The following is a 115,343-nucleotide window of genomic DNA, read 5'->3' on the forward strand; positions in this document are numbered from 1 at the left end:
GGGCGCGCGCAGTACCACCCAAGGCTCCCATTGCGACCGGGGCATGACAGAGACGCTGTCGAACTCGACGTGCGCGTTCTTGGGGCGATCGCCGCCTCGCATGGTCATCACTTGGCGGGCGATGTAGCCGCGTAGCTCCAGCCCGGCCTGCCCCATCGCTTCGGCCACAATGTGGGCGAGCAACGGGTTCGACGCGATGACGACATTGGCCCCAGGCACCACGACCTTTGCGATCAGGGTGCCAAAACGCTTGAAGAAGGCGTGAAGCGCTTGCCTGTCTGCTTCGTTCAATACCGTGAAGCGGGGGAGAGGCGCGCGCTGGTGGCCATCAAACGACGGAGGAATACGCCAGATTCCCCCCTTGTTGCCGGCTCGTAGTTTTGCAGTTTCTTTGGCCGTGTATTCAACCAAGCCATAGGGGGGGTCTGTTACGACCGCCTGAATGGACCGGGGTTTTTGGCTTGCGAGCCAGTCAAAGCAGTCGTCCTGGTAGAGCTTCGCCTTACCGATGGTCAGGGCCTTCCCTTCGGCTTTGGTGTGGTGTTCAAGGAGTGTTGAGCTCTGCAAGCGGTAACGTCCACGACCTACACGCTCAAACGTCTCGGGCGTATTGAGGCTGAGGTATGACCTGACCGATGAGGTCGGCACGGTTCCAACCGTTCTGGTTACCGCCGCAATAATCTCGCTTGTTGATGCGTCCCCCCCGACCATTGCGAGGTAGTCAACGATGGAATCACGGATTACGCCTGGTGCCAACGACATGAGATTTTGGTGGTGTGCGGTGTATGGCCGAGGAGCGTAGCATTTTGACGTCTAGACGTCAAACGAAGTGAGCACCTTACCCGCAGTTGGATGGCGAGGCGAAACAGCCCGCAGGGCTGCGTCTCTGGAGGAAGGGATTCCCGGTCGGCATGGCAGGCTCTGGCGGTAGGTGATGCTTTCAACCTGCAACGCCAGGGGCTGCCGTCAAATCCCGGCCTGACGGCAGTGGTGCATCGGCTATTCTGCGCCGTCCTGGAGGATCGCCGCCAGTTCGGTAGCGGTCCGTACCACCAGCGCCCGCTGCCGAACCGGCAGGCGCGCGATGGCGGCGGTCAGACTGGCGGCCTGGTCCTGCGGTCGGTCGGACACGTCGCGCAGCAGGTCCAGCAACGACACGTCCAGGGCTTCCGCCAACGTGGACAGTCGCCCCAGCGATGGCGACACGAACCCGGTTTCTAGCCGGGACACGCTTTCCTTTTCGATCCCAAGCCGTTCGGCCAGTTGGTCTTGGGTGAGGCGCAGGGCCTTCCGTCGAGCGGCCAGACGTGCGCCGACCTGCCGCGCCAGTTCCCGGTCTCGCTGCTTGGCCTGATCTTCCACCATGACACCCCACATCATTCGATGACACGAAGTGTTGTTGTCTTTCCGTCCCTATTGAATGATCCAACTTGCAACTATTGATTTATAGTGAAACTTTCAACGTGGTTTTACATCTGGGAGATCGTGAAGATGGCGCAGGCTTTGTATGACGTCGAGCAGATCGACAATGGAGCGAAACGGTTCACGGTGCGGCCGTTGCCGCTCAACGGGGCATGGGAAAAGATCCAGTTGGCCATCGCGGCCGTCATCTTGGCCGGTCTGTTCATCGGCCTGGCGAGCGCGAACGTCGTGCTGGCCGTGGTGCTGGTCGGCGGTACCGCGTTGCTTTGCGTCTCGCTGCGCAGCATGAAACTGAAAGGGGCGAATCGCGGCCGACGCCTGACGCAGTTCACGGCAGGCCCGGCGGGGATCACGCTGGACAACGGCACTGCCCTGGCGCGCGCGGACCTCGAACGCATCTATATCACGGCCCCTGCTGCCGGTGAGACCGTGGTTTATTCCGGGATCGGCTCGGGCGGCACTTACACGGGCGTCAGCAGCACCGGCGGTGTCGGGAAGGGCATCGCGGCCCGGTCGTGGCAGGTCGTAGTGCAGGCGCGGGGCGTCGAGCATTGGCTCGGCGGTGGCCTGACCCAGCCTATGGCCAGTTCCTTGTCGGTACAAGTGGAACGCGCACTGAACGGCCAGTGAGCGGTCCCGCTCATCAAGACCAACAAGCCGTATAACAAACAAGGTGTTGCCATGAACAACAAAAAACGAATTTTGATGCTCGGGACGCTGGCCGCCGCTGCCGCAGTGCTCGCCGGATGCAGCAGCGGGCCGTCGAAAGGGGACCTGAAAGACGGACTGGCGCAGTTCTTCAAGGACAAACCACAGACGGTCTGCTGGAACATCGAGAACAGCGCGGCGGTGCAGTGGCCGATCCAGATCCCGTCGGAGGGCATGACGAAAGAACAGGTCGGCATCCTGGACGGGCTGAACCGTGAGGGCATTGCGACCGTACAACTCGGACTGGTCCAGCAAGGCTTCATGAACGTCTCGGCGTTCACCATCAACCTCACGGACAAAGGGCGATCCGCTGGCGCATGGGACCCGCAGAAGGGCTTCTGCGTCGGGACGAAGACCGTCGATGAGGTGACCGAGTTCACGGTCCCGAACAAGGACAACGCCGGCATGTCCGATGTGAAGTTCACCTGGAAGATCGACGACGTACCGTCCTGGGTCGAGCGCGACAAGTTCCCGAAGTTGCCGGGGATGACCGCATCCGTGAACGATGAAGCGATGATGGCAAAAACGAACAACGGCTGGCGCGTGCAGTGATGAACCTGACCCGCCGCCGGTCGGCATGGGTGGGCAGCGCTCTGGCTCTGCCCACCCATGTCCGAGCGTGCGGGGCCGGTTCAGCGCGTCAAGGACAGGCCCCTGCGGGGTCGCTGCGCGCTCCTTGACCCGCTGCCCCGTCCGGGCGGGGTCTACCGCTTCCAGGGCAGTTTTGGCCCGCGTGGTGGCGTCAGCCCGGGCGTTGGGAGCCGGCGCGCTAGCGCTCCGAGGTTTGGAACCCGCGGGGCGGTCGCCTGGGCGGCCGTCGCGCGGGCAGCCTCGCGCACGTCGGCCTTCTGCTGGAACGTAACGGGCACGCTCCGCACCGCGCGCTCCGCCCGCGCCCCGAAGCGGCGACCGCCACGGGCGTGCGCAGCGCGCCCGTAACTCATGAGGCTGCGCGTGCTCGTGTGCCCCATGAACGTTGCCGCTCCGGCTGCCGTCTCCGGCTTGCGGATGGCTTCCCGTTTCAGTTCGCTGGCGACCGCGTGGCGAAACGAGTAGATCGACAGGCCCGAGGGCTTCAGCGCGCGGTTCAGGCTCCGGTGATCGGCGTCGGTCATCGACACCATAGCCTTGCCGCCGCGCTCACGAACGACCGCCGCAAGCCCGTTTGCGGCGGTGTTATCGACCGGTACCACCAGCGTGCGCCAGGCTTGGCCGCGTTCGGCGTTGACCTTCACGCCCTTGACCCGCGCGGCGAGGAACGGGCGGCCGCTCTGCGGATCGGCCGCCAGGGACAGTTCGATGCCGCGCTTCAGTTCGGCGGGCCGGACGCCGAACAGCGCCAGCACGGCGACCCGCTCGGCGTGGCGCTCAGCAACCTTCACGCCGTGATGCCCTGCCGTCAGCAGGGCCGCGACCGCCAGCGACGGGGCCGGGGCGATCGTGTCGCGCTTCGACTTCGACACGATCGGATCCCCGGCTTTTCGCATGGCGTCCGCCTTGTCCTTCCACGTTTTCCGGTCCGGCTGGCGAAACTGTACGTCCATCTCCACCGCCAGTTTCCAGGCTTCCAGCGTCAGGCGTTGCGCCTGTTCCAGGTGGCCGGCGCGGCGCGCGCGCTCCGATGCAGCCCGGAGCGCGCGCACGTCGGTTTCCATGCAGTAGTGCGACGCGGTCCGCAGCAGGTCGTAGTGCTGTCGTGTCCGCGCTCTGTCCAGTGCGGTGATGCCTTCGGCGCGCAGCCGTTCGTATTCGCGGCGATACTTCGCTGCGGTGGTCGATGAGACCTTGCGCTGTTCCTCGTCGCGCAGTATGTTGCGCGTCTGCTGGTCGGCGTGCAGGGTCCAGGGCTTCGTATCGCGTTCTGCAGCTTGTCGTGCGCTGGCTTCTCGATCACGCAGAACGTGCGTGATCGAGTGTCCCCAGATGGTCGCTTGGGCGTCAATCCGGGGACCGCACAGCCGGCTCTCGCCGTCTGTGCTCGGATCGCTGCTCTCGCATCGATCCGGCGCGTGTTTGCTCCCGCAACCACGCGCGCGGTCTTCGCTGACGCTACGACCTGTGAAACCGGGAAGCTTCCTTCCCGATTTCACCTCATTGTTGGACGGTTCAAACCCGTCCAACAATGAGAACGGCGTGGGTTTTGCGCTGCGGGGCATGTTTCGGGCCTGCTGATCGGCGTGGCTACCTCTCCAGGATGGCAGGTCCGCGCGATTCCACAACCCGGCCCCGTTCCGGGGCCGCCCGTGGCGGGCTGGTCGGTGGGCTGGTTTTACGGCGCGTGCGTTACTGATTGACCGTCAACCCCCATCGCTCGATGGCGACCCGTACCGCCTGGTCCGCGATCATTCCGGCCGAGATTGGCTCGACCCGGTGCAAGGCGGCAATGTAGGCCCGAAACCATAGGTCCAGAAGATCCGGGAAGGTGGTACCGCTGGGCGCGTCGGTGGTCGGCATGGCTGGCTCCGGTGGTGGTCCAGCCATCCAAGCAGTCGGCAAAGAAAAAGCAAGGCCCCCTGTTTGACAGGGGGCCGTGGTCTGCTACCGTGGGGCTGCGGTTCCGCGATGTTGGAAGCATCGGGAACTGGATTGAGTAGTGACAGCGACGAAACTACGCACCCAAACTTCGGCCCCGCAGCACCATCCTAGCGAACCCGAAGCCCAGGTCAAGTTCTGCCACTCAACCATCCAGCCCCGACCGCCCGACAGCGCAGAACCGCCGGAGATCGTGCAAGGACGCCGGGTAACCAATCCCGGGCTTGTCGAGTGGTACCGGCCTCGCCCATCATTGGATCAGCGACACCCGGAGACTGGCATCTTGAACCGCACATCATGCGTGCGATCCGGCCCAGCAATGCTTCGTCCCACTGGGGCGCGGGGAGTGCTCAATCTGGCCCCGCTCGTGTGTCCCTGACGGCTCGGCGTTGCAACGGGTAAGGCGTGATGAGCGGGGAAGTGCCCGGCGACGGCCGGGCCACGGTGCACAACGCCAACAGAGAGGCGCCACCTTCGCGGTGGTGGACAGACCTGGCACCGGCGATGATCGAATCGTGAACTGTCCGTAGTTGGGGAGCGCATCTATCCCAGCCCCGGTAAATGGCACCGTTCAGCAGCATCGAACGGGACGGCCTAAGCGGGTAAGCCCTTCCATGCATGTCGCATATCTTGCGGCGCGCAGGGGAGAGGCTTTCCCGGCTTAGGCCGGGGCGCAGCCCCGGGCTTTGCCGGGACCAGGGGAGCGAAGCAAGGCAAAACCGTACCAATCCCTCGCATGGGCCACCATCAGAGGGCACAGGCGAATGCAACCCGAAGGGTTACAGGCCGAAGGCTCCCCGAAGGGGCACGCGGCCACCATGCCAAGGCACGTCCCCCCCGAAGCACTCCCCGCAGGCGCGCGACAGCGCGCGGCAGAACCCAGAACGGAAAAACGGGCGCGCGGTCGGTTATCCGGCCACGTTCGACGGCCTCATGTGATATTGCAATCGATGCCGAAGCGGTGTAGAAAGTGAGGTGGAACGGCCCACCTGCTGTCACAGGCGGGCCGTTCACCGGTCAGAAGACCGGTGGCGACCACGCCAACATGGCGATCACGGTGATGATCATCACGAGGACGCGGACGCACTGGGACAGCTTCTTGGTCGGAGCCATTGGCTGGACCCTCCACCTCAACGGGTGCTTACCCCGCTGGGCGGATGCTTCGCAGGAAGCACCCGACCCCATTGTACCGAACGCCCTCCTTGGAGGGCGTTTGTTTTAGGGGCTTATGAAAAACGGGCGCGTGCCGCTCAACCGCGTGCGGGACGCGGTTTCCGCGTGGTCTGCAGCGCAATCGTCAGAAACTTGGAGAGCCGTTCCGACAGATCGGCGGACAAGGCTTCGGGATTCACCTCGTCGAACTGCAACAGGTCAAGCGTCTGCTTCGCCAGGAACTCGTCCCCGAACTGACCGGCGTAGTCGCGGTCATGAACATCGCGCGGGGCATGGCCGACCAGTTCCATGCGGGCATCCTTGGCAACGCCAGCTCCCTTCAAGCGCCGGATCAACGTGGTTCGGAACGACGGGAAGGCGTGCCGTCGGCTGTCCTTGATCCCCAACGTCGTCAGGTAGTCCCCAAAGCGCCGCGACGGGTTCTTGGTGTGTTTGCCTTTGGCATCGCGCGGCAGGTGCGGGAAGAGCCGTACCGCGCCACGGTCGCCCAGTTCCAGGGCGTAGGCGATCAGGCCCAACCGGATCAGATCGGGATGGATCGGGGCGGACCGGATGCTGCTGATCGTCTTCACCCGCGTTTCCGTCTCGTCGTCCCCGGTGTGGTCCGGCTGGATGTCGAGGAACCAGCGCCCGGCATCGCCCTGGCGGATGTCCTGCACGCGGGCCTGGGCCAGTTCGTTCATGCGTGCCCCGGTGTAGAGGCCCAGCAGCGGCAGGAAGAAGTCCTCCGGGTTCTGGGCGAAGGCGAGGAACCGGGCGGGCTCGAAGATTTGCCGAAGCGCATCCGGCGGGAACGGCAGGTAGCCTCGCCCGGCGTTGCTTTTGAGGCGTTGGGTTTTCGACATCTTGACCTGGCCGACCGTGGGGTTCTCGCCCTTGAACTGCCGGGCCTCAATCGCCCAGGTGAAAAACCCGCTCAGGATCAGCCGCTGTTGCCGCCGGGTTTGGTCGCTGATGACGTCTGACGGACGCTCGTTCCGGGCCTGGGCCTTGGCGACGAAATGACGGGCTTCCTGGCCTTGAAAATCCCTGTCCCGGCGCTTCTCGTAGTTCTTCGGCAGCCATTGCAGGAACTCGAAGTAGCCCCGCATGAAGTCCCAGGTGCACATGCCGATCGGGGTCTCGTCGCCGGCCCAACGGAGGAACGTTGCCAGTCCGTTCGTGTAGTCCTTCATGCTCGCGGGCGAGATCTCCCCCTGCTTGCTGTCGAGGTACAGCCGCACGCATTCGGACAGGCGCTTGGTCTTGGTGGCCGCGCGCATGGCGGCCAACTCGTCCAGGTCCGCTAGTTCCTTGTCCGTGGGTTCGGCGGGCGGGAGGGTGAACGGGGCAATCAGGTCTTTCAAGACGGCCTGATCGCGCTGCAAGGTCTCCGGCGTCGTGTCGTCCAGTTCGATCCGTTCCGCCCGGAACTGCCCTTGCGTGACTTGCAGCCCGTGGATCGTCAGTTGTTGGATGTCGTCGGGTGAGAGGGCCAGCAGATCGGCCAGGGCGGGTTTCTTGAGCATCGCAAAGCGGGCGTTGAGCAGGTAGGCCAGCAGTTTAGCGCGCTCGGGATCGCGGGTGCGCAGGGACCGCCAGACCTCTTTCTTGCCGGCAACGGCGGCGAGGTGCGGGGGCAGGACGATGCGGAAGTGGAAGACGCCGTAGGCGGTACGGCGCAGATGCGACGGCAGGAAGGGCGTCAGCATGGTGGCGAACTCTCGATGGAGACGCACCCCGAGATGTTTTGCCACACGCCAGAATGAGAAAAGGCCTTGCAAAGCAAGGCCTTTTCGTATTTGGTGGCGAATCAGGGATTCGAACCCCGGACCTGCGGATTATGATTCCGTCGCTCTAACCGACTGAGCTAATTCGCCGAAGAAGATAATTATGCAGAGCCCTCCGGGCACTGTCAACCCCTGCCCAATAACTTTTTCGCGAAGGCGATCCGGCCAGCCAGCCCGAATCGCCTCGCGCGCCTCAATCCTCCGCGTAAATATTCGAGTCCTTGGTTTCCTTGAGGAACAGCATCCCGATCACGAAGGTTCCCAGTGCGATGATGATCGGATACCACAGCCCGGAGTAAATATCGCCCTTGGCCGCCACGATCGCGAACGCGGTAGCGGGCAGGAACCCGCCAAACCACCCATTGCCAATGTGATACGGCAACGACATCGAGGTGTAGCGAATCCGCGTGGGAAACATCTCCACCAGCATCGCCGCGATCGGCCCGTACACCATCGTCACGAAGATCACGAGGATCGCCAGGATCACCACGGTCATCGGCCAGTTCAACTGCGACGGGTCCGCCTTGGCCGGATAGCCTGCCGCCTTCAACGTGCCCGAAAGCGTCTTCTCGAACGCCGCGCCTTTTTCCTTGGCGTCTTCCGCCTTGCCGTTATAGGTGTCGATCACGGTGTCGCCCACCTTGATCTGCGCCATCGTGCCCGCCGGCGCCGCCACGTTCGAGTAGTTCAGGCCCGCTTTCGACAGCGCGCTCTTGGCGATGTCGCACGAGGACGTGAACTTCGACGTGCCCACCGGATTGAACTGGAACGAGCACTCGTCCGGGTTCGCGATCACGACGATCGGCGCGCGCTGCGTCGCGGCTTCGAGTGCGGGGTTCGCGAAGTGCGTGAGCGCCTTGAAGAGCGGGAAGTAGGCGAGCGCGGCGATCAGGCAGCCGGCCATGATGATGGGCTTGCGGCCGATCTTGTCCGAGAGCGAGCCGAAGAACAGGAAGAACGGCGTGCCGATCAGGAGTGCCAGCGCGATCAGGATGTTGGCGCTTGCGCCGTCCACCTTGAGCGTCTGCGTGAGGAAGAAGAGCGTGTAGAACTGGCCCGTGTACCAGACCACGGCCTGGCCGGCGGTCAGGCCGATCAGGGCGAGAATCACGATCTTCAGGTTTTTCCACTGGCCGAATGCTTCGGTGAGCGGCGCCTTCGACACCTTGCCCTCGGCCTTGATGCGCTTGAACGCCGGCGATTCGTCGAGTTGCAGGCGGATCCAGACGGAGACGGCGAGCAGCAGGATCGACGCGACGAACGGAATGCGCCATGCCCATGCGGCGAACTGTTCTTCGCCCACGGACTGGCGCACGCCCAGGATCACGAGCAGCGAGAGGAACAGGCCGAGCGTCGCGGTGGTCTGGATCCACGAGGTGTAGAAGCCGCGGCGTCCGGGCGGCGCGTGCTCGGCCACGTAGGTCGCGGCGCCGCCGTATTCGCCGCCGAGCGCGAGGCCCTGCAGGAGGCGCATGGCGATGAAGATCACGGGCGAGGCGATGCCGATCGCGGCATAGCCGGGCAGGAAGCCGACCACGAAGGTGGAGAGACCCATGATCACGATGGTCACGAGGAACGTGTGCTTGCGGCCGACGAGGTCGCCGAGCCGCCCGAACACGATGGCGCCGAACGGGCGTACCGCGAAGCCGGCCGCGAAGCCGAGCAGGGTGAAGATGAAGCCCGCGGTGGGATTGACGCCGGAAAAGAAGCTCTTGCTGATGAAGGCCGCGAGCGAGCCGGCCAGATAGAAGTCATACCACTCGAACACGGTGCCGAGCGACGACGCGAAGATCACGCGTTTTTCGTCGTTTGTCATCGGCGCGTGCGATAGCTGTCCGCCTACGGTTGCCATGTATGTCTCCAGTTTTGATATGCGTGGGGTCCGTCGGGCGAGGGGCATGCGGTCCCGGCAGTCCTGCGAAGCATTATTGGAATGGAAACTTACTGGGTTCTGACGTACGTTCAGGCTACGGGTAAGCGTGGGGTGAATGGGGCTCAATCACCAAAGATCGCGCAATATACGGATATTTGATCAATATTTATCGCTATCGTCGGCCAACATCATAATTCGGCAGGTGTCGATTCAAGATGGATAAGGGTAAGTCCCATCCTGAATTTCCTGACGCCGCGGGCTTATCCGGCGTCGCGAAGCCGCAGCGTCACGCGCACGAGCGTTCCCGCAAGCCGCGGCGACTGCTGGTAGACGTTGTCGTCGATGGCGAGGGTGCCGCCGTGCATCGTCGCGATTTCGCGGACGATGGCGAGGCCGAGCCCGCTGCCGTCGCCCTCGCGGCCGAGGATCCGGTAGAAGCGTTCGATTACGCGTTCGCGTTCGGCGGCCGGAATGCCGAGGCCCGTATCCTCGACTTCCAGGTGCACGAGACGCGCATCCGGCTCCGGGCGCACGCGCACGGTGATCCGTCCGCCCGGCGGCGTGTAGCGGATGGCGTTGTCGATGAGGTTCGAAAGCATTTCGCGCAGCATCACCGGGTTGCCGTCGACTTCCAGCGCCGCGCTGTCCTCTTCGTCGCCGCCGCCGCGCGGTCCTTCGTAGCCAAGATCCATCCGCTTCGCGAGGGCCGGCTGGACCCAGTCGCGCACGGCGTGACGCGCGACTTCGGCCGCGTCGACGGGCGTGAAGATCTGTCCCGAGATGCGGTTCTCCGCGCGCGCAAGCACCAGCAGTTGCGTGACGAGCCGTGCGGCATGTTCGGAACTGGTCGCGATCTGCTCGAGCGAGCGATGGACCTCGGGCGAGACGTCCTGGCGCAGCGCCAGTTCGGCCTGGGTTCGCAGGCCCGCGAGCGGGGTCTTCATCTGATGGGCCGCATCGGCGATAAAGCGCTTCTGCAGTTCCATGTTCTGTTCGAGGCGCGTCAGCAGATCGTTGAACGACGTGACGAGCGGCTCGATCTCGGGCGGCGCGCGGCGCGCCTCCAGCGGCGAGAGGTCGTCGGGCCGGCGCATGCGGATATTCGACTGCAGCGCGTGCAGCGGTGCGAGCCCTCGCGAGAGCCCGAACCACACGAGCACGATCGCGAGCGGCAGGATCACGAACTGCGGCAGGATCACGCCCTTGATGATGTCGTTGGCGAGCTGGCGGCGTTTGTCGAGTGTCTCCGCCACCTGGACGAGCACCGGTTGCGCTCTGCCCGACTGCGGCAGCGCCACCGTCGTGTAGGCGACGCGAATGTCGATGCCGTGCAGCGTGTCGTCGCGGAATTCGACGAGACCCGGCGGCGGCCGGTCGTCCTCGTGCGGCAACGGCATGTCGCGGTCCCCGGCGACGAGTTCGCCGCGGCCGCCCAGCACCTGATAGAACGTGCGGTCGATGTTGTCGGCGCCGATTAGCTCGCTCGCCGCGGCGGGTAGCGACAGTTCGGCCACGCCGTTGACGGGCTGGATATGGCGCGCGAGTACATAGGCGTCGGTTTCGAGCGCGCGGTCGAAGGGCCCGTTCGCGATCGACTTCGCGACCAGATAGGTCACGGCGATGCTCATCGGCCAGAGCAGCAGGAGCGGCGCGAGCATCCAGTCGAGGATCTCGCCGAAGAGCGAGCGAGGCCGCGTCTGGGCGGCGGCCTCGGTTTCGTCGGGCGGGGCGAACGGGTTCGCGTAGCGGGCGTCGCGCGCGCTGTCGTCGAGGGTGTCGGCTGGCGGCGCGGAGCGCGTGGCGTGGGCGGGCTCAGCCATCTTCCCGCCCGGCTATTTGAAGTAGTGGCTGGCCGGCATGGCCGGCGGCGCGTTCGTCCCGGCGGCCGGGGTGGCCGCGGTGCCGTTCGGCGTGCCCTGTTCCTTCTCGAGGCAATAGCCCAGCCCGCGCACGGTCACGATGCGCACGCCGCCCGCTTCGACCTTCTTGCGCAGCCTGTGCACATAGACCTCGATGGCGTTGTTGCTGACCTCCTCCCCCCATTCGCAGAGATGATCGACGAGCTGTTCCTTGGAGACCAGCCGCCCTGGCCGCTGCAGCAGCACTTCGAGGAGACCCAGTTCGCGCGCCGAAAGATCGATCACCTGGTCGTTGATGCGCGCCACGCGGCCGACCTGGTCGAAGGAGAGCGCGCCGTGGCGCACGACCGTCGGGCCGCCGCCCGCGCCGCGCCGCGTGAGCGCACGCACGCGCGCCTCCAGCTCATTGAGCGCGAAAGGCTTGGCCATATAGTCGTCGGCGCCGAGGTCGAGGCCCTTGACGCGCTCGTCCACGCTGTCGGCGGCGGTGAGGATCAGTACCGGAAGGTTCGAGTTGCGCGCGCGCAGGCGGCGCAGCACTTCGAGGCCCGGCATTTTCGGCAGGCCGAGATCGAGGATCAGCAGGTCGAAGGTTTGCATGGAGAGCGCGGTGTCGGCGTCCGCGCCGCTCTTCACGTGATCAACGGCATAGCCCGATTGGCGGAGTGATCGAACGAGACCATCCGCGAGTATGCTGTCGTCTTCGGCAATGAGAATTCGCATGGTGCGCCGGCGCCTTCGCCAGGTCTCCAGGCCCGCGCCGGGCTTGCGCGGCGCGTGGCGGTCTCCCGAAATTTCGCGGTTTTGGCAAGCTTGGGGCTTGCTAAAACCACTGTTTTTTTATACAGTGTCTGCGTTCGTGCGCGTAAGCCAACCAGGGGGCTCGCGCATCGTCACGAGACGCCGTTCATCATAGCAAAGGACGATTCATGGAAGATAGCAAGAAAGGCTCGGCTGGGCTGACTGCTGAAAAGAGCAAGGCGCTGGCCGCCGCGCTCGCGCAGATCGAAAAGCAGTTCGGCAAGGGGTCGATCATGCGACTCGGCGATGGTGAGGCAGTCGAGAACATCCAGGTGGTCTCCACCGGTTCGCTCGGCCTCGACATCGCGCTCGGCGTGGGTGGCCTGCCGCGCGGCCGCGTGGTCGAGATCTACGGTCCGGAATCGTCGGGTAAAACCACGCTCACGCTCCAGGTGATCGCCGAACTGCAGAAGATCGGCGGCACGGCGGCGTTCATCGACGCGGAACACGCGCTCGACGTGCAGTACGCCTCGAAGCTCGGCGTGAACGTGCCGGAGCTGCTCATTTCGCAGCCTGACACGGGCGAGCAGGCGCTCGAAATTGCCGACGCGCTCGTGCGCTCGGGCTCGATCGACATGATCGTGATCGACTCGGTCGCGGCGCTCGTGCCGAAGGCCGAAATCGAAGGCGAAATGGGCGACTCGCTGCCGGGTCTGCAGGCCCGCCTGATGTCGCAGGCGCTGCGCAAGCTTACCGGCACGATCAAGAAGACGAACTGCATGGTGATCTTCATCAACCAGATTCGCATGAAGATCGGCGTGATGTTCGGCAACCCGGAAACCACCACGGGCGGCAACGCGCTCAAGTTCTACGCGTCGGTGCGTCTGGACATTCGCCGCATTGGCTCGATCAAGAAGAACGACGAAGTGATCGGCAGCGAAACGCGCGTGAAGGTCGTGAAGAACAAGGTTTCGCCGCCGTTCCGCGAGGCCGTGTTCGACATCCTCTACGGCGAAGGCATCTCGCGTCAGGGCGAAATCATCGACCTCGGCGTGCAGGCCAAGATCGTCGACAAGGCAGGTGCGTGGTACAGCTATAACGGCGAGCGCATCGGCCAGGGCAAGGACAACGCGCGCGAATTCCTGCGCGAAAATGCGGACATCGCGCGCGAGATCGAAAACCGCATCCGCGAGTCGCTCGGCGTGAGCGCGATGCCCGCCGGCGTCAACGATTCCGACGAAGTCGAAATCGCGGACGAAGAAGAGTAATCCGTCGTGATCCGCAAGGGCCGGTCCGCATCGGCGCCACCGGCGCCAACCGAAGCGGGTCGCCCGCGGGATCCGCGCGCGCCTGGCGGTCCGCACGAGCCTTTCGAGCAGGTTGGCGCGCCCGGCGGTCCGATCGACGCCCAGTTTGGCGGACCTTTCGGCGCCGCTTTCGATGAGTTCGAGTCGTCGTTCGGGGCCTTCGAATCGGCCGACGATGCGCCGCAGGCAGACCGCTTCGAACGCACGTCGAGCGCACGCGCCGCTCGTTCGGCCGCGAGGGGCGGCGAGCCTGCCGCCCCTGCTACTCCTGGCACCAGGTTCGAACGCACCTCCGAATCCCGCAAGGAACGCGCGCCTGCCGCATCCCAGCGCCCTGGCCCCTCTCTCAAGGGCCGCGCGCTCGCTTACCTCTCACGCCGCGAGTACAGCCGGGCGGAACTCTCGCGCAAGCTGATGCCGTACACGGACAACGCCGACGAACTCGAGGCCCTGCTCGATTCGCTCGTCCGCGAGGCCTGGCTCTCCGACGCGCGCTTTGCCGAAAGCATCATCCATCGTCGCGCCGCCCGTCTTGGCGCTACGCGCATCGTCGGCGAACTCAAGCGCCACGCCGTCGGCGACACGCTTATCGAAGAGGTGAGCGCGCAGTTGCGCGAGACCGAGCTTGTCCGCGCCCGCGCTGTCTGGCAAAAGAAGTACGGCACGCTGCCCGAGACGCCCGCCGAACGCGCGCGACAAGCTCGCTTTCTCGCTGCGCGCGGTTTTTCGATGGCGATCATCGGCAAGATCCTGAAAGGCATCGAGGACGACGGGTTCGAAAATTGAGACTGCAAGGATCCCGTAAGTCCCTGAGCGGGCTGTATGTTCGGGGCAGTGTCAAATACCCGGTATGCTAAAATCCAAAGGTTTTCCCATCCGGTCTTAGCCTTAGCATGCCGCTTTCCCCGCCCGCGCCCCGCCAACTGCGCCACCAGCGTGCAATCCGGGCGGTCGCCTATGAGCGCGAAGACGGCTTGTGGGACATCGACGCGTGTCTGACCGATCACAAGCCACGCGACGTGCCGCTCGCCGCCGGTGTCCGGCCCGAAGGTCTGCCGATCCATGAACTCTGGCTCCGCATCACGATCGATCGCAAGCTCAACGTCGTCGACGCCGAAGCGTCGTCCGACTGGGTGCCCTACGACGGTCAGTGCCAGAACGCCAATCCCGCCTATCGTGCCCTCATCGGGCTCAATCTCCTCCAGAATTTCCGCCGCGAAGCGGGCCGGCGACTCGCCGGAACGGCTGGCTGCACGCATCTCACCGAGATGCTGGGCGTGCTGCCGACCGCCGCCGTGCAGGCGTTCGTCGGGGAGGTCTGGCGTGCCGGAGACGATTCGAAGGGCGAAGGGAAGCGCGAAGACGCGGGACCGGAAATCGGCAAGACGGCCGACGGCGACGCCGCCGGCGAGAAGCCGCCTTTCCAGCTAGGCCGCTGCCATGCGCTGCGGTTCGACGGCGAGGCGGTGAAGCAGTTTTATCCGCGCTGGTATGGCCACGTGCCGCGCTCCATCGAGCGCGGGGCGGACGCCGCCGGCGTGCGCGACGAAGGCCCGGGCCGCGAGGGCAGGGCCGACGCCGTCACGCATGAATAACAACAGCGGAAACGAAGTTCAATCCAACTCTCAGACTGAAGGGAATCACGCATGAAGATTCACGAGTACCAGGGTAAGGAAATCCTGCGGAAATTCGGCGTCGCGGTACCGCGCGGCAAACCGGTGTTTTCGGTGGATGACGCGGTCAAGGCCGCTGAAGAGCTGGGTGGCCCGGTGTGGGTCGTCAAGGCGCAGATCCACGCTGGCGGCCGAGGCAAGGGCGGCGGCGTGAAGGTCGCGAAGTCGCTGGACCAGGTCCGCGAGTACGCGAACCAGATCCTCGGCATGCAGCTCGTCACGCACCAGACCGGTCCGGAAGGCCAGAAGGTCAACCGTCTGCTGATCGAAGAAGGCGCTGACATCAAGAAGGAACTGTATGTCGGCCTCGTGCTCGATCGCGTCTCGCAGAAGATCGTCGTGATGGCGTCGAGCGAAGGCGGCATGGACATCGAAGAAGTCGCCGAAAAGACGCCGGAAGCGATCCACAAGGTCGCCGTCGACCCGGTCACCGGGCTGAAGGACGCCGAAGCGGACGACCTCGCCCGCAAGATCGGCGTGCCGGAAGGCTCGATCCCGCAAGCGCGCGCGATCCTGCAAGGCCTGTACAAGGCGACGTGGGAAACGGACGCCTCGCTGGCCGAAATCAACCCGCTGATCATCACCGGCGACGGCAAGGTCATCGCGCTCGACGCGAAGTTCAACTTCGACGCGAACGCGCTGTTCCGCCACCCGGAAATCGTCGCGTACCGAGATCTGGACGAAGAAGATCCGGCCGAAGTCGAAGCCTCGAAGTTCGACCTCGCCTACATCTCGCTCGACGGCAACATCGGCTGTCTCGTGAACGGCGCAGGCCTCGCCATGGCGACGATGGACACCATCAAGCTGTTCGGCGGCGAGCCGGCGAACTTCCTCGACGTCGGCGGCGGCGCCACGACCGAGAAGGTCACGGAAGCTTTCAAGCTGATGCTGAAGAACCCGGGCCTGAAGGCGATTCTCGTGAACATCTTCGGCGGCATCATGCGCTGCGACGTGATCGCAGAAGGCGTGATCGCCGGTTCGAAGGCCGTGAACCTGAACGTGCCGCTCGTCGTGCGCATGAAGGGCACGAACGAAGACCTCGGCAAGAAGATGCTGGCCGAATCGGGCCTGCCGATCATCTCGGCGGACAGCATGGAAGAAGCCGCGCAGAAGGTCGTCGCGGCTGCCGAAGGCAAGTAATTCTCACCGGTACGTATGGCGCGGCGGCGGCGCGAACGGCAGTGTGAAAGCACGGTCGATGCGACGCGCGGCGCCAGGCAAACAGAGGTCAATACATGTCGATTCTGATCAACAAAGACACCAAGGTCATCACGCAGGGCATCACCGGCAAGACCGGTCAGTTCCACACGCGCGCCTGCCGTGAGTACGCCAACGGCCGCGAAGCGTTTGTCGCCGGCGTGAACCCGAAGAAGGCCGGCGAGGACTTCGAAGGGATTCCCATCTACGCGAACGTGCGTGAAGCGAAGGAAGCGACCGGCGCGACCGTGTCGGTCATCTATGTGCCGCCCGCAGGCGCAGCCGCCGCGATCTGGGAAGCCGTCGAGGCCGATCTCGATCTCGCGATCTGCATCACGGAAGGCATTCCGGTTCGCGACATGCTGGAAGTGCGCGACCGTATGCGCCGCGAAAACCGCAAGACGCTGCTCCTCGGACCGAACTGCCCCGGCACCATCACGCCGGACGAGCTGAAGATCGGCATCATGCCGGGTCACATCCACAAGAAGGGCCGCATCGGCGTCGTGTCGCGTTCGGGCACGCTGACGTATGAAGCCGTGGGCCAGCTCTCGGCACTCGGCCTCGGCCAGTCGTCGGCTGTCGGTATCGGCGGCGACCCGATCAACGGTCTGAAGCACATCGACGTCATGAAGATGTTCAACGACGATCCGGATACGGACGCCGTGATCATGATCGGCGAGATCGGCGGTCCGGACGAAGCGAACGCCGCTTACTGGATCAAGGACAACATGAAGAAGCCGGTCGTCGGCTTCATCGCGGGCGTCACGGCGCCTCCGGGCAAGCGCATGGGCCACGCCGGCGCGCTGATCTCGGGCGGTGCGGATACGGCCGACGCGAAGCTGGAAATCATGGACGGCTGCGGCATCAAGGTGACGCGCAACCCGTCGGAAATGGGCCGTCTGCTGAAGTCGATCCTGTAATTTTCGAGAATCGGCGGCGCTCGCGCAGCACCCAGGCGCGGGTGGCCGGCGTTTTTTGATATGCTTGCGGAATCCTTTCACGAGGTTTCCGGACAAAAGCGAGGGAGCCAGTCATGGCCCCTCGCTTTTTTATTGGCTGCGCCTGCTAGCGGCCACTTTCTCACGGTCCCGCCGTCGCCTTCATGCCCGAGTTCTTCGCGTCGCTCCATTGGGGCGCTGTGCTCCAGATCATCGTCATCGACATCCTGCTCGGCGGCGACAACGCCGTCGTGATCGCGCTCGCATGCCGCGACCTGCCGGCGCAGCAGCGCCTGCGCGGCATCATCTGGGGCACGGCGGGCGCAATCGCGCTGCGGGTCGTGCTGATCGCGTTCGCTGTCGTGCTGCTCAACGTGCCCTTGCTGAAGTTCACGGGCGGCTTGCTGCTGCTGTGGATCGGCGTGCGGTTGCTCGCGCCCGCGCATCTCGAACACGACAACGTGAAGCCCGCGGAGAAGCTGATCGGCGCGATCAAGACGATCATCGTCGCCGATGCGGTGATGAGCGTCGACAACGTCGTGGCGATTGCGGGCGCCGCCGAGGCCGCCGATCCCGCGCATCGGATCGGCCTCGTGATCTTCGGGCTGATGGTGAGCATTCCGCTCATCGTGTGGGGCAGCCAACTGGTGCTGCGGCTGCTGGACCGCTTTCCCGTCATCGTCACGCTGGGCGCCGCGCTGCTCGGCTGGATCGCCGGCGGGTTGATCGTCAACGATCCGGCCGGCGACCGCTGGCCGCTGCTCGATACGCCGCTCGCCGAATACGGCATGTGTGTGGCCGGCGCCGTGTTCGTCGTGGCGGTGGGACTCGCGTTGAAGCGCCGCAATGCGCGGCGCGCGCAGTCCGCCAGTTCATCCTGACGCGCGGATTTTCATGGCCTGGGCGCAGCCTTCGCGACGCTCAGGCCATTCGGCCGACTGCCCGGCGGCCTGACCCGCCGATACGATCAAAACGCCTGTTCACGACCGTGAGCAGGCGTTTCTTGTTTCAGGAGCCCTGATGATGATCGTATCCGTACTCGCTGCGAGCCCACCCGCAGCCCTTGCCGCCCTCGCGCGCTGGTTTTTGTTCCATGCGTCTTCGCGCGCCGCCACGCTGGCTTCGGCCAGGTTCGCCCGGTTCGCGCGGCGCGTCGTGGTTCAAGGCTTCACGCTGATCGAACTGATGATCGTGCTTGCCATCGTCGGCGTCATCGCCGCCTATGCCATACCTGCCTATCAGGATTATCTTGCGCGCAGCCGCGTCGGCGAGGGACTCTCGCTCGCGTCGTCGGCACGGCTCGCGGTTGCGGAAAACGCGGCGAGCGGCACCGCGTTCTCGGCCGGTTTCTCCACGCCGCCGGCTACGCGCAACGTCGAATCGGTGCAGGTCGACGACGCCACGGGGCAGATCACGGTTGCCTTCACGACGCGCGTCGCACCCGCCGGAAGCAATACGCTCGTACTCGTGCCCTCGGTACCCGACAACGCGGAAGCTCCCACCGCCCGCGTCGCGCTCTCGCAAGGCAGCGTCCAGTCGGGCACGGTTACGTGGGAGTGCTTCGCGGCCGGCAAGACGGCTTCGTCGCTGGGCGCGCCGGGCTCCGGACCGGCACCGGCCGAAGCGGCAACGCTGCCGTCGAATCTCGCGCCGCCGGAGTGCCGCGCTTGATGAGACTTGATGTGCGAAGGCATTCGCCCAGGTAACGAGAGCAGGGTCGCGCTTTCTCGCGAGATCCGCTTTCCGCGCTTCGCGCCGTCGTCATGCAAGGCGACGGCGCGTCCCGGCAACCTGCTGGCCGGAGGCGGGGCACGCGCAAGCGGCCTCAAATCGGCATGCGCAAGACGCAGTAACCTTCCCGGTCCGCAAATCGCGCGAAAAGTCTTGTATAGTGCGCCGGTTGCTGATGCCCCCGCTTACCCATGCCTTCCACTTTTGCGCGCTATCTTACGTTCTTCTTGCTGGCCGTTGCGTTGACGCTTCCCTATGCGGTCGTCGCTCACACGTATCCTATCCCGACGTTCTACGCCGAATACGTAGCGCTGGCGCTCTGGCTGCTGGTCGGCGCGTCCGTGGTGCTGCTCGCGTTCCCGGCGCGGTCTACGGCCGAATTCGCCACGCCCACGGTCGGGCTCGTGCCGCTCGCCTTTGGTCTGCTGCTGGTTGCGCAGACCATCATGCTGCCGGTCGCGCAGCCGTCCATGAACTGGCTCGGCGCTGGCTATCTGCTCGCGGCCCTGATGGTCACGTATGCGGGCTACGGCATCGCGCGCGCGCGCCTGACCGAGACCGCGATGGTCTGGGCCGCCGCGGCGCTCATGGTCGGCGGCGCGTTCGCGGTGTTCTGCCAGGTCATCCAGCTCTTTCATCTCGAAACGAAGGTCACGCCGCTCGTCGTTGCCTACAACGTGACGTTCGATCGCCGGCCGTTCGGCAATATGGCGCAGGCCAACCACCTTGCTACCTATATCGCGTTCGCGATGGCAGCCGGCCTCTTTCTCGTGCAGACGCGCCGCTTGCCGCTCGTGATCTGGGCCGTGCTCTCCGCGGTCTACGCGGGCGGCCTCGCGCTCACGGTTTCGCGCGGCCCCTGGCTGCAGATTGCCGTCATCGTCGTCGCCGGCTTCTGGATTGCGCTCGCGCTCACGCGCCATGACGGCGCGCAGGCGGGCGGGCGGCGCGGCCCGCGCAACTGGCTCTTGCCGGTCGTGCTGCTGCTGATCTTCATCGGCGTCAATGCGTTCGTGCGCTGGGCCAACGTCCGCTACGGGCTGCAGCTCGACCAGTCCGCCGCCGACCGCTTCAAGGACGCCGGCCAGATCGCGCCGCGCATCGCCCTCTGGCGCTATGGGCTGACGATGTTCAAGACGCATCCGGTTCTCGGCGTCGGCTGGGGCGATTTCCCGATCCACCAGTTCGAACTTGCGCGCTCGCTCGGCGGCGTGGAGATCGCGAACAACTCGCACGACGTTTTTATCGACCTGCTCGCCAAGACCGGCGTGATCGGCTGCGGCATCGTCCTGCTGGGTCTCGTTGCGTGGTTCGTGCGCGCGCTGCGCGTGCCCCATACGCCCGAGCGCGTGTTCGGCTTCATGCTGATCGGCGTGCTGGCCATGCATGCGCTCGTCGAATATCCGCAGCAGTACATGTTCTTCCTGCTGCCCGCGATGTTCGTGTTCGGCGTGCTCGAAACGCGTCCGCTGCGCTTCGTACCGTCCCGCCTGTCGTTCGGCGCGTTCGCGGTGGTGGTGTTCGGCGGTCTCGCCGCGCTTTACCCGGTCGTGCAGGACTATCACCGTGCTGAGGTGCTGTATTACGGCGAACGTCCGGCCCAGCAATACAGCGAAGCCCCGTCGTTCCTGTTTAGCGCGTGGGGAGACTACGGCATGGCCACGTTGATGCCGATGGATGCGGCGAATCTCCCGGCGAAGCTCGCGGCGCATCAGCGCGCGATTGCGCTGCTGCCGGGCGAGACCGTGCTGCGCCGCTATGCGGTCCTGCAGGCGCTGAACGGCGATACGGCCGGCGCATTCGACACGGTTGCGCGTCTGAAGATTTTCGCGGCCGAGTTGCACGACTGGCCGACGCAGCAAGCCGCGCTTTACGGTTTGTGCGACGAGCAGCCTGCGCTGAAAGACTTCAAGGCGCAGCTCGTGAAGCAGTACGGCAATCCGCCGAAGCAGATCGACGAGGATGACGACGACGATTCCGACGATTGACAGGCTGGTGAGACGGGGCGGGTGAGGCCGTTGGCGGGCCGGCTGCCGGCCCGCCGGCCCGAATCAAAGTGCGGAATATTTCGTGGCGTTTCCTCTGGCCTTGTCCACCGGATAGCGCTCGGCATTGAGCTTCAGCTTCTCGGAAGCCGCATCGAGGAGATTGATTCCTGCCCGATGCGCGACCAGCAGCAGGTAGATGAACACATCGGCGCATTCATGCCTGATGTGGTCGAGCTGCTTCGGGTCGCGAAGCAGGGCTTCGATCTCCGAATCGGTTTTCCACTGTATCGTCTCCAGCAGTTCCCCAGCCTCGATGCTGGTGGAGACAATCAGGTTGCGCAGCGTATGGAATTGCTCCCAGTCGCGCTCGTCGCGAAATGCCAGCACCTGCTTGAGCAGTTCTTCGATCGTCATAGCCCCATCCTGGACGTGTAACCCGGCGGCTCAGTTCTGCGCCACCCAATCTCCCGACTTCCCGCCATGCTTCTCCATCACCTTGACGTCGGTGATGGTCATGCCGCGATCCACGGCCTTGCACATGTCGTAGACGGTTAGCAGTCCGACCTGCACGGCGGTCAGCGCTTCCATCTCCACGCCGGTCCGGCCGAACGTTTCCACCTGCGCCGTGCAATGCACACCGGGCAGCGTCTCGTCGAGCGCGAAGTCCACCTTCACGCGCGTGATCGCGAGCGGATGGCAAAGCGGAATCAGGTCCGACGTGCGTTTCGCGCCCTGGATGGCAGCGATGCGCGCGACGCCGATCACGTCGCCTTTTTTCGCCGCGCCGTCGCGGATCAGCGCGAACGTCGCGGGCAGCATGCGAATGGTTCCGCGCGCGACGGCAATGCGCTTCGTCTCGGCTTTGTCGCCGACATCGACCATATGCGCGTCGCCGGTGGCATCGAAATGAGTGAGTTCAGGCATGGTTGGCTCTCTGTTTATTGAAGGCGCATATCCTGGCAGCGTCGCCCGGCTTGACCGGCGCCTGGCGTCTTGCCGTCCGGTCCGGATCAAGCGGCCGCGGCTTCTCGCGCGGGACTCGCGATGAAGCCGAAACGCGCGGGCACGTCCGCACGCCGGATGGGCATGATCGGCAGGGCGTCGGCGTCGGTACGCCACATGAAGTGCCCGCTTTGGCCGTCGTCGGCGAGCGTGGCGTGGTCGGTGAACAGATCGAGATCGTGGTCGTGGAGCAGGGCCACGTGGCCCGATCCGCTCGCCGCGCCGCAAGCTGCCTCGACGAGCAGCACGCTGCCTGATTCATCCACCCAGACGCCGGCGGGTGAGAGCGGCTGGCCGGTCTGGTCCGTGAGCGCGAGCGCACCGTTCGCATCCGTTGCGAGCCGCACGACGAACGGCGTGTATTCCAGCTCGACGTACACGCGCTGCGGTCCGTTCTGGAAATACCACTGCCCGCGCGCGTCGCACTCGTAATTGCGGTTGATGAATCCGATCAGCGCTTCGTGGCGGATCGCCGTGCCAGGCGCCCCGGCGGCCTGATCGGCCTCGTCGCGCAGGCGCCAGTGGCCGCGCGCATCGAGGCGCAGCCAGCCGGTGCAGTGCGGCACGTTGGGCCAGCGCGCGAGCGCCTGTTTGACGATCTCATCCATGGGTGACAAAGCCCGCAAGCCAACTGGTCACGCGTTGCGAGAGCCAGCCGGAGCGGCCCGGAAACGGCCCGGTCATGAAGCCGACATGCCCGCCATGTTCGGGCTGCTCCAGTTCGACGGCAGTGCTTACCGCGTGGCGGCCGGGCAGCGCGTGGCCAGGCAGGAACGGATCGTTGCGCGCGTTGAGCACGAGCGTCGGCACGACGATTTCAGTGAGGCGCGGCTTGACCGTCGCCTGGGTCCAGTAGTCGTGCACGTCGCGAAAGCCGTGCAGCGGCGCCGTGACGACATTGTCGAATTCGCCCATCGTGCGGCTCGCGAGCATGGCCTCTTTGTCGAAGAGACCGGGATACTGCCCGAGCTTCTGGAGCGCCTTCACCTTGAGCGTTTTGAGGAAGCTCTGCGTGTAGACCCTGCCGAAGCCTTGCGAGAGCATCCTGCCGCCCGCGTGGACGTCGAGCGGCGCCGAGATCGCGGCGGCAGCGGCCACGATGGCGGCATCCTCGCGCTGCTGCGCGAGCCAGTGCAGCAGGACGTTGCCGCCCAGCGAGACGCCCGCCGCGACGAGCGGTCCGCCATGGCGCGCGGCGAGGCGGCGCAGCATCCAGTCCAGTTCGTTGGCGTCCGCGAGGTGGTAGAAACGCGGCAGCAGGTTCAGCGGGCCGCTGCAACTGCGAAAATGCGGAATCACGGCATGCCAGCCGAGCGCGGCGGCGGCCGCCGCCAGCGAGCGCGCGTAGTGCGAGCCCGAGCCGCCCTCCAGGCCGTGAAAGAGCACGAAGAGCGGGGCCTCGGGGGCAAGGCGCGTGCTTCGCGCGGGCTCGACCCAGTCGAGTTCGATGAAGTCGCCGTCGGGCGTGTCCCAGCGTTCGCGGCGATAAGCCGGCAGCGGCAGCCGCGAGAAGAGAGCGGGGACGATGGTTTGCGCATGAGCGCCAGGCAGCCAGAAGGGGGCGCAATAGGCGCCGGCTCGCGATGCCCCGACGGCGCGCGCCGCCGCGGCCACCGGCGCGCGGGTATCGGCGGGCCTGTCCTCGGTCGTACTCATGGCGGTGCTTCCGGGCGTATCAGTGCAGCGCGCCCTGACCGTGGCGCAGCTTGGCGGAGAACTGGGTCGCCGCATCGTCGGGCATGCGGCTCGCGTGGATATGGGCGATGCGCCATTCGCCGCGCTCATGAACCATCACGTAGGTCGTAAAGACCATTGCGGGTATGGCTTTCGGATCGACCGGGCGATGCGCTTCGACGATCGCGTAGACCACCGTGCCGAGGCTGTCGTAGACGCGGATATCGAGCGGCTCGATCGAGACCGGCGCCGCTTCGAGCTGCGTGGCGAGCCCCGCGCGAATGTTCGGCAGACCATGCAGATGCGAGCCGTCCGCGCAGATGCAGCTCACGAATTCCTCGTCGATCCACAAGCCCATCAAGCTGTCGATATTGACCTCCGCGACGGCCTGGTAGTACGCGTTGAGGGTGTCCGCGGCGGCTTCGAAGATGTGGGCGAAACGTGGCATGGCTCGTTGGTCTGTTGCGCCGGAGCGCGGGTTGGCGAATCGACACTCGCGAATCGACACGGGATTTCGCTGCCGCGAGCATGCCGATATCGCGAGACACTCCTGTGACGCGCGCCTAGCGCTGGCCGAGCAGCATGCCGCGCAGATCGCCGAACACCTGTTCCGGGCTCAGTTCGCGCAGACAGTTCAGATGCCCGAGCGGGCATTCGCGCTGGAAACACGGGCTGCAATCGAGATGCAGCCATTGTACCTTTGCGAGTTCCGACAAGGGCGGTGTGTGGCGCGGATCCGTCGAACCGTAGAGCGCGACGAGCGGGCGGCGGAGCGCGGCGGCGACGTGCATGAGGCCCGAATCGTTCGTGACCACGGCGCTCGCCCGCGAGATCAACGCGCAGGCTTCGCCAAGCGCGGTCTGGCCGCACAGGTTGCGCACGTTCGCAGCCCGGTCGGCGATGGCCTGCGCGAGCGGCGCATCCTTCGGAGAACCGAGCGCGATGATCTGCGCGTACGGGAACGACTGCCCCACCATCTGCGCGAGCGCCGCGAAGTGCTCGGGCGGCCAGCGCTTCGCGGGGCCGTACTCTGCGCCGGGGCAGAACACCAGCAGCGGCACGCGCGTGTCGAGGTGAAAGCGCGCCGAGACGCGCGAGGCCTCGTTCGGATCCGATTCGAGGCGCGGCATCGGCAGGTCGTCGGGCACGGTCGCGCCGGGCGCCCATGCGAGCGCGGCGTAGTGCTTGACCATGGGCGGCCGCTCGTCCTTCGGCGGATTCGCGTGGCGCACGTTCAGGAAGCCGTAGCGGTTCTCGCCCGTGTAGCCGATGCGCAGCGGAATGTTCGCGAGCCACGGAATCAGCGCGGACTTGAGGGAGTTCGGCAGCACGTAGACGGCGTCATAGCGCACGTCGCGCAAGTCGGCCGCCAGCTGCCAGCGGCGCAACAGTTGCAGCTTGCCGTGGGCGAGGTCCGTGGCGTAGACGTCGCGGATCTCGGGCATGCGTTCGAGCACGGGCGCAACCCACGTGGGCGCGACTGCATCGATCGCAATGCGCGGATGCAGTTTTACGAGCCGCGAAAGGAGCGGCTGCGCCATCAGTGCGTCACCGATCCAGTTCGGTGCGATTACCAGCGCGCGGCGCATCGTGTGTCGGAGTCCGGAAATGACAAAGGTTCCGCGCGCGCTTTGGCGAGCAGGAACACGGTTAGCGGGGAAACGCGCCGTGGGGCGCGCAGGCGTTGGCGGCAAGCCGCCCGCGGTTGTGCGGGCGGGGGCCGGCGAAACAAGGGCGTTGCCGTTCGCGTGCGGCGCGTCGGCCGGCGCGAGGCCTGCCGGCGCCGGCCGCGCGCTCGATCGCGCTCAATGGCCGTGCACGACCTCGCCCTCGCGCAGCTTGTAGCGCGTGCTGCAGTACGGGCAGCGCGCTTCGCCGTGCGTCACGTCGATAAAGACGCGCGGATGGTTGCTCCAGCGCGGCATCGACGGATTCGGGCAATACGCCGGCAGATCCTTGGCCGAGAGTTCGACCAGCGGCATTTCCTTGATTTCGCTCATGAGGACAATTCTCGTAATGCGCTTTGTTAAGCCATGACACCGCGAACGTCGTGAAACCCGCGGCCGGCAAAACGCGTATTTTAGCGTCATTTGGCGTCAGCACGGGCGCGCGGGCGTTTTTGTTGCGATGCACAATCCTGCGAAAAAATGCCGGAGTCCTGCAGCAACCGCCCAAATACGGGACATTCGCGCGAGCACGTCTCTGATCGTCCTGGCTATCGGCTAAAATACCGATCTCGCAATTCGATGCCGGCGTCTGTCAGGTAACGAGCAGCGACCCGAGACAGCGTCAGACCGGATCCCGCGCCGTGCAGACTGAGAGTGCCACCGTAGTGCCAGCCGAGTACCACCTGAGCAGGCCGCCTCGCATCGTGTTGCCACCGCCTTCCCACCATCACGCACAGTCAAGTCCATGAACAAGGTTCTGCGTCTCTCCGATCTGATCTCCGAAGGCAAACTCAACGGCAAGCGGGTGTTCATCCGCGCCGACCTGAACGTGCCGCAGGACGATCAGGGCAACATCACCGAAGACACCCGCGTCCGCGCCTCCGTGCCGGCCATCAAGGCCGCGCTCGACGCCGGCGCCGCCGTCATGGTCACGTCGCACCTCGGCCGTCCGACCGAAGGCGAGTTCAAGCCCGAAGACTCGCTCGCGCCCGTCGCGAAGCGCCTTTCGGAGCTGCTCGGCCGCGAAGTGCCGCTCGTTGCGAACTGGGTCGAGAACGGCGTGAACGTCGCGCCGGGCAACGTCGTGCTGCTCGAGAACTGCCGCGTCAACAAGGGCGAGAAGAAGAATTCGGACGAGCTTGCCCAGAAGATGGCGAAGCTCTGCGACATCTACGTGAACGACGCGTTCGGCACGGCGCACCGCGCCGAAGCCACGACTTACGGCATCGCGAAGTACGCGCCCATCGCCTGCGCGGGCCCGCTGCTCGCCGCCGAGCTCGATGCGCTCGGCAAGGCGCTCGGCGCGCCGAAGCGCCCGCTCGTGGCGATCGTCGCGGGTTCGAAGGTCTCGACCAAGCTCACGATCCTCGAATCGCTCGCCGAGAAGGTGGACCAGCTGATCGTCGGCGGCGGCATCGCCAATACGTTCATGCTCGCGGCCGGTCTCAAGATCGGCAAGTCGCTCGCGGAAGCCGACCTCGTCGACCAGGCGAAAGCGATCATCGACGCGGCGCGCGCGCGCGGCGCCTCTGTGCCGATCCCGAGCGACGTGGTGACCGCGAAGGAGTTCTCGCCGACCGCCAAGGCCGAGATCAAGGCCGTGGCCGACGTTGCCGACGACGACATGATCCTCGACATCGGCCCGCAAACCGCGAAGGCGCTCGCCTCGCAGCTGCAGCAGGCCGGCACGATCGTGTGGAACGGCCCGGTGGGCGTGTTCGAGTTCGACCAGTTCGGCAACGGCACGAAGACGCTCGCGGACTCGATCGCCAGTTCCGGTGCGTTCTCGATCGCGGGCGGCGGCGACACGCTCGCGGCCATCGCGAAGTACGGCATTCACGACAAGGTCAGCTATATCTCGACGGGCGGCGGCGCTTTCCTCGAATTCCTCGAGGGCAAGAAGCTGCCGGCCGTGGAAGTGCTCGAAACGCGGGCGGCCGGTTAAGTGGCGCCCCGCGCCCCGGCGGCAAAGGCAGCCGCAAAACCGGCCCGTGCGCGCGCGAAGTCGCGCACGGCAGCCTCAACGGGGCGCGACGCGCGCCCGGTAGCATCGTCCGAAGCGCCGGTGGCGGCGCTGGCGGACGCAGAATCCCCGGCGGCCGCCGCGGGCGCGGCGCGCGATGGCGCGCTGGCGGCCCGTGCGCATGCCGCCCCGACGGAGCCGGCGCGCGAGGCGGGAACGTCCGCCGCGCGCGTGGCGCCGTCGCACAAAGCGACGCCGGGTCTCACCGGCGCGCGTTCCGGCCAGGCCGCACGTGCGGCCGAGCCGGCCAGCAGCCCTTCTCGCAGCAACGCTTCTTCCAGCGATTCTTTCCAGACGAGGAGATTCATGCATCGCGCCACCAAGATAGTCGCCACCATCGGTCCGGCCTCCAGCTCGCCGGACGTCCTGCAGAAAATGATTCATGCGGGACTGGACGTGGTGCGTCTCAACTTCTCGCACGGCACGGCTGACGACCATCGCCAGCGCGCCGAAACCGTGCGGGAGTGTGCCCGCAGGGCCGGTCGCGAAGTCGCGATCATGGCCGATCTGCAGGGCCCGAAAATTCGCGTCGGCAAGTTCGAGAACGGCAAGACGCTGCTCGAGCCGGGCCAGCCCTTCATCCTCGACGCCGAGTGCGAGCTCGGCAACGACGAGCGCGTGGGCCTCGATTACAAGGATCTGCCGCGCGACCTGAAACCGAACGACGTGTTGCTGCTCAACGACGGCCTGCTCGTGCTCGACGTCGTGCGCGTGATCGGCAGCGAGATCCACACGACGGTGCGTGTGGGCGGCGAGCTCTCGAACAACAAGGGCATCAACCGTCAGGGCGGGGGCCTCACGGCGCCGGCGCTGACGGCGAAGGATATGGAGGACATCCGCACGGCCATGTCGCTCGGCGCGGATTTCGTCGCCGTGTCGTTCCCGAAGAACGCCACCGACATGGAAATGGCGCGCCAGCTCGCGAACATCGCGGGCGCGCCGTACGGCATCAAGCCGAAGATGATCGCGAAGATCGAGCGCGCCGAGGCGATTCCGGTGCTGCAGGAGATTCTCGATTCGTCGGACGGCATCATGGTCGCCCGCGGCGACCTCGCGGTCGAAGTCGGCAACGCCGCGGTGCCCGCGCTGCAAAAGCGCATGATCCGCATGGCGCGCGAGTCGAACAAGCTCGTCATCACGGCCACGCAGATGATGGAGTCGATGATCCACGCCCCGGTGCCTACGCGCGCGGAAGTGTCGGACGTCGCCAACGCCGTGCTCGACGGCACCGACGCCGTGATGCTTTCGGCCGAATCGGCTGCGGGCAAGTACCCGGTGCAGACCATCGAGGCGATGTCGGCCATCTGCCTCGAAGCCGAAAAGTCGGAGCAGTCCGAGCTCGACAAGGACTTCCTCGACCGCACCTTCACGCGCATCGACCAGTCGATCGCCATGGGCGCGCTCTTCACGGCCTACCACCTCGGTGCCAAGGCGATCGTGGCGCTCACGGAGTCGGGCTCGACGGCACTGTGGATGTCGCGCCACTGGACGCACGTGCCGATCTTCGCGCTCACGCCGCGCGCGGGCAGCGAACGGGCGATGTCGCTCTACCGCAATGTCACGCCGCTGCATCTGGACACGAGCAACGACCAGGACACGGCGCTCCAGCAGGCGGTCGAGGCCGTGGTGAGCAAGGGTTACGCGGCGCGCGGCGACATGATCGTGCTGACCTGCGGCGAGCCGATGGGCCAGGCGGGCGGCACCAACACGCTGAAGATCGTGCGCGTGGGCGACGCACTGTAAGCTGCCGGCGCCTGCTTTCGCCTGGATTTCGAGACAGGTGAGGGCAGCGCCGCCCTGGCACTTATCTGGTGCCATACTGGTATCACACTGGCGCCAGATGGGTGCTACTTCGCCGCCATTTAGGCGCTATTTGAGCGCCTTTTCGCCGCAAATGCGGCCCGCGAGCAGCGATGCCGCGCGCGGGCTGTCAATCTCTTTTGCACATTCTTTCCGTTTCTGACGTAGAGACACGCCATTTTCGTGCCAATTACGTGTCTGGCGCCGGGCGCGGTGCCGCTTCGCGATAAAATCCCAAAATTGAGCCCTCGACGAGCACGCGGGCGGCGGCCTTTGGGTCGCCTTTGACCGGCCGCGTCAGATGGCCGGCGAAACGCAGGATTTCGTTTCATATCAAAGGAGTAGCACAATGCCTCTCGTTTCAATGCGTCAACTGCTCGACCACGCGGCTGAACACGGCTACGGTCTGCCGGCGTTCAACGTGAACAATCTGGAACAAGTCCAGGCCATCATGGCCGCGGCCGACCAGGTGGGTTCGCCGGTGATCATGCAGGCGTCGGCGGGCGCGCGCAAATATGCGGGCGAACCGTTTCTGCGCCACCTGATCGAAGCCGCCGTCGAGTCGTATCCGCATATTCCCGTCGTGATGCACCAGGACCACGGCCAGTCGCCGGCGGTCTGCACGGCGGCGATCCGCAGCGGTTTCACCAGCGTCATGATGGACGGCTCGCTCGAAGCCGACGGCAAGACGGTGGCATCTTACGATTACAACGTCGAAGTGTCGCGCAAAGTCGTGGAAATGGCGCACTCGATCGGCGTGACGGTGGAAGCGGAACTGGGCGTGCTCGGTTCGCTGGAAACGATGAAGGGCGACAAGGAAGACGGTCACGGCGCCGAAGGCACGATGACGCGCGAGCAGCTCCTGACCGATCCGGAGCAGGCCGCCGACTTCGTGAAGCTGACGCAATGCGACGCGCTCGCGATTGCGATCGGCACCTCGCATGGCGCCTACAAGTTTTCGAAAAAGCCCACGGGCGATATCCTGTCGATCCAGCGCATCAAGGAAATCCATGCGCGCATTCCGAACACGCACCTCGTGATGCACGGGTCGTCGTCGGTGCCGCAGGAACTGCTGGCCGAGATCCGCGAGTTCGGCGGCGACATGAAGGAAACCTACGGCGTGCCGGTGGAGGAGATCCAGGAAGGCATCCGTCACGGCGTGCGCAAGATCAACATCGACACGGACCTGCGCCTCGCGATTACCGGTGCGATCCGTCGCTACATGTACCAGAATCCGTCGAAGTTCGATCCGCGCGACTACCTGAAGCCGGCCCGCGAAGCGGCGAAGAAGGTGTGCCTGGACCGCTTCCTGGCGTTCGGCTGCGAAGGCCAGGCGGGCAAGATCAAGCCCGTGTCGCTGGACAAGATCGCCGAGAAGTACAAGTCGGGCGAGCTTGCGCAGATCGTTCGCTAACGAGCGCGGGTTTGCCTGGAAAGAGGCCTGGCCGGCACGGCGGGCCCCTTGCCGAAGCATTGCAGGATCGTCGCCGTTTCCGCAGGTTGGGGAAACGGCGACAAGCTTTTTGATTTACCCTATTGGTCCGGTTTTCCCACCGGTCCCGCCACGTTCTCATAGCGAAACACGACGATGTCTACCCTTTACGAATCCACGCTCCGCTCGCTGCCGCTTCTCGGCCGCGGCAAGGTCCGCGACAACTATGCCGTGGGCAACGACAAGCTGCTGATCGTCACCACCGACCGCCTTTCGGCATTCGACGTGATCATGGGCGAGCCGATTCCGAAGAAGGGCCAGGTGCTCAACCAGATGGCCGATTTCTGGTTCGAGAAGCTGAAGCACGTCGTGCCGAACCACCTCACGGACATCGCGCCCGAGACGGTCGTGGCGGCGGACGAAGCGGAGCAGGTGAAGGGCCGCGCGGTCGTCGTGAAGCGCCTGGAGCCGATCCTCGTCGAGGCCGTGGTGCGCGGCTACCTGGCCGGCAGCGGCTGGAAGGACTACCAGGCGACGGGCGCCGTGTGTGGCGTGGAGCTGCCGCCGGGTCTGCAGAACGCACAGAAGCTGCCCGAGCCGATCTTCACGCCCGCGGCGAAGGCCGAAATGGGCCACCACGACGAGAACATCACCTACGAAGAGATGGAGCGCCGCATCGGCACCGAGCTGTCGCGCACCATCAAAGCAATTTCGATCAGGCTGTACCAGGAAGCGGCCGACTACGCCGCGACGCGCGGCATCATCATCGCCGACACGAAGTTCGAATTCGGTCTCGACAACCACGGCCAGCTCTATTTGATGGACGAGGCGCTTACCGCCGACTCGTCGCGCTTCTGGCCGGCCGATCAGTACCAGGTGGGCTCGAACCCGCCGTCGTTCGACAAGCAGTTCGTGCGCGACTGGCTCGAAACCCAGGACTGGAAGAAGGAGCCGCCGGCGCCGAAGTTGCCCGACGAAGTGGTCGAGAAGACCTCGGCGAAGTATCAGGAAGCGCTTGAGCGCCTGACCGGCCAGAAGCTGGCGTAAAACTGTGAAGAAGCGGGGAAGAGAAGGCAATGAGTGAAGTCCAGACGGCTCACCAGCATGCGGCGCCGCTCGTCGGCGTGCTGATGGGCTCCAGCTCCGACTGGGAAACCATGAAGCACGCGGTCGCGATCCTGCAGGAATTCGGCGTCGCGTACGAGGCGAAGGTGGTCTCGGCGCACCGCATGCCCGACGAGATGTTCGAGTACGCCGAAAAGGCCCGCGAGCGCGGCCTGCGTGCGATCATCGCGGGCGCGGGCGGCGCGGCGCATCTGCCGGGCATGCTGGCGGCCAAGACTACCGTGCCCGTGCTCGGCGTACCGGTGGCGAGCCAGTATCTGAAGGGCGTGGATTCGCTGCATTCGATCGTGCAGATGCCCAAGGGCGTGCCGGTTGCGACCTTTGCCATCGGCGAAGCGGGCGCGGCCAACGCGGCGCTCTTTGCCGTCTCGATCCTGAGCGTCACCGACGTCGAATACGCGAACAAGCTCGCGGCTTTCCGCGTGCGCCAGAACGAAGCCGCGCACGCGATGGCGTTGCCAGCGCTGTGAGTGCCACCGTCGGGGCGGGGCTTCCTGCCTCGACGTTAAACCCCCGGTCTGTCCGCGCGTCGCGGCCAGCCGCGACCGACCATTGAAATGAACCCTGACAACACTCCGGTTTCACCGATCCTGCCCGGCGCCTGGCTTGGCATGGTGGGTGGCGGCCAGCTCGGCCGCATGTTCTGCTTTGCGGCCCAGGCGATGGGCTATCGCGTCGCCGTGCTCGACCCCGATGCGGGAAGCCCGGCGGGCGCCGTCGCGGACCGCCATCTGTGCGCGGCCTACGACGACGAAGCCGCGCTCACCGAGCTTTCGCGCCTGTGCGCCGCCATCTCGACCGAATTCGAGAACGTGCCGTCCGCGAGCCTCGACGCACTCGCGAAGTCCACGTTCGTGGCCCCCGCCGGGCGCTGCGTGGCCGTGGCGCAGGACCGCATCGCGGAAAAGCGCTTTATCGCATCGGCGGGCGTGCCGGTGGCGCCGCACGTGGTGATCGAGTCGTCCGAGGCGCTTGCCGCCATCGACAATGCCACCCTCGCCGCCGTGCTGCCGGGCATTCTCAAGACCGCGCGCCTGGGCTACGACGGCAAGGGGCAGGTGCGCGTGGGCAATGCCGACGAAGTGCGCGAGGCGCATGCCGCGCTCGGCGGCGTGCCGTGCGTGCTGGAAAAGCGCCTGCCGCTGAAGTTCGAGGTGAGCGCGCTGATCGCGCGCGGCAGCACCGGCGCGAGCGTGGTCTACCCGCTCGCGCAGAACACGCACCGTAACGGCGTGCTTTCGCACACGATCGTTCCGGCGCCCGACGCGGGCCCGGCGCTCGTGCAGCAGGCCCAGCAGGCGGCGCTGCAGATCGCGGCGAAGCTCGGCTACGTAGGCGTGCTCTGCGTGGAATTTTTCGTGCTGGAGGACGGCTCGCTCGTCGCCAACGAAATGGCCCCGCGCCCGCACAACTCGGGCCACTACACGACCGACGCATGCGCCACGAGCCAGTTCGAGCAGCAGGTGCGCGCGATGACGGGCATGCCGCTCGGCGATACGCGTCAGCACTCGCCGGCCGTGATGCTCAATATCCTCGGCGACGTGTGGTTCCCGGCCGGTGCCGGCGAGGCCAAGGCCCCGCAGGGTCCCCGTTCGGGGTCTGCGCCCATCACGCCGCCGTGGGACCAGGTGGCCGCGATGCCGGCTGCACGCCTGCATCTGTACGGCAAGGAAGATGCGCGCCCGGGCCGCAAGATGGGCCACGTGAATTTCACGGCGGCCACGCTCGAAGAAGCGCGCACGGCCGCGCGAGACTGTGCGCGCCTTTTGCACATCGTCACGAGCTGACAAGCCCGACGCCATGACCGATCTGCAATCCGGCGCCGTGCCGCCTCCGACCGACGCCGATATCGACGAGGCTGCCGCGTTGCTCGACGCGGGCGAACTGGTGGCGTTCCCGACCGAGACCGTCTACGGCCTCGGCGGCGACGCCGCGAGTCCTGACGCTGTCGCGCGTATCTATGCGGCCAAGGGACGGCCGGCGAATCACCCGGTGATCGTGCATCTGCCGCCAGGCGGCGATCCCGGTTACTGGGCGGCCGAGTGGCCCGAGACGGCGCAGAAACTCGTTGCCGCGTTCTGGCCCGGTCCGCTCACCCTGATCGTCAAGCGCCATGCGCGCATTCCCGATGCGGTGAGCGGCGGCCAGGACTCGGTCGGGCTGCGTTGCCCGTCGCATCCGGTCGCGCAAAAGCTGCTGGCGGCATTCTCGAAGCGTCGCGGCGGCCACGGCGGTATCGCCGCGCCTTCGGCGAACCGCTTCGGCCATGTGAGCCCGACTACGGCGCAACACGTGCGCGACGAGTTCGGCAAGGCCGTGCATGTGCTCGACGGCGGCGCGTGCGACGTCGGTATCGAATCGACGATTCTCGATTTGTCGCGCGGTTTTCCCGCGCTGCTGCGCCCCGGGCACATCACGCCGGACGATATCGCACGGGTGCTCGGCGAGGCGCCGCGTCTGCCGGATGGCTCGGACGCCACGGCGCCGCGCGCCTCCGGCACGCTGAAGGCGCACTATGCGCCGCGCACGCCGCTCGCGCTGCTGCCGTTCGAGGCGCTGGAGCCGCTGCTGGCAACGGCGGCCGCACAGGGCGAAGCGGTGGCGCTGGTGGCGCGCGCTTCGCGCGCGCTCGCGTGGGCGAGTGCGCCTCACGTGCATTTCGTCGCCGCGCCGGAAGACCCCCAGGCCTACGCGCGCGAACTCTACAGCCTGCTGCGCGCGCTCGATCGGGCGAATGTCGCGCGCATTCTTATCGAAAAGTTGCCGGAGACGATCGAGTGGATCGCCGTGAACGACCGACTTGGGCGGGCTGCGGCGGCGTTCGAGGCGCAGGGGGAGTAGGGCGCGTTGCGCGCCGCGCAATCCATCGGTCGAAAACAAAAACCCGGCTTGCTGGAAGGCGAGCCGGGTTTTTTACATCGAAGGCGCTCCAAAAAAGAGCGGGCGGCAGAACGCTTACTTCCCAAGCCCCGTCTTTGCAATCGTCTGCTCGACGAACTGGGCGAAGAGCGCATGCGTATGGGTGGTCGGGTGGACCGTGTCCGCGAAGACATAGCTCTGGTCCGCGCCCGCGACCGTGTAGGTGGACGGCGAGCAGAACAGCGACGAGCCGAACTGCGTGCCGTACTCCGCCGCGGTCAGGCCGGTACCCGCGAGCACCGACGGGTTCTTCTGCGCGTAGGCCGTTGCGTTGGCTTCCATCGCCGCGAGATTGCAGGCGGTGCCGGTGTTCGACACGGTGAAGCCCAGCGACTGGTAATCCGGCAGCAGGACCGTATCGAACCACGTGAACGCATCGGCGATGATCACGGCGCCGGACTGGATCTGCGGCGCGATGAGCTGCTCGACCATGCCGTTGTACGCGGCGCTGATGCCGGTCAGCAGCGCCGCGGCGCCAGCCTGCTGGGCGTTCGCTGCCACGCCGAGCGGCGTCTGGCCGATATCGGGTACGGTCATGAACACCACGTGCTTCGCGCCCGAACTGACGATGGTCTGGATCTGCTGCGCCATCGCCGCGGCGGCCGTGGCGATCTGGGCATTGGTTTGCTGCAGGTAGCCGGCGATGAATTCCACCTGGCCGGCCTGCGTGGCCGGCAGTGCGCCGTTCTGCACTTCCACCGGGTATTCGGTCTGCAGCGCCGTGCCGAGCGCGGTCAGGTTTGCGGTCGTCGCCCACTGGAAGATGTCGTTAGCGCCGCCGTCGACCAGGATGAGCTGGTTCGAATTGAACGCCTTGTAGGTGCTGAGGTAGTTCTGCACCTGCGTCACGACCGGCATCGTCGTGGCCGCGGCGTTGTCCGGCGCCCAGCCTTCGCCTTCGGCCAGGACCACGTCCGCGCCGCCCTGCGCGTAGCCGAGGCCGCCCGTGGCATAGGGCGTCACGCCGAAGCCGCCTTCGAAGGCCGGTGTAAGTGTGTTGCCATAGTATTGGGCGACGTTCTGCGTCCACACCTGGCCCGGGTTCGTCGTGAAGCGGCCGCCGCCGAAGCCCGGCAGGATGTTCGGCGAATAGGTGCCGGCGTCGGAGAGACTGTCGCCGAACGTCACGACCTGCAGATTGACGCCGCCCGGCGGCGTCGAACTGGAGCTGCTGCTTCCCCCGCCACCGCCGCCGCAAGCGGCCAGCAGCGCGAAGGCCGCGCTCGCCATGGCGATCTGCGTCGTGCGCAGCAGCGTACGGTGTCCCGGTGCTCGATGCTTCATATTCACTTCATCTCCTCTGTTGTGGCCTTTGATGCCATGTAACGCCGGCCTTGCCTTGTTTCGCGGTTTCCCCTTGGGGCGAGGCCGACAGACTACCGAATCTTTCAGGCTTCGCGCGATCCCTGCGCGCCCCTGGTGTTGTTTTGTTGCGGCACCCAGGCTTCTCCACCGGTCAGGGCGATGCGTTGCGCATGATGTCGCACGGCCCATTCGGGCGGCGCGAACAGCGCAGCGCAGCGCTCGCGCCAGCCGCGCATCCGCGTGAAGTCGCGCGCCATCGAAATCCACTCGTGGAAGGTCGCCTTGAGCGGGTTATACGTATCGAGCGGCTCGACGATGCCGTACACCGGCGGATCGCCCGCGTCTTCCTCGACGTAGCTGCCGAACAGCCGGTCCCAGATCGCGAGCACGCCGGCGTAGTTGCGGTCGATATAGCGGTCGTTGCGGGCGTGATGAACGCGATGCATCGAAGGCGTATTGAGCACGTACTCGAGCCAGCCGAGCTTGCCGATGGCCTGGGTATGGACGAAGAACTGGAACGCGAGATTGACGAGCACGATGCCGACGATCTGCATGGGCGTGAAGCCGATCAAGGCAAGCGGAATCCAGAACATCCACATGCCCGCGACCGGGTACATGAGGCTCTGGCGAAACGCCGTCGAGAGATTGAGCCGGCCCGACGAATGGTGGACCACATGTGCAGCCCAGAGCCAGCGCACGCGGTGGCTCGCGCGATGAAACCCGTAGTAGAGGAGATCCTGGGCGACGAACAGCACGATCCACGCGAGCCATCCGGGCTGCCACGAAACGATGCGGAAATGCCGGTAGACGTAAGCGTAGACGGGGATCGCGACGAGCCAGGCGAGCTTGTCGGCGCCCTGGTGCATCAGCGCGAGCGCGGCGTTGCAAAGCGTGTCGGGCCAGCTATAGAGGGTAGTGCCGGGCCGCGTGCGGGCGAAGTGCCAGGCCTCCCAGCCGATGCCGGCGAGAAAGACGGGCGCGAGCGCGAGCAGCAGCCATTGCGCATCGAACTGCATGAGCGTCCTCCTCCTCCGTCCCGGTGGCGGCGCTGCGGTGCAGCGCGGCATTGTTGTCCGTTCGTTGTCCTGTCGCGCCGGCGCGCGTTGCTTGCGCGCCGCCGGACGATGCCCGTCAGGGTACACGTCTAACGCGCGCGCCTCACGCGGCTTTGCTAGAGGAATGCTTCGGTCCACCGCCCCCGGGACGGGCGGCGCGGCCGATGTGTGCTCAGTACGCGTGGCGGCGTTGCGGGTTTTTACGGACCGGCTTGGGCGCGCGCTTCGGATGCGCCTGCACGTACATCGGCGCCTCTTCCGGCATGCCGTTGTAGACCCATTCGAGCAGGGCGTCGTGCGCTTCGCGCGCGCCTTCCGCGTGCGGATCGTTGATGATGCTCACGACGATCCACGTCTCGCCCGTTTGCGCCGCGACGTAACCTGCGATTGCGCGCACGTCGCGCAGCGTGCCGGTCTTGATATGGGCGTTGCCCTCCACCGCGGCATGGGTGAGGCGGTTGCGCATCGTGCCGTCCACGCCGGGCACCGGCAGCGAGTCGATGAACGGCTGGGCCACGGGGCTGGCGTTCGCGGCCTGCAGCAGGTTCGCGAGCGAGAGGGCGCTGATGTGCTCCTCGCGCGAGAGGCCGCAGCCGTTGTCGAGGACGAGTTCGGGCATGTTAATGCCGCTCTTGCGCAGGAACGCGCCAACGGCGGCCGCGGCCTTCGCGGTGGTGGCGGGCGGCTTGCCCTCCACGGCGCCGAGCGTGAGGAACAGATTGCGCGCCATCACGTTATTGCTGAACTTGTTGATGTCGTGCACGACGTCGGCAAGCGGCGGACTTTCGTGAACCGCGACAACGCGCGCCTGCGGCGGCACGACGCCGTTCTGCACGGTGCCGCCGAAGGTGCCGCCCGCTTGTTGCCATAGCGCGAGGAAGCCGTCGGCGAAGAAAGTGCTGTGGTCGACGGGCGCGGCCATGTTGATCGTGCGCTCGCCGCAGCGAAGCGCATAGCTGCCGTCGAAGCTCGCGGTGACGAGGCCGTTCTGGCCGGGGACGATCTGCGGCGAGGGGAGGAGGCCCCGGCAGGCGCCCGCACGCTCGCGGACCCGGTTGTCGATCTGCCACTGCGCGACGGGCGGCACGACGTCGATCGTCACGCCGTCGCGCGAGGGCGCGAAGGTGAACGAGAGCGACTTGAACGCGTACATCAACGGATCGGGGCCCACGTTGTAGGGCGCATTTTCGTCGCCGTCGAACGAGGGCAGATCGCGTGTCGACACGTCGAACTCGCTCTTGTCGAGCACGAGCGCGCCCTCGATGCGCGCAATGCCCGCCGCGCGGATCTTCTGCACGAGGTCGATCAGTTCCTCGGGCACGAGTTTCGGGTCGCCCGTGCCCTTGATGTAGAGATTGCCGTGCAGCGTGCCCGCGGCGTCGACCTCGCCATCGGTGTAGGCAGTCGTTTTCCAGCGATAGTCGGGGCCGAGCAGCGCAAGGCCGCTGTAGGTCGTGACGAGCTTCATCGTGGAGGCGGGCATCATCGGCTGGCCGGCATTGACCGCGACGCTGGGCTGGCGGTCGCCGACCTTTTCGATCACGACGCTGATTGCCGAAAGCGGCACATGCGCATGTTCGAGTCCGGCCATTACCGAGGGCGGCAGCGTGGTGCTCACGTTGACCGTGGGCAGGCGCGCGCCCTCGGGCTGGGCGTAGGCCGCGGGCACAGCGGCGCAGCCCGCCGCGAGAAAGGCGCAGGCGAGGCGGATCGCCGGCAGCGTGCGCGCGGCGGTGCGCGGCGCGGGACGGCGTGCCATAGAGCGAAATGTAGTGCGAAATACGGAGCAAACGCGGGACAGCGCGGGGGGCATCGAAGCGGGCAGCAGCGTGGCAAGCATGAGAGCGTCGGACGAAAGCGGGCAGTGCAGGGGCGGCGTGCGCCGCAAAAGCGCACATTGTAAAGACCTCGCGTGGCCCGCGCGCAAACTCACCACAAAAAGCCTGCGATTTGCCGTGCGCGGTCCGCTGGCGCCACGGTGCATCCGGGGCGCTAGAATGCAACTGTCCGAACCCTGTGCAAGGCGGCTGCGCCGCCTTGCCGTTTGATTACGATGCGAATACTGCTAGTCGAAGATGACCGCATGATCGCCGAGGGCGTGCGCAAGGCGCTGCGCGGCGAAGGTTTTGCGGTGGACTGGGTCGAAGACGGCGACTCGGCGCTTTCGGCCGTCACCGGCGAACCTTACGATCTGATGCTGCTTGATCTGGGCCTGCCCAAGCGCGACGGGCTCGACGTGCTGCGCACGCTGCGCGCGCGCGGCCTTTCGGTGCCGGTGCTGATCCTCACGGCGCGCGACGCGATCGCCGACCGCGTGAAGGGGCTCGACGCCGGCGCCGACGACTACCTGATCAAGCCTTTCGATCTCGACGAGCTCGGCGCGCGCATGCGCGCGCTGATCCGGCGCCAGTCGGGCCGCAGCGAGTCGATGATCCGGCACGGTTCGATCACGCTCGATCCGGCGTCGCATCAGGTGACCCAGGACGGCGTGCCGATCGCATTGTCGGCGCGCGAATTCGCGCTGCTCGAAGCGCTGATCGCGCGGCCGGGCGCCGTGCTTTCGAAGAGCCAGCTCGAAGAGAAGATGTACGGCTGGGGCGAGGAGATCGGCAGCAATACCGTCGAGGTGTATATCCACGCCCTGCGCAAGAAGCTGGGCGCCGACCTGATCCGCAACGTGCGCGGGCTCGGTTACATGATCGCGAAAGACGCGTGACACGACCCGCTTTGCATGGGATGGGACGAGGCGCTGAAGCGCCGGGTTCCATCGACAGGAGATCCACGCGCCGATGAGTTCCATCCGACGACAACTGCTGTTCTGGCTGCTCGCGCTCGTCGTGGCGGGCGTCGGGCTCGCGGGCTGGCTGATCTATCGCCAGGCGCTGGCCGAGGCCAACGAGCTGTTCGACTACCAGTTGCAGGAGATCGCCGAGGCGCTGCCCTCGGAGCCGTTCAACGAAATTCTGAGTTCGCGCGATACCGGCAATGAAGGCATCGTCCTGCAGATCTGGAATCGCAACGGAGTCCTGATGTATTACTCGCACCCGCGCGCGCCGCTTGCGCCGCGCGCCGAGCTGGGCTTTTCGACCGAGCGCACCGACCGCGGCGACTGGCGCGTGTATGGCGCGATCGTCGGCGACAACGTCGTGCAGCTTGCCCAGCCCGTGTCGGTGCGCAACCGGCTTGCCGCGAACGTCGCGCTGCGCACGCTGTGGCCGCTGATCGTCCTGTTGCCCTTTCTCGGGCTGGCGGTCTGGCTCGTCGTGGGCCGCGGGCTCGCGCCGCTCGCGCGCGTGGCGCGCGCGCTCGATACGCGCCATCCCGAGGCGCTCGACCCGTTGCCCGAGCAACGATTGCCGCGCGAAGTCATGCCGCTCGTGCACGCCCTCAATGCGCTGCTCGATCGGCTTGCGCAGGCGATCGACACGCAAAAGGCCTTTGTCGCCGACGCGGCGCACGAACTGCGCACGCCGCTCGCGGCCGTGCAGATCCAGGCGCAACTGGTTGCGCGCGCAAAGGACGACGAGACGCGCCGCGAGGCGCTCGGCGATCTGCAGGCGGGCGTCACGCGCGCCACGCGTCTCGCCGAGCAGTTGCTCGCGCTCGCGCGCTCCGAGCCCGATGGGCATGCGCGCGAGTGCAGCGTCGACCTGCACGCGCTGCTCGACGATTGCGTCGCGGCCTATGCGCCCGTCGCGCAGCAGCGCGGTGTCGATCTCGGCATCGAGGAGAGCGCGGCGGCGTCGGTGCATGGCGATGCCGATGCGCTGCGCGTGATGCTCAACAACCTGCTGGACAACGCAACGAAATACACGCCGCCGGGCGGCCGCGCGGATGTCTGCCTGCGCGTGGAGGACGGGCATCCCGTCGTGCGTATCGCGGACAGCGGTCCGGGAATTCCCGTGGAGGAGCGCAGCCGTGTGTTCGACCGCTTCTACCGCGTCGGCCCCGGGGCGGCGCGCGCCCGCACCGACATTTCGGGCACGGGGCTCGGTCTCGCCATCGTGCGCCGCATTGCCGACCAGCACGATGCCAGAATCTCGCTTGGCGATTCGGCTGCGGGCGGTCTGCTGGTCGAGGTGCGTTTCTGATGCCAACGGCATGCCACGCGCCGCCACCTGCCGCTACGATCAGCCGCGGGGAACTTTTCCGCATGGGGCGCAGCGTGCTTAAGGCTCTTTTAAGTGACACCCCTTAGTCTTCGTATCGTCGTGACAGTACGCCGCTTCAAGGAGTCCGCAATGAACACCAAAGTCTTCACCCGCAGTGCCGTGGCGATCGCCGTTGCCGTCGCGTTGTCGGCGGGCTACGTGGCGGGTCGCCGCGACGTTCCGGCCCCGCAGGTCATCACGCCGGCGCAGGCCGCGATGATGCCGGCGGAAGCGGCCGCCAAGACCGGCATTCCCGACTTCTCCGGACTCGTCGAAACCTATGGGCCGGCGGTCGTCAACATCAGCGCGAAGCACGTGGTCAAGCAGACGGCGATGAAGGGCGGCGGTCCGCAACAGCTGCCCATCGATCCGAGCGATCCGTTCTACCAGTTCTTCAAGCACTTCTACGGCGGCGTCCCCGGCGGTGGCGGCGACGACGGCGGCCAGTCCGATGCGCCTAGCACGAGCCTCGGCTCCGGGTTCATCATCAGCCCGGACGGCTATATTCTGACGAATGCGCACGTCGTGGACGGCGCGAACGTCGTGACCGTGAAGCTCACCGACAAGCGTGAATTCAAGGCGAAAGTGGTCGGCGCGGACAAGCAGTCCGACGTCGCCGTGCTGAAGATCGACGCGAAGAACCTGCCGACCGTGAAGATCGGCGACCCGCACCAGAGCAAGGTGGGCCAGTGGGTGGTCGCAATCGGTTCGCCCTACGGCTTCGACAACACCGTGACCTCGGGCATCATCAGCGCCAAGTCGCGCTCGCTGCCGGACGAGAACTACACGCCTTTCATCCAGACCGACGTGCCGGTCAACCCCGGCAACTCGGGCGGCCCGCTCTTCAACCTGAACGGCGAAGTGATCGGCATCAACTCGATGATCTACTCGCAGACGGGCGGCTTCCAGGGCCTTTCGTTCGCCATTCCGATCGACGAGGCGATGAAGGTCAAGGACGAGCTCGTCAAGACCGGCCACGTGAGCCGCGGCCGCCTCGGCGTGGCGGTGCAGTCGATGAACCAGACGCTTGCCAACTCGTTCGGCATGGACAAGCCGCACGGCGCGCTCGTAAGTTCCGTCGACGCGGGCGGTCCGGCCGCGAAGGCGGGGCTCAAGCCTGGCGACGTCATTGTCGCCGTCAACGGCCAGGCGGTGGACGACTCGTCCGACCTGCCGTCGATGATCGCGGGCATGAAGCCGGGCACCAAGGCCGATATCCAGGTGTGGCGCGACAAGTCGACGAAGGACTTCAGCGCGACCATCGGCGCGCTCTCCGACGCGAAGGTGGCGTCGAGCGACGGGCAAGGCGCGCAGATGCAGAGCCGGCTCGGCGTGGCGGTGCGTCAGCTCACGCCGGACGAAAAGAGCAACGACTCGGTCGATCACGGCCTGATGGTCGAGCAGGCGGACGGCGCGGCGGAGAATGCCGGCATCCAGCCCGGCGACGTCATCCTCGCGGTGAACGGCCGTCCGGTGTCGACCGCCGACCAGCTCAAGCAGATGATCGCGCAAGCCGGCAACAGCATTGCGCTTCTGATCCAGCGCGACAACGCGCAGATCTTCGTGCCGGTCGATCTCGGCTGATTGTCGGCTGATCCCGGGCTGATCGTGCCCTTTGTGTTAATCGCTGCCGCTGTTGGCCTCATGCCACGGTGGCAGTGTCGTTTTCGGAGGCCGGTCCGTTCGCCCGCCGTGCCGCGATCCGCAACATTTGACACAGAAATCACCTATATCTATTGGTTCTTCGGCTGGACGATGCGGGCATGCTCTTTGCGCGTCCTCATCTCCCAGGCAACCTGTAAAGGAGCGGTCACAATGAAAACGTCCATCTCCACACGTCCCATCGCTTCGGTCCTGCTCTCTGCGGCGCTCGCGCTCGGTTTCATGGGGACTGCCGCGGCGCAGCAAAACAACGCCGGCGGCACGGTCGGCGGCTCGAGCGCCGACAATACGAGCGCCGGCAACGTCAACGGCACAGGTATGCCGCAGATCCAGCAGCAGGGCGACGTGTCGTTCGTGTCGGGCGGTGTCGGCCAGGACGAATCGAAGGCGCTGCAACACGCCGAGCACCGGTGGCCGCTCGCGCTGCGCTTCACGGGGCCCGGCGGCGAGTTTCTTGCCGACGTGCGCGTGCAGATCGCCGACGCGCACGGCGCAAACCTCCTCGACACGACGTCGCGCGGTCCGTACATGCTCGTGAAGCTGCCGCCGGGCCGCTATACGGTGCATGCGAGACACGCGGGCGTCGACAAGACGAGCGCCGTGACGGTGGGCGCGAACGGCGGCGCTCGCGCGGCGTTCAACTGGTAAGACGGCGCCCCCGGCTGGGCGGCGTGCCGCCGCCGGAGTTTGCGCGATCGGGTTGAGCAATCGAGCGGACTTTCGCCGATAATGAAGGCAGGGCTGGCCGCGCGCTGCAGGCGCGCCAGCCGGAAACGGTGCGCGACGCTCATGCGCCGTGCGCATGGCATCGGCCCGGCGGGCGCAGACTCGCCGGCCAGACGGGACGCCCCGCGAGGCGCCGCCGCGATCAGACAGGGAGCCGGACATGGCGAACACCGCCAATGAAAAGGACGCCGGTCATCGCATCGACATCGGCGCGAATCGCCATCGCGTGCGCGTGATCCATGGCGGGATCACGATTGCCGACACGCTTGCGGCCCTCACGCTATCGGAAACCGGCTATCCCGACGTGTTCTATATTCCCCGCGCCGACGTGAACATGGCGCGGCTCGAGCGCTCCTCTCGCACGTCGCGCTGCCCGTACAAGGGCGAGGCGTCGTATTTCCATCTGCGCACCGAAGACGGTCGCGTCGAGGACGTTGCGTGGAGCTACGAAGCGCCGATCGAGGGCGCAAACGGCATCAAGGGCTATCTGGCGTTTTACGCTTCGCGCGTGGACCGGATCGATCAGACATCCTGACCGGTACGAACGCGCATTCGGGGGAGCCGCCATGGAACTGAACGACGCATTACGCATTCCGCTTGCGCCGTCCGTCGTCTGGGAGGCGCTGCAAGACAGCGCGCTCGTGCGCGCGAGCATGGAGTACTGCGAGTCGTTCCGGCGCCTCGCGCCGGGCGAGTTTGCGCTGACGCTGACCGTGCCGCTCGGGCCGTTGCGCGCGCGCTACGAAGTGCGCGCTCACATCGCCGGCGATGCCTCGCAGGTACCGACTACGCCGCGCCGCGTGCTGAGCTTTCGCGCGCGCGCCGACGGCATCGGGTCGCTGCGCGGGCAGATCGACATCGCGCTGCGCGCCGACGATCATCCGGGCGGGCCGGCCGGTCTCCTGAAGGGCGCGAACACGCGCATCGACTACTCGCTCTGGGCGACGCTCACGGGGCCGCTCGCCGGATTGCCGTCGCGCCAGCTCGAAAATGCGCTGCGCGAAGTCGCCGACGATTTCTTCACCGAATTCTGCGCCGTCATCGAAGCGAAGCACGGCAAGGCGCCGAATCGCGCCGCGGGCAAGGAGCCGCGCCGCAGCCACGTGTTCCTGCGGCCGATCAATCTGGCGGGTGTCGCGCGCCGCGCGCATCTGTTGCCGCAGCACACCGGGGGCACGCTGAGCGGGCGCGCCGCCAGCACATTGCACCCCGAACCCACGCCCCACGCCATGCCCAACTGGGCGTGGGCCGCGCTGATCTTCTTCGTCGCGCTGCTGCTATATGCGGCGCGGCGCTTCGCCGAAAGCTGACGCACGCCGAAGCACCGCCCCGAAGCAACCCGTTCGGCCGCTCAGTCCGCTGCGCCGGGCGCTCCCGCGCCCATGCGCAGCGCCGGGCTATAGCGCAGCATGTCGAGCATCCCCTCCACATGCCGCTGCGCGTAGGTGGCGACGTCGAACACGTCGGGCAGGATCGCCATGTCGTGCAGCATGCCCGTGATGAACGAGTGCAGCAGGCGCGCGCCGCGCGCCGCATCGAGATCCGCCGGCAACTGGCCTTTGGACATCGCGTTGCGCAGACCCTCGTCGATCCGCGCGAGCCCTTCGCGCATGTTGGACTGGTGACGCGCCATCACCGGTCCCATCTCCTCCACGAACTCGCACTTCATAAACAGGATTTCGAACACGCGGCGGCGCCGGGCGTCCGTCGCCGTGTCGCGCAGGCACGTCACGCACAGGTCGCGAATGCGCCCGAGCGGATCCGGTTCGGAGGGATCGACCGTGGCGGCTTTGAGTTCGTCGAGCGGCAGCAATACGCGGTCGAACATGGCCGTGAACACGTCTCCCTTGTTCTCGAAGTGCCAGTAGATCGCGCCGCGCGTAACGCCGGCGGCCTGGGCGATATCGGCGAGGGATGTGCGCGAGACGCCCTTCTCGAAGAAGACGTGCTCGGCGGCGTCGAGGATCCGGTTGCGCGTCTCCTGCGCTTCCTCTTTCGTGCGTCGGGCCATGGTTCTGCGTGTTGTATGAATAACGAGGGTGTGGGGTTTTTGTAAGCGACTACCGAAATATCTGCTGCGCCTGGAATCTGGGACGCGCAGATTGCCCTGGAGATAGCCGTCAGGAATGACGTTTCGTTCTTAAACATTCGTTCGCGAATGTATCTATAATAGCACCCCACCACCTGGTATCTGATTGGTGAATGTCCGGTTACTATCCGTCACTGGCCCGCGTGGCCGTAGAAACCCCAATGCGCGATGCCGTCGTCAAGGCGGCGCCGCAAAACAGCCAGGACGGATGCGCTGGCCGGAACTGCGCCTCGAAGAAGTCAAGGTTATCCGTCAGGTATTGCCAGATGCTGGCGTGCGTTGCCGTCCCGCCCTCAGTGGGGCGCCGCATGCTCTTTTTTTGTCAGCTATAGACAGAGGTCGCTCCATGCGCGTCGAACGGGTTCCATTCCACCTGATCAGTATCGCGACGGCTGCCGTCGTGCTCGCAGCGTGCGGGCAACAGCAGTCGGCGCCGCAGCAGCAAACGCCCGAAGTGGGCGTCGTGACGGTCCAGCCGACCGCCGTGCCGGTCGTCACCGAACTGCCGGGCCGCACCAACGCCTTCCTCGTCGCGCAGGTGCGCGCGCGGGTCGACGGGATCGTGCTGCGCCGCGAATTCACCGAAGGCGCCATCGTCAAGGCCGGTCAGCGGCTCTACAAGATCGACCCGGCGCCCTACATCGCCGCGCTGAACAGCGCGAAGGCCACGCTCGCCAAGGCGCAGGCCAATCTCGTCACGCAGAACGCGCTCGTGGCGCGCTACAAGGTGCTCGTTGCCGCGAACGCCGTGTCGAAGCAGGACTACGACAACGCCGTCGCGGCCCAGGGCCAGGCGCAGGCGGACGTCGACGCCGGTAAGGCCTCCGTCGATACCGCGCAGATCAACCTCGGCTATACGGATGTCATCTCGCCCGTCACGGGCCAGGTCGGGATTTCGCAGGTCACGCCGGGCGCCTACGTGCAGGCGAGCCAGGCCACGCTGATGTCCACCGTGCAGCAGCTCGATCCCATGTACGTCGACCTCACGCAGTCGAGTCTCGACGGCCTCAAACTGCGCCGCGACGTCCAGGAAGGGCGCCTGAAGACGAGCGGCCCGAATGCCGCCAAGGTCACGCTCGTGCTGGAAGACGGCCGCAGCTACAAGGAGCAGGGCAAGCTGCAGTTCACCGACGTGACGGTCGACCAGACCACGGGCTCGGTGACGGTCCGCGCGCTGTTCCCGAATCCCGACCGCGTGCTGCTGCCGGGCATGTTCGTGCGCGCGCGTATCGAGGAAGGCGTGAACGACAGCGCGTACCTCGTGCCGCAGATCGGCGTGCAGCACGACCAGAAGGGCCAGGCGTCGGTGTTGGTCGTCGACAGTGCCAACAAGGTCGAATCGCACGTCATCCAGACTTCGGGCACGCAGGGCCAGGACTGGATCGTCGACAGCGGCCTGAATCCGGGTGACCGCGTGATCGTGCAGGGTACCGAGAAAGTGCGCCCGGGCGCGACCGTGAAGGCCGTCGACGCGCAATTGCCGCCGCCGCCCCCGCCGGGCGCGCCTTCGGCGGACATGACGACGTCCGCCGCGAGCACTGCGGGTGGCGCCGCCTCGGGTGCGCAGGCAGGGCACGCACAAGCGGCGGCGTCCGCCGCGCCTGCCGCCTCCGCCGCGCAATAACAGGGAGCCTGCTTCATGGCAAAGTTTTTTATCGATCGCCCGATTTTTGCGTGGGTGATCGCCATCATCCTGATGCTGGCGGGCGTGGCCTCGGTGTTCACGCTGCCGGTGGCGCAGTATCCGACCATTGCGCCGCCGGCCATCCAGATCACCGCGACCTACCCGGGCGCGTCCGCGAAGACGGTGGAAGACACGGTCACGCAGGTCATCGAGCAGCAGATGAGCGGTCTCGATCACCTGCTGTATCTCTCGTCCACCAGTGACGACTCGGGCACGGCCACGATCACGCTGACCTTCGCTGCGGGCACCAACCCGGACATTGCGCAGGTGCAGGTGCAGAACAAGCTGCAGCTCGCCACGCCGATCCTGCCGCAGGTGGTGCAGGAGCTCGGCATCAAGGTCACGAAGTCGAGCAGCAGCTTCCTGCTCGTGCTCGCGTTCGTGTCCGAAGACCACAGCATGTCGAAGTACGACCTCGCGAACTATGTGGCGTCGAACGTCGAAGATCCGGTCAGCCGGATCGACGGCGTGGGTATCGTCACGCTGTTCGGCTCGCAGTACGCGATGCGGATCTGGCTCGACCCGAACCGGCTGAACAACTACGGCTTGACGCCCGTCGACGTCAGCAATGCGATCGCCGCGCAGAACGTGCAGATCGCGGGCGGCCAGCTCGGCGGCACGCCTTCGGTGGCGGGGCAGTCGTTCCAGGCGACCATCACCGAATCGACGCTGCTGCACACGCCCGAGGAGTTCGGCAACATCCTGCTGAAGGTGAACCAGGACGGTTCGCGCGTGCTGCTGAAGGACGTGGCCCGCATCTCGCTCGGCGGCGAAAACTACAACTTCGACACGAAGTACAACGGTTCGCCGACCGCCGGTCTCGGCATTCAGCTCGCGACGGGGGCGAATGCGCTGCAAACGGCGAAGCTCGTGCGCGAAAAGGTCGACCAGCTCTCGAAGTACTTCCCGCATGGTCTCGTCGTGAAGTATCCGTACGACACGACGCCGTTCGTGCGCCTGTCGATCGAGGAAGTGATCAAGACGCTGCTGGAAGGCATCGTGCTCGTGTTCCTCGTGATGTATCTGTTCCTGCAGAACCTGCGCGCGACGCTGATTCCGACCATCGCGGTGCCGGTGGTGCTGCTCGGCACCTTCGCGATCATGGCGGCGGTGGGCTTCTCGATCAACACGCTCTCGATGTTCGGTCTCGTGCTGGCGATCGGCCTGCTCGTGGACGACGCGATCGTGGTCGTGGAGAACGTCGAGCGGGTGATGGTGGAGGAGGGGCTGTCACCGAAGGAGGCCACGAAGAAGGCGATGGGCCAGATCACCGGCGCACTCGTCGGCGTGGCGCTCGTGCTCTCCGCGGTGTTCGTGCCGGTGGCGTTCTCGGGCGGCTCGGTGGGCGCCATCTACCGGCAGTTCTCGCTGACGATCGTGGCCGCGATGGTGCTGTCCGTGATGGTCGCGCTGATTCTCACGCCGGCACTCTGCGCGACGATCCTCAAGCCGATTCCGCAGGGTCACCACGAAGAGAAGAAGGGCTTCTTCGGCTGGTTCAACCGGACCTTCGAAACGAGCCGCGACAAGTACCACAGCGGCGTGTACCACGTGATCAAGCGCTCGGGGCGCTGGCTCATCATCTATCTGGCGGTGATCGTCGCGGTGGGCATGCTGTTCGTGCGTCTGCCGAAGTCGTTCCTGCCCGATGAGGACCAGGGCACGATGTTCGTGCTCGTGCAGACGCCTTCCGGCTCGACGCAGGAAACCACGGAGCGCACGCTCGACAACATCGAGAACTACCTGCTCACCGACGAGAAGAGCATCGTCGAATCGGTGTTCACGGTGAACGGCTTCAGTTTCGCGGGCCGCGGCCAGAACGCGGGTCTCGTGTTCGTGAGGATGAAGGACTACAAGGAGCGCCAGCACGCGGACCAGAAGGTTCAGGCACTGGTGCGCCGCATGTTCGGCCGCTACGCGGGCTACAAGGACGCGCTGGTGATTCCGGTGAATCCGCCGTCGATTCCCGAGCTGGGCACGGCATCGGGCTTCGACTTCGAGCTGGAAGACCGCGGCGGTGTCGGTCACGAGAAGCTGATGGAAGCGCGCAACATGCTGCTCGGCATGGCGGCGCAGAACCCGACGCTCGCGCTCGTGCGCCCGAACGGCCTGAACGATACGCCGCAGTACAAGGTGGATATCGACCGCGAGAAGGCGAATGCGCTCGGCGTGACGGCGGCGGCCATCGACCAGACGTTCTCGATCGCGTGGGCGTCGTCGTACGTGAACAACTTCCTCGACACCGACGGCCGGATCAAGAAGGTGTACGTGATGGCCGACGCGCCGTTCCGCATGAACCCGTCGGACCTGAACATCTGGTACGTGCGCAACGGTGCGGGCGGGATGGTGCCGTTCAGCTCGTTCGCCACCGGCCAATGGACTTACGGCTCGCCGAAGCTCGAACGCTACAACGGTATTTCGTCGATCGAAATCCAGGGGCAGGCGGGCGCGGGCAAGTCGACGGGCCAGGCGATGACGGCCATGGAGCAGATCGCGGCGAAGCTGCCCGCGGGCGTCGGCTACGAATGGACCGGCCTGTCGTTCCAGGAAATCCAGTCGGGCTCGCAGGCGCCGATCCTCTACGGCATCTCGATCCTCGTCGTGTTCCTGTGTCTGGCGGCGCTGTATGAGAGCTGGTCGATCCCGTTCGCGGTCATCATGGTGGTGCCGCTGGGCGTGCTCGGCGCGCTGCTCGCGGTGACGCTGCGCGGACTGGAAAACGACGTGTTCTTCCAGGTGGGTCTGCTGACCACGGTGGGTCTTTCGGCGAAGAACGCGATTCTGATCGTGGAGTTCGCGCGCGACCTGCAGGCCGACGGCAAGATGGGGCCGATCGAGGCGGCGCTCGAAGCTTCGCGTCTGCGGCTGCGTCCGATCCTGATGACGTCGATGGCGTTCATTCTGGGCGTGTTGCCGCTCGCGATCAGCAACGGCGCGGGCTCGGCGAGCCAGCACGCCATCGGTACGGGCGTGATCGGCGGCATGATCACGGCTACGTTCCTCGCGATCTTCATGATCCCGATGTTCTTCGTCGTGATTCGCGCGAAGTTCGCGGGTGAGAAGGAAGATCCGGCCGCGGCGCTCGAGCACTATGAAGAGCACCATGCGCACGACCACGACGATGCGAACGGTGGTGGCCAGGGTGGAAACGCCGGCGGCAATGGTGGGCGCAGCGGTGGTGACAACGGCCCGGGCAAGGAAGGACACTGAGATGCAAAAACTATCCGCAATTGCAGTGGCCGCCGCAGTGGCCACCACCGTCCTCGCGGGCTGCACGATGGAGCCGTGGTATCACCGGCCCGAAGCACCGGTCACGCAGACTTTCCCCGAAGGCGGCGTCTACGCGACGCAGCCGGGGCAGCCTGGCGGCGTGCAGAACGGCCGCAGCGCCAACGGCTCGGCTGCCACCGACATCGGCTGGCGCGACTTCTTTACCGATCCGCGTTTGCAGGAGCTCGTCGATCTCGCGCTGAAGAACAACCGCGACCTGCGCGTTTCGGTGCTGAATGTCGAGGCGGCGCGCGCGCAGTACCGGATCACGCGTGCGCAGCTTCTGCCGACTCTCGATGCCGTCGGGTCGGACAATCGCCAACGCGTTCCCAAGGACTTCCAGTTCATCCCGCAAAATCCGTACAGCACGTACAACGTGGGCCTGCAGGCGTCCTGGGAAATCGATTTCTGGGGGCGTATCCGCAGCCTGAAGGACCAGGCGCTGGCGCAGTACCTTTCGACGGCGCAGGCGCGCAAGGCGGCGGAAATCTCGCTCGTTTCGCAGGTCGCGGACCAGTATCTGACGATGCTGGCGGATGACGAGTTGCTGAAGGTCACGCAGAACACGCTGAAGACGGCGCAGGATCAGTACACCATCACGAAGGCCCAGTTCGACAACGGGACGGGCACCGAACTCGATCTGCGCCAGGCGCAGACCGTGGTCGAGACCGCGCAGGCCAACCTGCAGGCGCAACTGCGCGCTCGCGCGCAGGCCGAGAACGCGCTCGTGCTGCTGATCGGCGAACCGCTGCCGGCCGACCTGCCGCCGGGGCTGCCGCTCAATTCGCAGAATCTGCTGACCGACATTCCCGCCGGGCTTCCATCCGACCTGCTTACGCGGCGTCCGGACATCATGGAGGCCGAGGAGACCCTGCTTGCCGCGAACGCGAACATCGGCGCGGCGCGCGCGGCGTTCTTCCCGCAGATCTCGCTGACGGGCTCCTTCGGCACGGAAAGCCTGTCTCTTGGCGATCTCTTCAAGGCGGGCACGGCGGCGTGGACCTTCGTACCGCAGATCACGATGCCGATCTTCACGGGCGGCCAGAATCTGGCGAACCTGGACTACGCGAACATCCAGAAGCGCATCGAGATCGCGAACTACGAGAAGGCGATCCAGTCGGCGTTCCGCGAGGTCGCGGACGGGCTTGCCGCGCGCGGCACCTACGATCAGCAGATCGCGGCGCTCGAGCGCGACACGTTCGCCAACCAGCGGAGCCTGGATCTTTCGGATCTGCGTTACAAGAATGGTGTGGACAGCTATCTTTCGGTGTTGACGGCCCAGACCAACCTGTACGCCGCGCAGCAGACGCTGATCCAGACGCAGCTTGCCCGGCAGACCAATCTGGTCGATCTGTACCGTGCGCTCGGCGGCGGCTGGATCGAGCATGCCGGCGAGACGCCGCGTGAGGCCGACGCGCCGGCCGATTACGGTGCGGCGAGCGCGCCGGCGGCCGCTTCGGCCGCAACGGCAGGGTGATCGTGCCCGGCATCGTCTAGCGATGCTTCTGCAGAGAACGCCACGGGAAACCGTGGCGTTTTTTTTCGCATAGGCCGCGAGCCTGAAGGGATGAAAAAGCGGGAATGAAAAAGCGGGAATAAAAAAAGCGCCACGGTCTCCCGTGGCGCCGAACCAGCAAAAGGTCACGGCCGGTGGGCCGTGACACCTCTCGCGTCAACTCAATGTGCTGCCGAACGCGGCATTTCGTGGCCCGGCGTCTGGCTTTGCGCGTCGTCTTGCGCGCTCGGGCTTTCGAGATCGTGGCCCGCGCGGCGGATATCGCGCTCGGCACCCTTTTCGCTCCTCACGCCGTTGAAGATCAGGTTGAGGACCACGGCCGAAACCGAGGCCAGCAGAATGCCGCTATGGAGAATCGGGGCGAGGGCGGGCGGCAGCTTCGCGAAGAAATGCGGCGACACCACCGGCACGAGGCCGAAACCCACGCTCACGGCGACGATGAAGAGGTTGTGCTGGTTCTTCACGAAGTCCACGCGGCCGAGCGCCTTGATGCCGTTCGCCGCCACCATGCCGAACATCACGATGCCCGCGCCGCCCAGCACGAAGGCCGGCACCGAGGCAACCATCTGCGCCATCTTCGGGAAGAGACCGAGCAGCACGAGGATCAGGCCGCCGGTCGCGCACACGAAGCGGCTCTTCACCCCCGTAATGCCGATCAAGCCGACGTTCTGCGAGAACGAGGTGTGCGGGAACGAGTTGAAGATGCCGCCGATCATCGTGCCGAGGCCGTCCACGCGCAGGCCGCGCACGAGCGTCTGCTGATCGACGGGACGATCGACCATGTCGCCCACGGCGAGAAACATGCCGGTGGATTCGATGAAGGTGACGAACATCACGATCACCATCGTCGCGATGGGCAGCACGTGGAAGACCGGCAGGCCGAAGTGGAATGGCATCGGAAAGCCGACCCAGTGCGCGTTCGCCACGCCGTCGAGGTTGACGCGGCCGAGCACGAGCGCGATGGCGAAACCCGCGACGATGCCGAGCAGCACCGAAATGTTCGAGATGAAGCCGCGCCCGAATTTGTTGATGAGCAGGATCAGCATCAGCACGAGCAGCGAGAGGCCGAGGTAGACGGGGTTACCGTAGTCGGGGTTGCCGACACCACCAGCGGCCCAGTTGATGCCCACCTCCATGAGCGACAGGCCGATCACCGTGATCACGGTGCCCACCACGACGGTCGGGAAGAACCGCAGCAGCTTGCCGATCAGCGGCGCGATGAGGATGCCGATCGCGCCCGCCGCGATCGTGGAGCCGAAGATGTCGAGGATGCCGAGCGAAGGATCGGTGCCGATCGCGATCATCGGGCCGACCGAGGCGAACGTGCAGCCCATGATGACAGGCAGGCGGATACCGAAGATCCAGAGGCCGAGCGTCTGGATCAGCGTGGCGATGCCGCAGGCGAACAGGTCGGCACTGATGAGGAAGGCGATCTGGTCTTTGGGCAGCCACAGTGCGCTGCCGATGATGAGCGGCACCGCAACCGCACCCGCGTACATCACGAGGACGTGCTGGATGCCGAGGGTGAGAAGCTGGCCGGTGGGCAGCCGCTCGTCGACCGGGTGGACCTGGGCCCTTTCGTTACCCTTGGGGTGCATGTGTCTCTCTCCGTTACTCTGGTTTGGAATATGGCCTCCAAGGTATGCGGAACGACAAGCCCCAACAAGACCACTGGAGACTATTTCCTGCTTTCCGGGGGTGATATGCCTGTGGCGCGTCCAATATGCGGGATAGCCCTGATGCCGGTGCGCGCGGGACGCATGGATTGTTCCGCGGGTGGGCGGGGCGCCGGACGCCGCGACGCACGCAAGCGCGCAAAATCCGTTGTTTCGGGCGCCAGGCCGGGCCGGCAGGGGTATCGACACCATCCCGGCACACGGATCGTTGCCGAAAAAGTCCCGGTGCGAAGATTGGGTGGCGCGCGGTCCGGCCGGTATGGAATATGGCCACAGCGCTATGAACCCTATTTCACTTTCCGCATGGAGGCGATTTTGCGGTGCGGCGCGACCCATCGGGTTAACCCGCGAACGGCCGATTTTGGCGTCGATTTTCGTGTCGTTCCGGGGCGTCGCGCGATGCAGCGCATGACCCCGCTATCATGGTCGCTTTCCGGTCTCTTCGACACACCTTTTCTCCATGAGTCACACGCACGCGCGCTTCCTCGGCATCGATCTCGGCACCGGTTCGCTGAAGGTTGCGATAGTCGATGAAGCCGGTATCGAACGCGCGGCGGCGAGCGCTGCTTACGCACTCGATACGCCGCAGCCCGGCTGGGCCGAAATTCCCGTTTCACGCTGGTGGGACGCGTTATGCGCGGCCTGCGCCCGCCTGCCCGCCGACGAGCGCGCGGCGGTGCGAGCCATCGGCTTTTCCGGGCAGATGCACGGCGTCGTGCTGACCGACGAAACGGGCCGCGCCCTGCGTCCCGCGATGCTGTGGCCCGATACGCGCGCGCATGCGCTACTCGATGCCTGGCCGGAGCCGCAGGACAATCCGGTTGCGCCCGGCATGGCAGGTCCGCTGCTGCGCTGGGTAATGCTGCACGAGGCAGGTATCGCGCACGGCGCGCGCTGGGCCTTGCAGCCGAAGGATTGGCTGCGTGTGGCGCTCGGCGGCGCACCGATTGCCGATCCGTCCGATGCGTGTGCGACTGCGCTCGCCACGCCAGACGGCACATGGGATGCCGCGCTGATCGAACGCCTCGGCTTGCCCGCGCGTTGGTTCGCGCCGCTCGCGGCATCGGGCGAGGCGAGCGGCGCGCTCTCTGCCGATGCCGCGCAGGCGCTGGGTCTCACCGCGGGCATCGCGCTCGCGGCAGGCGCGGGCGACACGCCGTGCGCCGCGCTTGGCAGCGGCCTTGCTCCCGAGGGCGACGCGCTGCTCACCACCGGCACGGGCGGCCAGATTCTCGTCACCGCGCGCCGCGAGCCGGCCGCGCGGCGCGGCCTGCATCGCTACCGTTCGGCGGATGGCGGCTGGTACACGATGGCGGCGATGCAGAACGTGGGTGTGGCGCTCGAAGCTGTGCGCGGCTGGCTGGCTTATGACTGGGCTCACGCGTATGAGGAAGCGTTCGGCGCAGCGCCTTCCCCGGCACTCGCCTTTCTGCCTTACCTGAGCGGCGAGCGCTCGCCATGGCTCGATCCGGCGGCGCGCGGCGGCTGGCTAGGTGCCGGGCTGGGCGACACGCGCGGCACGCTCATGCGCGCCGCGTTCGAAGGGGTGGCGTTCGCCCTACGTGCGGGGCTCGACGCGATACGCGAGAGCGGCACGCCCATCGTGAAGCTGAAGCTTGCGGGCGGCGGCTCGGTCGATGCGCGCTGGCGGCAACTGCTTGCCGATGCGCTCGACGTCGAACTCGACGCCATCGATTGCCCGAACGCCGCCGCGCGCGGCGCCGCGATGCTGGGCGGCCTCGCCTGCGGACACTGGCGCGAGACGGACCTCGCTGCACTCGCGCCTACGGCAACACGCGTGGCGTCGCCGGGCGGAGATGCGGCGCTTGCGCAGCGTTATGCGCGTTTTATCGATCTCTATGGCCGCACGCGGTCATGGTTTCCGGTAGCGCAGTGAACGGTGCCCGGTTCATAGCCTTCGTCCGTGCAGCTCACAAGCTTGAGGGCGCTCGCAAGCAGGCAGACTGCCAGTAGCAAAAAGAAAACGACATAGGGTGTTCTCATTTTTGTCACGCCCGGCTCATCGCCAATGGCCGGGAACCCAGCCGCCATAAGGCCCGTAGTGCCCCGGAACCCATACCGCCCCCGGTCCCGGCGCCGGCGCGACCACGCACCCCGGAAGGACAATGCTCAGCGCGATGCATAGAGCCAGGACTTTCAAACTGCGTTTCATATATCTCTCCCATTCCAGTTCTGCAAACGTGCGCGACAGAAGACAGGCACGGCTTCACCATCTCCGGTATCCGTAGGCGCGACCGTGCCAGCCTGGGTGCCATCCCCATCCCCTGTGCCAACCCCATCCGGCATGCCACCAGCCGATGCCCGGATGCCACCATCCCCAGCCCACGCCCACGTTGTAGCGCCACACGTAGCCGACCGCGGGCGCGACGCCCACCGGCGCAACATAGGCCACGCCGGGAGGCACCACCACGGCCGGGGGCGGGGCGACGACGACCGGAGGCGCAACCGGCACGGCGGGCGCCACGATCACCTGGGCGTGGGCGCTTGAGCAGCACACCGCGCCAGTCAGACACAGGGCTTTGAGCAAGGTATTCATGGCATTCAATCCTGGATTAAGGGATTCGGAGCGGGGCTCGCATCATCCTCAATAAAATAAGGAATCCGTAATATTTTCTTTGCCATTGCAAAAGACCTGGACGATCGAGTGACGCGCAATGAACGCAGTCAGACGCCGCAATCAGACGCGATGGGCTGCGCAACTATTTCTTGTTTGAACGTAGGCTGCGTTGCAGTCTGGTCGCGCCCCTTTTCGGATGAAAAGTAACAGTTTGTTTCGCAGCGCCCGCTATCGGGCCGAAAGCAAAGCGGCGTTGCACCTTGCAGTGCAACGCCGCTTTTTATCGCAACAGGGCGGGGTCTCAGCGCCGCCCGATCAGGCTCAAGCCGTAGATGAGCGCCGCGAGCGCCGTGATCCAGAAACTCGTGGGCCAGTCGGTGTAGAACGCGAGCGTCACGCCTAGCCACGCCTGCGCGAGCGCGAGCGCGGCGGCGAGCACGAGGCCGCTGGAGAGGCGTGTCGTGAGGTTCTGCGCGGCGGCGGCCGGTCCGACCATCAGGGTGAAGACGAGCAGCACGCCGACGATCTGCGTGCACGCGGCCACGGCCAGCGCCGCAATCGCGAGGAACAGCACCGAGACGAGCCGCAGCGACACGCCCTTGGCCTCTGCTAGCTCGGGCTGCAGCGAAGCGAACAGCAGCGGCCGCATGATCGCCCCGAGTGCGACGAGGCTCGCAGCAGCGAGCAACGCCAGCACGCCGAGCGTATCGCGGTTCACGCCGAGCACGTTGCCGAACAGCAGCGACGTGACCTGGGTGGCGTACGCCGTGAAGAAGTGCAGAAAGAGCAACCCGAAGCCCAGCGCGAGCGACAGGATCACGCCGATGGCGACATCGCGGCCCGCGAGCTTTTCGCCGAGCGCCCCCATCGAAATGCCGGCTGCAAGTGTAAAGCCCACCATGCCCCACATCGGCGAGACGCCGAGCAGCACGGCGCCCGTCGCGCCCGTGAAGCCGACGTGCGAGAGCGCGTGGCCCGCGAAGGTCTGTCCGCGCAGCACGAGGAAATAGCCCACCACGCCCGCGAGCACCGCGACGATGCCCGACGCCGCGAAGGCGTTCACCATGAAATCGTATTCAAGCATCGTGCGTGTGGCCGTGTGCGTTGCTGCCGTGGTTAGGGTCTTCTGCGTGCGCGTGGCCGTGGCTGTCGTCGTGTTCGTGCTCGTGATCGTGCTTTTCGACCTCGACGTCGCCCGACATCACGAAGATGCGCCCCTTCATGCGCATGACTTCGATGGGCGAACCATAGAGCCGCGAGAGCACGGGCCCGGTGATGACCTCGTCCACGCTGCCGAGCGCCGCGACGCCATTGCCGAGATACAGCACGCGGTCGAGCGCGTTGAGGAGCGGATTGAGCTCGTGTGCGGAGAACAGCACCGCGATGCCGAGTTCGCGTTGCACGCTGCGCACGAGTTCGACCACGCCGCGCTGATGGTTGGGATCGAGGCTGATGAGCGGCTCGTCGAGCAGCAGCAGCTTCGGGTCGCCGAGCAGGCACTGCGCGAGCAGCAGGCGCTGACGCTCGCCCCCCGAGAGTTCGGAGAGCGGGCGATTGGCGAGCTGGGTCGCGCCGACCAGTTCGAGCACGCGCGCGACGTCGGCGCGCGTGGCCGCATCGGTACGCGGCAGGCCCCAGCGGTGGCCGTCGGCGGCCATCGCGACGAAATCGCGCCCGCGCACGCGGCGGCTCGCGAGCGCGCTGCGCGTCTGCGGCATATAGCCGATCGACGCGTTGCCGCGCGCCACCGTCTCGCCGAGCACGCGGATCGCGCCGCCCGCGGCCGGCACGAGGCCGAGGATCGCGCGCATGAGCGTGGTCTTGCCCGCGCCGTTCGGCCCGAGCACGCCGATGAACTCGCCCTGGTTGATGGCGAAGTTGGCGTCGCGCAGGATCGTGCGCCCGCCAAGCTCGAGCGTCACGCCCGCGAGCGTGAGCACCGGCATCTCGTGCGGGCGCCGCAAACCTGGGGCGCCGTGCGGCGCCGCAGCATTATGGGGCGTATGGGGCGAGGGGCCTGCCATCGTCATCGGGTCATTCCTTGCTACCTTCTTCCTTGCCTGATTCAGGAGTGCGCCGAAGCCGCGAGCGCATGGTCGAGCGCGTCGAGCTGCGTGAGCATCCACTTCTGGAACGTCATGCCCGGCGGTTCCGTTTCGGTGACGCTCATCGACGGTACCTTCGACTGCTTCGCCAGCGCCAGCATGCGGCGCGTCAGCGCTTCGGTCGCCTGGCTGTTATAGATCAGCACGCGCACGCGCCGCTCGCGCAGGTCGCTTTCGAAGGCGGCGATATCGGAGGCGCTCGCTTCCGTATCGTTCATCGTCGCCATCTGGAAGCTCATGTTGCGCATCGCGAGTCCGATCGCATCCGACATATAACCGAACACGGGTTCCGTTGCCGTTACCGGCTGGCCCTGGTAGCGCGCGCGCAGCGCGGCGACCTTCGCGTCCAGCGGCTTGAGCGAGTCGAGGAACGTGGCCAGGTTCGCATCGTACACGCTCTTGTTCGCGGGGTCTGCGGTGTCGAGCGCCGCGCTCACGGCGCGCGCCACGGCCGGCATGGTCTGCGGGTCGTACCAGAGGTGCGGGTTGTCGCCGGCCTTCTTGCCGACGAGATCCGCCGCGACGATCGTCACGCGCTGGCCGCCTTGCGTGGCGCCGAGCAGCTTCGTCATCCACGGGTCGTAGTCGGCGCCGTTGTAGACCACGATGCGCGCGTGCTGGAGCGCGCGCGCCGTCTTCGGGCTCGCCTCGAAGAGGTGCGGGTCCTGGTCCGGGTTGCTCATGATGCTCGTGACGTCCACATGCGAGCCGCCGATCTGCTTGATCACGTCGCCGTAGAAGTTCTCGGCGGCGACCACGGGAATGGCGCTTTCGGCAGCGTGCGCGGCTTGGGCGAAGCCCAGCGCCGCAGTCAGCGTGGCGGCAAGGCGGGCGACGGTGCGCATGGACGTTGGTGCGAGACGGCGGGCGGCAAGCGCGCGCGCCGGGTTCAGCGAGATCATGGTTCTGTCCTTGGTGGAGTCAGGAACGGCGGATACACAGCAGTGGCGCCAGGGCGGCCCCGGCGTGGTCGAACTACGAAGGCGCAATGATATAACGTATCGAAAATACTGGCGAGTGAGGCCGCTGCCGGTTATGCCCGGGCTGAGCCCATGCCGCGCCCTGGCTTGCGCGCTGCACCATCGAAATCTCGTTAAATCGCGTTTGCCCGCCTTGACATGCCTCCCCGCGTGTCCGATCATTCGATCACCAACCGAGCAAATGCTCACACGTTGGGCGTTCGCTCACATGGCGGCGCCCGAGCGGTGGCAGGACAGCACCGCCAGGAACGATATGGGAGACAACCCTGTGGCACACACCGCGAATCCGGCGGCAGGACGTTTGCAGGACAAGGTGGCCGTGCTGACCGGCGCGGCGAGCGGCATAGGCGAAGCCGTCGCGCGCCGCTATCTGGAGGAGGGCGCGCGCTGCGTGCTCGTCGACGTGAAGCCCGCCGATGCCATCGCGCCGCGGCTTGCCGCCGAACACCCGGAGCGCGTGCACGCGCTCAGCGCCGATATCACGCGCCGCGAAGACATCGAGCGCGTCGTGTCCGAGGCGGTGACGCGTTTCAGCCGCATCGACATTCTTTTCAACAACGCGGCGCTCTTCGACATGCGCCCGCTGCTCGACGAATCCTGGGATGTCTACGACCGTCTCTTCGCCGTCAACGTAAAGGGCATGTTCTTCCTGATGCAGGCCGTCGCCCGCCGTATGGTGGAGCAGGGGCACGGCGGCAAGATCATCAACATGTCGTCGCAGGCGGGTCGCCGCGGCGAGGCGCTCGTTTCGCACTACTGCGCGACCAAGGCGGCCGTGCTGAGCTATACGCAGTCGGCGGCACTCGCGCTCGCGCCGCATCGCATCAACGTGAACGGCATCGCGCCGGGCGTCGTGGATACGCCGATGTGGGAACAGGTCGATGCACTTTTCGCGCGTTATGAAAACCGTCCGCTTGGCGAGAAGAAGCGCCTCGTGGGCGAAGCCGTGCCGCTCGGCCGCATGGGATTGCCGGACGATCTCACCGGCGCGGCGCTCTTTCTCGCGTCGGCGGATGCCGACTACATCACGGCGCAGACGCTCAACGTCGACGGCGGCAACTGGATGAGTTGAACACCCTGGCCGCATTTTCCGCTGCAGCACTCTATAACTTGACCAAGAACGTAACGAACAGGAGACAAGCCATGAAACCAGCCTTCAGGACCGCGTTGCGCATGTTCGGCGCGGGCGCTATCGCCGCCGCGGGCGCAAGCGCCGTCCACGCGCAGACCGTGACGATCGCGATGTTGAACAACCCGGACATGATCGAGCTGAAGAAGCTCTCGCCGGCCTTCGAAAAGGCCAATCCGGGCATCAAGCTGAACTGGGTGATCCTGGAAGAGAACGTGCTGCGCCAGCGCGCCACCACGGACATCACGACCAATAGCGGCCAGTTCGACGTGATGATGATCGGCACCTACGAGGCGCCGCAGTGGGGTAAGCGCGGCTGGATCGTGCCGATGACGAACCTGCCGGCGAGCTACGATCTCGACGACGTCGTGAAGACCGCGCGCGACGGCCTCTCGTACAACGGCACGCTTTATGCGCTGCCGTTCTACGTCGAAAGCTCGATGACGTATTACCGCAAGGACCTGTTCGCGGCGAAGGGCCTCACGATGCCCGAGCAACCGACCTACGACCAGATCAAGCAGTTTGCCGACAAGCTCACCGACAAGGCGAGCGGCACCTACGGCATCTGCCTGCGCGGCAAGGCGGGCTGGGGCGAGAACATGGCGTATGTGACCACGGTGGTCAATACGTTCGGCGGCCGCTGGTTCGACGAGAAGTGGCATGCGCAGCTCACCACGCCCGAATGGAAGAAGGCCGTGAGCTTCTATGTGGACCTGCTGAAGAACGACGGCCCTCCGGGAGCGAGCTCGAACGGCTTCAACGAGAACCTGACGCTGATGTCCTCGGGCAAGTGCGCGATGTGGATCGACGCCACGGTGGCCGCGGGCATCCTCTATAACAAGTCGCAGTCGCAGGTGGCCGACAAGATCGGCTTCGCGGCCGCGCCGACCGAAGTCACGCCGAACGGCTCGCACTGGCTGTGGTCGTGGGCGCTCGCGGTGCCGAAGTCGTCGAAGTCGCAGGACTCCGCGAAGAAGTTCATCGAATGGGCGACCTCGAAGGAGTACATCGACATGGTCGCGAAGGACGAAGGCTGGGCCTCGGTGCCGTCGGGCACGCGGACCTCGACCTATCAGCGTCCCGAGTACAAGGCGGCGGCGCCATTCTCCGAGTTCGTGCTGAAGGCGATCACGACGGCCGACCCGAACCATCCGACGGCCAAGCCGGTGCCGTACACGGGTGTCCAGTTCGTCGGGATTCCTGAGTTCCAGTCGTTCGGCACCGTGGTGGGCCAGAGCATTTCCGGCGCGCTTGCGGGACAGATGAGCGTCGATCAGGCGCTCGCAGCCGGCAACGCGGCGGCCGACCGCGCCGTCATGCAGGCCGGGTATCAGAAATAAGCGGAAACAAGCAGACGTAAGCTGAAGTCATGTAATCCCGACGCGCATGCCGCGCCGCCCGCCCCGCTCACCCGGGCGGCGCGGCCCGCGTCAAGAAGCGGCGCCGCGCTCCCCGCGCGGCGCGCAAAGCAGAAAGGGTGGTCACGATCATGCGTCATCTCCATCTCCCCATGCCAGTCCTCCATCGAGCCCGTAGTCCCCAGCCCCAGCAGACCGAGTCGCGCAAGTCTGCCTCGCGCTGGCTCGTATCGCCCTCCATTGCCGTGCTGCTGCTCTGGATGACGATTCCGCTCGCGATGACCATCTGGTACTCGTTCACGCGTTACAACCTGCTCAATCCCGATCTCAAGGGCTTCGCGGGCCTCGACAACTACAAGTTTCTCGCGACCGATCCGTCGTTCCTGCCGTCCATCGCTCATACGCTCGAATTGATCGTCGCGGTGCTGGTGATCACGGTGGTGGGCGGCGTGCTGATGGCTGTGCTGTTCGACCGCAAGTTCTACGGCCAGGGCGTGGCGCGCCTCTTCGCGATCGCGCCGTTCTTCGTGATGCCGACGGTTTCCGCGCTGATCTGGAAGAACATGATTCTCCACCCGGTGTACGGGCTCGTGGCCGTCGCGATGCGGGCCATGGGTCTCACGCCGATCGACTGGTTCGCCGTCTATCCACTCACCGCGGTCATCATGATCGTCGCGTGGCAGTGGCTGCCGTTCGCATTCCTGATCCTGTTTACGGCGATCCAGTCGCTGGACCAGGAGCAGAAGGAGGCCGCGAAGATCGACGGCGCCGGCGCGATCGCCCTGTTTTTCTATATCACGCTGCCGCACCTGCGCCGCGCGATCGCCGTGGTCGTGATGATGGAGACGATCTTCCTGCTGTCGATTTTCGCCGAGATCTATACGACAACGGGCGGCGGTCCCGGCAACGCGACCACCAACCTCACTTACCTGATCTACTCGATGGGCCTGCAGCAGTTCGACGTGGGTATCGCGTCCGCCGGCGGCATCCTCGCCGTGGTGCTCGCGAACATCGTGTCGTTCTTCCTCGTGCGCATGCTCGCGCGCAACCTCAAAGGGGAGTACGAAAAATGAGCCAGCTTGCCGCATCTCATGCACCCGAATCGCCGCATGCCGTCAACCGCTCGTCGCCGCTGCAGTTCATCGGCCGCGTGCTGCCCGGCGTGCTGGCGTGGATCATCGCGCTTGCGCTGTTCTTCCCGATCTTCTGGATGACCATCACGGCGTTCAAGACCGAGCAGCAGGCCTACGTGCCCTCGCTCTTCTTCATGCCGACGCTCGACAGCTTCCGCGAGGTCTTCGCGCGCAGCAACTACTTCGCGTTCGCGTGGAATTCGGTCCTGATCTCGGCGGGCGTGACGATCGTCTGCCTGATCTTCGCCGTGCCCGCCGCTTACTCGATGGCATTCTTCCCGACGCGGCGCACCCAGCAGGTCCTGCTGTGGATGCTGTCGACGAAGATGATGCCTTCCGTGGGCGTGCTCGTGCCGATCTATCTGCTGTGGAAGAACACCGGGCTGCTCGACACGGTGAGCGGTCTCGTGATCGTCTATTCGCTCATCAATCTGCCGATTGCGGTGTGGATGGCGTACACCTACTTCAACGAAATTCCCCGTGACATTCTCGAAGCGGGGCGCATGGACGGCGCGGCGACGTGGCAGGAGATCGTCTATCTGCTGATGCCGATGGCGGTGCCGGGCCTGGCCTCGACGGCGCTCCTGCTCGTGATTCTTTCGTGGAACGAAGCGTTCTGGAGCATCAACCTGTCGAGTTCGAACGCGGCGCCGCTGACCGTGTTCATCGCGTCGTATTCGAGCCCCGAGGGACTTTTCTGGGCGAAGCTTTCGGCGGCCTCGCTGCTGGCGGTGGCGCCGGTGCTGATCGTCGGCTGGCTCTCGCAGAAGCAGCTCGTGCGCGGGCTCACGTTCGGGGCCGTCAAATGACGGTTGCCGCCCTGATCTGCGATTGCGATGGCGTGCTGATCGACAGCGAAGCCGTGGCCGCGCGCGTGCTCGTACGCGAGCTCGAAGCGCGCTGGCCCGGCGCCGACGTCGCGCCGGTCCTGATGCCCTTGCTCGGCCAGCGCATCGAGCGCGTGCTCGCCGGCGTATGCGAGGCGTTCGGGTGCACGCTCACGGCGGCCGACGTCGCGGCGATTGGCGTAGTGGCCGAGCGCGAGGCCCAGGAGGCGCCGCTCTTTCCCGGCGTGGCCGCGGCGCTGGCCGCGGTGCCGCTCGTCAAGGCCTGTGCGAGCAACAGCTACACGGCCGTGGTGCGCGCGGTGCTCTTGCGCAACGGCCTCGACACCTTCTTCGGCGAGCGCGTGTATTGCGCCGACCAGGTCGCGAAGCCCAAGCCCGCGCCCGACGTCTATCTCGCGGCCGCGCACGGCGTGGGTGCGGCGCCTGCGGCGTGCCTCGTCGTCGAGGACAGCGTGGCGGGCGTGAGCGCGGCGCGCGCGGCCGGCATGACGGTGCTAGGCTTCGTCGGCGGCACGCATGTGGGCGAGACCCATGCGCTCGAACTGCGCGAAGCCGGCGCGGGCGAAATTTTCGACGACATGAGTACGCTGCCCGCGCGGGTGGCGTACTGGATGCAAAAGGCGCAGGCCGCGGCGCATTGAGCGACGCGCGGCCCGAGTGAGTGGTAAAGAACAGCAGTGGGCGTGCGCCGCCAGGCGCCGCCTCAATGAAGCGATGAACGGAGACACATCATGGCAAGCGTGATCCTGCGAAACGTGCTGAAGCGCTACGACGAGACCGAAGTGCTGCGCGACGTGAACCTCGACATTGGCGACGGCGAATTCGTCGTGTTCGTCGGCCCGAGCGGCTGCGGCAAGACTACGCTCATGCGGATGATCGCGGGTCTCGAAGACATCAGCGCGGGCGACCTCACGATCGACGGCACGCGCATGAACGACGTGCCGCCCGCCAAGCGCGGCATCGCGATGGTGTTCCAGTCGTATGCGCTCTATCCGCACATGACGCTTTACGACAACATGGCGTTTGGCCTCAAGCTCGCGGGCGCGAAGAAGCCCGAGATCGACGCGGCGGTGAAGAACGCCGCGAAGATCCTGCATATCGACCACCTGCTCGACCGCAAGCCGAAGCAGCTTTCGGGCGGCCAGCGGCAGCGCGTGGCGATTGGGCGCGCGATCACGCGCAAGCCGAAGGTGTTCCTGTTCGACGAACCGCTGTCGAACCTCGACGCCGCGCTGCGCGTGAAGATGCGCCTCGAATTCGCGCGTCTGCACGACGAGCTGAAGACGACGATGATCTACGTGACGCACGACCAGGTCGAGGCGATGACGCTGGCGGACAAGATCGTCGTGCTCTCGGCAGGGAACGTGGAGCAGGTTGGCAGTCCGAACCGTCTTTATCATGCGCCGGCCAACCGCTTCGTGGCGGGCTTCATCGGCTCGCCGAAGATGAACTTCCTCGACGGTGTCGTCCAGCAGGTGGCGGGCGACGGTATTCTGGTGCGCTACGAGACCGGCGAAACGCAAAAGGTGGCCGTCGAAGCGCGCGGCGCACGCGAGGGCGACAAGGTGACGGTAGGCATCCGCCCCGAGCATCTGCATGCAGGCGCGGGCGAATACGGCGTGAGTGCGAAGGCGATGGCGGTCGAATCGCTCGGCGACGCGGCCTATCTATACGCGGAGTCGGTGGTGGCGCCGGACGGGCTGATCGCGCGCATTCCGCCGCTGGAGCGGCACGAGCGTGGCGAAGCGATGAAGCTGGGCGCGACGCCCGACCATTGCCATCTGTTCGATGCGAACGGACAGGCGTTCGAGCGGCGCTTCGCGCAGGAACTGGCGGCCTGAGCCTTAGGTCCCGAGGCAAGCGATTCGGGTGCCGCCTCGCGGGCGGCGCCGTACCGTGTTTGACTGTGGTTGCGCTTCTTCGCCCGCTGCGTGCGGGCGTTTTTTCGCCGCGATTCGAGTCCCGCGGGCGGCGAGCGTCAGGCCTCCAGCGCCGCGCGCGCGCACGCCTCGTCGGTGACGAGCCCCGAGAGCCAGCCGCCCTTGAGCGCGGCGATGACCGCGTCGCGCTTGCGCGCGCCGCCCGCAAAGCCGATGGTCGGGCGTTTCGGCGGCGAATCGAGATGCAGGCTCGTCACGCGTCGTCCCGTTGCCGAATCGACGCGCTTGCCCGAGGCATTGATCGGCAGTCCGAGCATTTCGGCCACGGAGCCAAGCCGCATCAACTCGCGCACTTCGCTGGCCGTGATGAAGCCGTCCTCGTGCAGCGGGCAGTGCTCGCCGATATTGCCGATCCCGACGAACGCAACATCGGCTTCGCCCGATAGCGACTCGACGATGCGGTAGAGCCGGTGATTGCACCACTGCGCGCGCTCGGCCTCGTTGTCGGCGATGAGCGGCGCGGGCAGCAGGAAGTGCTTGCCGCCGGTCTTCTCGGAGATATGGAGCGCGACGTCGTAGCGGTTCGATGAGCCATCCTGAGCGATCGCGCCCACCATCGAGACGAGCCGGTGCTGCGGCCGTTCGAGCTGCGCGATCTGATCGACGGCGGCCTTGAGCGTGCGGCCGCTGCTCACCGCCACGACCATCGGCCGCTCTTCGGTGAGGTAGCGTTCCATCACCTGCGCGCCGGCCACGGCGAGCTTGCGGTCGATTTCCTCGGGTGTGTCGTTGTCGATGGGCACGATCTCGCACACCGAGAGGCCATAGCGTTTCGACAGCCGGTCCGCGAGCGCGAGACAGTCGGCAAGCTGGTGATCGACGCGCACGCGAATCAGGTTCTTCTCGACGGCGAACGCCACGAGGCGCTGAGCGACGGGCCGCGAGACCTGCAGCTTTTCCGCGATTTCATTCTGCGTGTTGCCCGCCACGTAGTAGAGCCACGCGGCGCGGGTAGCGAGATCGAGTTTTTCTGTGGACTTGGGCACGATGTTCTCAGGCGTCGGAGCAGGCGGGTAAACGCCGCCAGGGTCGGGACCGGATAGGTGAGCTCAGGCCAGCCGCTCGCGCGAGCGCTCGAAGAGCGGCCGCACGTGGCGATAGAGCGCGCGGTAGGACTCGAGCCGCTCGCGCAGCGCCGCGTGCCGCGCCGCATTCGGCGTGTATTCGGCGAGCACGGGCGGCTTGGTCAGCACCTCGTCCGGTCGGCCGCCCGCCGCGAGCCAGCCAAGCCGCGCCGCGCCGAGCGCCGCGCCCGTCTCGCCGCCGCCGTGCTGGCGCGTGGGCGTAGCGAATGCATCGGACACGAGCTGGGCCCAGTATGCGCTGCGCGCGCCGCCGCCGAGCATCGAAAGGGCACCCACCTCCGTGCCCGCCGCCGCGAGCGCGTCGAGGCCGTCGGTGAGCGCGAGCGTCACGCCTTCGAGCACCGCGTAGCCTAGCAGCGCGCGATCGGTCGCGTGCGTCATGCCGAAGAACACGCCTTGCGCGTAGGGGTCGTTGTGCGGCGTGCGCTCGCCCGAGAGATAGGGCAGAAAGAGCGGGGCTTCGCCGAGCGTGGCCGGCGCGAGTTTTTCGACTTCGGCCAGCAGCGTGGGCTCGTCCGTGCCGGTCAGCTTGCAGACCCAGCGCAGACAGCTCGCGGCCGAGAGCACGACGCTCATCTGGTGCCAGCGGTCGGGAATCGCATGGCAGAACGCGTGCACGGCCGATGCGGGATTCGGCCGGAAGCGGTCGCCTACCACGCACAGCACGCCCGAGGTGCCCAGTGAAACGAAGCCGTCGCCGGGCTGCGTTGCGCCGATGCCGATCGCACTCGTGGCGTTGTCGCCGCCGCCCGCCGCGACGATCACGTCGGCGCGCAGGCCGAATTCGCGCGCCACCTCGGGCAGCAGCGTGCCCGAGGGCGCGCTGCCCTCGGCGAGCGCGGGCATTTGCGCGCGCGTCATGTTGCAGGCGTCGAGGAGCGCGTCGGACCAATCGCGTTTCGCGACGTCGAGCCAGAGGGTGCCGGCCGCGTCGGACGGATCGGACACCTTGCCGCCCGTGAGGCGCAGGCGCAGATAATCCTTCGGCAGCAGCACGCAGGCCGTTTCGCGGAAGATCTGCGGTTCGTGGCGCGCGACCCAAAGCAGCTTCGGCGCGGTGAAGCCCGGCATGGCCAGATTGCCCGCGATGCGGTGAAGCTGCGGCGCATGCGCGGTCAGTTCGGCGCATTCGTCCACCGCACGCATGTCGTTCCAGAGGATCGCCGGGCGCAGCACGGTGTCGTGCTTGTCGAGCAGCACGGCGCCGTGCATCTGCCCCGAGAGGCCGATGCCGCGCACCTGTGCGAAGTCGGCGGGATGCTTCTCGCGCAGCGCGGCGAGCGCGAGGCGCGTGCCGTCCCACCAGTCGGCGGGATTCTGCTCGGCCCAGCGCGCATGGGGGCGCGAGACGACGAAGGGCGAGCCGGCGGTGCCGACCACGCGGCCATCGGGCGAAAGCAGCAGGACTTTTACTTCGGAGGTGCCGAGGTCGATGCCGAGATACATGGGCGCGCGTGATGTCGTGAAGAAGGATGCGCTACTTTAGCCGCGCGGGCGCTGCGACGCCATGCGTGGCGCCCCGATACCGGGGCGATGGCGAGGCGACGGCCGCACCGTCGCCTCCTTGACGCCATCTCTTTACGTCGCGGCGAAGCCGCGTGCCGCAAGCCAGCCGTCGACGCGCCCGAGGGCGCCGCGCACCGCGTCGACGAGCGCGGGTGTGTCCGCGAGTTTGCCCCACAGCAGCTTGTCGGCGCAGAACGCCGCGAGCGGATCGGCGGCTTCGAACAGGCGGTGCGTAGCCGCCTCGTCCATCACGCCGTCCTGGTAGCGGTACGGCAGCTTGCCCTCGTGCCAGCGCTGGAGAAAGCGCAGGAAGAGCGCGGGCAGCATGGCCGTGGCGGCGGGCGTCGCGCCCGCGGCGATGCGCTGGGCGAGCGTCGGCGCGATAAAGCCGGGGATCTTCGAAAAGCCGTCGGCGGCCACGCGCTGGTTCGTGTCCTGGATATACGGATTGCTGAAGCGATCGAGCACGACGTCGCGATACTTCGCGAGATCGAGCGGGCTCGGAGTGAGGCACGGGATCACGTCCTCGCTCACGTATTCGCGGGCGAAGGTGCGGATGTCTGTGTCGTTCGTGCCTTCGTGGATGTAGTCGAGGCCGATCAGCGTGCCCGCCCAGGCGATGCAGCTGTGCGTGGCGTTGAGGATGCGGATCTTGGCTTCCTCGTAGGGCATGACCGATTCCACGAGCTCCGCGCCCGCGCGCTCCCATGCGGGGCGTCCCGCGCAGAAGTGATCCTCGATCACCCACTGGATGAACGATTCGCCCATCACGGGGCAGGCGTCGTCGAAGCCGGTCGCCGCCTTCACGCGCTCGCGCACGTCGGGCGTGGGTCGCGGCGTGATGCGATCCACCATCGAGTCGGGGCAGGTCGTGTTCGCATCGAACCAGGCGAGCAATTCCGTCGCGCCGCGCAGTGCGAGGAATTCGCGCATGCCCGCATGAAAGCGCTTGCCGTTGCTGCGCAGGTTGTCGCAGGTTTGCAGCGTGACCGGGCCGCCGTTGCGCGCGCGACGCGCTTCGAGAATGGCCGCGAGCGCGCCGTAGATCGTCGTGCGCGCGCCGCCCAGGTCGGCGGCGAGGTCGGGGTTCGCGGTGTCGAGGCGGTCGTGCTCGTCGAGATAGTAGCCGCCTTCCGTCACGGTGAACGAGATGATCTTGCAGGCCGGGTCGGCGCCCGCCTCGACGAGGCCGGCGAGATCGGCGGACCACGGCAGCACGCGCGTGATCGAGCGGATCGTCTCGTAGCTGCGCTCGCCTTGCGGCGTTACCGTTTCCAGCGTGTAGACGCCCTGCTGTGCGGCGAGGGCGTCGAGCACGGCATTCATATCGGAGCGGATGTTGCCGACGGTGAGCGACCACGGTGTTTCGCCGGGCGTGCGCGTGAGGTTTACACGGTGCAGGTACCACGCCTGATGCGCGCGGTGAAACGAGCCGGCACCGATGTGCAGGATGACGTTTTCGCCGCTGCGTTCGCTGTTCATGTATGTCTCCTTCCGACAAAGCCGGAATGCAGGATTGCGCGCCTCGCGTGCGCGTCTGTCCAGGTGCCGGGATCGGGGTGGCCAGTTCGATAGAGCAATTGCTCTTGTAATGAACGAATGATCGTATTGGGTCCGTCGAAAGTCAAGACGGCCGCGGTGGGTTTATGTGGCGCGCTGCGGCGTGCAGGCGCTCGCGAAAGTCCGGTGAGCGGGCGTTCGGCGGGCGTTTGCGCGGTTGCTGTGGCGCACAAGAGCTAAGGAAGGGATGGCCCGGTCATGGACCGCAGTACGGCTCGCGGCGCGACGTGGCGTGCGGAGATGCGGCTGGCGTTCTCAGCCGCCGATGCGTTCCACTGCCGCCAGCGCTTGCGCGGTGGCATCCGCCGCGCAGCAGTCGACGACGATGCGCTCCGGCATCGCGCGCAGCCACGTGAGCTGGCGCTTGCAAAGCTGGCGTGTGGCGAACACGCCCTTGTCGCGCATGGTGGCGTAGTCCGTGAAGCCGTCGAGGTATTCCCAGGCCTGGCGGTAACCCACGCAGCGCATCGAAGGCAGGTTCGCGTTCAGGTCGCCGCGCGCGCGCAGCGCCTTGACCTCGTCGACGAGGCCCGCTGCCAGCATCGCATCGAAGCGCTGCGCGATGCGCGCGTGCAGCACGCCGCGATCGGACGGCTCCAGCGCGACGGGCACGAAGCGGTAACGCGCCGCGTCGTCGGCGGGAGCGGCGGGCGCCGCCAGCAGCGCCGACATCGGCCGGCCCGTCAGCATGAAAATCTCGAGCGCGCGCTGGATGCGCTGCGAATCGTTCGGCGCGAGGCGCGCCGCCGTTGCCGGATCGACGCCGGCGAGGCGCGCATGCAGGGCAGGCCAACCCTCGCGGGCGGCATCGGCGTCCAGCGCCGCGCGGACCTCGGGGTCGGCGGTGGGCAGATCGTTCAGGCCCTGCGTGAGCGCGCGGTAATAGAGCATCGTGCCGCCCACCAGCAGCGGCACGTTTCCGCGCGCGGCGATTTCGCCCGTCACGCGCAGCGCGTCGGCGCGAAAGCTCGCGGCGGAGTAGGCGTCGGCGGGATCGACGATATCGATGAGGTGATGAACCGCCGCCGCGCGCTCTCCGGCCGAGGGCTTTGCCGTGCCGATGTCCATGTCGCGATAGACGAGCGCCGAATCGACGCTGACGATCTCGACCTCGCGCCCGCGCGCCGCAGCGTGGGCGGCGTAGGCGAGCGCGGCGGCCGTCTTGCCCGAGGCGGTTGGGCCGAGCAGACACGCAACCGGCAACTGCGTGGCGCTGCTCATTGACCGCGCATGAACAGGCGATCGAGATCGCCGAGCGTAAGCTGGTACCAGGTGGGCCGGCCGTGATTGCACTGGTCGGCGCGTTCGGTGGCTTCCATCTGGCGCAGGAGCGCGTTCATTTCGTCGAGCGTGAGGCGCCGGTTCGCGCGCACCGCGTGGTGGCAGGCGAGGGTGCCCAGCATTTCGTGCTGGCGCTCGGTCAGCACGCGCGAGCCGCCGTAGGCATGCAGATCCGCGAGCACCGCGCGCGCGAGCGCGGGCAGGTCGGCGTCCTTGAGCAGCGCCGGCACTGCGCGGATCGCAATCGAGGTGGGCGAGAGCACGGCGAGGTCGAAGCCCAGCGCTTCGAGCGTCGCCTTTTCTTCTTCGACGGCGCCCGTTTCCACGGGGTCGGCGACCATCGAAAGCGGAATCAGAAGCGGCTGCACGGCAAGCGAGCGTTCGGCGAGCGCCTGCTTGAACTGCTCGTAGAGAATGCGCTCGTGCGCGGCGTGCATGTCGACGATCACGAGACCGCGCGCGTTCTGCGCGAGCACATAGATGCCGTGGACCTGGCCGAGCGCGAAACCGAGCGGATGGTCGTCGTTCGCGTCGAAGGCGGGCGGCGCGGCGCGCGATGCGGTTTCGGCGGCGCCGTCTTCCGCCTGCAGCAGCGTCGAGCCTTGCGCCGTGCCGGCGCCCACGTCCTTGCGGCCGAAGAGGGCGTCGTAGAGCGCGAGCGGCTGCGCGACGGGCAGCGAGCCCTGGGTCATGCGCGACTGGCGCAGCCAGGTGTTGCCGGAGCCGCTGCCCGAACTGCTGGCGCCGCCGGTCTTGAAACCGGAGCCGCTGCTCGATCCACCCCCTGCACCGCCGAAACCGCCGCTTGATCCCGAGCCGCCGAAGCTGCTGGCCACGCGCGCGGTGCCGAATCCACCCGGGCCGCCCTCCGTGCCGGAAGACACTCCCGCCGACGTGCCGAATACTCCCGCGCCCGGCGCGGGCCGCGGCTCGATGAGCGCGGCATGGCCACCCGAGGTGGTTTCGGGCGACGCCCCGGCGTGCCGCGCAAGCGCGCGCTGCACGGCATGAAACACGAACTGGTGGATCGAGCGCGAGTCGCGGAAACGCACTTCGATCTTCGACGGATGCACGTTCACGTCGACGGCCTCGGGCGGCAGGTCGAGGAACAGCACATACGACGGATAGCGGTCGCCATGCAGCACGTCCTCGTACGCGGCGCGCACGGCGTGCGTGAGCAGCTTGTCGCGCACGAAACGGCCGTTGACGAAGAAGTATTGCTGGTCGGCGCGATTGCGGCTCGCGGTCGGCAGGCCGGCGCAGCCGTACACGGCGAGCGGCCCGGCGCGCTCGTCGAGCGGCAGGTGCGCGGTGGCGAAGGTTTCGCCGAGGATCTTCGAGACGCGCGTGGCCGGATCGCTCGCATTCCAGTGCTCGACGGCGCGGCCGTTGTGCAGCACGGAGATCGCGACGTCGGGCCGCGCGAGCGCGCTGCGGCGGATCATTTCGAGGCAATGCCCGAGTTCCGTCTGCTCGCTCTTCAGAAACTTGCGGCGCGCGGGCGTGTTGAAGTACAGCTCGCGCACTTCGATGGTCGTTCCCTGGCCGCCCGCGGCGGGCGAGAGCGTGCCCGTGTTCGCATCGATCTTGACGGCGTGCGGGGCGTCGGCCGGGCGGCTCGTGATCGACATCTCGGCGACCGAAGCGATCGAAGCGAGCGCTTCGCCGCGGAACCCGAGCGTCGCGACGCTTTCGAGTTCGGCGAGCGAGCGGATCTTGCTCGTGGCATGGCGCATCAGCGCGAGCGGCAGTTCGCGCTCGGGAATGCCGTAGCCGTCGTCGGCGATGGAGATGCGCTTGACGCCGCCCTCGTCGAGCAGGATGCGCAGCGTGGCGGCGCCCGCGTCGAGCGCGTTCTCCAGCAGTTCCTTGACGACCGAGGCCGGCCGCTCGACCACCTCGCCCGCGGCGATCTGGCTGATGAGCTGGTCGGGCAGCGGCTGGATCGCGCGCACGGGCTGCATGGCGCGGTGCGCCGCATCGCCGGCGTGCCCGGACCCGGCAGCGGCCGCGGATGCGTCGCCGGCGGGGTCAATCGGACCGGCGGAGTCGGTGGGATCGGAAAACGAAGACATGCGCGCAATTATAGCGATTCGGGCTGTGTGGCCTGCACCACCTTTCGCAGATGAATCCTGAAGTTCGTTCCCCGGGATTTTGCGTGACGCTGGGGCACTTTCGGTATGATGGCGCGGTCAATTTGCCTTCTCGCCCATTCGCTCAATAAGGGACACCTTTGGACACGCTGCTGCAGTTCGCCAATCTTGTCTTGCACATCGACAAGTTTCTCGGGGTCTTCATTCAACAGTACGGGGCCTGGGTCTACGCCGTCCTGTTCCTGATCGTGTTCTGCGAGACGGGTCTCGTGGTCCTGCCGTTCCTGCCGGGCGATTCGCTGCTCTTCATCGGCGGCGCGTTCGCGGCGACGCACGCGATGGACCTCGGCGCGCTGATCGCGCTGATCGTGGTGGCTGCGGTGACGGGCAACACCGTCAACTATCTGATTGGCCGCGCAATCGGGCCAGCCGTGTTCAATACGCGAATCCCCGTGCTCGAACGCTTCCTCGACCGCGCCGCGCTGCAAAAGACCCACGACTTCTATGCGCGCCACGGCGGCAAGACCATCGTGCTTGCCCGCTTCATTCCGGTCGTGCGCACGTTCGCGCCGTTCGTCGCGGGCGTTTCGCAGATGAGCGCGCAGCGCTTCCAGCTCTTCAATATCGTCGGCGCGCTGCTGTGGGTGCTGCTGCTCGTGCTGCTCGGCTACTTCTTCGGCAACATTCCGTTCATTCGCCAGTACCTGAACGTCATCGTACTCGTGGGCATTGGCGCCGCGATCGTGCCGGTGGTGATCGGCGGAGTGTGGAAGATGATGCGCAAGGAAACGCACGACGAAAGCGTGGGCCGTCCCAACGGCAATCGCTGATTCCCCCCGCGGCCCGTGCGGCCGCGTACGGATGCAAAAACGGCATCGCCAGTTCACTGGCGATGCCGTTTCCCTTTGGCCGGTACCGGTCGCGCGATCCGGCGCTTCGGCGCCGCGCGGCGGCCGCTGCCGCTAGCCGCCCACGCGGCGGATGAGGGCGGGCGTCTCCGGCGTCGGATAGCCGGCTGCCCTGAAAGTTTCGACGATCGTGCGGTTCGTGTCGAAATACACCTGCCAGTAGTTCGCGTTGCTGGTGTAGGGCCGCACGCACAGGAGCGGCCCTTCGGGCGTGAACGAGAGCACTTCGACGTCCGGCGCGGGCTCCGTGGCCACGTTGGGGATCTTCGCGATGGCCTCGCGCAGGCGCTTCGCCGCGTCGAGCGGATCGACGCCGTTGGCGATCTTCGCGGTCAGCTCGACGCGCCGCACGGGCGTGGCGCTGTAGTTCGAGATGGTGTCCGAAAAGATCTTGTTGTTGCCGACGATGTTGACCACGTTGTCGGGCGAGATGATGGTCGTGCCGAAGATGCCGAGCTCCTTGATGGTGCCCGTCACGCCGCCTGCCGTGACGAAGTCGCCCACCTTGAACGGCCGCAGCACCTGCATGAACACGCCCGCCGCGAAATGCGCGAGCAGGCCGCCCCAGGCCGTGCCGATGGCGAGGCCGAGGCCCGCGAGCAGCGCCGCGAACGAAGTGGTCTGCACGCCGAACACCTGGAGGATCGCGAGAACCAGCAGCAGGTTCAGCACGGCGGCGAGGATCGAGCTGAGGTAGTGCGCCAGCGTGGGGTCGATGCGCTCGTTGCGGGCGAGCACCTTGCGCAGGAGGCCCGCGATCAGGTTGATGGCCCAGCGTCCGACGATCCACAGCACGATCGCCGCAACGACCTTGGTCCCGAAGTCGATACCCCGGGTCATGATGAATGTGCGGATGGTTTCGAGATCCACGATGCCCTCGCTTGAGTCGGTGATTGAGTCGGTTTGATTCGAGGAATTCTGCCGATACGACCGGGGGGCGAAGCTGGCGGGGCGCAGGATGGCGGTCCGTGCGGCCCGTCCCTCGTTGGTCGCGCTTGTCACCGCGCTTGTCACCATGTTTGTCACCGCATTTGACGCCACATACCGTCACCCATGAAAACCATGGCCAAAGATGCGGCACGCATGGTCATTCGACGGTATCGTTTCGCCTGCGACATTCACGAGACTACGAGGCGCGACCATGATACTGCCGAACATCGATCTGCATTTGGTTACTGTGCAACTGGAAGAATTGAGGCCTACCCAGGTCACCGTCGGCTATCGCGAGGTGGACGCGAAGCGCAAACACTGGCTAGCGCTCGACAAGAAGAAGCGGACGGCCTCAATCGACTCGCACTGGTTTCCCGCGGTGCTGGGCCCGAAGGGGCGCTATTACGTGGTCGACCACCACCATCTGGGGCTCGCGTGGCTCAAGGAAGGCGTGGAGAGCGCCCGGGTCACGGTGATCAAGGACCTCTCGTGGCTGGAGCCCACGCTCTTCTGGCGCATGATGGAGCATAGCCAGTGGGTGCATCCGTTCGATGCCTCGGGCAACCGCTGCGACTATGAGGACCTGCCGAAGCAGCTGACCGGCCTCACCGACGATCCTTACCGGAGCCTCGCGGGCGAATTGCGCGTGGCGGGCGGCTTTGCGAAGGACACGGCGCCGTTCAGCGAATTCCTGTGGGCCGACTATCTGCGCCTGAAGATACCGGCCTCGCTCGTGCGCAAGGACTTCGACGCGGCGCTCGCGGACGCGCTGGCGCATGCGCACGATCCCCAGGCGCGCTTCCTGCCGGGCTGGTCGGGCGTGGTGCCCGCGAACGGCGCGGTCGCGCAGAATGCGCCGGGCAAGAGCAAGAAGGCATAAGAAAGCGCAAGGCAGTGCTGCCGCTGCGCGTCACATCGGCAGTGTGGACTGGCTGTAGGGCGAGGTTTCGATCGTGAGCGGGCCGCTCTGCGCCGTCCGGCGCGCCGCGTGCTGGCGGGCCGCGCGCGCTCCGGTCAGCGCCAGCACGGCAGCGAGCGCATAGGCGGCCGCGCGCCAGGGAAACGTCGCGCGCGGGTCGTACTGGCGCCAGTTGCCGCCCGCGTCGGCGAACACGAGGAAGGTGAGGGCGGCGTCGAACGCGAGGGCGATCGCCAGCAGCGCGAGGAAGAGCCCCGTGCCGTGCGCGGCGAGGCCGGGCCGCGCGCGCCGCGCGATCCAGCAGGCGGCGTGGACGAGGGCGAGCAGGACGAGATTCGAGAGCAGGCAGTCGATGAAATCGATGAAGTGGCTCATGACGGGTTCGGGCGATGCAATTAGGCGGCCCGGATCATGGCATGCGCGCGTGTCTCGATAAATCGCGCGGGCGGCGCGCAGCATGCCGCAAGCCCCCGGCGCGGGCCGCGGCGCACTATGCGGCGCGGCTTGCGAGGGTTTGTGAAGGATTGTCAGGCCGTCACAAACTGTTGCGGGGAGGTCGAACGCACGCGATACGCCGTGTCTGCCCGGTCAGCGCGCGTCGGGCGCCGGCATTTTCGGCGGCGTACCGTTCGTCAGGTAATGACCCAGCCACTGGCCCGCCGGACCTTGCGCCGTATCGGTGCGGTGGATCAGCGAGCTGTTGTAGTTCACCGAACGGCGATCCGCGAGGGCGATGCGCACGAGCCGCCCGGCGTCGAGATCGGCCTGCACGAGGTGCAGCGGCATCGACCCCCAGCCGAGGCCCGCGAGCAGCAGGCGGTGCTTCGCGCCCAGATCGCCCAGTTTCCATGCGCGGTTGCTGTAGACGCCGAAGTTCTGCCCTTCGGTCAGGCGGCTGCGGTCGGTGAGCACGAGCTGCGTGTGCTCGCGCGCGTCGGAAATCCGCACCGGCTGGCTCGCCGCAGCGAGCGGATGGCAGGGCGCCGCGACGAGCACTAGCTCGACCGTGCCGATCAGCTGCGCCTCGATGACATGCGGCCAGTTCTGGTTCGGCCCGCTGATGCCGAGCGCGCAGTCGCCGTCCAGCACGAGCTTGAGCACGCCGCCGAGCGCTTCCATGGTGAGATTGAGCGCGACCGTGGGAAAGGCCATGGCGAACGCCTGCAAGGCTTCGACGAGGCGCTCCGAGGGGAACATCACGTCCACGGCGAGCGAAACCTCGCCTTCGAGGCCGCGCTGCAGCCCGGCCGCCTTGGCGTTGAGCTGGCCCATCAGCAGATCGAGGCGGCGCGCGTCGGCGAGGATGGCCCGGCCCGCCGCGGTCAGCTCCGGCTTGCGCTTGCCGCGCTCGAACAGCGCGACGCCCAGAAGCGCCTCCAGATTGGCTATCGTATAACTAACCACCGACTGCGCGCGGTCGAGCTGCCGCGCCGCCGCGGAGAAGCTGCCGGCTTCGGCTACGGCAATCAACGCGCGCAATTGTTCGAGGCTGGGCGAGCGGTCCATGGTCGATCTATCGAAGAAATGGATGATAACGATCCATTTTAGGCGATTGTTTGCATAGGTTTCGCCCGGTAGAGTGCGTATCTCCTACCGACCGGATTCCGCCGTACGATGAACCGACCCGCTTCCCCCGCACGCCGCTATAGCGGTATCGCGATGCTGCTGCACTGGCTGATCGCCGCGCTGATCGTGTGGGGCTTCGCGCTCGGCTGGGTCATGACCGACATTCCGGGGATCACGCCCACCAAGCTGCGCTACTTCTCGTGGCACAAGTGGATCGGCGTGACGGTGCTCGCGCTCGTTCTCGTGCGCGTGCTCTGGCGCGCCACGCATGCCGCGCCGGCGCTGCCCACGTCCACGCGCGCCTGGGAGCGCGCCGCCGCGCATGCCGGCCATGCCGTGCTCTACGTGCTGATGCTCGCGATTCCGGTTACGGGCTATCTCTACAGCTCGGCGGCGGGTATTCAGGTGGTCTATCTCGGCATCTGGCCGCTGCCCACGCTGATCGGTCCCGACGACGCGCTCAAGCACGTCCTGCGCGCCGTTCATGTGACGCTCAACTACACGCTGCTCGCCGTCGTGGTGCTGCACGTGCTCGCGGTCGTCAAGCATCAGCTGCTCGACCGGCAGAACATCCTTGCGCGCATGCTGCCGTTCGGCACGCCGCGCGACTGAACCCAACGCTATTCAACCGAACCGACCGCCATGATCCAACGACTCGTCCGTGCCGTCTCCGTTGCCGCCTCGATTGCCGCGCTCACCGCGGGCGCGAGCTTTAGCGTCAACGCCGATGCCGCCGCCGAAAGTGCATCGGGCACCGTGACCGCCGTCTTCAAGCAGATGAACGTGCCGGTGGAAGGGCGCTTCAACAAGTTCAGCGCCGACGTGCATTTCGACCCGGCCAACGTCGGCGCCGCGAGCGCGAAGATCGACGTCGACGTCGCGAGCTTCGACATCGGCGCGCCCGAGTACAACAAGGAAGTGGCCGGCGACGAATGGTTCGACGCCGCGCACTTCCCGCACGCGACCTTCGTTTCCACGCAGATCAAGGCGGGCGCGAACGGCGCTTACTCGGTCGCGGGCAAGCTGACGATCAAGGGCAAGACCACGGACGTCGTCGTGCCCGTGCAGTTCCACAAGGACGGCGCGAACGAGGTGTTCGACGGCGCGCTGCCCATCAAGCGTCTTACGTACGGCATCGGCACGGGCGAGTGGAAGGACACGTCCGTGGTGGCCGACGACGTGCAGATCAAGTTTCATATCGTGGCGGCCGCGCACTGAGGCGCCCGTTGTTTGTTCCCGGTTGCTTTGTTAGCCGCGGGTTTTAGCCGCCTGCTTTTAGCCCAATCTCCGGCGCGTTTTGCGCCGATTCTTTCCTTGCCAGGATCCAGAAAACCATGAAGACCACGCTCATCGCGGCAGCCGCGCTTGCCGCTGCCCTCGCTACGCCCGCATTCGCCGCCGCGACCACCTATAACCTCGATCCGACGCATACCTATCCGAGCTTCGAGGCCGATCATTTCGGCGGCGTTTCGGTGTGGCGCGGCAAGTTCACGAAGACGACCGGCACCGTCGTGCTCGACCGCGAGGCGAAGACCGGCACGGTGGACGTGACCATCGACGCCTCGTCGATCGACACCGGCGACGCGGCGCTCGACAAGCACGTGCGCTCGGCCGAGTTCCTCAACACCGACCAGTTCCCGACGGCGACGTACAAGGGCACCTCGATCCGCTTCGACGGCGACAAGCCGGTGGAAGTGATCGGCACGTTCACGCTGCATGGCGTGACGAAGCCGCTGAACCTGACGATCGATTCGTTCAAGTGCTTCCAGAACCCGATGCTCAAGCGCGAGGTCTGCGGCGCCGACGCGAAGGCCGAATTCAACCGCGCGGACTACGGCGTGAACTGGGGCGAGACCTACGGCTTCAAGATGGCGACGACGCTGCAGATCCAGGTGGAAGGCGTCAAGGCGGACTGATCGCCGGCGCCCCCGGGCGAGGTTGCTCCGGCCGCGTTCCGATGTTGGTTCGATACGAGCCCGTGCACGTGAGGTGCACGGGTTTTTTTTGTCCTGGCTTTGTCCAGTTACCGCACGGTTCGGGCACGCGGCGCCTGACAAAAGTGCCGGCGAGCGCTCAACAAAAGTGCCAGTGAATCTGAATTTTGTATAGGGACGCCCCAACGCTCCTCGAATATCGTACTCCCCAGACAAGCTACGTTCGTCGCTGGAGCCCTCGGGCCCGGCGCCGGCGTCGATACATCCACTGGAGAAGAGGTTGATGAGGAAAGTCCCGCTCAAGATCGCAATCGCTGAGCATCCGCATACGTCGGCCATTCGCAATGGCAGCATCCCCATCGAGGGGGTGGACGCCGAGTTCATTACCGTCCAGCCGCAGATCGGCGCGTTTCGCCGCATGGTGCGCGACGTCGAGTTCGACGTCTGCGAACTGGCGCCGACGACCTACATCATCGCGCGCGCCTACGGGGCGCCGTTCGTCGCACTGCCGATCTTCGTGGTGCGGCGTTTTCACCATGGCGGGCTGCTGGTTCGCCCGGACGCGGGCATCAAGACGCCCAAGGATCTCGAAGGCAAGAAAGTAGGCGTGCGTGCCTACTCGGTCACGACGGGCGTGTGGACGCGCCAGGTGCTGATCGACGAATTCGGGCTCGATTCGTCGAAGGTGATCTGGGTGGTCGACGACGAGGAGCACGTTACCCAGCTCAAGCTGCCGGCTAACGTGGTTCACGCGCCGCAGGGCAGCTCGCTCGCGGAAATGATGGTGAGCGGCGAATTGTCGGCGGGTTTCGCCGCCGCCGCGGGCATTGGCCGCACCGGCGCGCCCACGGGCGGCTGGAAGGAAGTGGAAGCCGATTATCCCGACCTGCTGCCCAACGCGGCTGAACTGGAGGCCGACTACTACGCGCGCACCGGCGTGTACCCGATGCACGGGACCATCGTCGTGAAGGATTCGGTGCTTGCCGAACATCCGTGGATCGCGAAGTCGATCTACGACGCCTTCGCGCAGGCCAAGAAGGAATGGCTGGCCCGTCTCGATGCGGGAGAGGCCACGAGCGCCGGCGACAAGAAATACCTGGAACTCCGCAAGATCGTGGGCCACGATCCGCTGCCGTATGGCCTGCAGGAGAACCTCAAGACGATCGAGGCGCTGGAAGCCACGGCGTTCAAGCAAGGCCTCACGCCGCGCCGCATGTCGATCGGCGAGCTGTTCGTCGATCCGCTGGCGCGCTGATCGGAAGGAGACACCATGATTATCGATTGCCACGGCCATTTCACGACCGTTCCCGCTTCGTTTCGCGACTGGCGTGCGAAGCAGGTCGCCTGCGCTAACGACCCGGTCAACGCGCCGTCGCGCGAGGGCGCCTGGGTGAGCGACGACCAGATCCGCGAAGCCATCGGCAACGGGCAGCTCAAGCTGCAGCGCGAGCGCGGCAGCGACCTCACGCTCTTTTCGCCGATTGCCGGCCTGATGAGCCACCATCTGGGCAACGAGCGCACGAGCCTCGAGTGGGCCGAAATTTCCAACGACCTCGTGTATCGCGTCACGGAACTCTTTCCGGAGAACTTCGCGCCGGTCTGCCAGTTGCCGCAATCGCCGGGCGCGGCGCCTGCGAACAGCATTGCCGAGTTGCGCCGCTGCGTGGAGCAACTGGGCTTCGTGGGCTGCAACCTGAACCCCGACCCGACCGGCGGCTACTGGACCGGCAAGCCGATGACCGATCGCGAGTGGTATCCGCTCTACGAAGCCCTCGTCGATCTGGACGTGCCGGCAATGATCCACGTGGCGGCCTCGTGCAACCCGTGCTTTCACGGCACCGGCGCTCACTATCTGAATGCCGATACCTCCGTGTTCATGCAGATCCTGCAGTCGGATCTGTTCAAGGACTTCCCGACGCTGCGCCTCGTGATTCCGCATGGCGGCGGCGCGGTGCCCTATCACTGGGGCCGCTATCGCGGCATGTCACTCGAAATGCGCGAACGCCCGCTGGAAGGACTGCTGAACAATATCTTCTTCGACTCGTGCGTTTATCACCAGCCGGGCGTCGAGCTGCTGACCAAGGTCATTCCCGCCGACAACGTGCTGTTCGGCTCGGAAATGATCGGTGCGGTGCGCGGCAAGGATCCGAAGACGGGCCATTACTTCGACGACACGAAGCGCTACATCGACGCGTGCCCCGCGCTGACCGACGACGATCGCTACAAGATCTACGAAGGCAACGCCCGGCGGGTCTATCCGCGGCTCGATGCGCGCCTGAAGGCGCGCGGCAACTAAAGACCGGCGCGAGCCGCATGCAATCAGAGAAGGACAGAGGCACTCATGGCTTCTTCAATCGTCGATATTCACCCGCACATCATTTCGGATGACGAACTCCGTTATCCACCGGCACCGCTGTTCGGCAAGCGTTCGGAGTGGTCGAAGGAGCGTCCGACCACGGTCGAGACGCTGATCGCGGCCATGGACGAGGCGGGCGTTGCGAAGGCGGCCGTGGTTCATTCGTCGACCACCTATGGCTTCGACAACAGTTATGTCGTAGACGGCTGCAATCAGTACAAGGACCGGCTCGTGGCCGTCGGCTCCGTGGACATGCTGGCCGACGACGTGCCGGCGGTGATCAAGGGCTGGGCCGACAAGGGCCTCGCGGGCCTGCGTATCTTCACCGGCGGCTCGACGAAGGACTTCGATCCGAGCGAGCTCGACAACCCGAAGTCGTTCAAGGCGTGGGAGATGTTGGCGGAACTCGGGCTGCCCATGTGCATCCAGACCGGCCCGATCGGCTTGCCCCAGGTGCGCATGCTGGCCGAGAAGTTTCCCACCGTGAACATCGTCCTCGACCACCTCGGCCGCCCGGACGTGCTCGACGGCCCGCCCTACGCCCATGCAGCCGGTCTGTTCGCGCTGGCCGATCTGCCGAATATTTATCTGAAGCTCACGCCGCGCATTTTCGGCGACGTGACGAAGGAAAAGGCCAGCGCCGGGACGTTCTTTCCGCGCGTGGTCGAAGCCTTCGGTGCAAAGCGCATGGCGTGGGGCTCGAATTTCCCGACATCTCCGGGGACGCTCGGCGAAATTCTCGCCACGGCTCAGGCAGGTCTGCAGAGCCTCGGCGACGAAGACCGCGAGTGGATTTTCGGCAGGACAGCGAAGCAGCTTTACCCGGCACTCGCCTGAGGTTGCATCGCGGCGGAGCAGTCCACCCAGGGCGCGAGCGCGTCATGGGTGACCAGGCAACAGCGTAGTTCGAACCCGAAAGAAGAAGCAAATGGAGACAGGCAAATCACAGCGACGCGGGAATGTGGGCCATTGGAGCATTCTTGCGCTCCTCGCCATCGGGGTGCTGATTTCCTTCATTGATCGCACCAGCATTTCCTCGACGCTGGCGGACGCGGATTTCATCCGGCATTTTGCGTTGACGGATATCGACCGCGGCTGGATCAACGCCGCCTTCTTCTGGTCGTATGGCGTGTTCCAGGTGCCCATGGGCTGGGTGGCGGACCGCTATGGCGTGAAATGGCCCTACGCGATCTGCTTCGTGCTCTGGTGTATTGCGACCACGTTGATGGGAGCCGTCACCGCGCTCGAAAGCATCGTCGTCCTGCGCCTCGTGATCGGCATGGCCGAAGCGATCGTGATTCCCGCGAGCTATCGCTGGATCCGCAACAACTTCGACGAAAGCCGCAATGGTCTCGCCGTCGGCCTGCTGGCCATGGGCAACAAGTTCGGTCCGGCGATTGGCGCGCCGGTTGCAGCCTGGTTCATCGTCCACTATTCGTGGAAGGTCATGTTCGTTGCGACGGGCCTCGTCGGGTTGACCTGGCTGCTGCCCTGGCTGCTGCTCGTTCGCAGCGACCTGCCGTCGAAGGCGGAGCTGAAGCAGGCCGATCGCAGCGCCCGCTCGGTGACGCTCGTGAGCATTCTGACGAGCCCCGTGGTGTGGGGCGGAATGATCACGAACTTTTGCTACGGCTACTTCACGTTCTATTGCATGACGTGGATGCCCGCCTATCTGGTCGAACAGCGCGGCCTGTCGATCGGCGAATCGGGCATCTACACCTTCTTCAGCTTCGCCGGCATCGCGATCGTCGCGGCCGTGGCGGGGTGGGCGGCGGACCGGATCATTGCTGCGGGAGGCAACCCGATCCGCGTGCGCAAGGCGTTCACCATCGCCGGCTTCGTGGGGGGATGCACGGTGCTGTTCGGCGCCTATGCCAACTCGCTCGACGCGGCGCTGTTCTGGAACGTGCTCTCGCTCTCGCTGCTCGGCCTGACCACGGCGAACAACCTCGTGCTGTCGCGCCTGACCTTGATCCCGAAGCAGGCCATCGGTCTCGTCACCGGCGTGCAGCAGGTCGCCACGAGCCTCGCGGGCGGCGTGGCGGCGAGCCTCTCGGGCTGGCTGCTCCATCTGGGCGGCAGCTACGACCTGCCGATGAGGGTGATCCTCGTTTTCCTGCTGATTGGCGCCACGGCGACGGCGGTGCTGTTCCGCCCCGAATGGGCGCCCAGGGTCAGCGGCGCGCAAGGCTCGCTCAAGCAGGCCTAGACGCGCACGAACCGCGGTTTTGCAGGCGAATTCAACGCACACACACTCCCTGGCAACCGGCACGGCCGGTGGTATTTGACTGGAACTCACACATGGCGAAGATTGTATTCGGGATGGCGGTGCCGCATAGCGGCATGCTCGGACAAGCCCCGGAGGACTGGCTGAAAAACGGCGAGCGAGACCGTAACAATCCGGAACTCTGGTATCGCAACCGTACGTGGACTTATCCCGAACTGGAAGCGCATCGCGAGGCGGCCTTCGAGAAGTTCCTGACGCTCGAAGAGCGCACCGCGCGCGCGGCGCGCTGCCGTGCGGCGCTCGATGCGATGGCCGCGGCCTATCGCGAGGCGCACATCGACGTGGCCATCATTCTGGGCAAGGACCAGAAGGAAATCTTCACCGACTTCTCGCCCTCCATCGCCATCTATAGCGGCGAGGAAGTGCACAACGGGCCGCCCCAGCGCGCGGTCTATGCGCCGGACCATCACGTCACGCACCCATGCCACCCCAAACTGGCGGCGTATCTGATCGACCGCTTCCAGAGCGAAGGCTTCGATCTGACCGATCTCTTCACGTGGCCCGACAACGTGTGGATGAAGCCGCTGCCCGACTATCCGGTGGTGCCGCACGCCTATAGCTTCGTCTATCACCAGATCATGAACGACGACCCGCCGCCGCACGTCCCGATCATCATGAACTGCTTCTATCCGCCGACGCAGCCTTCGATGTCGCGCTGCATCGAATTCGGACGCGTGCTGCGCGACGCCATCAACGCCTGGCCCGAAGACGTGCGCGTGGGGATCTTCGCTTCCGGCGGCCTCTCGCATTTCGTCAACGACGAGGAATTCGATCATCGGATCATGAAGATGCTGGCCGACTACGACTACGACGGACTCGCCGCGGTGGACGAGCGCTCGTATCAGTCGGGCACGTCCGAGATCAAGCTCTATGTGAGCGTCATGAAGGCCGTACAGGAAACGGGGGCGCAGATGACGCTCGTGGACTACGTCCCCTGCTGGCGCACGCCCGCCGGCACCGGCGAGGGCATGGGCTTCATGTACTGGAAGGCCGCCGACTGAGCGGGCCTCGAATAGCTGGCTATCTATCAGAGAGAAAGACCATGAGCGACACGCGCCTTAACAGCATCATTCGCGCTTTCGAATCCGGCAAGCCTGCGTTTGCCGCATTCTCGAAGCTGGACAAGCAGGTCGCCATCGAAATGAGCGATGCGCCCTATGACGGCATCGTCTTCGAGATGGAGCACAACCCCTACGACGTCGCCGCATTCGGCGACGCGCTTCAGTACATGCTGAACCGCAAGACGATTGCCGAATCGGGCTCGGTGGCGCCGCGCGTCACGCCGATTGCGCGCATTCCGGCGAACGGCGCCGAAATGAACCAGTCCTTCGCGAAGCAGGTGCTCGATCGCGGCGCGTACGGCGTGGTGTGGCCGCACGTCTCGACGGTGGAGCAGGCCTATAACGCGGTGGCCTCCTGCCGCTATGCGCGGCCGAAGAATGCGCCGCTTTACGAGCCGAAGGGCGTGCGCGGCGACGGCCCCGCCACGGCGTCGCGCTACTGGGGCTTGAGCATGGCCGACTACTACAGGAAGGCCGACGTCTGGCCGCTCGCCCCGCAAGGCGAGATTCTGGTCGGGCTGATGTGCGAGAGCACCGAGGCGATCGAAAACCTCGACGACATGCTCTCGAACGTGCCCGGCATCGGCTTCATCCTGATCGGCGAGGGCGACCTGAGCCAGCAACTGGGCTATCCGCGCGACTACGAGCATCCCGTCGTGCAGGATGCGATGCACCAGATCGTGGCGATCTGCCACAAGCACAACGTCGTGGTGGGCAATCCGCACGTCACGGCCAAGAATCACAAGCGCCTGATCGAAGAGGGGTATCGCTTCCTGATGTCGGCGCCGATGCGCAGCTACGGTGTCGTCGGCATGGCGCGCGAGATGGCGGGCTATTAAATGAACGGAGCCGAAAGCCTCGTTGCCACCCTCGTCGATCGGGGTGTCGATATCTGCTTTGCCAATCCCGGCACGTCCGAAATGCACTTTCTGGCGGCGCTCGAGAACCCGAAGATGCGCAGCGTGCTGTGCCTGTTCGAGGGCGTGGCGACCGGCGCCGCCGACGGCTGGTATCGCATGAAGGACACGCCGGCTTCGACCTTGCTCCATCTCGGGCCGGGACTGGCAAACGGGCTCGCCAATATCCACAACGCGAAGCGTGCGTCGTCGGGCATGGTCAACATCATCGGCGAGCATTCCACTTCGCACCTCAAATACGATCCGCCGCTGACTTCGGATATCGAAGGATTGGCGCGGCCATTGAGCCACTGGGTGCGGCGCGCCGACTCGGCGAGCGCGATTGCGTGGGATGCCGCGAAGGCGGTGGCCAGGGCATCCGAACATCCGGGCCAGATCGCGACGCTGATTCTGCCGGGCAACACGTCGTGGGAAGAGGCGGGCGCGACGATCGCACCGCCCGCCGGAAACGCCGAACACGCCGGGCACGCCGGGCACGCCGCCCGCAAGACGCCCGACGCCGCGCGTATCGAGCACGTTGCACGCGTGCTGCGCTCGGGCGAGCCGACGCTGATCATACTGGGCAACAAGGCGACGCGCGGTCAGGCGCTGGAGCGCGCGGGCAGGATAGCGGCGGCCACCGGCGCGCGGCTCGGTTCGCAGTTCTTCACGGCGCGCATCGAGCGTGGCGCGGGGCGGGTGCCGCTCGAGCGGATTCCCTACGCCGTGGCGCCCGCGCGAGCCTTTCTGAAGGACTTCCGCCATATCGTTACGGTCGAGACCCAGGAGCCGGTTGCGTTCTTCAGCTATCCGGACAAACCGAGCCTGCTCAAGCCGGAAGGCACGCTCGTGCATCCGCTCGTCGAGGCCGACGAAGACAGCGCGCTCGCGTTCGACATGCTGCTCGAAGCACTCGGTGCGACGGCCATGGCGCCCGTATTGCAGGCGCGCGTGGAAACGCCCGTGCCGAGCGGCGCACTCAATCCCGTCAGCATCGCGCATGCCTTGGCCGCGGCGCTGCCCGAGGACTGCATCGTCGTCGACGAGTCGCTTACCACTGGGCGCGAGACGATGGGCTACACGAGGGGGGCCGCGCCGCACGACCTCATCAACAACATGGGCGGCTCGATCGGCTATGCGACACCGGTGGCGACCGGCGCCGCGCTGGCCTGCCCCGGCCGGCGCGTGTTCTGCATGGTCGGCGACGGCAGCGCGATGTACACGATCCAGTCGCTCTGGACCCAGGCGCGCGAGGGGCTGAACATCACGACGATCATCTTCGCCAACAATAGCTACGCAATCCTGAAGGCCGAGTACGCCAACATGGGCGCCGGCACGCCGGGCGCGCGCGCGCTCGCGATGATTGACCTCGAACGTCCCCGTATCGACTGGCAGGCCATGGCGAAGAGCATGGGCGTGCCTGCCGTAGCGGTAGACACGGCCGAGGCGTTCTATCGAGCCATGGCCGATTCGGTGCGCGAGCCCGGTCCGCGGCTGATCGAAGTACGGCTTTGATTCGACGCCGGTGATTCGGACGATTCAAATGATTCAAACGATTCAAACGATTCAGGCAAAAGGAGTATCCCCCATGACAACGACGCTAACGGGCGTGCCGGAACTGCGAACCAATCTGGCCGACTACGCGGTCACCCAGGCGATGAAGGACGGACGGGTGAAGTCGGATCTCGTCACGCTCGACTACTGCGGACCGACGCCCGCACATAACGGCTTCAAGGCGATGGTGCGCGAAAGCGCTTTCGAGGCGGGCGAACTGGCGATCGTCACCTTTCTGCAGGCCAGGGCCTACGGCAAACCCTACGTGCTGCTGCCCACGCCTATTTCGGGGCGCTTCCAGCATCACTGTGCGGGCTACAACCTCGACTTCGGACATCTCGACCCCAGGGATATCGAGGGCAAGAAGGTCGGCGTGCGCACTTACACGCAGACCACGGCGCTCTGGATTCGCGGCATCCTGCGGCACGAGTATGGCGTCGATCTCGACAAGGTCACGTGGATGACGCTGGGCGATGGGCACCTGGCCGAGTACAGCGATCCGCAGAACTGCGAGCGCCTGCCCAAGGGCGCGTCGATCCCGCAGATGATGCTGGACGGCGAGCTTGCCGCTGCGCTGCTCGGCGAGGACATGCCGAAAGATCCGCGCGTGCGCACGCTCGTGCCCGACGCGCAGAACGCCGCGAAAGACTGGTTCGCCCGCGAGGGCGTGGTGCCGATCAATCACATGTTCGTGGTCCACGAACGGGTTTCCAAAGAGCGCCCCGATATCGTGCGCGAGCTGTACCGGATGATCGTCGAAAGCCGCTCGCTGGCCGAAGGCGTGCCCGCCGCGTTCCCGCCGATCGGGCTGGAGGCGAATCGCAAGGGCATTCAACTGGCGATCGACTGGGCGCTCGACCAGAAGATCATTCCGCGCCGCCTGTCGGTCGACGAACTGTTCGACGACGTGACGGGCAGTCTCGGTTAAGGGATTGTTCTGCCGGCGGCGCATGCACCCCCGGCAGTTTTCTGTTCGCTTAAGCTACCAATAAAGATGGAGACTAGCACTGTGTATCGCCCGAATTCCCTGAAAACCCTCTTGCCGTACATGGCCGTTGTCGCTGCCATGGCCTGCGCGCCTGCCGGGGCCGGCGCGGCTACCGCCACTGCCACTGCCACGAAAGGCGACTTGCTGCTGTACCGCATCGGTCCGATGACCTCGGAACTGTATGTCGCCAACGCGGACGGCAGCGACGAACACCGCCTGTTCAAAGCGGACGGCTTCGACTATCACGCCTCCTTTTCGAAGGACGGCCAGTGGATCGTCTTTACGTCCGAGCGCAACGGACTCGGCCAGTCGAGCCTTTATCGCGTCCGAGTAGACGGCACGGGCCTGCAGCGGCTCACGAATCACATCGCCGTGAGCGATGCGGCCGTCTTCTCGCCGACCGACCCGAACGTCATCGCCTTCGTTTCGTCGCGCCGCGGCAAGGATCGTTTCGGTACCACGAACATCTGGACGCTGAACATCAAGACGGGCGCGCTGCATAACGTCACCGGCGACATCCCGTTCGATCCGGACAAGCCGCACAGTTTCTTCCGTCCTTCATGGTCGCCGGACGGCAAATGGATTGCGCTCTCTTCGGACCTCGGCACCGACTGGCGCGGCCATAATCTGCCGGTGGGCTGGGAGCGCACGCAGGAGACGAGCATTTACGTGATTCATCCGGACGGTTCCGGCTTCAAGGAGATTTCCACGCGCGCCGGCTTTACGGAGGGCTCGCCTTCCTGGTCGCCGGACGGTCAACATGTGGTGTTTTATGAGGCGCCCGTGGAGGCGACCTGGGGCGCGCATCGTCCGGAACTGATCAACAAGGTCAGCTCGCAGATCGTGCAGGTGGATGTGGCGAGCGGCGAGCGCAAGGAATTGACCGATAGCCCGGGCTTCAAGGTGTACCCGCAATACGTGAGCGCGACCAACGTGGCCTATCAGATCAAGGGCGGCGAGCACGAAGGCATCTACACGACCGACGGCTATTCGCGCTCGACGGCGGACAGCGGCATTCGCTCGCCGCGCTACACGGCGGACGGCAAGACGATGATCTACGAGAAGATCACGATGCGTCCGGTCCACCCGAACGGCACGCCGCTTTTCAGCTTCGATCCCGAGTGGAACTATCGCTTCATCGACGTGTTCCCGCAGCTCTCGCGCGACGGCAAACAGCTCGTCTACACGGAGAAGATGGTCAACTCGTCGATCGCGGTCATGAACACCGATTTCACGGGCTATCGCCGCATTTACGACCCTTCCACGAGCGGTCTCGATCCGAAGATGATCGCGGCGGGTCTCGCGGGCGCGTTCCAGCCGACGTGGTCGGCGGACCGCCAGTGGGTGGCCTTCGGCGTGGGCGGCTGGTTCTTCACGCGCGCGTACCAGCCGGGCCGTATCGCACGGATCAAGGCGGACGGCAGCATGGACGGCAAGGCCGAGTTTCTGACCGACGGGAAAGAAAATGCAGGATTCCCAAGCTATTCGCCGGACGGCAAGAAACTGGTCTACCGCGTGTGGAGCGAAAACGACAAGGGACTGCGCATTCTCGACCTGGATACGCGCAAGACCACGGTCCTGACCACCGAGCCGGACAACCTGCCGGACTGGTCGCCGGACGGCAGCAAGATCGTGTTCACGCGCAAGGAAGTCAACCCGGACGATCCGAACAAGTTCCACTACGACGTGTACACGATCCGGCCGGATGGCTCGGACCTGAAGTGCCTGACGACGCCCGGTGCAAACCAGGGTCATGCGACCTGGACCTGGGACGGTCGCATTGCCTATAGCTCGGGTGTCTACGGCTTTCGCGACGAACTCTCGCTGTACGACAACACGTTCCAGCCCGATGGCCAGAACTGGGTGATGAACGCGGATGGCAGCGGTCAGCGTGCGATCACGGATACGCTGTGGGAGGAGTCGATGCCGGTCTATGTGCCGAGGCAATAGCCTGCGCTCTGCCGGGCTGTAAAGAGGGCGCCGTGCGAAAGCACGGCGCTTTTTTATTGGCTTCGATATGAAGTGTTGCCGAAGTGCCGCCGCGCGGCGGCATCAGGATTCGAGCGGGACGTCGTTGACCTTTGGCGCCCATTCTCGCCGCAGCAGGACCACCGTACTCGTCGCACCCAGCAGCAGGAATGCGAAGATCGCCGTCATGGGCAGCGTATAACTACCGCCAACATGGAGCAACCAACCCGAAAGGCTGGCCGAGACACCGCCCGCGAGACTGGTGGCCACCTGCTGCAAGCCGGTGTTCAAACCGACTGCCTGCTTCGGGATCAGCGTCAGCTTGCACAGCGCGAGGTTGTTGGCCGTGACGAGGCCCAGCAACGAGAGCGAGAGCACGTTCCAGAACAGCGCAATGGCCACCGAATGCGCCGAGGCGCCGAGCAATACAGTCGTGGCGCCCATGAACCCGGTAACGATAAACGATTTGCGCACGGCGACAGCGTCGCCACCGCCGGCGATGATCCGGTCCGCGGCCCATCCCGCGAGCGCGGCCACGACCGCGATGCCGACAAAGCTGATGAAGGTGTACACCCCCGATTTTTCGAGGGACAAGCCGCGTTGCTCGACCAGATAGGCCGGCATCCAGGTCATGCAATAGAACGCGAAATAGCTGTAGCAGAAGTTGTTGATCAGTCCGCCCCAGACGACCGGGCTGGCCAGCAGGTTGCGCAGCGGCACGGAGGCGGCGCGGTGTACGGCCTTTGCCAGTTGCTCCCGCGTCGGATAGTCGTTGCGCACCATCAGCAGCCAGGGCAGCAGCCAGATCAGCCCGATGAGCCCCGTCGCGACGAACATCGCCTTCCATGAGTACGCAACGATCATCCATGCCGCGATCGGTGCGCCGAGCGCGGGCCCCATCTTGCCGCCAATCGAGAAGATTCCGAGCGCCGTGCCCTTTTGCGTCTCCTCGAAGTGGTTCGCGAGGTAGCGATAGGTGGCCGGAATCACGACGGACTCGGCAAGGCCGATGACGAGCCGCACGACGATGAGCGCCGCGAGCGTCGTCACGAGCCCCGTCGCGGCGGCCGCGATGCACCAGACGGCGAAGCAGACGGTATAGAGCCACTTCACGCCATAGCGGTCGACGAGCCAGCCCATCGGCATCTGCGCGAGACCGTAGGACCAGAAGACGGCGGAATTGAGCCAGCCGCGCTCGACGCTCGTCAGCGCGAACTCGCGGATGAAATGCCTGTCCGCGAGTGCCGCGGACAGACTCGTTCGGTCGACGAAGGAAATCATGAGACCCAGCGCGAGCAGCACGAGAACGCCCCAGGGATTCTCCGCTGCGGACTGCTTCGATTGAACTGTCTCCACCTGTGTCTCTCTTTGGGTCCGACGCTAGCCGTGTTTCGAACGCGTCAGCAAGGCCGCCCGGCCCGTTCGCTCAACCAGCCGGGCGCGCTCTGCAGCGCCACCGGTCGAAGGAAGCGCTCCATCGCGGCGTAGCCCACCGAAGTCGTGAAGGGCTGCGTCGATGCCGGCCAGGGGCCGCCGTGCTGCTGGCTACCCGTCACGGCTACGCCCGTGGGGACGCCGCCGAACAGCACGCGCCCGGCGATCTGCGCGGCACGGCGCGCGACACGCCGTACATCGGGCGTTTCGTTCTCCGCTCCCCACAGCGTGACTGTGAGGGTTCCGCCGATCGCGGCCAGCACGTCGACGATCTCGTCGAAGGAGGCCACGCGCACGAGCAGGCAGGCGGGACCGAACACCTCTTCGTGCAATGCGGCTTGTGCCACGAAGTTCTTCGCGACGGTTCGGGCGAGCACCGGTCGCGGCGGGGCATGCTCGTCGCCGCTCGACTCGCCCGCCAGTATCGTTTGTACGCCAGGTGTCCCGAGCAGACGCGCCACACCGGCGTCGAAGTTGCGCTTCATGCCAGGCGTCAGCATCGCATGCGGTTGTTTCGTCTGCAGCGCGTCGCGTAGCGCCGCTTCGAAGCGGTCGGCGTCCGCGCCCTCGAACAGGACGACGACACCGGGACTCGTGCAGACCTGCCCGCAGCCGAATTCGATGGAGGCCGCCAGAACCTGCGCCAGTTCCTCAGCCTGCCCGGCGAGCGCCGAGGGCAGCGCGATGACGGGATTGATCGAGCCCAGTTCGCCATAGAACGGAATCGGCCGCACGCGCGCGTTCGCCTGCGCCCACAGCGCCGCGCCGCCCTTGAACGAGCCCGTGAACGCGACAGCCGCCATGTGCGGGTGGCGTACGAGTTCGACGCCGACCTCGACGCCCGCCCCCTCTACCATGCCGAACAGGCCGGCGGGCAGATCCTGCTGCGCCAGCACCGATTGCGCGAGTTCGAAGACCTTGCGCGAGAGCCGCGGATGACCGGGGTGCGCTTTGACCACCACCGGGCAGCCCGCGGCCAGTGCCGAGGCGGTATCGCCGCCGAGGACGGAGAACGCGAACGGAAAATTGCTTGCCGAGAACATGGCCACGGGGCCGACTGGTATGCGCACGCGGGTCAGATGCGGGCGCCCTGCAGGCGGCGCGCCGGCAATCGCGGGATCGTCGGACAGGGTGAAGGCATGTCCGGCTTCCACGTGATCGGCGAAACCGCGCAGCTGAAATTGCGTGCGGTCGAGTTCGCCATTGAGCCTTGCGGGTCCGAGCGACGTCTCTTCGTCGGCGAGACGAACGAGCGCTTCGCGATTCGCCGCGAGAACGTCGGCCAGTCCGCGTAAGAGCGTGGCGCGCGTTTGCGCCGACGATTGAGCCCAGTCGTCGGCGGCCCGGGCGGCCGCCGTGGCGGCAGCGTGGACTTGAGCGGCCGTGTGTTCCTGAATCTGCATTGCGACTCCAAAGGAAGAGAAAAAAGCCTGCAAGACGCGGGCGCCGGATCACGAAGCGGTTAGCCTTTCCCGGCTGGCGAGAGAGGGAAACAGCCTCATCCAGAGCGCGACGATCAGCATGGTGGTCACCCCGCCGAGCACGACGGAGGGAACCGCGCCGAACCAGCCGGCCGTGACGCCGGACTCGAATTCGCCGAGCTGATTCGAGGCGCCGATAAAGATCGAGTTGACTGCGCTCACGCGCCCGCGCATTTCGTTCGGCGTTTCGAGTTGAACCAGCGATTGGCGCACGACGACGCTGACCATGTCGAAGGCGCCGGTCAGTGCGAGTGCGGCGAGCGACAGCGGGAAAGAGCGGGAGAGCGCGAAAACGAGAGTGGCGAGTCCGTATAGCGCGACCGCGCCGAACATCAGCTTGCCGACGCGGCGCTGGATGGGGTGGTGCGCAAGACGCAGCGAAACCAGCAGGGCACCGACCGCGGGCGCCGATCTCAGCAGGCCGAGGCCCCATGAACCGGTGTGCAGGACATCGCGGGCGAAGACGGGCAGCAGGGCCGTCGCGCCGCCGAACAGAACCGCGAAGAGATCCAGCGAGATGGCGCCCAGCACCGCTTCGCGCCTCCAGATAAAGCCGATTCCCGCGAACACGCTTGCCAGCGTCACCGGCTCGCGCAGAACGCGCACCGGTTCATGGCGGGTCAGATAGATCATGGCCGCGGCGAACAGGCTGATTGCCGCGCAGGTCCCGTAGACGCCGGCGGCGCCGGCCACGTACAGGAAGCCTCCGATTGCCGGTCCCACAATGGTGGCGAACTGCGTTCCGGTCGAATTGATGGCCAGCGCTTTCGGCAACGCGGACAGCGGAACGAGCATGGGCAGAAGCGCCTGCTGGGTGGGCATCTGGAACGCCTTCGCCGTGCCGAGGCACAGTGCGGCGAACAGAATGACGTCCCGTCCTGCCCAACCGCCCAGCGTGCTCGCGAGGAGCAGTCCTGCGATACCCGCCTGTGCCGCGAGGCACGCCATCAGAATGCGGCGGCGGTCGTAGCGGTCGGCCACCTGACCCACCACGAGACTTAGCGCGAGCGCTGGCACGAATTGCACGAGGCCAACCAGTCCGAGATAAAAGGCGCTGCGCGTGATGTCGTACATCTGCCAGCCGACGATCACCATGAGCATCTGGTTGGACAGCGTCGTCGCCACACGGCTCAGAAAGAAGTAGCGGAACGACGGATTCTCAGGGACGGGGTCTGTCATCGGGGCAACACATGGCAAACGGCAGAAGTCGTTCTGGAAAGTCTTAAACGACCAGTGGCGACCCCTACGGCGGGTCGCCACTGATCATGTTCGGAACGAGCGCTGCCTAAAAGTGGATTTCGGCCATCAGCATCGGCGCAGACGTGATAGTACCCGTGGTTTCGTTAGTGGGTGAGCCGTACATGTGGTACCAGTACTCGTAGCCGACGCCCGCATAAACGGTGCGCGGATGGCCCGCGAACGAACCGATATCGGCCAGCAGGGAGAGGCGCGTCAGGAACTCGGTGGTGGTCTGCACGCCGAAACCATCGCGCCCCTTGGGGCCGGTCACGCTCGCGAAGCCGCGGAAGACGAGCGGCACGGGCCCCACACGGAACGGATAGAGCCACGAACTTTCGATGTGCCACGCCGGGTTGAAGTGGACGTCGACACCAGTAATGCCGTTGTGATTGCTCTCGGTGCGCACGCCGGCCGTGAGGTTCCAGTAACCATGCGGAATGCTGAACTCTACCGTCGGCCCTGCCACGAGCATGCGCGCCCGCTCGCCGTAGGCATCGTTCTTCGTGCCGAATTCGTAACCGAGCGTGAGGCCGTAATCGCGAATGAAGCCATAGCCGAGGTAGCGGCCGAGGATCTTGCCGGCGCTGAGTTCGACGCGGCCGACGCTGTACACCTCCTGGGCGCCGCCGTTCTGCGGGCCGCCGACTTCCGGATTGGCCGCGTTCGAAACGAGGTAGTCGACGTTGAATGCGTAGCTGCCGTACTTGAAACCGCCAATGGTCGAGAGGTAGCCGACGTTCTGCATGACCGAAGAGGGCACGCCCGGATAGTGGAAGTTCGTACCCCAGCGATAGCCGATGAAGGTGTCGTTCCACACGGCCGGCGGTTCATCGGGTTCGCCTACGGTCTGCGGCGGCGCAGCCCCATTGGGAACCGCTTGCTGGGTCTGCGGCGGTGCGGAGGCGTTCGGCGCGGTAAGCACTTCTTCCGCGCGGCCGAACGGGTTCAAACAGCAAAACAGGGTCGCGCCAAGAAGCGGCGCGCGCAACGCTACCGGTATACTTTTCATGTCTCCGTCCAGTCTGGTTTTATGCTGATAGATAAGACGCGGTCGTTTCCCGACTCTCGATTCACCCCGGGTCTGTCCCGGGTTTGTCCCGTTAACAACGCGCTGAACAACTCGTTGAACCCATCAGCGCAGGGCATCCTGTCTTGGTGGTGAGGAATGGTAGGGGAAGGCAGGACGCCTGCCTTTACACAAAAATCAGATTCGCTGGCACTTTTCATCGCATGACCAGGATGGCTCGCGAAAAGCCATGAAACGATGTGGTCTCTTTTCGCTGGCCCCGCGAGAGGGTTATGATGCGATTCGATGAGGAGACGGCATGACACACCGCGCCATTGCGAAAGGGCCGCGCACACGAGACGGCAAAGCGAAACGCACTACCGTGCCCAAGGTTCGTTTGTATGTCGAGCGGCCCGAGCAGCAAAACTGGTTCGTGCACGTCGGGCACGTCACCGACCGGGGCCGCTGGCGCACCGAGCCGCATGCGCATCCTGCCTACGGGCAGGTGATTTTCGTGCGCAGCGGACGCGGCGTCATGAATCTCGACGGGAGCAGCGTGCCGTTCGAGGGACCCTGCGCGTTGCTGCTGCCCACCGAATGCGTTCACGGCCTCGACTACGAAGTCGATGTGGACCGATGGGTCGTGACGATCGAGGAGTCCTATCTGACTCAGGTGAATGCCAAGCTCCACGAGTTCATCGGGCTTTGGGAATGGCCTCGCGTGATTCCGCTTTCCGGTTCGGCCGAGACAGGCCTCGACTTCTACAGCCTCGTTGGGAAGCTCAAGCAGGAGGTCGAGTCCGAAGCCGTCGGCCGGGTAGTGGGAACGGAGGCGCTGCTCACGATGCTGCTGTTGATGCTGCTTCGCGAAGCGAGTCTGGACCCGGGCAGCAGCGAAGGCGAGACACGCAACGATATCCGGCTCGTGGACCGCTTCCGCAAGCTGATCGATCAGCATTATCGCGACAATCTCTCGCTGCAGGACTACGCCGCGATGATGGCGGTTTCTCCGGTGCAGTTGCGCGCGGCCTGCGCTTCCGCCGCGGAACAGAACCCGACCAAAATGATCCACGCGCGCATCATTACCGAGGCAAAGCGCAATCTCATCTTCGGCAATATGTCGGTGGAGCAGATCGCCTTCGGGCTCGGCTTTGCCGACGCGGCGTATTTCACGCGCTTCTTTCGCCGGGAAGTCGGGCAAACACCGAGCCAGTTCCGCGCGGCAGCGCGGCAGCAGCCTCATCGCGGCGGGCCCTCGGAGTAGAAAAGTCCCGGCGAATCGGACTTTTGTACAGGGACGCCCGGATGTGAAGCGAATACGCTTGATCCGGCTGTTCGCGATAGCGGCGCATTGGCAAGCCGGGGATCGGAACATGGGGTGATGGTGCAATCCTTTCCTGGAAGAATGCTGATGCGGTACGGATTCGTTGTGGCAGTGATCGGGCTGGCCGTGTCGGCGGGCATGGCGGGAACGGGCAGCCGTGCTGCGAGGTCGAGTGGGGACACGCAAACGGAGTTCGTCTACGTCGGCACGCAGCAGGCCCAGATTCGCGCGCTGCGCCTCGATACCGCTACCGGGAAACTGACGGAGATCGGCACGGTCGCAGAAGGGCCGAAGACCACGTGGGTTGCCGCGCATCCGCAATTGCCGGTGCTGTACGGTGTCGACGACGATAACGCAAGAGAAGGCAGCATCACCGCTTATGCCGTGAATCGCGGGACCGGCTCGCTCAGCAAGATCAACGTGGTCGCTTCCGGCGGCAAGGGAACGACGAATCTGGTGCTGGACCCGCCTTCGATGACCTTGCTCGCGGCCAATTACGCCAGCGGGTCCGTGTCGAGCGTCTCGATCAATCCGGATGGAAGCCTTGGCGCACGCGTGTCCACCGTCACCGAAACCGGCTCCGGACCGAACCGGCGGCAGGCGAGCGCGCATGCGCATAGCGCCGTCGTCGATCCGTCGGGCCGATACGCACTGGTCCCCGACCTGGGCGCGGATCGCGTGTTTGTTTACCGCTTCGATCGGGCGACCCACGCATTGTCGGCGGGCGACGGGAACGATCCGGGCACCTTTGTGGCGCCGCCGGGTAGCGGTCCCCGTCATCTCCTCTTCGGTTCGAGCGGCGAGTTCGTTTATCTGCTTACCGAACTAAGTGCCGAGGTCATGGTCCTGCGTTGGGATGCCGGGCAAGGGACGCTGACGCTCGTGCAGTCCTTGCCGGTCACCAGTCCCGGATTCGACGGCGTGAAGAGCGGTGCCGAAATCGCGCTCAGCCAGGACGGCCGTTTTGTCTATGTCGAAGACCGCGGCGAAAATGCACTCGTTGTCTATCGCGTGAACCCGCAGACGGGGGAACTCGCGGAGATCCAACGCACGTCCGCCGGCGGCGACCGGCCGTGGGGATTTGCGATCGATTCGTCCGGGAAGTGGCTGCTGGTCGCCAACCAGCGTAGCGGAAACGTGAGCGTGTTCAGTGTCGATTCCGTTTCCGGGAAGGTCACCGGTACAGGGGAGTCCGTTGCACTGCCGACCCCGGTCAGCGTTGCCTTTGTGAAGTGACGCTCGTGCGTCGCACTCGCAGAGGGGACGTATGAAACTGGTTCATCAACTCCCTCTCGCATTGAGCACCGCGCTGCTGGCTGCCTCGGCCGCGGGTTGGTTCGGCGTGTCACGCATGGACCATGCCGCGAGCACGTATGAGCGGCTCATCGAAGTGGACGGCGCCGAGGAGCGCCAGGTTGCCGAAGCCCTGGTGGCTTTCAAAAACCAGGTGCAGAACGGCAAGGATATCCTGTTGCGTGGTAAGGATACCAAACTGTTCGACCGGTACTGGGGTGCCTTCCAGAAATACGAGGCTGCTTGCCAGGCTGTCACGGAAAAGCTTGCCCGAGAGCTGCCGCCCGGCGAGACCCGTTCGAAAATCGAACGATTCAACGTGCTCCACCGGGAGATGGGGGAGGCGTTTCGCCGGGCGCTCGAAGCATTCAGGGCGTCGGGATTCGACGCCGAGGTTGGCGACCGCGCAGTGGACGGCATCGACCGTGAACCCGTGATCCTGCTGCGCGAATCGGGTACGGCGATCGTCGAGCAGACCGCCGCCGCTATCGTCGAGGCAAAGCAGAAACAGAGGAGTGCGATGCTGGTGAGCGTCGGCGCGATGGCGCTTACGCTCGGGGCAGGCGTTGCCGGTGCTGTCCTGTTTTCTCGTGTGATCACACGCAAGCTCGGCGGCGAGCCCGACGATGCGCGCGATGCCGCGCGCCGGATCGCCACCGGCAATCTCGACGTGAACCTGCCTCTTCGCGCGGGTGACACGGAGAGCCTGATGGCAGCCATGAAAGCGATGTCGGCCTCGCTGGCCCACATCGTCCTGCATGTGCGCAACAGCAGCGATTCGATTGCGATCGGTTCGACCCAGATCGCGACCGGCAATGCCTGGCTGAGCCAGCGCACCGAGGAACAGGCCAGTGTGCTGCAGGAAACGGCGGCTTCGATGGAACAGCTAAGCGCGACGGTGCGGCAGAACGCCGAGCATGCGCGGCAAGCCAGTGACCTGGCCACCGGTGCCTCGTCGATCGCCTTGCAAGGCGGGCAGGTGGTGGGCCAGGTGGTCGAGACCATGAAGGGTATCCACGAGAGCTCCTGCAAGATCGCCGACATCACCGGCATGATCGACGAGATCGCCGCGCAGACCAACATCCTCGCTCTTAACGCGGCGGTCGAGGCGGCGCGGGCCGGAGGACAGGGGCGGGGTTTCGCGGTGGTCGCCGCCGAAGTCCGCAGCCTCGCACAGCGCAGTGCCAAGGCTGCGAGGGAGATTCAGACGTTGATTGCGGACAGCGTCGAGCGGATCGAGCGAGGTACCGCGCTCGTGGACGAGGCGGGCGCGACGATGACGCAGATCGTCGGCGCCACCGGACGCGTGGCGGTCATCGTCGGCGAGATCAGTAGCGCGAGCGTGGAGCAGAGTGCCGGAGTCGAACAGATGGGGGAGGCTGTGGGGCAGATGGATCGGTTGACCCAGCAGAATGCGACGCTCGTGGAGGAAAGCGCGGCAGCGGCCGAGAGTTTGAAGCAGCAGGCAGCGCAACTCGTGGAATCAGTGGCGCGGTTCCGTCTTTGAAGATACCGAAGAGAGAGCCGGATTTCCCGCTTTGCTTGCCTGGTTATGCGAAGGAGAGGCTGTCTTTGGACGACCGGACTTCTCTTCTCGCGAAAGCGAACCCGTAATGCCGTGTACGGGGCGTGCGAGGAGGATTTTTGGAGAGGGGACTATGCCGCGTAGTGGGAGAACCACAAGCGTTGCGGTGGGCTTCCGGCAAGAGGTCGGTGCCTGGCGTCTGATGGACAGACGCCATAGACGAAAAAAAAGCACCGCGAACTCGCAAGTGCTTGATTTTCCTTACCCAAGGGTAAGTGGTAGGCCGTACGGGATTCGAACCTGTGACCAACGGATTAAAAGTCCGTACTTAAGGGGCATTTGTCGACGTTATCAGGCGTAGATCAAGGAGGGAAAAGTCCGAGAATTCAACGGGTTGCGTACAAGAAAGAATTGAAAGTTAATGTTGTATAATCGTAAGACATTAACTCGATCTGCTTACGCAGGTGTTACACACCCATGGCCCGAGTCAACTTTACTGCCGCGCGAGTGCGCGACTTTTGCTGCCCACCTGGTGCCAGACAGGTATTCCTCTGGGACTCCGGTGCACCCGGTCTTGCGTTGCGGGCGACGCCCGGCAGCGTTTCCTACATCTTCCAGGGGCGCATTGCGGGCCGCACGATCCGCACGACGATCGGCGATACGCGCGTATGGGATATCGACCGCGCCCGGCACAAGGCGCGTGAATTGCAACAGCTCATCGACGATGGGCGGGACCCCCGGGTGGAGAAGGCCGCGGCCGTGGTGCGCGTCGAATCGCAACGCGTCGAGCTGGCGCGCCGTGAGAGAACGCTTGACGAAGCGTGGAGCGTTTACGTCGAGGCACACCGGACGCGTTGGAGCGAGCGTCACACCAGGGATCACGAGAAGGTCGTGCATCGCGGTGGCGAGGAGCGCAAGCGCAGTGACAGGAAGACGGTGCCTGGCGTACTCGCATCGCTGCTCGACACACCTCTGGCGGAGCTGGACTCCAATGTGATCGCCGGCTGGCTTGCGCGCGAAAGCCCGGTGCGCGCGACGCAGGCGGCCCTTGCTTTCCGGCTGCTACGGGCATGCCTTAACTGGTGTGCGGAACAGCCGGATTTCACAGGACTGGCCCCTGAACAGGCGTGTGGTGCGCGCGCGGTGCGCCGCAGTGTTCCGAAGAAGCGGGCGAGGACCGACTGTCTGCAGCGGGAACAGCTCAAACCCTGGTTCGGGGCGGCATGCAAGCTTGATAACCCCGTCATCGCCGCGTATCTGCAGGCGTTGCTTCTGACGGGGGCGCGGCGGGAGGAACTCGGGCACGCGCGCCACGGGCAAACTGCAGGGCAACCTGAGCTTTGGTCTCAACAATCCGCTCGGTCTCAATGACATTCTCACGCTCGGCGCGAACCAGGACCTGGAGCTGGGCGACAAGGACCTCGGCTCGCACGGTTTCAATGGTTCGTACTCGGTGCCGTGGGGTTACTGGACGGCCACGCTGTTCGGCAATACGAACACGTATTACCAGCAGATTGCCGGTGTGAACCAGACGTTCGTGTCGAGTGGTAACCAGCAAATAGTCGGCCTGAAGCTGCAGCGCGTGTTGCGCCGCAGCCAGGACGATATTTTCGGGATGGAATTCCAGCTGTCCAAGCGTTGGGGCGCGAGCTTCATTGACGACACGACCATTCCCACGCAGGGCTATAACAACACTTTCGTCGAGGGCGGTATCACGGATCGCCATTATTTCGGCGCCGCACAGTTCGACGGTACGCTGGCCTACCGTCAGGGCATCGGTGGCCTCGGGGCAACGCCCGACCCGTATCCCACCGGCCCGACCTACCGATTCCATATGGGCGTGCTCGACGCCAACCTGTCCGTTCCCTTCACAATCGGCACGCAGCCGCTGCAGTATGTGACGACGCTGCACGGACAGGTCACGGGCGACACGCTGTTCTATGTCGACGATCTCGCCATTGGCGGCCGTTATACGGTGCGCGGGTTCGACGGCGAAAAGATGCTTGCCGCCGAACGTGGCTTCTACTGGCGCAACGAACTGCAGGTGCCACTTGGGCACACGGGGCAGACGCTCTACGCGGGACTCGACTACGGCCACGTGTTTGGTCCGAACACAGCGGCCCTGGCAGGTACGCAGCTCGCCGGGACGGTGGTCGGTATCCGTGGTGGTATCCCGGTGCACATTGCCGGGCTGTCGTATGACCTGTTTGCGGGTACGCCGATTTACAAGCCCGCCGGATTCGATACGGCACGCGTCACGCTTGGCTTCCAGGTGATGGCGCAATTCTGAAGAACCCGTTGTGGCCAATCATCCTTATGACCGCTGCGGTCGCCAGAAGAGCTAGAGGCAGTGCCACTCCACGTACGACGAGCACTGCCCGTGCACGAAGGCTTCGAGGCGTTTGAGCATCAGGGGACGCCCGCATCGATCTCGAGAGTGGCCAGGAGCGTGCCGCCGAGGTGCGGCACGTCATTATTGTGCCGCACCTCGGCGCAGGCGATGCTGGCCCGTGCTGGAGCTGCCCTGCGGCAGCAAAGAAGGGGGCCGGCGCAAGACTTCATTTGATCGGAGAAGCCGTCGATTTCTCCTACCATCAACCCCTGACATGCCTGTGAATATGCGTATCAAGGAATCCTTTCTGTGTTTGCTGGTCGCCGCCGGATGTACTGGCGTTGCCGACGCGGCGCTTGTTCCCGATGTCGGCGCAATCGACGCTGCGGAACCGACAATCCACTTTCCGTGGGCAACGGCATCGACGCTACCGGGGAACGCCATCACCCGTCTTCAGCCCGGTTACCAGGCGGTATTGGCAAAGCGATACACCGAGGCGCTTGGCTATCTCGACCGTGCAATAAAAGCGGATCCGACGCCTCGCGCCCTTCTGCAGAGAGGAGGGGTGTACATATTGCTCGGTCAGTACCGGAATGCCGTCGGCGATTTCACACTGGCACTCGCGAAAAGTCCCCGTCTCGCCGAGGCGGCCTTTGGGCGCGCAGAGGCATATTACAAACTGAACGATTTTCCGGCTGCCTTGACCGACTTCAATGCAGCGCTTGCGCTCAACCCGGATATGAGCGTTGCACACCTGGGCCGCGGCGTACTCTTCTGGCAGATGAAAGAATATGGAAAAGCTGCGGATGATTTTGCGTGGGTCGCAAGACGAGACGCTACCACCGACAAGGTCAATGCCGTGAACCGGTACAAGATCGCGTCGCAACTGTACGATCTGGGGCACCGTGAAGAGGACGCTATTGCCTGCATTGACGCTGCGATCACCCTCGCACCCGAAATCGCCAGCCTGTATGCAAGTCGCGGGGATCTCGAGGAGGATGAGTATGGCAAGTCACTCATGGATTACGAAACGGCCATACGGCTGGACCCCGGCGACGTCGATGCGCGATACTCCCTGGCGGTACTGCTGCACGAGATGGGTCAAACTCAGGCGTCCCTGAACGAATTCAACGAACTCCTCCGGACCCCGCAGAGTGATCCGTATTTTTACGTCGGCCGGGGAAACACGCTGATGGACATGGATCGCGATGAAGATGCGCTCCTCGACAACGAGCGTGCTGCAAAGCTCGATCCCACATCCTACTGGGTGGTGAGCCAGCGAATGCAGCTCCGGTTTTATCAGGGCGACTACGCCGGTGCGGCTCGCGATGCCGACACGTGGCTGTCGGTCCATGAGAAAGCTGACGAACATGACGCGGAATACGCGCTCATGTGGCGTCATATTTCCACGCAGCATATGGGTGCCGACGACCGACCCTATATGGCCAACGCCATGACTCACCTTAACGATCATTCTGCGTGGCCGTATCCCCTGATTGAATATGCAGCGGGCAAGCTCGATGAACGTGAACTGAGGGCCGCAAGCGCGCATGGCGACCCGGAGGAAATGCAGCAGAGGCGGTGTGAAACCGCGGCCTATATCGCGGAGAAATATCTCACCCACAATCAGCGTAGTGTTGCAGAGGAAGAGTTTCGGCGAGCGTTTGCAATCTGCCCCTTCGATTTCGCCGAGCGAACGCTTGCGGCGCGCGCGCTGAAGTCGTTCCCACCGGCTACAGTTCGCGCGCAGCCATTAGCGGTCGTTCGACTCCAGGGTCGAAATCATCGACAATCCGGCAATGGCCAATAAGGCGGGGGATATATGATGATCGGATTCGGGGATATTTTCGGCAGCAAACGGCGGAAAGCGGCGATCGACGAAAAGCGCTTGGCCTTCTACATGGGGTATGCGTTCAGCCACGCGATTCATGTTCAGCATCTTCTAGCGCCCGGCGAATTGACTGTCCCGTACGTCGTCTACTGGGATAACGAAACCCCCACACCGGTTCCGTATCCCGCAGTAACGCAACACGAAGCAGTCGCAACCGCGCAATCAGCCCGAGAACGGGCGACCGCTGGCTCGGGATGGTCCTCTGGACGGGAGGGAGTCATCACTCAGAGTGATGGCGCAAAGGCGGATGTTCTCGTGATCGAGAGATGGGTGCCAGGACTTGACGTACCGCTCGAAGTGATCGTGTACTACAGAACAGAGCCGTTTAAGCTGATTCAAGGATTCTTGTGGAAAGCCCATGCGCAGGCGCGCAAAGATGGCCCATCCTTCATGGTGAAATTCAAGCGTGGAATTCTCGCCCAACCGTTCGGCCCGCAATGCATGGAATGCATCGACAACGCGGAGCGCGTCCAGTTCGTGAGCTAATAGTCGAACATGCCGATGTATGACGCATAGAACCCGGACGGGGCATGAGCGCAGTCGGTTGCGCATTCAACCGTTCGACGCGCACGGGCAGATCGTCGACTATCGGCATAGACGATTGCGCTGTCGCCGCAACGAGAGCAACCATAGTCGAGTAAGATCGCTGCCTAAAAGCTGCAACGCGTAGCCAATGCAACATCGCATCTGGCAAGATGCCATTATCAAATATTGACCAGGAAGGATCTAGATAGTCGTGATAAAAGAGCCATTCCTCCTCGCAATAATTGCTATGCTTCTGAGCGGCCCTTGCCGGGCAGTTGAGCCTGCTACGGCGTTACCACAGCAGGGTGCTTCGCGTCCTTCTCAGACAGCTATCTCGGATACGCGCGTGCGATTCAAAAGCGGATACGCGCCAGGCACGACGCAGCACATGACCAGGATGCAAAGCTTGGGCCGATCTACTATCTTGAGTTCGGCAAGATTCTCGCGGGTACCGGCCGCCATCAGGATGCGATCGAAGCATTTTCCCATGCTCTCCGGATAGCGCCTGCACTCGCGGCCGCCTATTGGGGCCGCGGTGTGGAGTGCGTGAGATGTCGGGCGATTTAATCGGAGCTCGCGCGGATTACATTCGATTTGCACGATGGATGCCGGAAAACAGTATCAACGCGGCGTACCAGATTAAGTTGTCCATCCTCGGAATCGACGCGGCAGCCAAACGCCAGCACCCGTTTGGCAATGCAAACCCAATGCGCGATGCCGCAGAGCGGGAGTTAGCCACAGCACAGGCGTCGCTCCAGGCAGCAGCGACGCCGTCTGAACAAGCTCACGCACACGGTGAAATATCGGCTTATTTGGACGGTACGGCGCAGCATGCACCGGCGTTGTTGGCCATCGACAAGGCCATTGCGCTTGCCCCGGACGACATTTCATTGAAACAGTCGAGGGTCACGACACTCGTTTCGCTGGACCGGGAGGATGACGCACTCGCGGCGGCCGCGCCGCTCCTTGACCAGATGCATCACGAACTGGCGAGCGCCGCTGAACCTGCTGCTGTCTACCAGCGGTATATCGAAGTAACCAGCTCATCGGCTTGGACGCGAATGCTCAAAGGAGACTGGAGTGGTACGGTCGACATGCTTGACCGTTGTGCGCGGGGCTCCGACGCCATCAGCCAGGATTATCTGGCCGCACTCTACGTCATTGTTCGGGCGCGCAGTAACGGCGAGGTTCCTGCCGACCCGTACTTCGAAGAGTACATACTTCACCGCAGCTCCGTGCCGACAACACAGTATCATCAGATGCTGTTGCAGTATGTGCGTGGTCGTGTCCCATTGGCTTCCGTCTATGAGATGGTCGCGATGATTTCCGACCCTGCCGCGCTTCAGAATGCACTGTCCGAAACATGGATGATCGCCGCCGCCTACGAACGGTTTGTGAAGCACGATGACGCAATTGCACAGACATATCGGGAACGAATCAAGGATCTTGAACCCTATGGCGCCACCGAATGGATGATGGTCAAGTATGGCGGGGTGTAATTAATTGAAGCCAGACGTATATCGGGGGTGATATGGCTCTTGAAGGGTTTTCCAGAGAACAATTTCTTTCATTACTTGAAAAAGCGACGAAGCCGCAGTTTTTCTTGTTGTCCGCAAGTTTTTTACTTTTTGCTGATGCTGCCTTATCTTATTTTTCCGGATTTGGTGTAAGAGATGCCATTGGTGGATCGGATGTCTTTGGCGCTGCTCTAGCATTGAAAATTTTGCTGATATTCATTGCATTTTCAGGAGTGGCAAATCTTGTCATCCCAACTGCTATGGCAGTATTTATATAATTTTATCTCCAATTGAAGTATTGGGCGTGGTTGGCTTTTTACCAAATCAAAAGAAAGTGGTTGGAAATCGAGGATCGGCCATTCTATCCAAAAGGCAGGGAAGACAAGTATGTGCGGCCAAGTGAACTGCTAGATGCCGCTCATGAGGAAGAAAGTGAGTTCCTCATGGATCGATATAAGGAGTATCAAAAAGAGGAGGATCGAGGGAGCGCTCACAGGGCAGAAATTCAGACTTATGCTTTTTATGTATTGTTTTACTTGATTTTCAATTTCTGGCTGCCGGGGAACAACTCTAATCATACGATCACTCATTGGATCGAGGACTACTCGGGTACCAGTCAACTCATCTGGATCGCTCTTTTGGGACTTGCTTGGCTCGTTCTTTTTCTTGTGCCTCAGTATGAATCCGGAAGGAGGGTTTATTGCCCACCTCTGCATCGTAAACTGGAAGCAGAAGAGAAAAAGCGCCGAGAAGAGCAACAGGAAAGGGAGTGGCGGAACAGATTTGATTGACCACGATAGAAAGCGACCTCTCAGAATCGTCTCTGTCAGGCTCGTGGACATAGGGTAATGCATTGGCATATCCGCCGTGTCAGGCTTTGGCTCACTTACCCTGGCCGAATACGGAGGCAAGGCGCTGGTGCTGATGGACCCACCCATGAGCCACCAGGTTTTGTTTGTGGGCGCGCTGGTGCTGGCCTATGGCCTGCAAAGGCTGGTCTTGAAAGGCATTGCCATTTATACCTGGAACATCTTCGTTAAGCGCGCCTTAAGTGGGGAAAGACGCTAGACTGAGGCAATATGGGGCGGTGCATCGAGGTCCTGGCCAAGAGCACTGGCTCATCCAACTGATGGGAAAGCGAGGGTGTCGTGGCAAATCTGCCTACGATTGAAGAGACGCAAAATGTATTCGCTCAGATTGGACCTGCTTTGCGGAGGGAGGAATCGTTCACTTATCCATTGATGTGCGAGGAGATTGGTAAAGGAAGGCTCAAGCTATTTGCAAGTTGTTTTTTTATCAATCTCGATGGAAGTGAATATTTGGTGTCTGCTGCGCATGCATTACGGAAATTCGATCACAAGAAAAATTTATTGCTGACTCGGAATTCGGCTTTGATGATCGAAATTCCTGTCTTGGTTTTTAATGCGGCATTAGATGCTAACGGGAAAGATCATCTGGACATGGTCGTCATTAAGCTTGAAGACGGATTTTTCCGAAAGTATGCAATAAATGTTATCGACGCCTCGATGTTTTTAGATCTAAGGCTGAACATGCAATCTTGGGGAAGAGCAATTTTCGGTTATCCGGAGAGCCGAAACAAGAGCATTCTGAGTCGTAGAAATAGATTGCATCTGCATGTGCAGAGCTTCTCTGATGAAGCTGTTGATGATGATGAATCGGTTCCCTAGGTGGAATTCAAGAAGAACAGGATCGATCACGCAATCATCCAACTTCATGACGGTGTGGATGTTCGTGGCATATTTCAGAATGTTCCTGTTAAGCCAATAGGGATGAGTGGTAGTCCAATGTGGAGAATTTCAATGGAGCCGAACTCCAGTGAGGTTGTCTTGGAAGGGGTTTTCATTGAGATGCACAATCGAAAGAATCGATATTTCGGCTTTGCCACTCGGCTGCATCACATCATTGGATTCATTCGGCAAGAGAAGCGGAAAATAGGTGAGAGCAATGTCTGATTTCCCGAAAGTGATCCCGGTGGCAGAGTTGCAGGAGGCATTCGGCCTCGATGCCGATGAGGTCGAGCAGTTGGAGCCCTACATTGCCGGTGTGCAGCAGCTAGCCAAAGAAGTGGAAGAAGCGACGAATGGCAAGGTCCAGATCTGGTCGGACTACCAGTTTCACCAGAGCTTCCCGATGGACGTGCCTACGCTTGATCTGAGCGTTTTGGGAGACGTGCGTGCGCACCAACTTCCCACCTCGCTCCCGACACTCGCAATGTTAGGATGGTGACGCGGTTAAAAACCGACAAATACGTCTCGACCTCTTGGCGTCAAGCAAGCATCAGCAGCCCTGATGTCTCACTGCCCGTATAGAAAAAATGGAACCTAACGAGAAATCTCCCCCCGAGGTACCGAAAAGCTTTTTTATAGGTCAAGACTTGGATTGGATGGCACCTTGGGTTGACGTCTCCTTGCGTGTCGAACTTCCATACTGGCTAATGGTCAACACCGCACAGACTTCCGTGGTCGTTGACGGCCACAGTTTCGCCGTAGGGATAGAAAACGAGACATTCGAACTGCATCTGGGTTGTGTTAGCGATGAGAAAAAATACGTGGCCTATCAAGGTCCACTTAGGCAAGTAGAGCAGCTGCCTGATACGATTCAAGATATCCTTCGACAAAGACCCGAACTTGGGTACCTCTGGCGGAAATGTAAAACCGTCGTGAAAATTGCCAGTAGATGCAACGAAGACGTTTGGAGGAAGGTGGAGCAAGACGTGGCTGCCCATGGCCCATCGGTGCACCTCTATTTGCAAGAACTTTGTCGTGCCCACATATCGATCGTAAACAAGCTTGTCCGGGGATATCGCTTGTCGACATACGATCACTTCGTATTCGAAGTTGCGCCATGGGATGTACCAATATGGCACATACAACGGGAGGGCACGATGGCTTCCAGTCTGCTGGTCCCGTACAAAGGTTGGGACGATCGGATAATGTTTGGGGGACCTTCTGAGATTCCCGGCGAGATCCAATTTATCGATGCCCCGCAACTACAACATGCTGTTGGATATTTGCCAAGTAAGGGTGAGCTTGAACTGCTCGATGCCATTAATTTTATGGAGCGTGGTAACTATTCAGATGCAGTCCGCCGTATTACGACCGCGATTGAGGTTATTGTCGAGGCAGAGGTGTACCGTTTAATCAAGGAATCCAATAGCAAAAAGGCTGCGGAGACTTTTATCAAAAGTACAAGAGCCGATTTTTCTCGACGTGTGAAAAAATATGAGCAACTCACTAGGCGCACGCTGCCGGTCGGACACGCTAATGAACTACGTGCGACACGAAAGCTCCGACATCGAATTGTCCATGGAGGCCATCGTGTGGACCCTGGTGAGCGAGGCACGGCCCAGCGCGCTGTCGACACAGGCCGGTGGATTTTTAATTGGTTCGAGAATGACGAATCACGCAAGCAAGTTCGAGAGAAAAAGCTTGCACTTAGATCACTTGGTCGAGAAATGAGCATTGGCCTGTTTCGCTCCGAAATTTCGGCTGACGGAGTACGCGTATTTCCCGAGCCGTTGGGGGCTCAGTAGCTTCTATATCGCGTAATTTTTCCGCGCTCGCGCGGCTTGCTCCCGATTCGGCATATGGGTTACCCGCGACCACGCTGGCAAAGATATAACGATCAATACGTAACCCACATCGATGACAGGGTTGACACGCGGATGACCGTTTCGTAGGAAAGTGACTGTCCCTTGTGGGTCGGGCAGCGCCCCCCGCGGCGCAGGGCATCGATACTGCATCGCCGGCCGGGGTGCGGCCAATTTGAGGCATTCGACGCAGCTACTGAACCGGTTGCTCCATTGCGATGTTCATGTCGCCGATTGCTGGCTACCGACGGTTTGCTCACCTTCCGGCTTGGCTGGTTCGGCACGTATGACTCGAGTTTCGAACAGCATTTGCTCGCCTTTCTCAGTTATTCGCCAGAACAACGCCCGACCACCGGCGGTAGTTTGCAAATTTTCGATCTTCACAAGCCCGTAGGCAGTAAGCTGAACCCCTATCGTCTTGAACTGCTGCTCGTCAAGCGAAGCCGATGTCCCGGAAAGGTTCCTTTGCGTCATCAAGGTCTTCGTCAACTTCGTTTCGACGGTGCTTTCGCTGGGATCTTCCAAAAGATACGGCGCGATGAGCGCGAAGATCGCACGCCAACTTAGAGAAACCTGAAACCCTCTTTTCGCTCTGTCATAGAAATATCTGACCTGAAGAGAAAACTCAGTGTCGATATCCGCGATGTCCTCGATTTCTCGGTTTGTTACGACCTTTGATCGTAGCTCTGTAACGAGCTTCAGAAGTTGTTCTTTTTCCTTGCGTAGATTGTTAAGTTCAATCAAGCTGTCTTGGCTGGAAATTTGATTCGCGCGAACCCAACCTATTGCCGGATACGTTTTTATTGTCTTGGTGAGGCTTAGCGAGACAAGACCGGGCAGTTCATCCGCCTTTTCCCAAAACTTGACAAGTCGACCCGTCTTGACCTTTTCGCGAAACGCTACTAGCTTTGCGCGCAATACGGGGTCTGCTTCAGATTTTCCGGCAGGAATGTCATCTGGTTTTCCATGGATAAGCGCGACGACGCGTAGTCCCTTTGCGACGGCGTAATCGAATTCCTTTTCGGTATAGCTGATTCCTTCGCTCGATAGTGACCCATAGCGCCCCCCGATAATCAAGAGGTAGTAATCGCAGTCATCAATGATTCGTTCGATAAACTGCCACTGCTCTTCGTCGGCTGCGGGGAAAAGCTCCATACCCGCTGGGATGCAGTCCATCTCCATCAATGTCCGGAACACATGGTCGCGTTCAGCCGCGAGGTCCGAGAAGGTCGAGCTAATAAAGACTTGGTATCGTTTTTCCATTGTGCCAAGTGAAAACTCGGGAAGCGAGAGCTGCATCATAGCGCACCATACGAATGAAAAATCTACTAAGGGGCGCGTTGTGAGCACGGCTCCAGCGCTGGCAGTACGTGATCAGAGGCGACATCTACTGCAGCTGCTCAACCAATTCGTCAAATGGCCGTTGCTGGGAACGTCGACGGTCACCTTGTGGGTCGAGGGTGTGTGAAAACGCGTTGATCGCCTACACTGGATTAACTCGTCCAGCATGGGTGACCGGATGAAGCGATTCATAGAAGGTGAAGATCGCAAGCAGGTGACGCTGCTTCCAGAATGCCTCGATGACTTCGTCGCTGATGACAATCCGGTGAGGATCATCGAGGCGTTCGTTGAAGAGCTTGACCTTGAATCACTGGGTTTCGCCGGCGCGATGCCATCGACTACAGGGCGCCCGTCCTATCACCCAGCCGTGCTGTTGAAGATCTATATCTACGGCTACCTGAACCAGGTTCAATCGAGCCGGCGCCTAGAACGTGAATGCCAGCGTAATGTTGAATTGATGTGGCTCACCGGCCGCCTGGCGCCGGACTTCAAGACCATAGCTGATTTCCGTCGTGATAACGGCACCGGCATTCGTAACGTCTGTCGCCGCTTCGTCGTTCTGTGCCGTGAGCTGAAACTGTTCTCGCAAGCGCTGGTTGCCATCGACGGCAGCAAGTTCAAGGCGGTCAACACTCGCGATCGCAACTTCACCGAGGGTAAGGTCGACAAGCGGCAAAAGCAGATTGAGGAGAGCATCCAGCGGTATCTGAACGCTCTGGAGACGGCCGATCGTACGCAACCCGCTGAACTGGAAGCAAAGACGGCCCGTTTGCAGGACAAGATCGCGCGCTTGCGCGAGCAGATGCACAAGCTCGACCAGATCAAGGAGCAGCTCAAGACAGAGCCTGACGGCCAACTCTCGATGACCGATCCCGACGCGCGTTCCATGGCGACGAGCGGCAAAGGCTCGGGAATAGTGGGCTACAACGTACAGGTGGCAGTTGACGCCAAACACCACCTCATCGTTGCTCACGAGGTCACAAACTCTGGTAGTGACCGGGCTCAGCTCAGCCCTATTGCGAAAGCTGCGCGCGATGCGATGGGCAGAACCAGACTGCGGGCGCTCGCCGATCGTGGCTACTACAGTGGGCCTCAGATCAAGGAGTGTGCGGATGCAGGGATTGCGGTCATGTTGCCGAAGCCCACGACATCAAGCGCAAAATGCCATGGCCGATTCGATCGGGCGGACTTCATCTACATTGCGCGGGATGACGAATACCAATGTCCTGCTGGCAAACGTGCGATTTACCATTGACCTCGGAGAGCTTTTCTTGACGCCACAACCACTCCGATGGATGCAGTGTAAAATCGAGATACATCAAACAACCTACTGTTATTAAATGATCTATGGAATACCGAGAATCAGGGCTGCCGAATAATGATGCGCTTGCGGTAAATATCGAATTTCAAAGGCGACTTTCAATATGGTCGTTCTTCCAATTTCAATTCCTCCACCCCGAGTGCGAGTCCTCCCTGTACGGGATCAATATAAATTTCTTCATTTTGGTAAATTGCTCGCGAGATCAGTTTGAAGATTTTCTCGGTGAATTCAATAATCACATCCGCCCGATAAATTGCAATATCGAAATCGTCCTGATCCTTCCGACAGGGGCGAAACCGATTGATGTTCCATCAAATATAAAGGCAGATTTATGGTTATCAAATTCTCCTCTTAATCTCGTCGAGGCGAATCGATTGCTGTGCCTGGCTACGCCAAATATGCCCGTCGGCAGCCTTACGTACGATCCGCGTACTGCACTTTGGACATTCTCGACACCGGGGACGCTACCAGAAGAAGAAAAAAATCGAGTCAAACTTGGTTTTCTTTCCATTGATCAACCAAGTAAGCAGCTATTATTCGCGACCTCCTTAGAAAACGCGCTACCTGCTAAAGTTTTGCCAGTTACAGAACAACTGACTCTTTCGCTTTCGAATGAGCTCTCAAATCGCCCCAATTTCATGGGTCAACTCGCTCAAAGAGACGAAGACCGGTGGCGGGAATTTGTTAGGCGACGGGAAATTTGCAAGCTGGACGAAAGGGTGATTCATGAACCGTCTCAGCTTTCATGTCTTATCGATGCGGCCGATTGCAGTGAGGTTCAATTATCTGAATTATTGACAATTTACGATTGCATTAATATTATCCCTCAGCGCATCGAAATCGGTGGTGGCACACTTAAAAGATTTGGAATATCGGAAGCTGACCTAGGTGAGTTGGCCTCGATGAATCGAATTCGCTTAGTTCTGCCTTATTCTGTTTCGCACTATGAATCCAGGTTGATTCAATCTGCATTCGAAGCAAATTCTTCCAGTATTATTCTTTCAAGAGAGTTGGCCAGTCGAGTGTTTGAAGTTGGTCAAAAGAAAGATCCTTTGCTTTATGGCCCATTTTCGGCGTTCGAGCGAATCAGTCTAATCAAGGCGATTATTAAGAATGTGGGCGATCATCCTCTGTCTAACATTCTTAGGAGTTATGCAAAGATTTTGGGGAGGCAATACGACTTCTTTACTGAGCGCGGAGCAATTGCATGCTTAGGCGTCGGTATCGGCCCACACGTTGCAAATATTGTGCAAGCCATTCATGGACAAGACACGCACCTTGAAATGATGCTGGCAGGTGCGCACGTGGAGTGGAGTTTGGCGCTGAGCGCAACGTACATTCCCTCAGCAATCACCGAAGAATTTTCACTTGATGCGCACGCTGCGATTATTGCAAGTTATTTTGGTCGAGTATCACAAGTGCCCTCGTCGCCAGCATCGAATCGAATGCACAAGATTGTCAGTGAATTGCTTGCTCCCGTAGAGATACCGGCGTTAGAGGTGGCAAAGAACTTTTCGCCGCACTCTGTAGCGCAATTCCGTACGCTCGCTAGACGCCTGATGAGTGATGGTTCCTCCCCTGAGAAATTGCAAGAGGCTATAGAGCAACTTAATGCGGACGTCCGTTTATATGAAAAACGGGTTCAGTGCCTTAAATCCTGGGGTATAAGCGCTTTGCTCATGGGGACACTTAGAGATGCCGCTTCGGCACAATTGCATGAGGCAGCCGGCTTTGGTGGTTCGGTTTTTGCACTTTGGTTCGTAGAGCGGCTGATGGAAGCTATTCCGCACTCATTGAAATCAGAGTTGAGTAATATCGCAGCTATATTCACTGGATTGGCATTTGCTCCATCGCTGGACGCGGTCATTGTCAGTCGCTCTAGGAAAATGCTACAAAATCAGGAACAGAACGAATAGAAATTCGACGCCGGTTGGCAGTCGTTGCCCACAGCAATTTTCAATAATTGCTTTAATTGCGTGGGAACTGATGCCGGTCGACTGTGGATGTCTGCTTCAGGGTTGATTGCGGTCATGGGACAGTAAAGCTCGACCGGCCGCAACGGGTCGACGATTTATGCCTTTTGAATGACGCGCGCGCGCGAGACAATTGCCCCTCTCGCTCGTAGGACGTAGTGCGGCCAAAAGCGCGCGTTGGCACACACAGTCGTTGTGAAAATTGTGCTTTTAGTGCCACGCTTCGAACAGCCAACTTTGGCGACACCACAACCCGATACACTTACGGGAGCAGTGAGGTACTCCCGTCGCGGGCATATTCCTGACTTCCGCAGGGTGGGCACTTATCGCGCCGACCGGTCGCGTAGGGCATTCACGTTCATCTGGTTACATGACGGTTACACAGTACCGCAAAAGCAAAAAGCCCATCCGGTTAGGGATGGGCTAAGTGCTTGAAACTAATGGTAGGCCGTACGGGATTCGAACCTGTGACCAACGGATTAAAAGTCCCGCACTCCAGCTCCTCGCAAAGCCTTTACCAGTAAGCCTTTCACTATCGCATCTGTCTAATATTTTTCCCTGTTTTCGCCAAGTTTCATCCCTTTCCCGGCTGGATTCAGCTAGTTTTATTAGACACCAGCGGGAGCGAATTTGGCTGCACCGTACCTCGCCAGCGGCACTTCACGTAGATCTCGGTGGTTGTCACCGACTCATGCCCGCACAGCACCTGTATCTGTTCAAGCGGCACGCCAGCGAGCCACATGTCGGTGGCACCCTTGGCCTTGAGATCGTAAATGCCAAACGGCGTGAGCCTCGCCTTCGTCGTGTATCGCTGCAACATAGAAGTCAGGCCGCTGTACACATACGGTTCGCCTTTGCGGGTGTGCACGAGGGTCTTGCTG

The 115,343-nt window shown here is 64.2% G+C and carries 100 protein-coding genes, 1 tRNA gene and 2 pseudogenes (2 of these 103 only partly in view); 63 read left to right on the forward strand and 40 right to left on the reverse strand.

Annotation, left to right across the window (positions count from 1 at the left end; translation table 11 throughout):
- Together WJ542_RS06815 and WJ542_RS06820 are read right to left on the reverse strand one after the other, a co-directional pair.
- Positions 1-762, reverse strand: partial view of a DNA-methyltransferase gene (locus tag WJ542_RS06815; protein ID WP_175926769.1) — the 5' portion only. Its footprint begins 372 nt before the window's first position; the window shows 762 of its 1,134 coding nt (coding positions 1-762); the start codon lies at positions 760-762; its stop codon lies off the left edge, out of view.
- A 237-nt stretch (positions 763-999) separates the two neighbouring features.
- A complete protein-coding gene (locus tag WJ542_RS06820; RefSeq protein ID WP_039571161.1) occupies positions 1,000-1,365 on the reverse strand; it encodes a helix-turn-helix domain-containing protein in 366 nt (121 codons plus the stop codon).
- Between the two features lie 84 nt (positions 1,366-1,449).
- Between WJ542_RS06820 and WJ542_RS06825 the strand changes: the two genes are divergently transcribed.
- Together WJ542_RS06825 and WJ542_RS06830 are read left to right on the forward strand one after the other, a co-directional pair.
- Positions 1,450-2,052: a hypothetical protein gene (locus WJ542_RS06825; protein ID WP_111442062.1), complete on the forward strand. Its 603-nt coding sequence runs from the start codon at positions 1,450-1,452 to the stop codon at positions 2,050-2,052.
- A gap of 51 nt (positions 2,053-2,103) precedes the next feature.
- Positions 2,104-2,682, forward strand: a complete 579-nt coding sequence (locus tag WJ542_RS06830) for a hypothetical protein (RefSeq protein WP_111966237.1) — start codon at positions 2,104-2,106, stop codon at positions 2,680-2,682.
- A gap of 152 nt (positions 2,683-2,834) precedes the next feature.
- On the opposite strand, the gene WJ542_RS06835 is transcribed toward WJ542_RS06830, so the two are convergent.
- The 7 genes from WJ542_RS06835 to WJ542_RS06865 all read right to left on the reverse strand — a co-directional run bounded on the left by WJ542_RS06835 (position 2,835) and on the right by WJ542_RS06865 (position 12,059).
- Positions 2,835-4,286 (reverse strand): hypothetical protein, encoded by a 1,452-nt coding sequence (locus WJ542_RS06835; protein WP_134163158.1) that lies wholly within the window; start codon positions 4,284-4,286, stop codon positions 2,835-2,837.
- Between the two features lie 127 nt (positions 4,287-4,413).
- Positions 4,414-4,584: a hypothetical protein gene (locus tag WJ542_RS06840; protein ID WP_166677920.1), complete on the reverse strand. Its 171-nt coding sequence runs from the start codon at positions 4,582-4,584 to the stop codon at positions 4,414-4,416.
- A gap of 1,328 nt (positions 4,585-5,912) precedes the next feature.
- Positions 5,913-7,526: a site-specific integrase gene (locus tag WJ542_RS06845; protein WP_111442065.1), complete on the reverse strand. Its 1,614-nt coding sequence runs from the start codon at positions 7,524-7,526 to the stop codon at positions 5,913-5,915.
- A 91-nt stretch (positions 7,527-7,617) separates the two neighbouring features.
- Positions 7,618-7,694, reverse strand: a tRNA-Met gene (locus tag WJ542_RS06850).
- Positions 7,695-7,797: 103 nt separating this feature from the next.
- Positions 7,798-9,456 (reverse strand): MFS transporter, encoded by a 1,659-nt coding sequence (locus WJ542_RS06855; protein WP_411188546.1) that lies wholly within the window; start codon positions 9,454-9,456, stop codon positions 7,798-7,800.
- A 281-nt stretch (positions 9,457-9,737) separates the two neighbouring features.
- Positions 9,738-11,297: a sensor histidine kinase gene (locus WJ542_RS06860; RefSeq protein ID WP_411188547.1), complete on the reverse strand. Its 1,560-nt coding sequence runs from the start codon at positions 11,295-11,297 to the stop codon at positions 9,738-9,740.
- 12 nt (positions 11,298-11,309) lie between these two features.
- On the reverse strand, positions 11,310-12,059 hold the full coding sequence (locus tag WJ542_RS06865; RefSeq protein WP_411188548.1) for a response regulator transcription factor: 750 nt from the start codon (positions 12,057-12,059) through the stop codon (positions 11,310-11,312).
- Between the two features lie 206 nt (positions 12,060-12,265).
- Between WJ542_RS06865 and recA the strand changes: the two genes are divergently transcribed.
- From recA to WJ542_RS06905, 8 genes are all read left to right on the forward strand, one after another.
- On the forward strand, positions 12,266-13,345 hold the full coding sequence (recA, locus tag WJ542_RS06870) for a recombinase RecA (protein WP_027794275.1): 1,080 nt from the start codon (positions 12,266-12,268) through the stop codon (positions 13,343-13,345).
- 6 nt (positions 13,346-13,351) lie between these two features.
- Positions 13,352-14,170, forward strand: a complete 819-nt coding sequence (recX, locus tag WJ542_RS06875; RefSeq protein WP_411188549.1) for a recombination regulator RecX — start codon at positions 13,352-13,354, stop codon at positions 14,168-14,170.
- A gap of 107 nt (positions 14,171-14,277) precedes the next feature.
- Complete coding sequence (locus WJ542_RS06880) at positions 14,278-14,979, forward strand: DUF2889 domain-containing protein (RefSeq protein ID WP_411188550.1); 702 nt, start codon at positions 14,278-14,280, stop codon at positions 14,977-14,979.
- A gap of 51 nt (positions 14,980-15,030) precedes the next feature.
- Positions 15,031-16,197, forward strand: a complete 1,167-nt coding sequence (gene sucC / locus WJ542_RS06885; RefSeq protein ID WP_411188551.1) for an ADP-forming succinate--CoA ligase subunit beta — start codon at positions 15,031-15,033, stop codon at positions 16,195-16,197.
- A 95-nt stretch (positions 16,198-16,292) separates the two neighbouring features.
- On the forward strand, positions 16,293-17,174 hold the full coding sequence (sucD, locus tag WJ542_RS06890; RefSeq protein ID WP_027794272.1) for a succinate--CoA ligase subunit alpha: 882 nt from the start codon (positions 16,293-16,295) through the stop codon (positions 17,172-17,174).
- 182 nt (positions 17,175-17,356) lie between these two features.
- Entirely contained in the window at positions 17,357-18,073 is a 717-nt protein-coding gene (locus WJ542_RS06895; RefSeq protein WP_411188552.1) for a TerC family protein, read from the forward strand.
- A 205-nt stretch (positions 18,074-18,278) separates the two neighbouring features.
- Positions 18,279-18,863 carry a pilin gene (locus WJ542_RS06900; RefSeq protein ID WP_411190499.1) on the forward strand — a complete coding sequence of 195 codons (585 nt, stop codon included), beginning with the start codon at positions 18,279-18,281 and terminating at the stop codon, positions 18,861-18,863.
- Positions 18,864-19,114: 251 nt separating this feature from the next.
- Positions 19,115-20,911, forward strand: a complete 1,797-nt coding sequence (locus tag WJ542_RS06905; protein ID WP_411188553.1) for a PglL family O-oligosaccharyltransferase — start codon at positions 19,115-19,117, stop codon at positions 20,909-20,911.
- A 63-nt stretch (positions 20,912-20,974) separates the two neighbouring features.
- Here WJ542_RS06905 and WJ542_RS06910 read toward each other — a convergent pair whose 3' ends face one another.
- The 7 genes from WJ542_RS06910 to WJ542_RS06940 form a co-directional block, all read right to left on the reverse strand.
- Positions 20,975-21,325, reverse strand: a complete 351-nt coding sequence (locus WJ542_RS06910) for a nucleotide pyrophosphohydrolase (RefSeq protein ID WP_411188554.1) — start codon at positions 21,323-21,325, stop codon at positions 20,975-20,977.
- A gap of 30 nt (positions 21,326-21,355) precedes the next feature.
- Positions 21,356-21,835 carry a cyclic pyranopterin monophosphate synthase MoaC gene (gene moaC, locus WJ542_RS06915; RefSeq protein WP_411188555.1) on the reverse strand — a complete coding sequence of 160 codons (480 nt, stop codon included), beginning with the start codon at positions 21,833-21,835 and terminating at the stop codon, positions 21,356-21,358.
- A gap of 86 nt (positions 21,836-21,921) precedes the next feature.
- On the reverse strand, positions 21,922-22,521 hold the full coding sequence (locus WJ542_RS06920; protein ID WP_411188556.1) for a DUF2946 family protein: 600 nt from the start codon (positions 22,519-22,521) through the stop codon (positions 21,922-21,924).
- Positions 22,514-23,569: a hydrolase gene (locus WJ542_RS06925; protein ID WP_411188557.1), complete on the reverse strand. Its 1,056-nt coding sequence runs from the start codon at positions 23,567-23,569 to the stop codon at positions 22,514-22,516. The genes WJ542_RS06920 and WJ542_RS06925 overlap by 8 nt, the downstream gene beginning before the upstream one ends.
- Positions 23,570-23,588: 19 nt before the next feature.
- Complete coding sequence (locus WJ542_RS06930; RefSeq protein WP_411188558.1) at positions 23,589-24,035, reverse strand: nuclear transport factor 2 family protein; 447 nt, start codon at positions 24,033-24,035, stop codon at positions 23,589-23,591.
- Positions 24,036-24,150: 115 nt separating this feature from the next.
- Complete coding sequence (waaF, locus tag WJ542_RS06935) at positions 24,151-25,176, reverse strand: lipopolysaccharide heptosyltransferase II (protein WP_411188559.1); 1,026 nt, start codon at positions 25,174-25,176, stop codon at positions 24,151-24,153.
- A gap of 216 nt (positions 25,177-25,392) precedes the next feature.
- Entirely contained in the window at positions 25,393-25,587 is a 195-nt protein-coding gene (locus WJ542_RS06940; RefSeq protein ID WP_027794262.1) for a zinc-finger domain-containing protein, read from the reverse strand.
- Positions 25,588-25,999: 412 nt separating this feature from the next.
- Here WJ542_RS06940 and WJ542_RS06945 point away from each other — a divergent pair, with 412 nt between their 5' ends.
- The gene (locus WJ542_RS06945) at positions 26,000-27,199 is read left to right on the forward strand and encodes a phosphoglycerate kinase (protein WP_411188560.1); all 1,200 of its coding nucleotides are present in this window, start codon (positions 26,000-26,002) and stop codon (positions 27,197-27,199) included.
- Here WJ542_RS06945 and WJ542_RS06950 read toward each other — a convergent pair.
- The gene (locus tag WJ542_RS06950; RefSeq protein WP_411188561.1) at positions 27,196-27,585 is read right to left on the reverse strand and encodes a hypothetical protein; all 390 of its coding nucleotides are present in this window, start codon (positions 27,583-27,585) and stop codon (positions 27,196-27,198) included. The genes WJ542_RS06945 and WJ542_RS06950 overlap by 4 nt on opposite strands.
- Here WJ542_RS06950 and pyk point away from each other — a divergent pair.
- From pyk to WJ542_RS06980, 6 genes are all read left to right on the forward strand, one after another.
- Complete coding sequence (gene pyk, locus WJ542_RS06955) at positions 27,584-29,020, forward strand: pyruvate kinase (RefSeq protein WP_411188562.1); 1,437 nt, start codon at positions 27,584-27,586, stop codon at positions 29,018-29,020. The two genes, WJ542_RS06950 and pyk, sit on opposite strands and share 2 nt — an antisense overlap.
- Before the next feature lie 406 nt (positions 29,021-29,426).
- Entirely contained in the window at positions 29,427-30,491 is a 1,065-nt protein-coding gene (gene fba, locus WJ542_RS06960) for a class II fructose-bisphosphate aldolase (RefSeq protein WP_411188563.1), read from the forward strand.
- 174 nt (positions 30,492-30,665) lie between these two features.
- Positions 30,666-31,556, forward strand: coding sequence for a phosphoribosylaminoimidazolesuccinocarboxamide synthase (locus WJ542_RS06965; RefSeq protein ID WP_411188564.1), 891 nt, complete (start codon positions 30,666-30,668; stop codon positions 31,554-31,556).
- Positions 31,557-31,585: 29 nt separating this feature from the next.
- On the forward strand, positions 31,586-32,104 hold the full coding sequence (gene purE / locus WJ542_RS06970; protein ID WP_411188565.1) for a 5-(carboxyamino)imidazole ribonucleotide mutase: 519 nt from the start codon (positions 31,586-31,588) through the stop codon (positions 32,102-32,104).
- An 87-nt stretch (positions 32,105-32,191) separates the two neighbouring features.
- Positions 32,192-33,421, forward strand: coding sequence for a 5-(carboxyamino)imidazole ribonucleotide synthase (locus WJ542_RS06975; RefSeq protein WP_411188566.1), 1,230 nt, complete (start codon positions 32,192-32,194; stop codon positions 33,419-33,421).
- Positions 33,422-33,434: 13 nt separating this feature from the next.
- Positions 33,435-34,475, forward strand: a complete 1,041-nt coding sequence (locus WJ542_RS06980; protein WP_411188567.1) for an L-threonylcarbamoyladenylate synthase — start codon at positions 33,435-33,437, stop codon at positions 34,473-34,475.
- A 114-nt stretch (positions 34,476-34,589) separates the two neighbouring features.
- On the opposite strand, the gene WJ542_RS06985 is transcribed toward WJ542_RS06980, so the two are convergent.
- The 3 genes from WJ542_RS06985 to dacB form a co-directional block, all read right to left on the reverse strand.
- Positions 34,590-35,837 carry an SGNH/GDSL hydrolase family protein gene (locus tag WJ542_RS06985; RefSeq protein ID WP_411188568.1) on the reverse strand — a complete coding sequence of 416 codons (1,248 nt, stop codon included), beginning with the start codon at positions 35,835-35,837 and terminating at the stop codon, positions 34,590-34,592.
- 104 nt (positions 35,838-35,941) lie between these two features.
- Positions 35,942-36,874 carry a sterol desaturase family protein gene (locus tag WJ542_RS06990; RefSeq protein ID WP_411188569.1) on the reverse strand — a complete coding sequence of 311 codons (933 nt, stop codon included), beginning with the start codon at positions 36,872-36,874 and terminating at the stop codon, positions 35,942-35,944.
- A gap of 211 nt (positions 36,875-37,085) precedes the next feature.
- Positions 37,086-38,726: a D-alanyl-D-alanine carboxypeptidase/D-alanyl-D-alanine endopeptidase gene (dacB, locus tag WJ542_RS06995; RefSeq protein WP_462848045.1), complete on the reverse strand. Its 1,641-nt coding sequence runs from the start codon at positions 38,724-38,726 to the stop codon at positions 37,086-37,088.
- Between the two features lie 240 nt (positions 38,727-38,966).
- On the opposite strand from dacB, the gene WJ542_RS07000 reads away from it, so the two are divergent.
- From WJ542_RS07000 to WJ542_RS07025, 6 genes are all read left to right on the forward strand, one after another.
- Complete coding sequence (locus WJ542_RS07000) at positions 38,967-39,629, forward strand: response regulator (protein WP_411188571.1); 663 nt, start codon at positions 38,967-38,969, stop codon at positions 39,627-39,629.
- Positions 39,630-39,702: 73 nt separating this feature from the next.
- Positions 39,703-41,004, forward strand: a complete 1,302-nt coding sequence (locus WJ542_RS07005; protein WP_411188572.1) for an ATP-binding protein — start codon at positions 39,703-39,705, stop codon at positions 41,002-41,004.
- Positions 41,005-41,154: 150 nt separating this feature from the next.
- Positions 41,155-42,648, forward strand: coding sequence for a DegQ family serine endoprotease (locus WJ542_RS07010; protein WP_411188573.1), 1,494 nt, complete (start codon positions 41,155-41,157; stop codon positions 42,646-42,648).
- Positions 42,649-42,879: 231 nt separating this feature from the next.
- On the forward strand, positions 42,880-43,374 hold the full coding sequence (locus tag WJ542_RS07015) for a peptidase associated/transthyretin-like domain-containing protein (protein WP_411188574.1): 495 nt from the start codon (positions 42,880-42,882) through the stop codon (positions 43,372-43,374).
- A gap of 238 nt (positions 43,375-43,612) precedes the next feature.
- Positions 43,613-43,987, forward strand: coding sequence for a DUF427 domain-containing protein (locus WJ542_RS07020; RefSeq protein WP_411188575.1), 375 nt, complete (start codon positions 43,613-43,615; stop codon positions 43,985-43,987).
- Between the two features lie 31 nt (positions 43,988-44,018).
- On the forward strand, positions 44,019-44,762 hold the full coding sequence (locus WJ542_RS07025; protein ID WP_411188576.1) for an SRPBCC family protein: 744 nt from the start codon (positions 44,019-44,021) through the stop codon (positions 44,760-44,762).
- A gap of 41 nt (positions 44,763-44,803) precedes the next feature.
- Here the strand turns inward: WJ542_RS07025 and WJ542_RS07030 are convergent, their stop codons facing one another.
- Positions 44,804-45,463: a TetR family transcriptional regulator gene (locus WJ542_RS07030; RefSeq protein ID WP_411188577.1), complete on the reverse strand. Its 660-nt coding sequence runs from the start codon at positions 45,461-45,463 to the stop codon at positions 44,804-44,806.
- Between the two features lie 424 nt (positions 45,464-45,887).
- Between WJ542_RS07030 and WJ542_RS07035 the strand changes: the two genes are divergently transcribed.
- From WJ542_RS07035 to WJ542_RS07045, 3 genes are read left to right on the forward strand one after another with little or no spacing between them, the layout of a single operon-like run.
- Positions 45,888-47,165 (forward strand): efflux RND transporter periplasmic adaptor subunit, encoded by a 1,278-nt coding sequence (locus WJ542_RS07035; protein ID WP_411188578.1) that lies wholly within the window; start codon positions 45,888-45,890, stop codon positions 47,163-47,165.
- A 15-nt stretch (positions 47,166-47,180) separates the two neighbouring features.
- Positions 47,181-50,435: an efflux RND transporter permease subunit gene (locus tag WJ542_RS07040; RefSeq protein ID WP_411188579.1), complete on the forward strand. Its 3,255-nt coding sequence runs from the start codon at positions 47,181-47,183 to the stop codon at positions 50,433-50,435.
- A 1-nt stretch (position 50,436) separates the two neighbouring features.
- Complete coding sequence (locus WJ542_RS07045) at positions 50,437-51,972, forward strand: efflux transporter outer membrane subunit (RefSeq protein ID WP_411188580.1); 1,536 nt, start codon at positions 50,437-50,439, stop codon at positions 51,970-51,972.
- 200 nt (positions 51,973-52,172) lie between these two features.
- Here WJ542_RS07045 and WJ542_RS07050 read toward each other — a convergent pair whose 3' ends face one another.
- Positions 52,173-53,609 carry a nucleobase:cation symporter-2 family protein gene (locus WJ542_RS07050; RefSeq protein WP_411188581.1) on the reverse strand — a complete coding sequence of 479 codons (1,437 nt, stop codon included), beginning with the start codon at positions 53,607-53,609 and terminating at the stop codon, positions 52,173-52,175.
- Positions 53,610-54,147: 538 nt separating this feature from the next.
- Between WJ542_RS07050 and WJ542_RS07055 the strand changes: the two genes are divergently transcribed.
- The gene (locus WJ542_RS07055; RefSeq protein ID WP_411188582.1) at positions 54,148-55,584 is read left to right on the forward strand and encodes a xylulokinase; all 1,437 of its coding nucleotides are present in this window, start codon (positions 54,148-54,150) and stop codon (positions 55,582-55,584) included.
- Positions 55,585-55,914: 330 nt separating this feature from the next.
- Here the strand turns inward: WJ542_RS07055 and WJ542_RS07060 are convergent, their stop codons facing one another.
- The 4 genes from WJ542_RS07060 to WJ542_RS07075 all read right to left on the reverse strand — a co-directional run bounded on the left by WJ542_RS07060 (position 55,915) and on the right by WJ542_RS07075 (position 59,215).
- Positions 55,915-56,244, reverse strand: coding sequence for a hypothetical protein (locus tag WJ542_RS07060; protein ID WP_411188583.1), 330 nt, complete (start codon positions 56,242-56,244; stop codon positions 55,915-55,917).
- Between the two features lie 322 nt (positions 56,245-56,566).
- Positions 56,567-57,349: a metal ABC transporter permease gene (locus WJ542_RS07065; protein ID WP_411188584.1), complete on the reverse strand. Its 783-nt coding sequence runs from the start codon at positions 57,347-57,349 to the stop codon at positions 56,567-56,569.
- On the reverse strand, positions 57,342-58,295 hold the full coding sequence (locus WJ542_RS07070) for an ABC transporter ATP-binding protein (protein ID WP_411188585.1): 954 nt from the start codon (positions 58,293-58,295) through the stop codon (positions 57,342-57,344). Before WJ542_RS07070 ends, WJ542_RS07065 begins: the two co-directional genes overlap by 8 nt.
- A 35-nt stretch (positions 58,296-58,330) precedes the next feature.
- A complete protein-coding gene (locus WJ542_RS07075; RefSeq protein ID WP_411190500.1) occupies positions 58,331-59,215 on the reverse strand; it encodes a metal ABC transporter solute-binding protein in 885 nt (294 codons plus the stop codon).
- Between the two features lie 403 nt (positions 59,216-59,618).
- Between WJ542_RS07075 and WJ542_RS07080 the strand changes: the two genes are divergently transcribed.
- The 6 genes from WJ542_RS07080 (at position 59,619) to WJ542_RS07105 (ending at position 65,659) form a co-directional block, all read left to right on the forward strand.
- On the forward strand, positions 59,619-60,422 hold the full coding sequence (locus tag WJ542_RS07080; RefSeq protein ID WP_411188586.1) for an L-iditol 2-dehydrogenase: 804 nt from the start codon (positions 59,619-59,621) through the stop codon (positions 60,420-60,422).
- Between the two features lie 71 nt (positions 60,423-60,493).
- Positions 60,494-61,819, forward strand: a complete 1,326-nt coding sequence (locus WJ542_RS07085; protein WP_411188587.1) for an ABC transporter substrate-binding protein — start codon at positions 60,494-60,496, stop codon at positions 61,817-61,819.
- A gap of 149 nt (positions 61,820-61,968) precedes the next feature.
- Positions 61,969-62,910 (forward strand): carbohydrate ABC transporter permease, encoded by a 942-nt coding sequence (locus tag WJ542_RS07090; RefSeq protein WP_411188588.1) that lies wholly within the window; start codon positions 61,969-61,971, stop codon positions 62,908-62,910.
- Complete coding sequence (locus WJ542_RS07095) at positions 62,907-63,779, forward strand: carbohydrate ABC transporter permease (RefSeq protein ID WP_411188589.1); 873 nt, start codon at positions 62,907-62,909, stop codon at positions 63,777-63,779. Before WJ542_RS07090 ends, WJ542_RS07095 begins: the two co-directional genes overlap by 4 nt.
- The gene (locus tag WJ542_RS07100) at positions 63,776-64,459 is read left to right on the forward strand and encodes an HAD family hydrolase (RefSeq protein ID WP_411188590.1); all 684 of its coding nucleotides are present in this window, start codon (positions 63,776-63,778) and stop codon (positions 64,457-64,459) included. Before WJ542_RS07095 ends, WJ542_RS07100 begins: the two co-directional genes overlap by 4 nt.
- Before the next feature lie 90 nt (positions 64,460-64,549).
- Entirely contained in the window at positions 64,550-65,659 is a 1,110-nt protein-coding gene (locus WJ542_RS07105; RefSeq protein WP_411188591.1) for an ABC transporter ATP-binding protein, read from the forward strand.
- A gap of 137 nt (positions 65,660-65,796) precedes the next feature.
- On the opposite strand, the gene WJ542_RS07110 is transcribed toward WJ542_RS07105, so the two are convergent.
- The 5 genes from WJ542_RS07110 to mutL form a co-directional block, all read right to left on the reverse strand.
- A complete protein-coding gene (locus tag WJ542_RS07110; protein WP_411188592.1) occupies positions 65,797-66,744 on the reverse strand; it encodes a sugar-binding transcriptional regulator in 948 nt (315 codons plus the stop codon).
- A 63-nt stretch (positions 66,745-66,807) separates the two neighbouring features.
- Complete coding sequence (gene xylB / locus WJ542_RS07115; RefSeq protein WP_411188593.1) at positions 66,808-68,289, reverse strand: xylulokinase; 1,482 nt, start codon at positions 68,287-68,289, stop codon at positions 66,808-66,810.
- A gap of 132 nt (positions 68,290-68,421) precedes the next feature.
- The gene (gene dalD / locus WJ542_RS07120; RefSeq protein ID WP_411188594.1) at positions 68,422-69,831 is read right to left on the reverse strand and encodes a D-arabinitol 4-dehydrogenase; all 1,410 of its coding nucleotides are present in this window, start codon (positions 69,829-69,831) and stop codon (positions 68,422-68,424) included.
- Positions 69,832-70,164: 333 nt separating this feature from the next.
- Positions 70,165-71,130, reverse strand: a complete 966-nt coding sequence (gene miaA / locus WJ542_RS07125; protein ID WP_411188595.1) for a tRNA (adenosine(37)-N6)-dimethylallyltransferase MiaA — start codon at positions 71,128-71,130, stop codon at positions 70,165-70,167.
- Complete coding sequence (gene mutL, locus WJ542_RS07130) at positions 71,127-73,265, reverse strand: DNA mismatch repair endonuclease MutL (protein WP_411188596.1); 2,139 nt, start codon at positions 73,263-73,265, stop codon at positions 71,127-71,129. Before mutL ends, miaA begins: the two co-directional genes overlap by 4 nt.
- A 158-nt stretch (positions 73,266-73,423) precedes the next feature.
- On the opposite strand from mutL, the gene WJ542_RS07135 reads away from it, so the two are divergent.
- Entirely contained in the window at positions 73,424-74,113 is a 690-nt protein-coding gene (locus WJ542_RS07135) for a DedA family protein (protein ID WP_411188597.1), read from the forward strand.
- Positions 74,114-74,245: 132 nt separating this feature from the next.
- Here WJ542_RS07135 and WJ542_RS07140 read toward each other — a convergent pair whose 3' ends face one another.
- Positions 74,246-75,061, reverse strand: a complete 816-nt coding sequence (locus WJ542_RS07140; protein WP_411188598.1) for a mechanosensitive ion channel family protein — start codon at positions 75,059-75,061, stop codon at positions 74,246-74,248.
- A 271-nt stretch (positions 75,062-75,332) separates the two neighbouring features.
- On the opposite strand from WJ542_RS07140, the gene WJ542_RS07145 reads away from it, so the two are divergent.
- Complete coding sequence (locus WJ542_RS07145) at positions 75,333-76,001, forward strand: ParB-like protein (protein ID WP_411188599.1); 669 nt, start codon at positions 75,333-75,335, stop codon at positions 75,999-76,001.
- Positions 76,002-76,031: 30 nt separating this feature from the next.
- Here WJ542_RS07145 and WJ542_RS07150 read toward each other — a convergent pair whose 3' ends face one another.
- Positions 76,032-76,415 (reverse strand): hypothetical protein, encoded by a 384-nt coding sequence (locus tag WJ542_RS07150; RefSeq protein ID WP_411188600.1) that lies wholly within the window; start codon positions 76,413-76,415, stop codon positions 76,032-76,034.
- 213 nt (positions 76,416-76,628) lie between these two features.
- Positions 76,629-77,546, reverse strand: a complete 918-nt coding sequence (locus WJ542_RS07155) for a LysR family transcriptional regulator (RefSeq protein ID WP_411188601.1) — start codon at positions 77,544-77,546, stop codon at positions 76,629-76,631.
- Between the two features lie 108 nt (positions 77,547-77,654).
- On the opposite strand from WJ542_RS07155, the gene WJ542_RS07160 reads away from it, so the two are divergent.
- From WJ542_RS07160 to WJ542_RS07215, 12 genes are all read left to right on the forward strand, one after another.
- A complete protein-coding gene (locus WJ542_RS07160; protein WP_411188602.1) occupies positions 77,655-78,218 on the forward strand; it encodes a cytochrome b in 564 nt (187 codons plus the stop codon).
- A gap of 30 nt (positions 78,219-78,248) precedes the next feature.
- Positions 78,249-78,824, forward strand: a complete 576-nt coding sequence (locus WJ542_RS07165; protein ID WP_411188603.1) for a YceI family protein — start codon at positions 78,249-78,251, stop codon at positions 78,822-78,824.
- A gap of 116 nt (positions 78,825-78,940) precedes the next feature.
- Positions 78,941-79,522, forward strand: coding sequence for a YceI family protein (locus tag WJ542_RS07170; protein ID WP_027794221.1), 582 nt, complete (start codon positions 78,941-78,943; stop codon positions 79,520-79,522).
- Between the two features lie 298 nt (positions 79,523-79,820).
- Positions 79,821-80,795, forward strand: coding sequence for a PhnD/SsuA/transferrin family substrate-binding protein (locus WJ542_RS07175; RefSeq protein ID WP_411188604.1), 975 nt, complete (start codon positions 79,821-79,823; stop codon positions 80,793-80,795).
- A gap of 15 nt (positions 80,796-80,810) precedes the next feature.
- The gene (locus WJ542_RS07180) at positions 80,811-81,836 is read left to right on the forward strand and encodes an amidohydrolase family protein (protein ID WP_411188605.1); all 1,026 of its coding nucleotides are present in this window, start codon (positions 80,811-80,813) and stop codon (positions 81,834-81,836) included.
- 45 nt (positions 81,837-81,881) lie between these two features.
- Positions 81,882-82,733 carry an amidohydrolase family protein gene (locus WJ542_RS07185; RefSeq protein WP_411188606.1) on the forward strand — a complete coding sequence of 284 codons (852 nt, stop codon included), beginning with the start codon at positions 81,882-81,884 and terminating at the stop codon, positions 82,731-82,733.
- Between the two features lie 91 nt (positions 82,734-82,824).
- Positions 82,825-84,105 carry an MFS transporter gene (locus WJ542_RS07190; RefSeq protein WP_411188607.1) on the forward strand — a complete coding sequence of 427 codons (1,281 nt, stop codon included), beginning with the start codon at positions 82,825-82,827 and terminating at the stop codon, positions 84,103-84,105.
- Between the two features lie 92 nt (positions 84,106-84,197).
- Positions 84,198-85,184 (forward strand): DODA-type extradiol aromatic ring-opening family dioxygenase, encoded by a 987-nt coding sequence (locus WJ542_RS07195; RefSeq protein ID WP_411188608.1) that lies wholly within the window; start codon positions 84,198-84,200, stop codon positions 85,182-85,184.
- Between the two features lie 41 nt (positions 85,185-85,225).
- Positions 85,226-86,083: an HpcH/HpaI aldolase family protein gene (locus WJ542_RS07200; protein ID WP_411188609.1), complete on the forward strand. Its 858-nt coding sequence runs from the start codon at positions 85,226-85,228 to the stop codon at positions 86,081-86,083.
- Entirely contained in the window at positions 86,084-87,655 is a 1,572-nt protein-coding gene (locus WJ542_RS07205) for an acetolactate synthase large subunit (RefSeq protein WP_411188610.1), read from the forward strand.
- Positions 87,656-87,728: 73 nt separating this feature from the next.
- A complete protein-coding gene (locus tag WJ542_RS07210; protein WP_411188611.1) occupies positions 87,729-88,622 on the forward strand; it encodes a substrate-binding domain-containing protein in 894 nt (297 codons plus the stop codon).
- A 66-nt stretch (positions 88,623-88,688) separates the two neighbouring features.
- The gene (locus WJ542_RS07215) at positions 88,689-90,632 is read left to right on the forward strand and encodes a TolB family protein (RefSeq protein WP_411188612.1); all 1,944 of its coding nucleotides are present in this window, start codon (positions 88,689-88,691) and stop codon (positions 90,630-90,632) included.
- Positions 90,633-90,734: 102 nt separating this feature from the next.
- Here the strand turns inward: WJ542_RS07215 and WJ542_RS07220 are convergent, their stop codons facing one another.
- The 4 genes from WJ542_RS07220 to WJ542_RS07235 all read right to left on the reverse strand — a co-directional run bounded on the left by WJ542_RS07220 (position 90,735) and on the right by WJ542_RS07235 (position 95,813).
- Positions 90,735-92,006 (reverse strand): MFS transporter, encoded by a 1,272-nt coding sequence (locus WJ542_RS07220; protein WP_411188613.1) that lies wholly within the window; start codon positions 92,004-92,006, stop codon positions 90,735-90,737.
- 44 nt (positions 92,007-92,050) lie between these two features.
- Entirely contained in the window at positions 92,051-93,487 is a 1,437-nt protein-coding gene (locus tag WJ542_RS07225; protein WP_411188614.1) for an aldehyde dehydrogenase (NADP(+)), read from the reverse strand.
- Between the two features lie 48 nt (positions 93,488-93,535).
- Positions 93,536-94,744, reverse strand: coding sequence for an MFS transporter (locus WJ542_RS07230; RefSeq protein WP_411188615.1), 1,209 nt, complete (start codon positions 94,742-94,744; stop codon positions 93,536-93,538).
- A gap of 106 nt (positions 94,745-94,850) precedes the next feature.
- On the reverse strand, positions 94,851-95,813 hold the full coding sequence (locus WJ542_RS07235) for a hypothetical protein (protein ID WP_411188616.1): 963 nt from the start codon (positions 95,811-95,813) through the stop codon (positions 94,851-94,853).
- Positions 95,814-96,129: 316 nt separating this feature from the next.
- Here WJ542_RS07235 and WJ542_RS07240 point away from each other — a divergent pair, with 316 nt between their 5' ends.
- The 14 genes and pseudogenes from WJ542_RS07240 to WJ542_RS07305 all read left to right on the forward strand — a co-directional run bounded on the left by WJ542_RS07240 (position 96,130) and on the right by WJ542_RS07305 (position 109,770).
- Positions 96,130-97,074, forward strand: a complete 945-nt coding sequence (locus tag WJ542_RS07240) for a helix-turn-helix domain-containing protein (protein WP_411188617.1) — start codon at positions 96,130-96,132, stop codon at positions 97,072-97,074.
- A 165-nt stretch (positions 97,075-97,239) separates the two neighbouring features.
- On the forward strand, positions 97,240-98,370 hold the full coding sequence (locus tag WJ542_RS07245; RefSeq protein WP_411188618.1) for a lactonase family protein: 1,131 nt from the start codon (positions 97,240-97,242) through the stop codon (positions 98,368-98,370).
- A gap of 31 nt (positions 98,371-98,401) precedes the next feature.
- Positions 98,402-99,934: a methyl-accepting chemotaxis protein gene (locus WJ542_RS07250; protein ID WP_411188619.1), complete on the forward strand. Its 1,533-nt coding sequence runs from the start codon at positions 98,402-98,404 to the stop codon at positions 99,932-99,934.
- Between the two features lie 495 nt (positions 99,935-100,429).
- Complete coding sequence (locus WJ542_RS07255) at positions 100,430-101,323, forward strand: integrase arm-type DNA-binding domain-containing protein (RefSeq protein ID WP_411188620.1); 894 nt, start codon at positions 100,430-100,432, stop codon at positions 101,321-101,323.
- A pseudogene (locus WJ542_RS07260) lies at positions 101,247-102,242 on the forward strand (ShlB/FhaC/HecB family hemolysin secretion/activation protein); the annotation flags it as partial. The gene WJ542_RS07255 and the pseudogene WJ542_RS07260, both read left to right, overlap by 77 nt.
- A gap of 220 nt (positions 102,243-102,462) precedes the next feature.
- Positions 102,463-104,094, forward strand: coding sequence for a tetratricopeptide repeat protein (locus tag WJ542_RS07265; protein ID WP_411188621.1), 1,632 nt, complete (start codon positions 102,463-102,465; stop codon positions 104,092-104,094).
- A gap of 12 nt (positions 104,095-104,106) precedes the next feature.
- The gene (locus WJ542_RS07270; protein WP_411188622.1) at positions 104,107-104,661 is read left to right on the forward strand and encodes a hypothetical protein; all 555 of its coding nucleotides are present in this window, start codon (positions 104,107-104,109) and stop codon (positions 104,659-104,661) included.
- Positions 104,662-105,251: 590 nt separating this feature from the next.
- The gene (locus tag WJ542_RS07275; RefSeq protein WP_411188623.1) at positions 105,252-106,199 is read left to right on the forward strand and encodes a hypothetical protein; all 948 of its coding nucleotides are present in this window, start codon (positions 105,252-105,254) and stop codon (positions 106,197-106,199) included.
- 32 nt (positions 106,200-106,231) lie between these two features.
- Positions 106,232-106,495, forward strand: a complete 264-nt coding sequence (locus WJ542_RS07280) for a hypothetical protein (protein ID WP_411188624.1) — start codon at positions 106,232-106,234, stop codon at positions 106,493-106,495.
- 60 nt (positions 106,496-106,555) lie between these two features.
- Positions 106,556-107,008, forward strand: coding sequence for a hypothetical protein (locus WJ542_RS07285; RefSeq protein ID WP_411188625.1), 453 nt, complete (start codon positions 106,556-106,558; stop codon positions 107,006-107,008).
- Between the two features lie 76 nt (positions 107,009-107,084).
- On the forward strand, positions 107,085-107,285 hold the full coding sequence (locus WJ542_RS07290; RefSeq protein ID WP_411188626.1) for a hypothetical protein: 201 nt from the start codon (positions 107,085-107,087) through the stop codon (positions 107,283-107,285).
- Between the two features lie 80 nt (positions 107,286-107,365).
- Positions 107,366-107,905, forward strand: a complete 540-nt coding sequence (locus WJ542_RS07295; protein ID WP_411188627.1) for a hypothetical protein — start codon at positions 107,366-107,368, stop codon at positions 107,903-107,905.
- 277 nt (positions 107,906-108,182) lie between these two features.
- Positions 108,183-108,464, forward strand: a complete 282-nt coding sequence (locus tag WJ542_RS07300) for a hypothetical protein (protein ID WP_411188628.1) — start codon at positions 108,183-108,185, stop codon at positions 108,462-108,464.
- An 88-nt stretch (positions 108,465-108,552) separates the two neighbouring features.
- Entirely contained in the window at positions 108,553-109,770 is a 1,218-nt protein-coding gene (locus tag WJ542_RS07305; protein WP_411188629.1) for a hypothetical protein, read from the forward strand.
- A 279-nt stretch (positions 109,771-110,049) separates the two neighbouring features.
- Here WJ542_RS07305 and WJ542_RS07310 read toward each other — a convergent pair whose 3' ends face one another.
- Complete coding sequence (locus WJ542_RS07310; protein ID WP_411188630.1) at positions 110,050-111,129, reverse strand: DUF4062 domain-containing protein; 1,080 nt, start codon at positions 111,127-111,129, stop codon at positions 110,050-110,052.
- 217 nt (positions 111,130-111,346) lie between these two features.
- On the opposite strand from WJ542_RS07310, the pseudogene WJ542_RS07315 reads away from it, so the two are divergent.
- Both WJ542_RS07315 and WJ542_RS07320 read left to right on the forward strand, forming a co-directional pair.
- Positions 111,347-112,417 (forward strand): annotated as a pseudogene (locus WJ542_RS07315) (IS1182 family transposase); the annotation flags it as partial.
- Between the two features lie 98 nt (positions 112,418-112,515).
- Positions 112,516-114,405, forward strand: a complete 1,890-nt coding sequence (locus tag WJ542_RS07320) for a hypothetical protein (RefSeq protein WP_411188631.1) — start codon at positions 112,516-112,518, stop codon at positions 114,403-114,405.
- Positions 114,406-115,057: 652 nt separating this feature from the next.
- Here the strand turns inward: WJ542_RS07320 and WJ542_RS07325 are convergent.
- A protein-coding gene (locus tag WJ542_RS07325) for a tyrosine-type recombinase/integrase (RefSeq protein WP_411188632.1) crosses the window boundary here: on the reverse strand, positions 115,058-115,343 show its final stretch. 782 nt of this gene lie beyond the right edge of the window; only the last 286 of its 1,068 coding nucleotides appear in the window; the start codon falls outside the window, past its right edge — the gene reads right to left on this strand; it ends in the stop codon at positions 115,058-115,060.

Source organism: Paraburkholderia yinzeri (assembly GCF_046581065.1).
Lineage (GTDB): Bacteria > Pseudomonadota > Gammaproteobacteria > Burkholderiales > Burkholderiaceae > Paraburkholderia.

Coding starts and splice junctions, on each gene's coding strand:
- WJ542_RS07165 (WP_411188603.1), top strand. CDS start 78,249: ATGATCCAACGACTCGTCCGTGCCGTCTCCGTTGCCGCCTCGATTGCC.
- WJ542_RS07185 (WP_411188606.1), top strand. CDS start 81,882: ATGGCTTCTTCAATCGTCGATATTCACCCGCACATCATTTCGGATGAC.
- WJ542_RS07215 (WP_411188612.1), top strand. CDS start 88,689: ATGGAGACTAGCACTGTGTATCGCCCGAATTCCCTGAAAACCCTCTTG.
- WJ542_RS06930 (WP_411188558.1), bottom strand. CDS start 24,035: ATGCCACGTTTCGCCCACATCTTCGAAGCCGCCGCGGACACCCTCAAC.
- WJ542_RS06910 (WP_411188554.1), bottom strand. CDS start 21,325: ATGACGATCGAAGAACTGCTCAAGCAGGTGCTGGCATTTCGCGACGAG.
- WJ542_RS07070 (WP_411188585.1), bottom strand. CDS start 58,295: ATGACGATGGCAGGCCCCTCGCCCCATACGCCCCATAATGCTGCGGCG.
- pyk (WP_411188562.1), top strand. CDS start 27,584: ATGCATCGCGCCACCAAGATAGTCGCCACCATCGGTCCGGCCTCCAGC.
- WJ542_RS06855 (WP_411188546.1), bottom strand. CDS start 9,456: ATGGCAACCGTAGGCGGACAGCTATCGCACGCGCCGATGACAAACGAC.
- xylB (WP_411188593.1), bottom strand. CDS start 68,289: ATGTATCTCGGCATCGACCTCGGCACCTCCGAAGTAAAAGTCCTGCTG.
- WJ542_RS07225 (WP_411188614.1), bottom strand. CDS start 93,487: ATGCAGATTCAGGAACACACGGCCGCTCAAGTCCACGCTGCCGCCACG.
- WJ542_RS07025 (WP_411188576.1), top strand. CDS start 44,019: ATGGAACTGAACGACGCATTACGCATTCCGCTTGCGCCGTCCGTCGTC.
- WJ542_RS07310 (WP_411188630.1), bottom strand. CDS start 111,129: ATGATGCAGCTCTCGCTTCCCGAGTTTTCACTTGGCACAATGGAAAAA.
- WJ542_RS07305 (WP_411188629.1), top strand. CDS start 108,553: ATGGAACCTAACGAGAAATCTCCCCCCGAGGTACCGAAAAGCTTTTTT.
- WJ542_RS07035 (WP_411188578.1), top strand. CDS start 45,888: ATGCGCGTCGAACGGGTTCCATTCCACCTGATCAGTATCGCGACGGCT.
- WJ542_RS06985 (WP_411188568.1), bottom strand. CDS start 35,837: ATGAAGCATCGAGCACCGGGACACCGTACGCTGCTGCGCACGACGCAG.
- WJ542_RS07170 (WP_027794221.1), top strand. CDS start 78,941: ATGAAGACCACGCTCATCGCGGCAGCCGCGCTTGCCGCTGCCCTCGCT.
- WJ542_RS07010 (WP_411188573.1), top strand. CDS start 41,155: ATGAACACCAAAGTCTTCACCCGCAGTGCCGTGGCGATCGCCGTTGCC.
- WJ542_RS07275 (WP_411188623.1), top strand. CDS start 105,252: ATGTCGGGCGATTTAATCGGAGCTCGCGCGGATTACATTCGATTTGCA.
- WJ542_RS06840 (WP_166677920.1), bottom strand. CDS start 4,584: ATGCCGACCACCGACGCGCCCAGCGGTACCACCTTCCCGGATCTTCTG.
- WJ542_RS07085 (WP_411188587.1), top strand. CDS start 60,494: ATGAAACCAGCCTTCAGGACCGCGTTGCGCATGTTCGGCGCGGGCGCT.
- WJ542_RS06975 (WP_411188566.1), top strand. CDS start 32,192: ATGAACCCTGACAACACTCCGGTTTCACCGATCCTGCCCGGCGCCTGG.
- waaF (WP_411188559.1), bottom strand. CDS start 25,176: ATGCGCCGCGCGCTGGTAATCGCACCGAACTGGATCGGTGACGCACTG.
- mutL (WP_411188596.1), bottom strand. CDS start 73,265: ATGTCTTCGTTTTCCGATCCCACCGACTCCGCCGGTCCGATTGACCCC.
- WJ542_RS07050 (WP_411188581.1), bottom strand. CDS start 53,609: ATGCACCCCAAGGGTAACGAAAGGGCCCAGGTCCACCCGGTCGACGAG.
- WJ542_RS07145 (WP_411188599.1), top strand. CDS start 75,333: ATGATACTGCCGAACATCGATCTGCATTTGGTTACTGTGCAACTGGAA.
- WJ542_RS06835 (WP_134163158.1), bottom strand. CDS start 4,286: ATGCCCCGCAGCGCAAAACCCACGCCGTTCTCATTGTTGGACGGGTTT.
- WJ542_RS07320 (WP_411188631.1), top strand. CDS start 112,516: ATGGAATACCGAGAATCAGGGCTGCCGAATAATGATGCGCTTGCGGTA.
- WJ542_RS06980 (WP_411188567.1), top strand. CDS start 33,435: ATGACCGATCTGCAATCCGGCGCCGTGCCGCCTCCGACCGACGCCGAT.
- WJ542_RS06945 (WP_411188560.1), top strand. CDS start 26,000: ATGAACAAGGTTCTGCGTCTCTCCGATCTGATCTCCGAAGGCAAACTC.
- WJ542_RS06865 (WP_411188548.1), bottom strand. CDS start 12,059: ATGCGAATTCTCATTGCCGAAGACGACAGCATACTCGCGGATGGTCTC.
- WJ542_RS07030 (WP_411188577.1), bottom strand. CDS start 45,463: ATGGCCCGACGCACGAAAGAGGAAGCGCAGGAGACGCGCAACCGGATC.
- WJ542_RS06965 (WP_411188564.1), top strand. CDS start 30,666: ATGTCTACCCTTTACGAATCCACGCTCCGCTCGCTGCCGCTTCTCGGC.
- WJ542_RS07045 (WP_411188580.1), top strand. CDS start 50,437: ATGCAAAAACTATCCGCAATTGCAGTGGCCGCCGCAGTGGCCACCACC.
- WJ542_RS06990 (WP_411188569.1), bottom strand. CDS start 36,874: ATGCAGTTCGATGCGCAATGGCTGCTGCTCGCGCTCGCGCCCGTCTTT.
- WJ542_RS07270 (WP_411188622.1), top strand. CDS start 104,107: ATGATGATCGGATTCGGGGATATTTTCGGCAGCAAACGGCGGAAAGCG.
- WJ542_RS06880 (WP_411188550.1), top strand. CDS start 14,278: ATGCCGCTTTCCCCGCCCGCGCCCCGCCAACTGCGCCACCAGCGTGCA.
- WJ542_RS07200 (WP_411188609.1), top strand. CDS start 85,226: ATGAGCGACACGCGCCTTAACAGCATCATTCGCGCTTTCGAATCCGGC.
- WJ542_RS07240 (WP_411188617.1), top strand. CDS start 96,130: ATGACACACCGCGCCATTGCGAAAGGGCCGCGCACACGAGACGGCAAA.
- WJ542_RS06920 (WP_411188556.1), bottom strand. CDS start 22,521: ATGGATGAGATCGTCAAACAGGCGCTCGCGCGCTGGCCCAACGTGCCG.
- WJ542_RS07015 (WP_411188574.1), top strand. CDS start 42,880: ATGAAAACGTCCATCTCCACACGTCCCATCGCTTCGGTCCTGCTCTCT.
- WJ542_RS07090 (WP_411188588.1), top strand. CDS start 61,969: ATGCGTCATCTCCATCTCCCCATGCCAGTCCTCCATCGAGCCCGTAGT.
- WJ542_RS07235 (WP_411188616.1), bottom strand. CDS start 95,813: ATGAAAAGTATACCGGTAGCGTTGCGCGCGCCGCTTCTTGGCGCGACC.
- WJ542_RS07095 (WP_411188589.1), top strand. CDS start 62,907: ATGAGCCAGCTTGCCGCATCTCATGCACCCGAATCGCCGCATGCCGTC.
- WJ542_RS07065 (WP_411188584.1), bottom strand. CDS start 57,349: ATGCTTGAATACGATTTCATGGTGAACGCCTTCGCGGCGTCGGGCATC.
- purE (WP_411188565.1), top strand. CDS start 31,586: ATGAGTGAAGTCCAGACGGCTCACCAGCATGCGGCGCCGCTCGTCGGC.
- WJ542_RS06895 (WP_411188552.1), top strand. CDS start 17,357: ATGCCCGAGTTCTTCGCGTCGCTCCATTGGGGCGCTGTGCTCCAGATC.
- WJ542_RS07250 (WP_411188619.1), top strand. CDS start 98,402: ATGAAACTGGTTCATCAACTCCCTCTCGCATTGAGCACCGCGCTGCTG.
- WJ542_RS06860 (WP_411188547.1), bottom strand. CDS start 11,297: ATGGCTGAGCCCGCCCACGCCACGCGCTCCGCGCCGCCAGCCGACACC.
- sucC (WP_411188551.1), top strand. CDS start 15,031: ATGAAGATTCACGAGTACCAGGGTAAGGAAATCCTGCGGAAATTCGGC.
- WJ542_RS07150 (WP_411188600.1), bottom strand. CDS start 76,415: ATGAGCCACTTCATCGATTTCATCGACTGCCTGCTCTCGAATCTCGTC.
- WJ542_RS07300 (WP_411188628.1), top strand. CDS start 108,183: ATGTCTGATTTCCCGAAAGTGATCCCGGTGGCAGAGTTGCAGGAGGCA.
- miaA (WP_411188595.1), bottom strand. CDS start 71,130: ATGAGCAGCGCCACGCAGTTGCCGGTTGCGTGTCTGCTCGGCCCAACC.
- WJ542_RS07160 (WP_411188602.1), top strand. CDS start 77,655: ATGAACCGACCCGCTTCCCCCGCACGCCGCTATAGCGGTATCGCGATG.
- WJ542_RS07230 (WP_411188615.1), bottom strand. CDS start 94,744: ATGACAGACCCCGTCCCTGAGAATCCGTCGTTCCGCTACTTCTTTCTG.
- WJ542_RS07180 (WP_411188605.1), top strand. CDS start 80,811: ATGATTATCGATTGCCACGGCCATTTCACGACCGTTCCCGCTTCGTTT.
- fba (WP_411188563.1), top strand. CDS start 29,427: ATGCCTCTCGTTTCAATGCGTCAACTGCTCGACCACGCGGCTGAACAC.
- WJ542_RS07075 (WP_411190500.1), bottom strand. CDS start 59,215: ATGCGCACCGTCGCCCGCCTTGCCGCCACGCTGACTGCGGCGCTGGGC.
- WJ542_RS07195 (WP_411188608.1), top strand. CDS start 84,198: ATGGCGAAGATTGTATTCGGGATGGCGGTGCCGCATAGCGGCATGCTC.
- WJ542_RS06940 (WP_027794262.1), bottom strand. CDS start 25,587: ATGAGCGAAATCAAGGAAATGCCGCTGGTCGAACTCTCGGCCAAGGAT.
- dacB (WP_462848045.1), bottom strand. CDS start 38,726: ATGCCCCCCGCGCTGTCCCGCGTTTGCTCCGTATTTCGCACTACATTT.
- WJ542_RS06950 (WP_411188561.1), bottom strand. CDS start 27,585: ATGAATCTCCTCGTCTGGAAAGAATCGCTGGAAGAAGCGTTGCTGCGA.
- WJ542_RS07005 (WP_411188572.1), top strand. CDS start 39,703: ATGAGTTCCATCCGACGACAACTGCTGTTCTGGCTGCTCGCGCTCGTC.
- recA (WP_027794275.1), top strand. CDS start 12,266: ATGGAAGATAGCAAGAAAGGCTCGGCTGGGCTGACTGCTGAAAAGAGC.
- WJ542_RS06820 (WP_039571161.1), bottom strand. CDS start 1,365: ATGGTGGAAGATCAGGCCAAGCAGCGAGACCGGGAACTGGCGCGGCAG.
- WJ542_RS07055 (WP_411188582.1), top strand. CDS start 54,148: ATGAGTCACACGCACGCGCGCTTCCTCGGCATCGATCTCGGCACCGGT.
- WJ542_RS07155 (WP_411188601.1), bottom strand. CDS start 77,546: ATGGACCGCTCGCCCAGCCTCGAACAATTGCGCGCGTTGATTGCCGTA.
- WJ542_RS07100 (WP_411188590.1), top strand. CDS start 63,776: ATGACGGTTGCCGCCCTGATCTGCGATTGCGATGGCGTGCTGATCGAC.
- WJ542_RS07060 (WP_411188583.1), bottom strand. CDS start 56,244: ATGAATACCTTGCTCAAAGCCCTGTGTCTGACTGGCGCGGTGTGCTGC.
- WJ542_RS07190 (WP_411188607.1), top strand. CDS start 82,825: ATGGAGACAGGCAAATCACAGCGACGCGGGAATGTGGGCCATTGGAGC.
- dalD (WP_411188594.1), bottom strand. CDS start 69,831: ATGAACAGCGAACGCAGCGGCGAAAACGTCATCCTGCACATCGGTGCC.
- WJ542_RS07040 (WP_411188579.1), top strand. CDS start 47,181: ATGGCAAAGTTTTTTATCGATCGCCCGATTTTTGCGTGGGTGATCGCC.
- sucD (WP_027794272.1), top strand. CDS start 16,293: ATGTCGATTCTGATCAACAAAGACACCAAGGTCATCACGCAGGGCATC.
- WJ542_RS07255 (WP_411188620.1), top strand. CDS start 100,430: ATGGCCCGAGTCAACTTTACTGCCGCGCGAGTGCGCGACTTTTGCTGC.
- WJ542_RS07205 (WP_411188610.1), top strand. CDS start 86,084: ATGAACGGAGCCGAAAGCCTCGTTGCCACCCTCGTCGATCGGGGTGTC.
- moaC (WP_411188555.1), bottom strand. CDS start 21,835: ATGCCTGAACTCACTCATTTCGATGCCACCGGCGACGCGCATATGGTC.
- WJ542_RS07105 (WP_411188591.1), top strand. CDS start 64,550: ATGGCAAGCGTGATCCTGCGAAACGTGCTGAAGCGCTACGACGAGACC.
- WJ542_RS06905 (WP_411188553.1), top strand. CDS start 19,115: ATGCCTTCCACTTTTGCGCGCTATCTTACGTTCTTCTTGCTGGCCGTT.
- WJ542_RS07000 (WP_411188571.1), top strand. CDS start 38,967: ATGCGAATACTGCTAGTCGAAGATGACCGCATGATCGCCGAGGGCGTG.
- WJ542_RS07020 (WP_411188575.1), top strand. CDS start 43,613: ATGGCGAACACCGCCAATGAAAAGGACGCCGGTCATCGCATCGACATC.
- WJ542_RS06845 (WP_111442065.1), bottom strand. CDS start 7,526: ATGCTGACGCCCTTCCTGCCGTCGCATCTGCGCCGTACCGCCTACGGC.
- WJ542_RS06830 (WP_111966237.1), top strand. CDS start 2,104: ATGAACAACAAAAAACGAATTTTGATGCTCGGGACGCTGGCCGCCGCT.
- WJ542_RS07280 (WP_411188624.1), top strand. CDS start 106,232: ATGGCTCTTGAAGGGTTTTCCAGAGAACAATTTCTTTCATTACTTGAA.
- WJ542_RS07210 (WP_411188611.1), top strand. CDS start 87,729: ATGACAACGACGCTAACGGGCGTGCCGGAACTGCGAACCAATCTGGCC.
- WJ542_RS06925 (WP_411188557.1), bottom strand. CDS start 23,569: ATGAGTACGACCGAGGACAGGCCCGCCGATACCCGCGCGCCGGTGGCC.